Source organism: Ulvibacter sp. MAR_2010_11 (genome assembly GCF_002813135.1).
Classification (GTDB): domain Bacteria; phylum Bacteroidota; class Bacteroidia; order Flavobacteriales; family Flavobacteriaceae; genus Altibacter.
This window is the reverse complement of record NZ_PHTY01000001.1, coordinates 2,860,515-2,975,857: the sequence shown is the minus strand read 5'-3', so window position 1 is coordinate 2,975,857 and position 115,343 is coordinate 2,860,515. Positions and strand designations below refer to the sequence as shown.

The 115,343-nt window shown below is 38.5% G+C and carries 115 protein-coding genes, 2 tRNA genes and 1 pseudogene (2 of these 118 cut by a window edge); 68 read left to right on the top strand and 50 right to left on the bottom strand.

Annotated elements, in window-relative coordinates:
• On the bottom strand, window positions 1-400 hold the 5' portion of the coding sequence (locus ATE92_RS13685; protein ID WP_100804246.1) for a hypothetical protein. 326 nt of this gene lie to the left of the window's left edge; 400 of the gene's 726 nt are visible here — the first part of the coding sequence; it begins with the start codon at window positions 398-400; its stop codon lies off the left edge, out of view.
• Window positions 401-544: 144 nt separating this feature from the next.
• On the opposite strand from ATE92_RS13685, the gene ATE92_RS13680 reads away from it, so the two are divergent.
• Entirely contained in the window at window positions 545-1,114 is a 570-nt protein-coding gene (locus tag ATE92_RS13680) for a fasciclin domain-containing protein (protein WP_100804245.1), read from the top strand.
• A gap of 2 nt (window positions 1,115-1,116) precedes the next feature.
• On the opposite strand, the gene pheT is transcribed toward ATE92_RS13680, so the two are convergent.
• Complete coding sequence (gene pheT / locus ATE92_RS13675; RefSeq protein ID WP_100804244.1) at window positions 1,117-3,543, bottom strand: phenylalanine--tRNA ligase subunit beta; 2,427 nt, start codon at window positions 3,541-3,543, stop codon at window positions 1,117-1,119.
• A gap of 103 nt (window positions 3,544-3,646) precedes the next feature.
• On the opposite strand from pheT, the gene ATE92_RS13670 reads away from it, so the two are divergent.
• The 3 genes from ATE92_RS13670 to ATE92_RS13660 all read left to right on the top strand — a co-directional run bounded on the left by ATE92_RS13670 (window position 3,647) and on the right by ATE92_RS13660 (window position 5,951).
• Window positions 3,647-3,853 (top strand): hypothetical protein, encoded by a 207-nt coding sequence (locus ATE92_RS13670; protein ID WP_100804243.1) that lies wholly within the window; start codon window positions 3,647-3,649, stop codon window positions 3,851-3,853.
• Between the two features lie 11 nt (window positions 3,854-3,864).
• Window positions 3,865-4,638 carry a hypothetical protein gene (locus ATE92_RS13665; RefSeq protein WP_100804242.1) on the top strand — a complete coding sequence of 258 codons (774 nt, stop codon included), beginning with the start codon at window positions 3,865-3,867 and terminating at the stop codon, window positions 4,636-4,638.
• 89 nt (window positions 4,639-4,727) lie between these two features.
• Complete coding sequence (locus ATE92_RS13660) at window positions 4,728-5,951, top strand: TlpA disulfide reductase family protein (protein ID WP_100804241.1); 1,224 nt, start codon at window positions 4,728-4,730, stop codon at window positions 5,949-5,951.
• A gap of 32 nt (window positions 5,952-5,983) precedes the next feature.
• Here the strand turns inward: ATE92_RS13660 and ATE92_RS13655 are convergent, their stop codons facing one another.
• Window positions 5,984-7,324 (bottom strand): hypothetical protein, encoded by a 1,341-nt coding sequence (locus tag ATE92_RS13655; protein ID WP_100804240.1) that lies wholly within the window; start codon window positions 7,322-7,324, stop codon window positions 5,984-5,986.
• Window positions 7,325-7,432: 108 nt separating this feature from the next.
• Window positions 7,433-8,017 carry a phosphatase PAP2 family protein gene (locus ATE92_RS13650; protein WP_100804239.1) on the bottom strand — a complete coding sequence of 195 codons (585 nt, stop codon included), beginning with the start codon at window positions 8,015-8,017 and terminating at the stop codon, window positions 7,433-7,435.
• A gap of 213 nt (window positions 8,018-8,230) precedes the next feature.
• On the opposite strand from ATE92_RS13650, the gene ATE92_RS13645 reads away from it, so the two are divergent.
• Window positions 8,231-8,653, top strand: coding sequence for a T9SS type A sorting domain-containing protein (locus ATE92_RS13645; RefSeq protein WP_100804238.1), 423 nt, complete (start codon window positions 8,231-8,233; stop codon window positions 8,651-8,653).
• Window positions 8,654-8,666: 13 nt separating this feature from the next.
• Here ATE92_RS13645 and recG read toward each other — a convergent pair whose 3' ends face one another.
• A complete protein-coding gene (gene recG, locus ATE92_RS13640) occupies window positions 8,667-10,772 on the bottom strand; it encodes an ATP-dependent DNA helicase RecG (protein WP_100804237.1) in 2,106 nt (701 codons plus the stop codon).
• 131 nt (window positions 10,773-10,903) lie between these two features.
• Here recG and ATE92_RS13635 point away from each other — a divergent pair, with 131 nt between their 5' ends.
• The 3 genes and pseudogenes from ATE92_RS13635 (at window position 10,904) to ATE92_RS13625 (ending at window position 15,369) form a co-directional block, all read left to right on the top strand.
• Window positions 10,904-12,292 carry a peptide-N-glycosidase F-related protein gene (locus ATE92_RS13635; RefSeq protein ID WP_100804449.1) on the top strand — a complete coding sequence of 463 codons (1,389 nt, stop codon included), beginning with the start codon at window positions 10,904-10,906 and terminating at the stop codon, window positions 12,290-12,292.
• 82 nt (window positions 12,293-12,374) lie between these two features.
• Window positions 12,375-14,459: a M1 family metallopeptidase gene (locus tag ATE92_RS13630; RefSeq protein ID WP_100804236.1), complete on the top strand. Its 2,085-nt coding sequence runs from the start codon at window positions 12,375-12,377 to the stop codon at window positions 14,457-14,459.
• Window positions 14,456-15,369: pseudogene (locus ATE92_RS13625) on the top strand (patatin family protein). The gene ATE92_RS13630 and the pseudogene ATE92_RS13625 overlap by 4 nt, the downstream one beginning before the upstream one ends.
• Here ATE92_RS13625 and ATE92_RS13620 read toward each other — a convergent pair.
• From ATE92_RS13620 to ATE92_RS13605, 4 genes are all read right to left on the bottom strand, one after another.
• On the bottom strand, window positions 15,366-15,890 hold the full coding sequence (locus ATE92_RS13620) for a hypothetical protein (RefSeq protein WP_100804235.1): 525 nt from the start codon (window positions 15,888-15,890) through the stop codon (window positions 15,366-15,368). The pseudogene ATE92_RS13625 and the gene ATE92_RS13620 overlap by 4 nt on opposite strands.
• 4 nt (window positions 15,891-15,894) lie before the next feature.
• Window positions 15,895-17,511 carry an FMN-binding glutamate synthase family protein gene (locus ATE92_RS13615; RefSeq protein ID WP_100804234.1) on the bottom strand — a complete coding sequence of 539 codons (1,617 nt, stop codon included), beginning with the start codon at window positions 17,509-17,511 and terminating at the stop codon, window positions 15,895-15,897.
• Entirely contained in the window at window positions 17,512-18,795 is a 1,284-nt protein-coding gene (locus ATE92_RS13610) for an amidohydrolase (RefSeq protein WP_100804233.1), read from the bottom strand. It lies immediately after the preceding gene.
• A gap of 158 nt (window positions 18,796-18,953) precedes the next feature.
• Window positions 18,954-19,841, bottom strand: a complete 888-nt coding sequence (locus tag ATE92_RS13605; RefSeq protein WP_100804232.1) for a dienelactone hydrolase family protein — start codon at window positions 19,839-19,841, stop codon at window positions 18,954-18,956.
• 200 nt (window positions 19,842-20,041) lie between these two features.
• On the opposite strand from ATE92_RS13605, the gene ATE92_RS13600 reads away from it, so the two are divergent.
• A complete protein-coding gene (locus ATE92_RS13600) occupies window positions 20,042-22,360 on the top strand; it encodes an ATP-dependent helicase (RefSeq protein WP_100804231.1) in 2,319 nt (772 codons plus the stop codon).
• Window positions 22,361-22,390: 30 nt separating this feature from the next.
• Here the strand turns inward: ATE92_RS13600 and ATE92_RS13595 are convergent, their stop codons facing one another.
• Window positions 22,391-23,263: an alpha/beta hydrolase gene (locus tag ATE92_RS13595; RefSeq protein WP_100804230.1), complete on the bottom strand. Its 873-nt coding sequence runs from the start codon at window positions 23,261-23,263 to the stop codon at window positions 22,391-22,393.
• A 125-nt stretch (window positions 23,264-23,388) separates the two neighbouring features.
• On the opposite strand from ATE92_RS13595, the gene ATE92_RS13590 reads away from it, so the two are divergent.
• Window positions 23,389-24,006 carry an L-threonylcarbamoyladenylate synthase gene (locus tag ATE92_RS13590; RefSeq protein WP_100804229.1) on the top strand — a complete coding sequence of 206 codons (618 nt, stop codon included), beginning with the start codon at window positions 23,389-23,391 and terminating at the stop codon, window positions 24,004-24,006.
• On the opposite strand, the gene ATE92_RS13585 is transcribed toward ATE92_RS13590, so the two are convergent.
• The 6 genes from ATE92_RS13585 to ATE92_RS13560 all read right to left on the bottom strand — a co-directional run bounded on the left by ATE92_RS13585 (window position 24,003) and on the right by ATE92_RS13560 (window position 28,782).
• The gene (locus ATE92_RS13585; protein ID WP_100804228.1) at window positions 24,003-24,485 is read right to left on the bottom strand and encodes a nuclear transport factor 2 family protein; all 483 of its coding nucleotides are present in this window, start codon (window positions 24,483-24,485) and stop codon (window positions 24,003-24,005) included. The two genes, ATE92_RS13590 and ATE92_RS13585, sit on opposite strands and share 4 nt — an antisense overlap.
• Before the next feature lie 87 nt (window positions 24,486-24,572).
• Window positions 24,573-25,178 carry a DinB family protein gene (locus ATE92_RS13580; protein WP_100804227.1) on the bottom strand — a complete coding sequence of 202 codons (606 nt, stop codon included), beginning with the start codon at window positions 25,176-25,178 and terminating at the stop codon, window positions 24,573-24,575.
• A gap of 200 nt (window positions 25,179-25,378) precedes the next feature.
• On the bottom strand, window positions 25,379-26,239 hold the full coding sequence (locus ATE92_RS13575) for a flagellar motor protein MotB (protein ID WP_100804226.1): 861 nt from the start codon (window positions 26,237-26,239) through the stop codon (window positions 25,379-25,381).
• A gap of 130 nt (window positions 26,240-26,369) precedes the next feature.
• Window positions 26,370-27,227 (bottom strand): OmpA family protein, encoded by an 858-nt coding sequence (locus ATE92_RS13570; RefSeq protein WP_100804225.1) that lies wholly within the window; start codon window positions 27,225-27,227, stop codon window positions 26,370-26,372.
• Window positions 27,228-27,319: 92 nt separating this feature from the next.
• Window positions 27,320-28,315 (bottom strand): glycosyltransferase family 2 protein, encoded by a 996-nt coding sequence (locus ATE92_RS13565; RefSeq protein ID WP_100804224.1) that lies wholly within the window; start codon window positions 28,313-28,315, stop codon window positions 27,320-27,322.
• 17 nt (window positions 28,316-28,332) lie between these two features.
• Window positions 28,333-28,782 (bottom strand): type I restriction enzyme HsdR N-terminal domain-containing protein, encoded by a 450-nt coding sequence (locus tag ATE92_RS13560; protein ID WP_100804223.1) that lies wholly within the window; start codon window positions 28,780-28,782, stop codon window positions 28,333-28,335.
• Window positions 28,783-28,846: 64 nt separating this feature from the next.
• Between ATE92_RS13560 and holA the strand changes: the two genes are divergently transcribed.
• Window positions 28,847-29,851 (top strand): DNA polymerase III subunit delta, encoded by a 1,005-nt coding sequence (holA, locus tag ATE92_RS13555; RefSeq protein ID WP_100804222.1) that lies wholly within the window; start codon window positions 28,847-28,849, stop codon window positions 29,849-29,851.
• Here holA and ATE92_RS13550 read toward each other — a convergent pair whose 3' ends face one another.
• On the bottom strand, window positions 29,852-30,229 hold the full coding sequence (locus ATE92_RS13550) for a DoxX family protein (protein ID WP_100804221.1): 378 nt from the start codon (window positions 30,227-30,229) through the stop codon (window positions 29,852-29,854).
• Window positions 30,230-30,315: 86 nt separating this feature from the next.
• Between ATE92_RS13550 and menA the strand changes: the two genes are divergently transcribed.
• The 8 genes from menA (at window position 30,316) to ATE92_RS13510 (ending at window position 38,904) form a co-directional block, all read left to right on the top strand.
• Window positions 30,316-31,218 carry a 1,4-dihydroxy-2-naphthoate octaprenyltransferase gene (gene menA, locus ATE92_RS13545; RefSeq protein ID WP_100804220.1) on the top strand — a complete coding sequence of 301 codons (903 nt, stop codon included), beginning with the start codon at window positions 30,316-30,318 and terminating at the stop codon, window positions 31,216-31,218.
• Window positions 31,219-31,245: 27 nt separating this feature from the next.
• Window positions 31,246-31,926, top strand: a complete 681-nt coding sequence (locus ATE92_RS13540) for a metal-dependent hydrolase (protein WP_100804219.1) — start codon at window positions 31,246-31,248, stop codon at window positions 31,924-31,926.
• 24 nt (window positions 31,927-31,950) lie between these two features.
• Window positions 31,951-32,301: a four helix bundle protein gene (locus tag ATE92_RS13535; protein ID WP_100804218.1), complete on the top strand. Its 351-nt coding sequence runs from the start codon at window positions 31,951-31,953 to the stop codon at window positions 32,299-32,301.
• 69 nt (window positions 32,302-32,370) lie between these two features.
• Entirely contained in the window at window positions 32,371-33,426 is a 1,056-nt protein-coding gene (locus ATE92_RS13530) for an o-succinylbenzoate synthase (protein WP_100804217.1), read from the top strand.
• A 13-nt stretch (window positions 33,427-33,439) separates the two neighbouring features.
• Window positions 33,440-34,393, top strand: a complete 954-nt coding sequence (locus tag ATE92_RS13525) for a CPBP family intramembrane glutamic endopeptidase (RefSeq protein ID WP_100804216.1) — start codon at window positions 33,440-33,442, stop codon at window positions 34,391-34,393.
• Between the two features lie 8 nt (window positions 34,394-34,401).
• The gene (locus ATE92_RS13520) at window positions 34,402-35,481 is read left to right on the top strand and encodes an AMP-binding protein (protein WP_157809647.1); all 1,080 of its coding nucleotides are present in this window, start codon (window positions 34,402-34,404) and stop codon (window positions 35,479-35,481) included.
• Window positions 35,482-35,603: 122 nt separating this feature from the next.
• Entirely contained in the window at window positions 35,604-37,481 is a 1,878-nt protein-coding gene (locus ATE92_RS13515) for a VWA domain-containing protein (RefSeq protein ID WP_100804214.1), read from the top strand.
• Between the two features lie 106 nt (window positions 37,482-37,587).
• Entirely contained in the window at window positions 37,588-38,904 is a 1,317-nt protein-coding gene (locus ATE92_RS13510; RefSeq protein WP_100804213.1) for a M24 family metallopeptidase, read from the top strand.
• Between the two features lies 1 nt (window position 38,905).
• Here ATE92_RS13510 and ATE92_RS13505 read toward each other — a convergent pair whose 3' ends face one another.
• Together ATE92_RS13505 and ATE92_RS13500 are read right to left on the bottom strand one after the other, a co-directional pair.
• Window positions 38,906-39,328 carry a DoxX family protein gene (locus ATE92_RS13505; RefSeq protein WP_100804212.1) on the bottom strand — a complete coding sequence of 141 codons (423 nt, stop codon included), beginning with the start codon at window positions 39,326-39,328 and terminating at the stop codon, window positions 38,906-38,908.
• Between the two features lie 78 nt (window positions 39,329-39,406).
• Window positions 39,407-40,255: an SDR family oxidoreductase gene (locus tag ATE92_RS13500; RefSeq protein ID WP_100804211.1), complete on the bottom strand. Its 849-nt coding sequence runs from the start codon at window positions 40,253-40,255 to the stop codon at window positions 39,407-39,409.
• Between the two features lie 483 nt (window positions 40,256-40,738).
• Here ATE92_RS13500 and ATE92_RS13495 point away from each other — a divergent pair, with 483 nt between their 5' ends.
• On the top strand, window positions 40,739-41,629 hold the full coding sequence (locus ATE92_RS13495; protein WP_100804210.1) for a PPC domain-containing protein: 891 nt from the start codon (window positions 40,739-40,741) through the stop codon (window positions 41,627-41,629).
• 52 nt (window positions 41,630-41,681) lie between these two features.
• Here the strand turns inward: ATE92_RS13495 and ATE92_RS13490 are convergent, their stop codons facing one another.
• Complete coding sequence (locus ATE92_RS13490; protein WP_100804209.1) at window positions 41,682-42,974, bottom strand: nitrate/nitrite transporter; 1,293 nt, start codon at window positions 42,972-42,974, stop codon at window positions 41,682-41,684.
• Between the two features lie 178 nt (window positions 42,975-43,152).
• Between ATE92_RS13490 and ATE92_RS13485 the strand changes: the two genes are divergently transcribed.
• Window positions 43,153-43,959 carry an energy transducer TonB gene (locus ATE92_RS13485; RefSeq protein WP_157809646.1) on the top strand — a complete coding sequence of 269 codons (807 nt, stop codon included), beginning with the start codon at window positions 43,153-43,155 and terminating at the stop codon, window positions 43,957-43,959.
• A gap of 51 nt (window positions 43,960-44,010) precedes the next feature.
• Here the strand turns inward: ATE92_RS13485 and ATE92_RS13480 are convergent, their stop codons facing one another.
• Window positions 44,011-45,639 (bottom strand): acyl-CoA carboxylase subunit beta, encoded by a 1,629-nt coding sequence (locus ATE92_RS13480; RefSeq protein ID WP_100804207.1) that lies wholly within the window; start codon window positions 45,637-45,639, stop codon window positions 44,011-44,013.
• A 235-nt stretch (window positions 45,640-45,874) separates the two neighbouring features.
• On the opposite strand from ATE92_RS13480, the gene ATE92_RS14060 reads away from it, so the two are divergent.
• Together ATE92_RS14060 and ettA are read left to right on the top strand one after the other, a co-directional pair.
• Complete coding sequence (locus tag ATE92_RS14060) at window positions 45,875-46,051, top strand: CAL67264 family membrane protein (RefSeq protein WP_232729184.1); 177 nt, start codon at window positions 45,875-45,877, stop codon at window positions 46,049-46,051.
• 82 nt (window positions 46,052-46,133) lie between these two features.
• Window positions 46,134-47,825 (top strand): energy-dependent translational throttle protein EttA, encoded by a 1,692-nt coding sequence (ettA, locus tag ATE92_RS13475; protein ID WP_100804206.1) that lies wholly within the window; start codon window positions 46,134-46,136, stop codon window positions 47,823-47,825.
• A gap of 49 nt (window positions 47,826-47,874) precedes the next feature.
• Here the strand turns inward: ettA and ATE92_RS13470 are convergent, their stop codons facing one another.
• Window positions 47,875-50,427 carry a T9SS type A sorting domain-containing protein gene (locus tag ATE92_RS13470; protein ID WP_100804205.1) on the bottom strand — a complete coding sequence of 851 codons (2,553 nt, stop codon included), beginning with the start codon at window positions 50,425-50,427 and terminating at the stop codon, window positions 47,875-47,877.
• Window positions 50,428-50,517: 90 nt separating this feature from the next.
• Between ATE92_RS13470 and ATE92_RS13465 the strand changes: the two genes are divergently transcribed.
• Window positions 50,518-52,551 carry a S9 family peptidase gene (locus ATE92_RS13465; protein WP_100804204.1) on the top strand — a complete coding sequence of 678 codons (2,034 nt, stop codon included), beginning with the start codon at window positions 50,518-50,520 and terminating at the stop codon, window positions 52,549-52,551.
• A gap of 236 nt (window positions 52,552-52,787) precedes the next feature.
• Here the strand turns inward: ATE92_RS13465 and ATE92_RS13460 are convergent, their stop codons facing one another.
• The 6 genes from ATE92_RS13460 to ATE92_RS13435 all read right to left on the bottom strand — a co-directional run bounded on the left by ATE92_RS13460 (window position 52,788) and on the right by ATE92_RS13435 (window position 58,677).
• Entirely contained in the window at window positions 52,788-53,582 is a 795-nt protein-coding gene (locus ATE92_RS13460; protein ID WP_100804203.1) for an MBL fold metallo-hydrolase, read from the bottom strand.
• 64 nt (window positions 53,583-53,646) lie between these two features.
• Window positions 53,647-54,111, bottom strand: coding sequence for a GNAT family N-acetyltransferase (locus ATE92_RS13455; protein WP_100804202.1), 465 nt, complete (start codon window positions 54,109-54,111; stop codon window positions 53,647-53,649).
• A 3-nt stretch (window positions 54,112-54,114) separates the two neighbouring features.
• Window positions 54,115-55,806 (bottom strand): glutamate formimidoyltransferase, encoded by a 1,692-nt coding sequence (gene ftcD / locus ATE92_RS13450; RefSeq protein WP_100804201.1) that lies wholly within the window; start codon window positions 55,804-55,806, stop codon window positions 54,115-54,117.
• Between the two features lie 12 nt (window positions 55,807-55,818).
• Window positions 55,819-56,820 carry a formimidoylglutamase gene (locus ATE92_RS13445; protein ID WP_100804200.1) on the bottom strand — a complete coding sequence of 334 codons (1,002 nt, stop codon included), beginning with the start codon at window positions 56,818-56,820 and terminating at the stop codon, window positions 55,819-55,821.
• Window positions 56,817-58,052 (bottom strand): imidazolonepropionase, encoded by a 1,236-nt coding sequence (hutI, locus tag ATE92_RS13440; protein ID WP_100804199.1) that lies wholly within the window; start codon window positions 58,050-58,052, stop codon window positions 56,817-56,819. Before hutI ends, ATE92_RS13445 begins: the two co-directional genes overlap by 4 nt.
• A gap of 10 nt (window positions 58,053-58,062) precedes the next feature.
• Window positions 58,063-58,677: a hypothetical protein gene (locus ATE92_RS13435; RefSeq protein ID WP_100804198.1), complete on the bottom strand. Its 615-nt coding sequence runs from the start codon at window positions 58,675-58,677 to the stop codon at window positions 58,063-58,065.
• A 63-nt stretch (window positions 58,678-58,740) separates the two neighbouring features.
• On the opposite strand from ATE92_RS13435, the gene ATE92_RS13430 reads away from it, so the two are divergent.
• From ATE92_RS13430 to ATE92_RS13420, 3 genes are all read left to right on the top strand, one after another.
• Window positions 58,741-59,916: a PLP-dependent aspartate aminotransferase family protein gene (locus ATE92_RS13430; RefSeq protein WP_100804197.1), complete on the top strand. Its 1,176-nt coding sequence runs from the start codon at window positions 58,741-58,743 to the stop codon at window positions 59,914-59,916.
• Entirely contained in the window at window positions 59,917-60,633 is a 717-nt protein-coding gene (bshB1, locus tag ATE92_RS13425; RefSeq protein ID WP_100804196.1) for a bacillithiol biosynthesis deacetylase BshB1, read from the top strand. It abuts the gene before it with no gap.
• A 110-nt stretch (window positions 60,634-60,743) separates the two neighbouring features.
• Window positions 60,744-60,822, top strand: a tRNA-His gene (locus ATE92_RS13420).
• Between the two features lie 228 nt (window positions 60,823-61,050).
• Here ATE92_RS13420 and ATE92_RS13415 read toward each other — a convergent pair.
• Window positions 61,051-62,079, bottom strand: a complete 1,029-nt coding sequence (locus tag ATE92_RS13415) for a M28 family metallopeptidase (RefSeq protein ID WP_100804195.1) — start codon at window positions 62,077-62,079, stop codon at window positions 61,051-61,053.
• A gap of 6 nt (window positions 62,080-62,085) precedes the next feature.
• Window positions 62,086-62,418, bottom strand: a complete 333-nt coding sequence (locus tag ATE92_RS13410; RefSeq protein ID WP_100804194.1) for a hypothetical protein — start codon at window positions 62,416-62,418, stop codon at window positions 62,086-62,088.
• A 141-nt stretch (window positions 62,419-62,559) separates the two neighbouring features.
• Between ATE92_RS13410 and ATE92_RS13405 the strand changes: the two genes are divergently transcribed.
• Window positions 62,560-63,945, top strand: a complete 1,386-nt coding sequence (locus tag ATE92_RS13405; protein ID WP_100804193.1) for a rhodanese-like domain-containing protein — start codon at window positions 62,560-62,562, stop codon at window positions 63,943-63,945.
• Window positions 63,946-64,005: 60 nt separating this feature from the next.
• On the opposite strand, the gene ATE92_RS13400 is transcribed toward ATE92_RS13405, so the two are convergent.
• From ATE92_RS13400 to ATE92_RS13390, 3 genes are all read right to left on the bottom strand, one after another.
• Complete coding sequence (locus ATE92_RS13400; RefSeq protein WP_100804192.1) at window positions 64,006-64,491, bottom strand: PA2169 family four-helix-bundle protein; 486 nt, start codon at window positions 64,489-64,491, stop codon at window positions 64,006-64,008.
• Between the two features lie 203 nt (window positions 64,492-64,694).
• Window positions 64,695-65,072, bottom strand: coding sequence for a hypothetical protein (locus tag ATE92_RS13395; protein WP_100804191.1), 378 nt, complete (start codon window positions 65,070-65,072; stop codon window positions 64,695-64,697).
• 82 nt (window positions 65,073-65,154) lie between these two features.
• Window positions 65,155-66,414 (bottom strand): MFS transporter, encoded by a 1,260-nt coding sequence (locus ATE92_RS13390; RefSeq protein WP_100804190.1) that lies wholly within the window; start codon window positions 66,412-66,414, stop codon window positions 65,155-65,157.
• Window positions 66,415-66,862: 448 nt separating this feature from the next.
• Between ATE92_RS13390 and fabF the strand changes: the two genes are divergently transcribed.
• The 15 genes from fabF (at window position 66,863) to ATE92_RS13315 (ending at window position 79,958) form a co-directional block, all read left to right on the top strand.
• Window positions 66,863-68,113, top strand: coding sequence for a beta-ketoacyl-ACP synthase II (gene fabF / locus ATE92_RS13385; protein WP_198515627.1), 1,251 nt, complete (start codon window positions 66,863-66,865; stop codon window positions 68,111-68,113).
• Window positions 68,114-68,277: 164 nt separating this feature from the next.
• Window positions 68,278-68,919: a hypothetical protein gene (locus ATE92_RS13380; RefSeq protein ID WP_100804189.1), complete on the top strand. Its 642-nt coding sequence runs from the start codon at window positions 68,278-68,280 to the stop codon at window positions 68,917-68,919.
• Between the two features lie 31 nt (window positions 68,920-68,950).
• Complete coding sequence (locus ATE92_RS13375; protein WP_100804447.1) at window positions 68,951-69,373, top strand: DoxX family protein; 423 nt, start codon at window positions 68,951-68,953, stop codon at window positions 69,371-69,373.
• 49 nt (window positions 69,374-69,422) lie between these two features.
• On the top strand, window positions 69,423-70,244 hold the full coding sequence (locus tag ATE92_RS13370) for a GNAT family N-acetyltransferase (RefSeq protein ID WP_100804188.1): 822 nt from the start codon (window positions 69,423-69,425) through the stop codon (window positions 70,242-70,244).
• A gap of 78 nt (window positions 70,245-70,322) precedes the next feature.
• Window positions 70,323-70,766 carry a GNAT family N-acetyltransferase gene (locus ATE92_RS13365; protein WP_100804187.1) on the top strand — a complete coding sequence of 148 codons (444 nt, stop codon included), beginning with the start codon at window positions 70,323-70,325 and terminating at the stop codon, window positions 70,764-70,766.
• A 2-nt stretch (window positions 70,767-70,768) separates the two neighbouring features.
• Window positions 70,769-71,467 carry a cyclase family protein gene (locus tag ATE92_RS13360; RefSeq protein ID WP_100804186.1) on the top strand — a complete coding sequence of 233 codons (699 nt, stop codon included), beginning with the start codon at window positions 70,769-70,771 and terminating at the stop codon, window positions 71,465-71,467.
• A gap of 117 nt (window positions 71,468-71,584) precedes the next feature.
• Window positions 71,585-72,124, top strand: a complete 540-nt coding sequence (locus ATE92_RS13355) for an AraC family transcriptional regulator (protein WP_100804185.1) — start codon at window positions 71,585-71,587, stop codon at window positions 72,122-72,124.
• Between the two features lie 85 nt (window positions 72,125-72,209).
• Entirely contained in the window at window positions 72,210-74,627 is a 2,418-nt protein-coding gene (locus tag ATE92_RS13350) for a heavy metal translocating P-type ATPase (protein ID WP_100804184.1), read from the top strand.
• A 98-nt stretch (window positions 74,628-74,725) separates the two neighbouring features.
• Complete coding sequence (locus ATE92_RS13345) at window positions 74,726-74,989, top strand: heavy-metal-associated domain-containing protein (RefSeq protein WP_100804183.1); 264 nt, start codon at window positions 74,726-74,728, stop codon at window positions 74,987-74,989.
• Between the two features lie 84 nt (window positions 74,990-75,073).
• Window positions 75,074-75,475 (top strand): hypothetical protein, encoded by a 402-nt coding sequence (locus tag ATE92_RS13340; protein ID WP_100804182.1) that lies wholly within the window; start codon window positions 75,074-75,076, stop codon window positions 75,473-75,475.
• 219 nt (window positions 75,476-75,694) lie between these two features.
• Window positions 75,695-75,907, top strand: coding sequence for a heavy-metal-associated domain-containing protein (locus ATE92_RS13335; protein ID WP_100804181.1), 213 nt, complete (start codon window positions 75,695-75,697; stop codon window positions 75,905-75,907).
• Between the two features lie 181 nt (window positions 75,908-76,088).
• Window positions 76,089-76,790 (top strand): CPBP family intramembrane glutamic endopeptidase, encoded by a 702-nt coding sequence (locus ATE92_RS13330; RefSeq protein ID WP_157809644.1) that lies wholly within the window; start codon window positions 76,089-76,091, stop codon window positions 76,788-76,790.
• Window positions 76,791-76,966: 176 nt separating this feature from the next.
• Window positions 76,967-77,545, top strand: coding sequence for a DinB family protein (locus ATE92_RS13325; protein ID WP_198515626.1), 579 nt, complete (start codon window positions 76,967-76,969; stop codon window positions 77,543-77,545).
• Window positions 77,546-77,994: 449 nt separating this feature from the next.
• Entirely contained in the window at window positions 77,995-78,999 is a 1,005-nt protein-coding gene (locus ATE92_RS13320) for a DUF4397 domain-containing protein (protein ID WP_100804179.1), read from the top strand.
• Between the two features lie 230 nt (window positions 79,000-79,229).
• Entirely contained in the window at window positions 79,230-79,958 is a 729-nt protein-coding gene (locus ATE92_RS13315; protein ID WP_100804178.1) for a sulfite exporter TauE/SafE family protein, read from the top strand.
• A gap of 135 nt (window positions 79,959-80,093) precedes the next feature.
• Here ATE92_RS13315 and ATE92_RS13310 read toward each other — a convergent pair whose 3' ends face one another.
• A complete protein-coding gene (locus ATE92_RS13310) occupies window positions 80,094-80,708 on the bottom strand; it encodes a BRO family protein (protein ID WP_198515625.1) in 615 nt (204 codons plus the stop codon).
• Between the two features lie 155 nt (window positions 80,709-80,863).
• Between ATE92_RS13310 and ATE92_RS13305 the strand changes: the two genes are divergently transcribed.
• The 3 genes from ATE92_RS13305 to ATE92_RS13295 are packed head-to-tail and all read left to right on the top strand — an operon-like array spanning window position 80,864 to window position 83,354.
• Window positions 80,864-81,625 (top strand): ABC transporter permease, encoded by a 762-nt coding sequence (locus ATE92_RS13305; protein WP_100804445.1) that lies wholly within the window; start codon window positions 80,864-80,866, stop codon window positions 81,623-81,625.
• Window positions 81,622-82,359: an ABC transporter ATP-binding protein gene (locus ATE92_RS13300; RefSeq protein ID WP_100804177.1), complete on the top strand. Its 738-nt coding sequence runs from the start codon at window positions 81,622-81,624 to the stop codon at window positions 82,357-82,359. The genes ATE92_RS13305 and ATE92_RS13300 overlap by 4 nt, the downstream gene beginning before the upstream one ends.
• 5 nt (window positions 82,360-82,364) lie before the next feature.
• Complete coding sequence (locus ATE92_RS13295; RefSeq protein WP_100804176.1) at window positions 82,365-83,354, top strand: MlaD family protein; 990 nt, start codon at window positions 82,365-82,367, stop codon at window positions 83,352-83,354.
• Window positions 83,355-83,801: 447 nt separating this feature from the next.
• On the opposite strand, the gene ATE92_RS13285 is transcribed toward ATE92_RS13295, so the two are convergent.
• Window positions 83,802-84,467, bottom strand: coding sequence for a peroxiredoxin (locus tag ATE92_RS13285; protein WP_100804444.1), 666 nt, complete (start codon window positions 84,465-84,467; stop codon window positions 83,802-83,804).
• 150 nt (window positions 84,468-84,617) lie between these two features.
• Between ATE92_RS13285 and ATE92_RS13280 the strand changes: the two genes are divergently transcribed.
• The 4 genes from ATE92_RS13280 to ATE92_RS13265 all read left to right on the top strand — a co-directional run bounded on the left by ATE92_RS13280 (window position 84,618) and on the right by ATE92_RS13265 (window position 87,279).
• A complete protein-coding gene (locus ATE92_RS13280; protein ID WP_157809643.1) occupies window positions 84,618-85,133 on the top strand; it encodes a hypothetical protein in 516 nt (171 codons plus the stop codon).
• A 9-nt stretch (window positions 85,134-85,142) separates the two neighbouring features.
• Window positions 85,143-86,054 carry a mechanosensitive ion channel family protein gene (locus tag ATE92_RS13275; RefSeq protein WP_100804174.1) on the top strand — a complete coding sequence of 304 codons (912 nt, stop codon included), beginning with the start codon at window positions 85,143-85,145 and terminating at the stop codon, window positions 86,052-86,054.
• 82 nt (window positions 86,055-86,136) lie between these two features.
• Complete coding sequence (hpf, locus tag ATE92_RS13270; protein WP_100804173.1) at window positions 86,137-86,448, top strand: ribosome hibernation-promoting factor, HPF/YfiA family; 312 nt, start codon at window positions 86,137-86,139, stop codon at window positions 86,446-86,448.
• On the top strand, window positions 86,449-87,279 hold the full coding sequence (locus ATE92_RS13265; protein WP_100804172.1) for a universal stress protein: 831 nt from the start codon (window positions 86,449-86,451) through the stop codon (window positions 87,277-87,279). It begins immediately after the preceding gene.
• Window positions 87,280-87,378: 99 nt separating this feature from the next.
• Here the strand turns inward: ATE92_RS13265 and trxA are convergent, their stop codons facing one another.
• The 4 genes from trxA to ATE92_RS13245 are packed head-to-tail and all read right to left on the bottom strand — an operon-like array spanning window position 87,379 to window position 89,625.
• The gene (gene trxA, locus ATE92_RS13260; RefSeq protein ID WP_100804171.1) at window positions 87,379-87,675 is read right to left on the bottom strand and encodes a thioredoxin; all 297 of its coding nucleotides are present in this window, start codon (window positions 87,673-87,675) and stop codon (window positions 87,379-87,381) included.
• On the bottom strand, window positions 87,665-88,309 hold the full coding sequence (locus ATE92_RS13255) for a DUF998 domain-containing protein (protein WP_100804170.1): 645 nt from the start codon (window positions 88,307-88,309) through the stop codon (window positions 87,665-87,667). Before ATE92_RS13255 ends, trxA begins: the two co-directional genes overlap by 11 nt.
• A gap of 1 nt (window position 88,310) precedes the next feature.
• Window positions 88,311-89,207 carry an RsiV family protein gene (locus ATE92_RS13250; protein WP_100804169.1) on the bottom strand — a complete coding sequence of 299 codons (897 nt, stop codon included), beginning with the start codon at window positions 89,205-89,207 and terminating at the stop codon, window positions 88,311-88,313.
• Window positions 89,208-89,217: 10 nt separating this feature from the next.
• Window positions 89,218-89,625 (bottom strand): hypothetical protein, encoded by a 408-nt coding sequence (locus ATE92_RS13245; protein WP_100804168.1) that lies wholly within the window; start codon window positions 89,623-89,625, stop codon window positions 89,218-89,220.
• Window positions 89,626-89,714: 89 nt separating this feature from the next.
• On the opposite strand from ATE92_RS13245, the gene ATE92_RS13240 reads away from it, so the two are divergent.
• The 9 genes from ATE92_RS13240 (at window position 89,715) to ATE92_RS13200 (ending at window position 98,992) form a co-directional block, all read left to right on the top strand.
• Complete coding sequence (locus tag ATE92_RS13240) at window positions 89,715-91,223, top strand: PAS domain-containing sensor histidine kinase (RefSeq protein WP_100804443.1); 1,509 nt, start codon at window positions 89,715-89,717, stop codon at window positions 91,221-91,223.
• A gap of 8 nt (window positions 91,224-91,231) precedes the next feature.
• Entirely contained in the window at window positions 91,232-92,281 is a 1,050-nt protein-coding gene (locus tag ATE92_RS13235; protein ID WP_100804167.1) for a response regulator, read from the top strand.
• Between the two features lie 69 nt (window positions 92,282-92,350).
• Entirely contained in the window at window positions 92,351-93,187 is an 837-nt protein-coding gene (locus tag ATE92_RS13230) for a universal stress protein (RefSeq protein ID WP_100804166.1), read from the top strand.
• Window positions 93,188-93,292: 105 nt separating this feature from the next.
• Window positions 93,293-94,141, top strand: coding sequence for a universal stress protein (locus tag ATE92_RS13225; RefSeq protein WP_100804165.1), 849 nt, complete (start codon window positions 93,293-93,295; stop codon window positions 94,139-94,141).
• Window positions 94,142-94,152: 11 nt separating this feature from the next.
• Window positions 94,153-95,007 carry a universal stress protein gene (locus ATE92_RS13220; protein WP_100804164.1) on the top strand — a complete coding sequence of 285 codons (855 nt, stop codon included), beginning with the start codon at window positions 94,153-94,155 and terminating at the stop codon, window positions 95,005-95,007.
• 5 nt (window positions 95,008-95,012) lie between these two features.
• The gene (locus ATE92_RS13215; protein ID WP_100804163.1) at window positions 95,013-95,861 is read left to right on the top strand and encodes a universal stress protein; all 849 of its coding nucleotides are present in this window, start codon (window positions 95,013-95,015) and stop codon (window positions 95,859-95,861) included.
• 67 nt (window positions 95,862-95,928) lie between these two features.
• Window positions 95,929-96,780 (top strand): universal stress protein, encoded by an 852-nt coding sequence (locus tag ATE92_RS13210; RefSeq protein WP_100804162.1) that lies wholly within the window; start codon window positions 95,929-95,931, stop codon window positions 96,778-96,780.
• A 3-nt stretch (window positions 96,781-96,783) separates the two neighbouring features.
• Entirely contained in the window at window positions 96,784-97,620 is an 837-nt protein-coding gene (locus tag ATE92_RS13205) for an ATP cone domain-containing protein (protein ID WP_100804161.1), read from the top strand.
• A 1-nt stretch (window position 97,621) separates the two neighbouring features.
• Window positions 97,622-98,992, top strand: coding sequence for an MBL fold metallo-hydrolase RNA specificity domain-containing protein (locus tag ATE92_RS13200; protein WP_100804160.1), 1,371 nt, complete (start codon window positions 97,622-97,624; stop codon window positions 98,990-98,992).
• Here ATE92_RS13200 and ATE92_RS13195 read toward each other — a convergent pair.
• Both ATE92_RS13195 and ATE92_RS13190 read right to left on the bottom strand, forming a co-directional pair.
• A complete protein-coding gene (locus ATE92_RS13195; protein WP_232729164.1) occupies window positions 98,989-99,609 on the bottom strand; it encodes a TIGR00730 family Rossman fold protein in 621 nt (206 codons plus the stop codon). The genes ATE92_RS13200 and ATE92_RS13195 overlap by 4 nt on opposite strands.
• A gap of 146 nt (window positions 99,610-99,755) precedes the next feature.
• Window positions 99,756-100,217, bottom strand: coding sequence for an OsmC family protein (locus ATE92_RS13190; protein WP_198515624.1), 462 nt, complete (start codon window positions 100,215-100,217; stop codon window positions 99,756-99,758).
• Between the two features lie 271 nt (window positions 100,218-100,488).
• Between ATE92_RS13190 and ATE92_RS13185 the strand changes: the two genes are divergently transcribed.
• Window positions 100,489-101,127 carry a hypothetical protein gene (locus ATE92_RS13185; protein WP_157809642.1) on the top strand — a complete coding sequence of 213 codons (639 nt, stop codon included), beginning with the start codon at window positions 100,489-100,491 and terminating at the stop codon, window positions 101,125-101,127.
• Between the two features lie 5 nt (window positions 101,128-101,132).
• Window positions 101,133-102,122, top strand: coding sequence for an NAD(P)-dependent oxidoreductase (locus ATE92_RS13180; RefSeq protein WP_100804156.1), 990 nt, complete (start codon window positions 101,133-101,135; stop codon window positions 102,120-102,122).
• A 2-nt stretch (window positions 102,123-102,124) separates the two neighbouring features.
• Here the strand turns inward: ATE92_RS13180 and ATE92_RS13175 are convergent, their stop codons facing one another.
• From ATE92_RS13175 to ATE92_RS13145, 7 genes are all read right to left on the bottom strand, one after another.
• On the bottom strand, window positions 102,125-102,958 hold the full coding sequence (locus tag ATE92_RS13175) for a universal stress protein (RefSeq protein ID WP_100804155.1): 834 nt from the start codon (window positions 102,956-102,958) through the stop codon (window positions 102,125-102,127).
• A 266-nt stretch (window positions 102,959-103,224) separates the two neighbouring features.
• On the bottom strand, window positions 103,225-103,905 hold the full coding sequence (locus ATE92_RS13170; protein ID WP_100804154.1) for an alpha/beta fold hydrolase: 681 nt from the start codon (window positions 103,903-103,905) through the stop codon (window positions 103,225-103,227).
• Between the two features lie 60 nt (window positions 103,906-103,965).
• The gene (locus ATE92_RS13165; protein ID WP_100804153.1) at window positions 103,966-104,718 is read right to left on the bottom strand and encodes a YoaK family protein; all 753 of its coding nucleotides are present in this window, start codon (window positions 104,716-104,718) and stop codon (window positions 103,966-103,968) included.
• 208 nt (window positions 104,719-104,926) lie between these two features.
• A complete protein-coding gene (locus tag ATE92_RS13160) occupies window positions 104,927-105,421 on the bottom strand; it encodes a hypothetical protein (protein WP_100804152.1) in 495 nt (164 codons plus the stop codon).
• Between the two features lie 707 nt (window positions 105,422-106,128).
• Window positions 106,129-106,213, bottom strand: a tRNA-Ser gene (locus ATE92_RS13155).
• Window positions 106,214-106,336: 123 nt separating this feature from the next.
• Entirely contained in the window at window positions 106,337-107,290 is a 954-nt protein-coding gene (locus ATE92_RS13150; protein WP_100804151.1) for a nuclear transport factor 2 family protein, read from the bottom strand.
• A gap of 233 nt (window positions 107,291-107,523) precedes the next feature.
• Complete coding sequence (locus ATE92_RS13145; RefSeq protein WP_100804150.1) at window positions 107,524-107,913, bottom strand: acyl-CoA thioesterase; 390 nt, start codon at window positions 107,911-107,913, stop codon at window positions 107,524-107,526.
• 93 nt (window positions 107,914-108,006) lie between these two features.
• On the opposite strand from ATE92_RS13145, the gene ATE92_RS13140 reads away from it, so the two are divergent.
• Entirely contained in the window at window positions 108,007-108,645 is a 639-nt protein-coding gene (locus ATE92_RS13140; RefSeq protein WP_100804149.1) for an NAD(P)H-dependent oxidoreductase, read from the top strand.
• A gap of 18 nt (window positions 108,646-108,663) precedes the next feature.
• On the opposite strand, the gene ATE92_RS13135 is transcribed toward ATE92_RS13140, so the two are convergent.
• Window positions 108,664-108,960: a chaperone modulator CbpM gene (locus tag ATE92_RS13135; RefSeq protein WP_100804148.1), complete on the bottom strand. Its 297-nt coding sequence runs from the start codon at window positions 108,958-108,960 to the stop codon at window positions 108,664-108,666.
• Window positions 108,957-109,862 carry a J domain-containing protein gene (locus ATE92_RS13130; protein WP_100804147.1) on the bottom strand — a complete coding sequence of 302 codons (906 nt, stop codon included), beginning with the start codon at window positions 109,860-109,862 and terminating at the stop codon, window positions 108,957-108,959. The genes ATE92_RS13135 and ATE92_RS13130 overlap by 4 nt, the downstream gene beginning before the upstream one ends.
• Before the next feature lie 332 nt (window positions 109,863-110,194).
• On the opposite strand from ATE92_RS13130, the gene ATE92_RS13125 reads away from it, so the two are divergent.
• The 6 genes from ATE92_RS13125 to ATE92_RS13100 form a co-directional block, all read left to right on the top strand.
• The gene (locus ATE92_RS13125; protein WP_100804146.1) at window positions 110,195-111,391 is read left to right on the top strand and encodes a DegT/DnrJ/EryC1/StrS aminotransferase family protein; all 1,197 of its coding nucleotides are present in this window, start codon (window positions 110,195-110,197) and stop codon (window positions 111,389-111,391) included.
• Window positions 111,392-111,434: 43 nt separating this feature from the next.
• Window positions 111,435-111,974: a hypothetical protein gene (locus tag ATE92_RS13120; RefSeq protein WP_100804145.1), complete on the top strand. Its 540-nt coding sequence runs from the start codon at window positions 111,435-111,437 to the stop codon at window positions 111,972-111,974.
• Window positions 111,975-112,691: 717 nt separating this feature from the next.
• On the top strand, window positions 112,692-113,240 hold the full coding sequence (locus tag ATE92_RS13115) for a hypothetical protein (RefSeq protein ID WP_157809641.1): 549 nt from the start codon (window positions 112,692-112,694) through the stop codon (window positions 113,238-113,240).
• A gap of 53 nt (window positions 113,241-113,293) precedes the next feature.
• The gene (locus ATE92_RS13110) at window positions 113,294-114,190 is read left to right on the top strand and encodes a DUF4412 domain-containing protein (protein WP_157809640.1); all 897 of its coding nucleotides are present in this window, start codon (window positions 113,294-113,296) and stop codon (window positions 114,188-114,190) included.
• 23 nt (window positions 114,191-114,213) lie between these two features.
• Window positions 114,214-114,984 (top strand): hypothetical protein, encoded by a 771-nt coding sequence (locus ATE92_RS13105; RefSeq protein WP_100804142.1) that lies wholly within the window; start codon window positions 114,214-114,216, stop codon window positions 114,982-114,984.
• A gap of 11 nt (window positions 114,985-114,995) precedes the next feature.
• A protein-coding gene (locus tag ATE92_RS13100) for a hypothetical protein (protein ID WP_100804141.1) crosses the window boundary here: on the top strand, window positions 114,996-115,343 show its 5' portion. 264 nt of this gene lie beyond the right edge of the window; the window shows 348 of its 612 coding nt (coding positions 1-348); the start codon lies at window positions 114,996-114,998; the stop codon falls past the right edge of the window.

The window sequence follows — 115,343 nt, the reverse complement described above, 5'->3', positions numbered from 1 at the left end:
CTGCGTTTTCCAATTTTAAGAGCTTGGAAGGCGCCATTATTTTAAAATGCTGCAGTTGTGTGTGATGCTCTTTTTCCAGTTTTCTTATTTCTGAAATAGCTTCGGAAGGGAAGGTACCCTTAAAAAAATGTGCGTCTAAAAATCGCAGTCTATAGGTCACACATAGTTTTCTGATATCCTCTATGTGGAAAATTCTTTCCGAAGCAATTAAATCCAAACATAGTTTGTTTGCCTCCGAAATTTCTGAAGGCTTTTCGATAAGGGTGGCACGAATACTCGTTCTTTCAGCAGTAGTTTCGGCAAAAATACGATGCACTTCCGCAAGGATATCACCTCCAGTAATACGTCGATTCCGAACATTAATAAGTTTCTTTTCAATATTTACTCGAGTTGGCACCATAAAATAATTTGCAAATTAAAAGTACAACCAAGCGGGCAGCCAACCAAGATTTTAACAATTATTTGAAGTAAATTTTAAATAATTAAGCGCATTCCCCGTTTTGGTATCGTATTTGTTTATTTTTATCCGGAAAAAATTTGAAATATGAAACCTATTCTTGTTATCAGTCTTTTTGTGAGTGTAATTTTTAGTTCCTCCCTTTGTGCGCAGAAATATGTCAGTTCAGACGACGTACTTGTTGAAACCGAATGGAATGGCGTTACTTTTAGCTCGGAGAAATCACTTTTTGAAAATCTGGCACTGGCTCCCGGGTTTGCTGAAACAGGGTTACTATTAGAAGATTACGAACAAGATATATTTAAAGAAGGAACCATGTTCACGGTTTTTGTATCTGTAGACAGTTCCTATCGAGCACTTCCCGAAGAAACTTATAAGGCATTATTTTCCGAAGGTAACGCGCTGGAACAATTTTTTAAATTTTATATTATTCCCGGCCGACTGGACAGTTATTCTTTAAAGAAAGCCATCGCCAATAATTCAGGAAAGGCCTATTTACGAACCCTTAATGGTGAAAATTTAGGTATCAAAGAGGTGAATGGACAATTGGTGTTGGTAGATTCACAAAATAATACGGCCACAGTTACTGCATCCAATTTTTATCACTCCAACGGCTTTTTTCATATAGTTGAGGGCCTGGTTTTTCCCTCCAAATAAAATTACCGTAAAGTAGCTCCAAAATCGCTTTCAAATCGCTGTTGCAATTTTTTCATAATCTTGTCGATTTGCTTGTCGGTTAGTGTTTTCTTTTCGTCTTGAAGCGTAAAACTCAGGGCATACGACTTTTTACCTTTCGGAAGATTTTTCCCGGTATACACATCGAACAAGGTTACTTCTTTTAACAATTCACGTTCTGTTTGCAAGGCAGATGCTTTTAAAACATCGAAGCTTATGTTTTCATCGAGAAGTAACGCAAAATCACGTTTTACCTGTGGAAATTTCGGGATAGGGCTTACATTAAAATTATGCGTTGGAATTTCTTCTAAAACGGCATCCCAGTTAAAATCTGCAAATATGGCTTCTCCTTCAACAGCAAAGGCTTTGGTTATTTTTTTCTTTACAACTCCAAAGTCAACCAATGTCTTTTTATTTTTAACTACTGAAAGCCCTTCCGAGAAAATATCGCTTTTCACACCTTTTTCGGTATAGCCGGAAATTCCCAAGCGGTCTAAAATGCTCGTGATAATCCCTTTGGCATAAAAGAAATCACTTTTTTCGGAATGTCCAATCCTCCAATTGTCCTCTTCTTGATTTCCAGAAATGGTAAGCGATAAGTGCTTCTTTTCGGCTCTTCCATCAGGATAATTGTGGTAGGTTTTTCCGAATTCGAACAACTTCACATTGTTTGTTCTTCGGTTGTTGTTGTATGCCAAGGCTTCCATACCACCAAATAACATAGATTGGCGTAATACCGACAGATCCTGACTAAGCGGGTTGAGCATGGTAATATTATGTGCTTCCGAAAGGGAATCGCTCAACGAAATGTATTTAGGAGAGGTTAAAGAATTCCCCAGCATTTCATGAAACCCAAGAGCAATAAGTTGTCCCGCTGTTTTATCCTGAATTTTATAATCTTCAACCCGTTCTGTAGAAGCGATAGAGGCGTTTAGTTTTTGGGTGAAAGTGATTTTGTTGTAGCCGTAAACTCGTAAAATTTCCTCAATCACATCGGCCTCTCGGGTAACATCGTTTCGGTAAGCAGGAATGGTCATTCCTATACCGGTTTCGGTTACGTTGTTCACTTTTATGTCCAGTGAAGTAAGGATACTTTTAATGGTTTCTTTTGGAATTTCTTCCCCAATTAATTTTGTGGTGTTCGCGAAATTGAGCACTACTAGATGGTCCTCAATCTTTTTAGGATAAATATCGACGATATCGCTGGTTACCTCGCCGCCGGCAATTTCTGATAGAAGAATAGCTGCGCGCATAAGGGCGTATTCTGTAATGTTGGGATCGATTCCTCTTTCAAAGCGGAAAGAAGCATCGGTATTTAAACCGTGGCGTTTCGCTGTTTTCCGAACACTTATAGGGTTAAAATAAGCGCTTTCCAGAAAAATACTTGTAGTTGTTTCGGTAACACCACTATTTATTCCTCCAAAAACACCTGCTATGCACAGAGGAGCAGAGGCATCACAAATCATTAAATCTTCTTCGTGCAATTCACGTTCAACACCATCAAGCGTTGTGAACTTTGTTCCTGTGGGTAAGGTTTTTACATTAATTTTCCCACCCGCAATTTTTGCAGCATCAAAGGCGTGGAGCGGTTGCCCTAATTCGTGTAAAATATAATTTGTTACATCTACTATATTATTGATAGGAGTGAGGTCTATTGCCTTCAATCTATTTTGAAGCCATGCCGGAGAGTCGGCAACCTTTAATCCTGAAATTGTAAGTCCGCAGTATCTCGGAGCCAACTCGTTGTTAGCTACTGCCACATCTATCTTTAACGAGCGGTTGTCTATATGAAAACTACTGGTAGAGGGTGTTATTAATTCTATGGATACATTTTGTTGTAACAAACCGGCACGTAAATCGCGCGCAACACCTAAATGGCTCATTGCATCTGCGCGATTGGGCGTAAGTCCTATTTCAAACACCGTATCGTTTTCTATTTCAAAAAGTGTATGAACCGGAGTTCCGGCCTTATATTTTTCATCCAGAATCATAATGCCGTCATGACTTTGTCCTAAGCCTAGTTCATCTTCGGCACAGATCATTCCATTACTAACTTCACCTCTAATTTTCCCTTTTTTAATCTGCCAGGGATTACCTTCACCGTCATATAATGTGGTACCGACAGTTGCCACTGGTACTTTTTGTCCTTTGGCTACATTGGGAGCTCCACACACAATTTGCACTGTTTCTTTTCCCAAATCGACCTGAGTGATTTTTAACCGGTCTGCGTTGGGATGAGGACCGCATTCCACTACCTCGCCAACTACCACACCTTCGAGTCCGCCGGGAACCGAAGTAAATTTTTCGATGCCTTCAATTTCCAGCCCCAGATCGGTTAATAATTCTCCGGTCTTTTCTGCCTCCCAGTCAAGATTTATAAATTGTTTCAGCCAGTTGTACGAAATCTTCATTACGATTGTAATTTAAGGATACAAAGATAAAATATTGCGCATAGCATTCAAATATTGCCTCATAATTCGTAGATTTAAAATTCCATTTTTAAAACCCTATTTTATGAAATTTTTAATTAAACTAATTATGCTTCTTTTAATAGTTGGACTTACTTCCTGTCGGGACACTAATAAAGAGGAAGAAGCCGAAACAAACGCGGTAATTGAAAAAATAGATTCCGTTGAAAGCGAGGCCGAAGCGATGAGTGAACAATTGGAACAAGAAGCCAAAGAACTTGAAGAAGCAATGGAAGAATTAGACAGTATTTAAACCACACCATTATGAAAAATTTACAATACATTTTAATGACGATTGCATTCACACTATTTATTGGTAACAGTGCAGTTTTGGCCCAGGATGCGACCGGAAAAACCCAAAGTGATATCAACGGAAAAAAAGAACAAATAAAGGCTGAGGGCGGAGCGGTGAAAAAAAAGACAGAAGTTAAAACCAAAGCAGTAGTCGAAAAAAAGGAGGTTCAGAAAGAAAAGACGGACGCAAAAGTTGAGAAATCTTCGAGCACCGAGATAGATCTTTCAAAAGCCGATAAGGAGCTTCGTGAAAGTTATGAAAAGAAGTTAAGTTTTGCCAAAACCGAGGAAGAAAGAAAAAGTATTAATGAGACTATGAAGAAAATACTTGCCGAACCTAAAACCCGTCCTATGGAGGCTAAGGATGAGGCAAAGAAGGAGGTCAAAGAAATAAAGAAAGAAGTACAAAAGGAAGTGAAAAATACGAATGCCACTCTTAAAGGTAAGGAACTGGGTATGGCCAGAGCCTCAGAGGCAAAATCGAAAGTAAATCAAGCCGATATTGTTTTAGAAAAAAGACGAAATCAGTTACAAGACGCACAAAGAAAATTAGCAGCTGCCAAGACTAGATTAGATGATGCAAAGGCTAAGAAGTCTATTTCGGCCGCAGAGATTGCAGCTAAGGAGGCTACTATTGCTAGGGTGGAAGCGAAGATTTCGCAATTTGAAACCACTTTGAATACAGTTTCCGAAAAACAAAGCATGCAGAAACAAACTCTAAATAGTTTGTACAACGAGAACTAAAAAACAGTAAGAAATCTTCTTAAATAGGCGTTAATTACCATAGCGCCTATTTTTTTGTTTGTATTTTTACCCTTATAAAACATAACATCATGCAAGTCAATTTTACTCGATATTTTTTTACGCTACTCACACTGGGTCTTTTTATTTCCTGTGATAGGGACCCTAAAACTCCGAAGGTAGGAGAGTGGCGAGTCGAATTGGATTTGGGAAAGGGAAAAAAGCTTCCCTTCTTAATGGAATACACAGCCGATAAGACCTTGTACTTTTTTAATGCGGAAGAAAAAATTGAAATTACAGATGTGACCTTCTTTGGAGATTCCATTCATATTAATCATCCTGTATTTGAAGGGGTTTTTAAAGGAATTTTTGCCGAAGATTCTATCTATGGCGATTTTATTAAACCTAGTATGGACCGAACTGTACCTTTTAAAATGAAACAGGGGCGGGCCGAACGTTTTAATGTAAAAGTTGCGCCAAAGCAAACCGTAAAGGGAAATTGGGAAGCCGTTTTTAGTCCCAATACTGCCGAAGATCGCTATATCGCCAAGGGTATTTTTGATCAAATAGGGCATAAGGTAACCGGTACATTTAGAACCACAACCGGAGATTACAGATATTTGGAAGGGGCAGTGGAAGGGGATTCGCTTAAACTCTCAACTTTCGATGGAGCACATGCCTTTTTATTTGAAGCAGTTGTAAACGACAGCCTTATGGAGGGTATATTTTACAGCGGGAGTCATTGGAAAGAGCCATTTACTGCAAAGCGTAACGAAATGTTCGAATTGCCCAAAGCCGATTCCCTCACTTTTTTAAAGGAAGGTTATGATAGATTAAAGTTTTCATTCCCCGATTCAAAAGGGAAAATGGTATCCTTGGACGATGACCAATTTAAAAATAAAGTGGTAATCGTACAAATAATGGGAACCTGGTGTCCTAATTGCTTAGATGAAACAAAATACTTTACCCAATTTTATAAGGCAAACAAAAGCGATAGTCTGGAAATGGTTGCCCTGGCTTTCGAATATGCCAAAACTGAAGCCAGAGCACTTCAAGCCATTGAAAAATTGCGAACAGCTGTAGAAGTGCCTTATCCAATTTTATTGGCGCAGTATGGCGGAGGTAGTAAACAAAAGGCCAACGATAAATTACCTATGCTAAATCATGTTTTGTCTTATCCCACTACCATTTTTATTGATAAGACAGGGAAGGTGCGCAGAATCCATACAGGATTTAATGGCCCCGCCACAGGAGAGGAGTACACAAAATTTGTAAAAGAATTTGAGGCTTTTGTGGATCAATTGCTGAAAGAGTAAATGCTTATTGTCACCTGTTAACTTTGATATTCTCAATCCCCACAATGTGAACCTTCTGCCACCCAACGTTTTTCTTCCTCGAACGCCTTGTAATCGTGATTAACGGAGGCAATACCCAGAAAGTTAAGACTTACACCCACATGGACTTCATATTTACAGGTAGCTGTATGGCAGGGTCTGTTATCGAGCAATCCGGTACTTAAATACGACGAGGTATGTGTGTTCAGCAAAATATAGGGCACAATGGTATTTCCTAAAATACCTACTTCCATCCGTGGGAATTCCACGCCTACACCCATTCCGGCTATACCGGCAGTTGCCGTGTTACTGTCTCCCGTTTGTCGAGCATTATCTCCCGTGACTTCTCCTCGGGAAGTAACTCTACCTGCTTCGTATGAAAAGCCGATGTTACTGTCATAAGTCAGTTTCATACTCACCTGACTACTGCTTCCTGCAGCCACTTCGGGATAAATTTTAAGATTTGCTTTAAGTCGGAGTGTAACCGGAATGATACCGTTGACAAGGATAGTGCGCTCAATACTCGCGGGAATTTCCAAGATGGCAATTTCAGACCCCAGGCCTACAGCCGCGAACTTAACTTCCATCTCTCCCTGCATGCCGTTATTATTGTACGATACATGTTGTGTTGCCCCACCTTCAATAACGACATCTGCATTGCTGGTAAACGAAGAGATAAATCCTTCGGCAGTGATACTGCAAACATTTCCTTTGGTAGCAGAAAGTTTAATATTTAATCTGCTGCCTGCTACGGGATTGAGTTCAAATTTAATCTTCCAACCATTTATCTCGCGTTGCAGAACAACATTAGATCCTTCAGTTTCACCTGCTTCAATTTCTCCATCTTGCGGACTTATGAGACTCATCATTGGGGTTGCCATGGTGGCAATGGGCTGACCGATATTCATTCCAATAGAACTGCTCTGAAAATCGTTCCAATTTACCGGGGTTTCGTAGCTTATTTTTGCATCCTTGTAATAGTCTGTTAGTCTGGCATATTCAGAGGTGACTACAATTTTCCTACCTTCCTTCTTTACGCTTTTTATCTTCCGAAGGGAATGCGTTTCAAACAAAACAACCGTTCCCGGCTTGAGATCTTCCACTTCATCTGCATTATCTGAAAAGACATAGGTACCGGTTTTTGCATCGTACGAATCGAGAGATTTTATGACCGAAGCCGACACCGCAGCGGTGTTTTCCTGCGTAGTGGCTTCAAAAGTTTCTGTTTTTGGTTTTAGAAACTTTTCGAAGGATTCAGGTTTGTCCGAATTGTTATCTCCACAGGCCGTTAGGAGTAGAAGAAGAATCGAAAATAGGAGCAAGGGGATTCGGGAAATATTCTTTGGTGTGGCCATAGCAGTTGTGAATTAGTTAGTCATTTCATCTACTTATATAAAGTTAAGTGGTTTGAAGTTAACTATTTATATTTATATAAAAATAATTTTGAGGTGTGAAATTATTTTTCAGAAGCTATAATAAATGCTGAAGAGATAGCTTTTATTTCCGGAAGAAAAACCAATTTGGACCGTTTCTTTTGCATACGAGGTCGTATATAAGTAACTACTGCCTATCCCCACGGTGGCTCCTCCCACAATGTCCCAAAAGTTGTGATATCCGTCCGGACCTTCCATTCTGCTAACGCCTACGATACTTGCCAGGAAATACGCAATCCAACCGTATTTCCATCCGTATCGCTTTTGAATAAATGCTGCTCCCGAAAATGCCGAAGAGGTATGCCCGCTAGGGAAGGAATCGTACCTGTTGCGTCCTTCCGGACGCCTACTTTTTATAAGATGTTTCAGGGTATACGTAATAGCCATTGTGGTGCCATAAGAAAGAGCCAATTGTTTGGTGCCTTCATAGTCTTTTTCGAGAAGCGAAACAATACCGGCGGTAACCGGGATGCCTATTTGCAGTATATCACCGGTTCCTTCCAACGCATATTCCCATTCTTCGTGAGTCCCATCCAGTGAAGCCTGCGCTTTTACACTTCCAATGCTAAATACTGTAAACAGTAAAAGAAAGGATAAATTGAAGGGATTTTTCATAAGAAAGTGGCTTAAAATCGCTAACCATTTATTGAAACAATTTAGCTTTTTTATTTGTATTAATTGAAATTGTCGAATTCAACGAAGTAAAAAAAATAGAATCCCCTATCCTAAATAGGGGAATTTTCCCCTTGTAAACTGAAGGGTATCACTAGGGTATATACAAAGATTACGGTCTACATTTGTCTCATAATGAATAAATTATACTGAATTATGAAAAATCTTGGACCCATCCGAAAATTAGTTCCCACTTTAAAATTTTCTCAAAAAAGCAGTTTTATTGGTATGGTAATTTGTTTGGGAATGTTTTCAAGTTGTTTAGGTCAGTATATGCAAACCGGGGTTAATGAAAATGAATTACGATTGTTTAATTTAGAGACGGAAAATAACACCTCAATCAATCAGATTCGTCTATACCCAAACCCTTCCACCGATTTGATAACAATCGACCTTGGAGCCGAATTTGAAAACGCAGATGCTTCTATTTACAGTGTGTTGGGAGAGAAATTAAAGCAAGTTAATTACAAAGCAACCTCAGGGTTCTCAATGTCTATTTCAAACTTGAAATCGGGAGCCTATTTTGTAATTGTTACTCTCCCAAATGGTGGGGCCCGTTTAAAATTGGTGAAAGAGTAATGAACGTTTTATTTTACGAAATATAATTCCAAATGTTTTTATACCTCGTTAACTGGGCAAAGGTCTTTTTTATGGGAATGTTTTCAGGTTGGGACAGTGAGGGGTCCTGCTTTAATACCTGAATGGCATAGCTTCTGGCAATCTTCAAAATCTCACCATCCTTCATAATATCTGCAATCCGAAGGTTGAGTACGCCGCTTTGTTGTGTTCCCATAAGGTCACCCGGTCCTCGTAATTTTAAATCTACTTCACTAATTTCAAAACCGTCGTTTGTGCGCACCATCGTCTCTAAACGGGTGCGGGCATCGTCGGACAGTTTGTTGCCAGTCATTAAAATACAATAACTCTGTTCTGCGCCACGTCCTACGCGACCCCGCAACTGGTGCAGCTGTGACAATCCGAAGCGTTCGGCACTTTCTATGACCATTACACTGGCATTGGGAACATCGACACCTACCTCAATTACGGTTGTCGCCACCATGATGTGTGTTTCACCTTTTACAAATCGGTTCATTTCAAAATCTTTATCAACCGACTTCATTTGGCCATGGACAATCGAAATTTGATAATTTGGCATTGGAAACTCCCGTGCAATGCTCTCGTATCCATCCATCAAATCTTTATAATCCAAAGCTTCACTTTCCTGTATTAAGGGGTATACAATATAGACCTGTCTGCCCTTTGAAATTTCATCCTTTAAAAACCGAAAAACCTTCAGTCTGTTCGAATCAAAACGGTGCACAGTTTTCACCTCTTTTCTGCCCGGCGGAAGTTCGTCAATTACACTAATATCAAGGTCGCCATAAACGCTCATAGCGAGGGTGCGGGGGATGGGGGTAGCGGTCATTACCAGAACGTGTGGAGGATACTCATTTTTGTGCCATAATTTACTGCGTTGAGCCACTCCAAAACGATGTTGTTCGTCGATGATGGCAAGGCCTAAATTTTTAAATTTTACCGTATCTTCGAGTAGGGCATGGGTGCCAATTAAGATGTTTATTTCACCATATTCCAGCTTTTTATGAATTTCTTTCCTTTTTGAAGCTTTAGTTGAACCGGTAAGTAGTTCTATGCTGGTATTCAAATTGTTACATAATTCGACTATACCATTATAGTGTTGGACTGACAAAATTTCAGTCGGGGCCATTAAACAGGCTTGAAAACCATTGTCAAGTGCTATAAACATTGATAATAACGCAACTATGGTCTTTCCCGAACCTACGTCACCTTGCAACAAACGATTCATCTGTGCATTGCTGCCCAAATCGTTGCGAATTTCTTTAACTACCCGTTTCTGTGCCTCGGTTAGTTGGAAGGGTAAATGGTGACTGTAGAAGGTGGTAAAATTACTTCCTATTTTATCGAATGGATACCCCTTAATTTTTGCTTTATGAATTAGATTTTTCCGAATTAATTGCAGTTGAATGTAGAATAATTCTTCAAATTTTAATCGGTATTGAGCACGTGCTAAAAGGGCTTGATTTTTTGGAAAATGTACATTAAAAAGGGCCTCACTTTTTGGCAGTAATTTTAGCTGATCGAGAAGTGGTTTTGAAAGGCTTTCTTCGAAGTTATTTTGGGACTCTAAAAAGAGTTGTTGCATGAGTCCGTTAACAACTCTATTTGTAATTCCGCTGTTCGATAATTTTTCGGTGGAAGGGTACACCGGTTGCATGGCAGAACGAATACTTTTTTCATGCGCCTCCAGCAATTCCATTTCGGGATGAGGCATCGAAAAACTACCATTAAACCAGTTTGTTTTTCCGAAGATAACATAGGGCACATTCGGCTTCAGATTTTCCTTAATCCATTTATGACCCCGAAACCAAACCAGTTCCATAGTGCCGGTTTCGTCTATAAACGTTGCAACTAAGCGCTTTCCACGCTGTTGTTGCACACTTTTAATATGCGTGATCTTCCCAATTATTTGAACTTCGGCATTGGTTTGTTGCAATTGCCCTATTTTGTAATATTGAGTCCGATCTAAATATCTGTTGGGAAATAAATTCAGTAAATCCTGAAAGGTATGAATTCCAAGCTCCTTTTTTAGCAGGGCTGCCCGATTAGGACCTACGCCCTTCAGATAATCTATAGGAGTTTGCAAGAAATTAGAATTCATAAAACGAATTTAACAAATCCCAAGTTTGTAAAGTAGCCTTCTTAAGATATTTATAAGCTTAACAACCAAATTGAAGCGAAATGCACATATTTTTAGTATTTTCGGCATCACTAATAAAAACTATAATTACCATGAAATTTCGTTCCGTTTTTAATATAACTTCCACTTTCCTTTTGCTTTTGGCAGTCTTCTTTATACACAGTTGTACCAAGGACGAATCTTCCAATCTAATTGATCTAACACCACAATTTACGGTAGATGTTACGGATTTAGATTTTAATAATGTTGTATTAAATCAGGTTTCTACAAGACAGTCTTTTGTAATCGATGCTACGAATTTAACCAATGAGCTCATCGTTACATCTTCCGAAGCTCAATTTGAAATTTCAAGAGATGGTGCTATTTATACCAATACCCTTTCGTTTACCGCGACAAATGCGAATATTGATGACAAACTTATCTATGTACGCTTCGCTCCCAATAATCAGAATTTGGGAACTATAGAGGGAACAGTGACAATATCCAGCGTAGATGCGGGTACCGAAACCATCAGTGTTACCGGAAACAGTGTATTGGCAACGGAAACCGTGACAAACGTACAAACTTTTCAAAATTCGAGACACGGATTCGGTAATGGCCTGTCTCAAACTCGAACGGGTTCTTTCGAATTCCCCTTCGATATGACTCAGGTGTCGAAAATTACTATGTATGTGCAGTTAGAGTGTCCAGGAGAAGGTTGTAACGCCTGGGATGTGTTTGCAAATATAGCCGTGAAAAACCCATTAAACGCCAGTTGGATGGAAATAGGGAGATATATTACGCCTTATGGCGTGGATAACCACCAGTTGGAAAGAGGTTTCGAAATTGATGTTACCGACTTCAAATCGATGCTTTCAGGAACGGTTGAGTTAAAATCCTTTGTAGAGGTGTGGGGAGCAGACGGCTGGAACGTATCGGTAGATTTCGACGTGACTACCGGTGGCGATATAGCTTACCCCTACTATGCAATTGCCGAAATTTTACAATACAACAGACACTCATTGGATGGTATTCCGTACGGCGTTCCAAACAATTTTGATGTCGATAAAACAGTAACCATTCCCGATAATGCCGAAGTAACTAACTTGCGCACCATCATCACAGGTTGGGGACATGCAACCCCTAACGATCCGGGTGGGAGACCGTGTGCCGAGTGGTGCTTTAGAATACATCAAGTGCTAATTAATGGGACCACAGGATTTGTACACGATATGAATGCAATTGGGTGTGGAAGCAACCCGGTGCAGCCGCAAGGCGGAAACTGGGCTCCGGATAGAGCAGGGTGGTGTCCCGGAATGGCTGTGCCTAATAGAATTGATAGTTTTACAACTTCCATGGCAGGAGAAACCTTCACGTTCGAATACGATTTGGAAGATTGGACGAGTGACAGTGGAGGGACAAGCAACGCTTACTATGCAATTTCTAATTTCGTGGTCGTAAAAAGCAATACTCCTATAGAAACACCTATAGTTACGGAGTAAATTCAGGTTTTATAATAAAATTTAAGAGGCAGGTATTGTAACAAATGCCTGCTTTTTTTGTTATTATTGAATATCTTTAACTATGCACAGTATCGTACAAAAACAGCTTTTTAAAATTGGTATTTGTATTTTGGTATTCTTGAGTTTTCAGGGAATTGCCCAGCAGAAACAATTCGTCGATTTTTTACATATAGATGCGGTTGTTGAGCCTATCGCTTCAGAAAAAAAGATTGTTGGGACAATGACGGTTACCTTCAAAGTCTTGCAAAAAACAGATTCTATCTTTTTGGATGGCGTGAATATGAAGTTAGTGCAAACAGCTTTAGAAAGTGTGTCCGTTTCTGTTTCTGAAAAGAAAATTTGGTTGGTTAACTCGTTTGAAGCCAATAAAGAATACACAGCCTCTTTTTTTTACGAAGCCATACCTAAACAGACAGTTTATTTCCCGGTAGGGCAAATTTGGACGCAGGGACAAGGCAAGTACACATCGCATTGGCTACCCAGTATAGACGATATGAACGACAAAATTGAGTTCGACATCACGATCGTCGCACCCTTGGATGAAAGTGTTATTGCCAATGGGAAACTGATTTCAGTTGCTGAAGAAAATTCAAAAAAATACTGGAAATGGGACATGCAACAGCCCATGTCGAGTTATCTGGTGGCCTTTGTGATAGGTGATTTTGAGAAAAAAGAGCTTCGATCTGCTTCGGGAATACCCATTGAATTGTACTTTCAGCCGGTTGATTCCTCCAACACCGAAACTACTTATAGGTATACCAAAAGAATCTTCGATTTTCTGGAGACTGAAATCGGATTGTCCTATCCCTGGCAGAATTACAAACAGGTTCCTGTAAAGGATTTTTTATACGCAGGGATGGAAAACACTACACTTACCGTATTCTCTGAAGCTTTTGTGGTAGACTCCATTGGTTTTAATGATCGAAATTATGTCAATGTCAATGCCCACGAAATGGCGCATCAATGGTTCGGGAATTTAGTCACTGAGACCGAGGGAACACATCACTGGCTGCATGAAGGGTTTGCAAGCTATTATGCGCTGCTGGCCGAAAAAGAAATCTTCGGAAGTGATTATTACTACTGGAAGTTATACAACACAGCAGAGCAGTTAAAACAGCTAAGCGATGAAGGCAAGGGGGAGAGCGTAGTAAATCCGAATGCTAGTTCTTTAACTTTTTATGAAAAAGGAGCCTGGGCGTTGCATATTCTGAAAGAATTAATTGGAGAAGAAGCTTTTAAAAGTGCTGTGAAGAATTATTTGCAAAGGCACAGCTTTCAAAATGTCACTACAACCGATTTTTTAGCTGAAGTAAAAGCCGTTTCCAGCAAAGATATTTCAAAATGGGAAACAGACTGGTTGCAACAATCTGCCTTCAAAGCCGAACAAGCCTATGAATCCTTGCTTCAATCACCATTTATTAAGCGTTATTTTGAAGTATCAGCTTTACGTTCTGTTCCTATGAAGGATAAAATAATTCCTTTAAAAACGGCACTTATTTCCTCCAATGAATACATTGGACAAGAAGCTGTATATCAGTTGGAAGGTGAATCGTTTGCTGAAACGCTTCCGTTATACAAACAAGGCTTTGAAAGTGACAATTTATTTATTCGGCAGGCAATTGCGTTGACTTTGAGTGTAATTCCGAAGGAATTACAACCCGAATACGAATCGCTCTTGGACGATGCATCTTATGTCACCAGGGAAGCTGCATTCTACAATCTCTGGTCTGTTTTTCCTGAAAAAAGAAATGAATATATGGACAAGGTGAAGGGAGTGATTGGTTTTCAGGATAAAAATGTGCGTCAGTTGTGGTTGGTATTGGCTCTGGTAACCGAAGGTTATCACGAAGCACAAAAGCCGAATTATTTACAGGAACTAAAGGGTTATACATCTCCAGATCATAGTTTCGAAATTAGACAACGCGCTTTTGGATATTTGAATGAGCTTCAGTTGTACGACGCAACAGTTCTGCATAACCTGGTGAATGCCACAGTGCATCCTACCTGGCGTTTTCGCGATTTTGCCAGAGGATTGTTTCGGGAAGTAATAAAGGATTTCAACAATAAAAGTATGATTTCGGGAATGATGGATGGTTTTTCAGAAACCGAACGAGCATATGTAAATTCAATACTTACGCAACAATGAGAGCTTTAGTTATATCCGGTGGTGGGAGTAAGGGAGCATTTGCCGGGGGGTAGCACAATATCTTATTCAAGAGCAGTTGCACAATTACGATTTATTTGTTGGAACGTCTACCGGAAGCCTTCTTATATCGCACCTTGCATTAGATAAAATTGAAAAAATAAAGGAAGTATACACTTCAGTAAATCAAAACAGTATTTTTAGTATTCGTCCGTTTGTCACCAAAAAAATGAAGTACGGGGGTAAGGAAATTTCAATCGATCATTTGGCTGTTTTACGAAATTTTTTACGCGGAAGTAAGACCTTTGGCGAAAGTAACAACCTCCGCAAACTTATTGAAGACACCTTAACACCAACCGAATTTAATTCCTTGAAAGAAAGTAATAAAGAAGTTGTGGTAACAGTATCAAATCTTTCTTTAAATCAGGTGGAATACAAATCCATTAAAGACTTCGAATACGAGGATTTTTTGGATTGGATTTGGATTTCCTGCAATTACATTCCGTTTATGAGTCTGGTAAAAAAGGAAGGATGTGAATATGCCGACGGCGGATTTGGAAGTATGGTTCCTATCGAAGAAGCGATTAATCGCGGCGCGACATCGGTAGATGTTATTGTCCTTGAAACCGAAGTGACCTACTATAATAGATTGCCATCAAAAAATGTTTTTTCGCTGCTTACCAATATGCATACCTATATGCTCGACCGAATTGAGAAGCAAAATATACGTATTGGAAAATTTGTTGCCGGAAATCACGACGCTATCATTAATCTGTACTACACTCCTACAGTTTTAACAACAAACTCGTTAATCTTCGACAAAGTAATGATGGCGAAATGGTGGGAAAGTGGTTTTAACTATGCCAAACAAAAAAACACCGAACTCAACGAAATTAAAACTCAGGACGCTTAATACAGTTCGCTTACTTCTTTTTTTAAATAGACCATTGCTTTTTGCGAAGGCGTTATCTCCTCCATAAAATTTCGCAACAACCATTCCCGCATATGATCGGCTGTATTGTCTTTTTCATGCATCGCACCTTGGCGAATAACATGAATCGTCGCATTTTTAGCAGCATTGATGAGGTTCCAGCATTCGGGTGTCACGTAAATTTGTTGGGTAAGATTGTGTTCAAACTCCTGTTCTATATTTTTAATAAGCAGGGCCTCGTATTTATCGACCTCGTCGGCAAACGGTTTTATTCGAATTAATAATTTATTGGGATCGATACGTTCCAAAAAAAGTGTCATTCGCTCGTAGGCCTGTAAACGCATGGGAAGTACCTTATTTTGGGCTTCCTTTTGAATAAGATAGCGTCTGCGACCTTCCTCGTTGGCTGTATGACCTTTAAAAAAGTAGTAGGCAATAACACCCACCACAATTGCAGGTAACAAATAGGCTACATAGCTGATAATTTGAGTGGCTTCTTCCATATTTCTAATATCTTACTTTGTCTTCTTTTTTTAGTTTTTTTACTTCTTTTTTCTCCTCTTTGCGGTTGTAATGTCCGCCTAAGTTTTCGCATTTTTGATGCTCTCTAACACTTGTAAACGGCACTTCCACCTTGTTATAGGTAAAAGCTTCGGCCAGGGTTTTTAGTAATTCTTTATCACCAACAGTTAGATTTACGTCGTTCATGGTGAACTGACAAGGATGCTCGTATCCACAGGCATGTGTCATTTCTAACAGTTCTTTTCTGAAATTTTTAAAATAGAAATGTGCTCTAACCGATTTATTTTCAATATTAATTCCGTTTTGTCGCCATTTGTTTTGTGTAGCAACACCACTTGGGCATTTGTTGTTATGACACACCTGTGCTTGAATACATCCAATAGACATCATAGCCTCTCTTGCAACATTAATCACATCGGCGCCCATCGAAAAAGCCATAACTGCTCTTGCCGGAAACCCTAACTTCCCACTACCAATAAACACGATACGCTCGGTTAAATTGTATTTCTTAAAAATTTTATACACCTCTGCAAAACCAAACAACCAGGGTAAGGCTACATGATCGGCAAAACTTGGAGGTGCGGCTCCTGTTCCTCCTTCACCACCATCAATTGTAATAAAATCGGGTCCTTTGCCGGTTTCTACCATTATCTCGGCCAATTTTTCCCAATCTTCCAGTTTCCCGACAGCCGATTTAATTCCAACGGGCAAACCGGTGGCTTCCGCAATGTCTTCAACAAATTGCATCATACCTTCTACACCTGTAAATGCAGAATGTGAGGGAGGGGAAAGGACATCTTTACCTAATGGGACATGACGTATTTCGGCTATTTCGGGAGTAATTTTTGCAGCGGGAAGCACACCTCCCTTCCCGGGCTTGGCACCTTGAGAGATTTTTACTTCAATGGCTCTAATTTGCGGGTATTCTTCGGTAAGACATACCATTTTTTCCATGGAGAAATCGCCGTTTTCATCCCGAACGCCAAAATATCCGGTCCCAAAATGAAAAACAATATCGCTTCCTGTTTTATGATAGGAAGACAATCCGCCCTCACCTGTGTTGTGATATGCGTGAGCCAGTTTGCAACCTCGATTAAGTGATTCGATGGCCCTGGCAGATAAGGAACCGAAACTCATTGCCGAAACATTGATCACCGAAGCAGGACGATATGGGCGACGTCTTTTGTTATATTCCCCCATTACTTTGGCGCATGCTAAAAAATAGGGGTCTTTTGCATTGGGATGCCCTTTTTCCAGTCTAAACGGCAGCATGGAATTGTTGATGAAAATATAATTGGGTTCGTAAATATCTCTGTCCGTCCCAAATCCTTCATAATTGTTCTCATTCTTTGCCGAAGCATAAATCCAACCTCTTTCAATGCGATTAAAAGGCAGCTCTTCCCGATTGTTTGAAACAATATATTGCCGTAACTCCGGGCCAAAACTCTCCAGAAGATATCGAAGATGCCCAACAACAGGGTAGTTATGACTTATGGTGTGTTTTTTATTAAAAAAAATATCCCGAATTGCTACCACCAAAAGCACAACAAGGATCCAAACCCACCATGGTATGTTCGACAAAAAATCTAGAACCTCTTGCATTTATTGCGCATTTAAATAATCCAACGGTAGTTGAGACATGGTTTTAACACCCAATAACAATCCCGTATCGTCTATTAAAAAATCGGGAGTGTGATGCGGATAAGGAGTTGTATTACCGGGTGTCATACCACCCAGAAAGAAATAGAATCCCGGAACGACTTCTTGAAAGTATGAAAAATCTTCTCCTCCCGTTGTAGCTTTCATTAGTTGTACTTGATCTTCTCCTGCTATTTGCTGCAAGGTGGGAAGCATTTGTGCTGTTAGTTTCGGGTCGTTATAGGTAACCACCGTATTGTTTTGCCATTCGATTGTTGCACTTCCACCATACGCCTTTGCAATGTCTGCGGCCATTTCGGTCATTCGGCGAATGATAAGATCACGCATATCGGGATCCAGGGTACGCACTGTTCCAATCAGTTCGGCAGTTTCAGGAATGATATTAAATCGGACGCCACTGGTTATTTTCCCAACTGTGATCACCGCAGCTTCCTGCACCAGATTGGATTCTCTGCTTATAATTGTTTGAAAACCATCAATAATTTTAGCAGAAATTAATATAGGATCCACACCTGTCCAGGGAGCCGATCCATGCGTTTGCTTTCCTTTTACATTTACCACAAAACGTTCCACTGCTGCCATGGTACCTTCGGGCTTGTACTTTATAGTCCCAACTGGAGTCCCCGAATTAATATGTAATCCAAAAATTACATCCACATCAGGGTTCTTTAAAACACCTTCTTTAATCATGAGTTTGGCACCCCCTTCTTCTCCCGGTGGCGGTCCTTCTTCAGCGGGTTGAAAGATAAATTTTACGGTACCTTTTATTAGATTTTTATTTTTTGATAGCACTTCAGCAACACCCATTAATATAGCAATATGGGTATCGTGACCACAGGCGTGCATCACTCCCGTTTCAGTACCTAAAAAGGTATCGGTAACATTGCTTTTAAAAGGGAGGCTATTACGTTCTGTAACCGGAAGCGCATCTATATCGGCACGTAAGGCAACAACCTTTCCGGACTGGTTTCCTTTTAGTATTCCCACAACTCCGGTTTTAGCTACGCCGGTCTGCACTTCCATACCCAGGGATTTCAAGTGTTTCGCAATGGCTTCGGCAGTTTTAAATTCTCTATTGGAAAGCTCCGGATTTTCATGAAAATGGCGACGCCAATCAATCACTTGTTGTTCAATAGACTCAATGTCTTTTAAAAGTTTCGTGTCCATTTGGGCAACGATGGAAGAGGAGACAATTCCGATGATAAGTAAAGCGATGATTTTTTTCATTTTCAGATGTATTCTTTGATTTTATTTTCAGAAGATTAATTTTTCTGAATGAGATGCATAAAGGTATTAATTTTAAATACAATACAACTGAAAAGATAGTTTACCCCACTTACAATTTGAACCGGGATACAATTTTCTTCAGAAAAAATCTTGCCTTACTATATTAGTTTTTGTTTAAAGAAGTCGATTGTTCGCGTCCAGGAAAGTTTTGCCGCTTCTTCATCGTATCGAGGGGTGGTGTTATTATGAAATCCGTGATTTACACCGGGATAGAAATGAACTTCGTATTCTTTATTATTTGCTTTTAGTGCAGCTTCATAGTCGCCCCATCCTGTATTCACCCTAGTGTCAAGTTCGGCATAATGAATTAATAAAGGGGCTTTTATTTGAGCAGTTTCTTCGGCTGAAGGCTGTCCGCCATAATAGGGTACCGCTGCGGCCAATTCGGGCACATTTACAGCCATCATATTCGATATCCAGCCTCCAAAGCAAAATCCTACAACGCCTATTTTACCATTACAGTTGGGATGGGTTTTAAGATAATTAAAGGCTGCTATAAAATCTTCAAGCATTTCGTTTCTATCTCGTTTTCTTTGTAATTCTCTGCCATCGTCGTCATTTCCTGGATAGCCTCCCAGTGGAGTTAGTGCATCCGGAGCCAGACTTATAAATCCGTCAAGAGCAGCCCTTCTACCAACATCTTCAATATATGGATTAAGACCTCTGTTTTCATGAACTACAATAACTCCGGGGATTTTTCCCTCCATCTCGTTGGGAGTAGACAGCAATCCTTTAATGGTGCCTCCACCTTTTGGAGATTCGTACGTGATATAGTTAGAATCTAATGCCGGGTGGTGTTGTGGAACCAGCATTGTATCTTTGTAATTTGGCGAGATAAAACTTAAAAGCGACCCCACAGTGATGCTTCCAACTGCATAGACTGAAAGCTTTTCAACAAATTGACGGCGCCCTATCTTGTTATGGGCATAATCATCATACAAATCGAATACCTCCTGACTGATATCTTCCTTTCTAAGTTGGCTCATAATAACTAATTTTTTAATTGACTGAAAGTTATTAAATAAAAAGTAGGCATCAAAGAAGAGTTCTATCCTATTAATTATAGTAATAGTTGCTTAGGAACCAATTAGTGAATAGTGTTTATAATTTCTGGCGAAACCTCACTGCTTTTCGTCCTATTTTCAGTATTTTTCGTCTTTAAATTTCTTCAGCAAAGAATAAACAATTGCAACAATACCTTGAACAATTAAACGATGCACAACTCGCACCTGTCCTGCAAAAGGACGGGGCCATGATAGTGATTGCCGGAGCAGGTTCGGGAAAAACACGAGTGCTTACCTATCGCATTGCCTACCTTATGTCGCAGGGAGTAGATCCTTTTAATATTCTGGCGCTGACTTTTACCAACAAAGCAGCCCGCGAGATGAAAAAGCGAATCTCACAAATTGTGGGAAGTAGCGAGTCGAAGAATCTGTGGATGGGAACCTTCCATAGTATTTTCGCAAAAATTTTACGTTTTGAAGCCGATAAACTGGGTTATCCTAACAACTTTACCATCTACGACACTCAAGATTCACAAAGTGTGATTCGCGCCATTATAAAGGATATGAACCTGGATAAGGATATCTACAAATACAAGCAGGTTTATTCGAGAATTTCATCCTATAAGAACAGTTTAATAACGGTTAAAGCCTATTTCAATAATCCCGAATTGGTTGAAGCCGATGCTATGGCAAAAATTCCGCGATTGGGAGATGTGTATAAGGCCTATGTGGAAAGATGCTTCAAGGCGGGTGCCATGGATTTTGACGATTTATTGCTGAAAACAAACGAACTCCTCACACGCTTCCCCGATGTTCTGGCAAAATATCAAAACAGGTTCCGTTATATTCTGGTAGACGAGTATCAGGATACAAATCACAGTCAGTATTTAATTGTACGTGCGTTGAGCGATCGTTTTCAGAATATTTGCGTGGTAGGGGATGATGCCCAAAGTATATACGCGTTTAGAGGTGCAAACATCAATAACATTCTCAACTTTCAGAAAGACTATGACGATGTGCGGGTGTATCGACTGGAACAAAATTATCGTTCTACAAAGAACATTGTAAACGCAGCCAACAGCATCATCGAAAAGAATAAAACCCGTCTCGAAAAAGTAGTTTGGACTGCCAATGACGAGGGTGCTAGAATTAAAGTGAATCGCACCATGACCGACGGTGACGAAGGTAGATTTGTGGCTAGTTCTATTTTTGAAAATAAAATGAACCATCAGCTCAATAACGGTGACTTTGCTATTTTATACCGAACCAATGCACAGTCTCGAGCGATGGAGGATGCGCTTCGGAAAAAAGACATTCCGTATCGAATTTACGGCGGACTTAGTTTTTATCAGCGGAAAGAAATAAAAGATGTGATTGCTTATTTGCGACTTATTTTAAATCCGAAGGACGAAGAGGCCCTAAAACGCGTCATTAATTATCCTGCACGTGGAATAGGGCAGACCACTATTGACAGACTGATTGTAGCTGCGAATCATTACAATCGCTCCATGTTCGAAGTCATGGAAAACTTAGATAAGATCGATTTAAAGATAAATAGCGGTACAAAGAATAAGCTTCAGGATTTTGTAGTGATGCTGCAAAGTTTTCAGATTTTGAATGCTAATTCGGATGCCTTTCAAATAGCCGAACATGTTACAAAGAAGACGGGACTGTTACAGGAATTAAAAAAAGACGGTACCCCCGAAGGAATTGCCCGAATCGAAAATATTGAAGAACTCTTGAACGGGATGCGGGATTTTGTGGAGGAACAAAAAGAAATAGCCGATGCCACAGGAGCCTTGTCCGAATTTTTGGAAGACGTCGCCCTCGCAACCGATATGGACAATGACAAAGGAGACGAAAACCGCGTTGCGCTCATGACAGTGCATCTCGCAAAAGGATTGGAATTTCCGTACGTCTATATTGTTGGTATGGAAGAAGAACTCTTTCCCAGCGGAATGAGTATGAGTACACGTAGCGAACTGGAAGAGGAGCGTCGTTTGTTTTATGTGGCAATTACCCGTGCCGAAAAGCAGGCGTACCTTACCTATACTCAGTCACGGTATCGTTGGGGAAAATTAATCGATGCCGAACCCAGTCGTTTTATTGATGAAATTGAAGGAGATTATTTAGAATACCTTACACCCATCACCGAGCATCGCTACAAACCTTTGCTGGATGTCGATATTTTTGATGAAGTGGATAAAAGTAAATTGCGTCTGCGAAAACCTGTAATTGGAACGCCGCCTAAAGGCCCTACCGAAGAACAATTGCGAAAACTGAGAAGATTAAAACCGGTGACCAGTGATGCAGACAAAAATTTTAGTGCTTCCGATGCAAATCTGGACGTAGGGACACTCGTGGAGCATGTTCGCTTCGGCAAGGGAAAAATTGTAAAGATTGAAGGTGTAGGTGCCGATACCAAGGCGGAAATTCAGTTTGAGAATGGCGGACTTAAAAAATTATTACTTCGCTTTGCCAAATTGAATGTGTTGGAGTAGGTTAAAGGCAAGAGGCAAGAGGCAAGAGGATTATTGGATAGCAAGATGGGTATTGATAAAGGCAGAAAGTTTTGTCCGAAGATCTGCCGTACTACTCACACTCCAGTCGTCACCATGTCCACCGTCATAGACACTAAAACTATGTGTTATCTGTGCGTTACTCAAAGCAGTCTGGAGGGTTTGTCCATTTGTTAAGGGAACCAGGGGATCTTCATTTCCATAAAATAAAATAGAGGGACTACTTGCAGCACTTACTTGTAAGGCAGGACTAATCAGTTCGGCGTAGTTGGCGCCATTTGGATAGGCACTTTCATCTACCAACAATCCTAAAGCGACTTGAAAATTAGGATTTTCGGCATAAAATGGATCGGTAAAATCGGTTGCGCCCACTATGTCGCAAACCATTTTCACACGATTATTAGTGTCGTATACGTAGTCGTATTGTAAGGCTAAATGCGCTCCCGCACTTGTACCAATAAGTCCGAATTGAGGCAAAATTTGTAAGCTTTCACTCTCCGCTGTCAATTTATCAATCACGCGTTCTACATCCAAAAACTGATTCGGAAAGGCAGGAATCGTTGTAGTTGCCAGAATATAATTCATATTGACAATGGCATGTTTGGGATGACTTTGTTGCAAGATCGGAATAAATTCCTGCATATCAGTTTTGTCACCACCTGTCCAACCGCCTCCATGGATGAGTACAATCACCTTTGTTTTAGCTTCGGTTCTTCCCGCCGGTAAATATATATCGTATACCTGCTGTGGATCTGCACCATAGGAGACGTTCATTCTGGTTTCGGCCGTTAACGGAAGAGTATCGTTGTTTTGATCGTTTTCGGAAGAACAACCAATCAATAATAAAAGTACTATACTGGATAAAAGAAACTTCGGAAATTGCATTGTTTAAGAGCTTGTTTTTCAGTAAACGAAGAATTTTACTTTAAGTTGTGCGCCTTCGATTTAATATTTTATTGGTTGGTGAAATGCATTGTAGTATCTTTAAACACCTAAGAAGATCTCTAAGAATGGCCGAATTCATTAAAATTTATAAAGAGAATCCAAATCCCAAAGATGTCCGAAAAGTTGTGGATATTATTCGAAATGGCGGCTTGGTAATTTATCCCAGCGATACGGTTTATGCCCTGGGATGTGATATAAAAAATACCAGAGCACTGGAACGTGTTGCACATTTAAAAGGCATAAAATTGGATAAGGCAAATTTCGCCTTTGTTTGTGAAAATTTAAGCAATCTTTCAGACTATGTACGTCAAATAGACACTGCGACATTTAAGATTCTAAAGCGTGCCTTACCCGGACCCTATACCTTTATTTTGCCCGGAAATAATAATTTACCCACGGTTTTTAAAAAGAAAAAAGAGGTGGGTATTCGTGTCCCGGACAATGCCATTGTACAAGCAATTGTACGTGAACTTGGTAACCCTATAATTTCTACTTCCATTAAAGATGAAGACGAAGTAATCGAGTATACCACCGACCCCGAGCTAATTTTTGAAAAATGGGAACACAAGGTAGATGTTGTAGTTGATGGGGGTTATGGTGGAAATATTCCGTCTACGGTAATCGATTTGACCCAGGGAGAACCGTTGTTAATACGTGAAGGAAAGGGTTCTCTGGAAATTTAATTCAAATTGTTTTTTGCTTCAAATTTTGAAAGCATAGCATTGGTTTGTTGCTGTAATTTTTTCTGAAAGAAGGGTGTCCAACCTATCAACCGGCCCTTAATTCCAAAAGCCTGACTCGCCCAATTATAAAGATTGAACCGGTCTGTATGACGCGTTATTTTCCCGTCTTTTATTTCAAATTGAGCCGTAATTCTATTGTGTACTTTTCTTCCTGTTTTACTGAAGGTGTACAATGCTTCCCAATGAGCGAAACCACCTTCGGCAGAAGGAGAAATATTGGAATAGGTAACTTTAAAATCCTTTCCTTTCTGCGATTCACAGAGCATACGCCACATATTCCCTGCGTGATTTCCTTTCAATATACCAAAGGCGGGATCTTCAAAAATAATGTCTCTGTTGTAGCACGCTACCATTGCTTCGGCGTCGAGATTGGCAAATGCCTTATAAAATGCTTCTATTAAAGCTTCAGACTCGTTCATGCATGGAAATTTAAGATAAGGTAGCTAAAAAGAAAACCCCAATCGTAGACTTAGATTAGGGTTTTTATTTTAAGCTGAAATTATTCGCTATTCTTCCGGAAAATTTTCATCGCTCATTATCTCTTCAATCTGACGCACATGGCGCTCGGTATGGGCAGACATGAACAATAACCCCTGATAAGCATCTAAGACGCCAAAAGGCAATTCCATATAATGATTTCTCAAGTCGTCATCTGTGTTAACCACATAGTCGATGTTTTCAATTCTTCGGTTTTTAAATTCGTCCAAGGTTGCAGCATACGTCCCGTATTTACCGGTAGGCTCGAAAGGCTCCTGAGTTTTAAATTTGGTACTTCTGTCTACAATCATCTCCAATATTTGATCATCGGTCATTTTAACCTGATCTCTTTTGGAAGGATCTGCCGGAGTTTTTAACGTACCCTGCTGCATGCCGAAGATATTATTTTCTGAAATTGCGATATGTTCAACACACTCGGCAATAGACCAGGAATCAGGGCTGCTTTTAAAATTTAATTGTTCATCTGAAAGACCTGCCACAGCATCCAATAATAAATCGTGTGTTTTGGTCATTTCTTTAACGGCTTTCTCTCTTTCAAAATCGGTTAATTTTACGTTTGAAGTAGTAAAACTAACTAGCGCAAATACTAGAAAAGGAAGGATTAGTTTTTTCATGAGATTTTAATTTATGGTTAAACTTTTTCACTTTACTCTATTAAGACGAAGCGAACAGTTAAAATGGGACATCTTTTGCTTCAAATTAATGGTATTTTAATTAGACGTTAGAAATACTGGTTGCTTTCATAAATTCAGATAATTAGCGAAAGCCTAAAAACCTGGCTCAGGGCTGTGATTTAGTAGTATTATTTAATTTATTAGTTACCACCTTCAGAAAGTGTTTTCATTTCTCTTTCAATCATATCGTAGAACTGATCGATTTTAGGCAGTACTAAAATACGAGTACGTCTGTTAGTCGCGCGATTTTCTGCTGTGTCATTTGGCACCAATGATACATACTCGCCACGTCCGGCAGCTACTAACCTCCCCGGACTTATGCCCAAATCCTGAAGCGCTCTCACCACTGCTGTAGCTCGTTTCACACTTAAATCCCAATTGTCCAGCAGTAATCCATTTTTGTAAGGAACATTGTCTGTATGCCCTTCAACCATCGCTTCAAAGTTTGGTTTGCCATTAATTACTTTAGCGACTTTACCGAGTATTTCGGAAGCTCTTGCAGAAATTTCATAACTACCGCTCTTAAAAAGTAGTTTATCCGAAAGGGAGATGTAAACAACCCCTTTTTCAACATTGATCTCGATATCCGGATCGTTAATGCCCACTTCTCTCTTTAAACTGGTTACCAAAGCCAGGGTAACACTGTCTTTTTTGCTGAGTGCATCTTGTAGTCGAGAAATTTTTAAGTCTTTTTCCTTCAGGCTTTCCAATGACTTTTCGAGATTGGCAGCTCCTTTTGAAGTTAACATGGTAAGATCTTTAGAACTTTGAATAAGGTCCTCATTTGTTTTCTTCATATCTGCCAGGCGAGCTTGAATTTCAGTCAACCTTGCTTCCATAGCAGCCTTATCGGTTAAGCAACTATTTAATTTAACAGTAGTAGAGTTTAGTAAATCCTGAGATTTTTTGTACTTGCCTTCTAATTCGATAAATTCTTTTTTAGACACGCATGAACCTAAAACAAGCGAAGAAATAACCAAGAGGAATAAAATTCTTTTCATATTGAGGTATTTAGAGATTTTTATATAGTACCATAAAGATACTCACTTTTTTGATACATAAAATGTCTGTCGTGGTTTACAAAAAAACCCGGCTCAGGGCCGGGCTTTAGAAATTGTATGCATTTAAGAATTAGTTACCACCTTCAAGTGTTTTCATTTCTTTCTCAATCATGTCATAAAACTGATCGATTTTTGGTAACACATATATTTTTGTTCTACGATTTGTAGATTTGTTGTCTGCTGTAGTGTTAGGGACTATTGGTACAAATTCACTACGTCCGGCAGCAATCAACTGTGCAGGATTGGCTCCCAGCTCCATCAATTTACGTACTACGGCTGTTGCACGTTTTGCACTTAGATCCCAGTTGTCGATCAATACACCACTTTGGAAAGGAACATTATCTGTATGTCCTTCAACAAGTGCTTCGAAATCGGGTTTACTGTTAATTACAGTGGCTACCTTACCTAATATTTCATTAGCACGGTTAGATAAGTTGTAGCTTCCGCTCTTGAATAATACCTTATCACTCAGCGAAATAAATACTACTCCTTTTTCAACATTGATCGTAATATCCTGATCGTTCATACCTACCTCTTTCTTAAGGCTTGATACTAAAGCTAGTGTCACACTGTCCTTTTTGGTAAGTGCATCCTGTAAACGAGAGATTTTAAGATCTTTTTCTTTTAAGCTTTCTAAAGATTTTTCAAGGTTTGTAGCTCCCTTTGAGGTAAGCATGGTCAAATCCTTTGAACTTTGAATTAAATCTTCATTAGTTTTTTTCATGTCTGCAAGTCTTTCCTGAAGCGCCAGAGCTCTTGCATCGGCTGCTGCCTTATCGGTTAAACAGCTATTTAACTTCACTGTTGCAGTGTTCAATAAATCCTGTGTTTGCTTCTGTTTTGTCTCCAATTCCGAATACTTTTTCTTCGAAACACACGACGTGAGTAGCAAGCCGGAGCATAAAGTTAATATCAAAAGTTTTTTCATAATGTATGTTTAGTTTTAAGTGTTAAAATGTTAATCAAAATTATTAAATGCGTAGTAGATGCAAGCCAGATTAACAATACTTTAAGTAAAATTTAGTAGCCTTCCTTAAAGTTCTGTTTTTTTAGAACAAAATAGTTCCATACAACCGATATTTTAGAGCAATAACAATAATTTGTCGCGTGTATCTTTCTCTTTTTGAGGAATTTAAAAAATAAGCCGTAAAAACTAAGGTGTGCATTAAGTATTGCAAAGGAATGTGCAATTTTTCCCTGAAATAAGAATTGTACACCCGCCAAACCATCTAAAAGCAATCGCATGAAAATGATTGCCCACAATTTTGGACCCTTTACATTTTTAACCAACATTAAAAGTGTGTTTCTGAAATTATAAAATGTTTTTTTGGGATTACCCGAAGCTAAGGTTGCGCCACCAACATGGAAAACTTTAGAAGTACCTATGTATTTTATATTTCCTCCTCTGGCCAGCATTCGCCAGCATAGATCTATCTCCTCCTGATGTGTAAAAAAGTCTTCATCCAGGCCACCGGCATTCCAAAAAGCATCCTTCTTAACAAATAAACAAGCTCCTGTGGCCCAAAAAATATATATGATATCGTCGTATTGATTGTTATCTGGTTCTATGGTGTTAAAAATCCGACCCCGACAATAGGGATAGCCCAGAGCATCTATAAAACCACCTGCTGCACCGGCATATTCAAAATAAGTCTTGTTGTTGTAGTCGAGAATCTTTGGTTGGGCAGCAACAAGCGATTTGTCTTTTTTAAATTCGGCAATAACAGGATCCAACCAGTTCTCCGTCACTTCTACATCACTGTTGAGCAATACGTAAATTTCTTCGGAAAGATTTGCCAATGCGTCATTGTAACCTTTTGCATAACCTCCATTTGTCTTATTCTGAATGATTTTCACCGACGGAAAGTTTTCAGTAACAAAGGCAACCGAAGCATCGGTAGATGCATTGTCTGCTACATACACAGTCGCATTTTCAGAATAGAGTACCACCGAAGGTAAAAACTCTTCCAGTAATGTCTTTCCATTCCAGTTTAATATGACTACCGCTACATTCACGCTGCAAAGTAACTAGTTTATTTGGGAATATAGGAAGGAATATCTTTCAAAAAAATATAGCGCTCGTTTTCAAAATCCATTTTGCAAAAATAGTGATCTATTCCGTTGGTAACCATGAGCAAAGTGGAATCTAGGGCCATATTATAACGTGCGATCTGATCGAATGTTTCTTGAGTAATAGGGACAATTGGTGCCTTACATTCAATAATAAGATGGATGCTTCCGTCGCTGTTAAAAACTACAATATCATAGCGTTTAACAGTGTTGTGCAATTTTAATTGCTTTTCGATATTGATATGAGAGGCCGGATATTTTTTTTCTGAAAGCAATAACTGAAGCACATGTTGCCGAACCCATTCTTCGGGGGTAAGAATTACAAACTTTTTTCTGATTTCATCAAAAATCAATGGTTTGTTTTCGTTACTTTTGAAACGAAATTGATACTCCGGGAAGTTTAACTTCTGCATAGAACAAAGTTACTAAAGCATCTCGATTATTTTATAGTAATCCTTTAATACTCGTTATTTTATTGTGCCTTTAGACAAAGCCAAAAGTATTATTTCCGGCATCAAAGCCGGTGATCTTAAACCCATTTATTTTTTAATGGGGGAAGAGGCCTATTATATTGACGGAATTTCAAAATTTATTGAGGACACGGTACTTACCGAGGAGGAAAAAGGGTTCAATCAAATGGTTTTATACGGTCGGGATGTTACTGTCGATGAGATTATAAGCAGCGCAAAGCGCTATCCCATGATGGCCGAAAAGCAGGTGGTTATCGTAAAGGAAGCTCAGGATCTGTCCCGAACCATCGAAAGTTTGGTTTCTTATGTTGAAAATCCGCAGCCTACCACAGTTTTGGTGATATGTTATAAATACAAAACGCTGGATAAACGCAAAAAACTGGCAAAATTAATAGACAAAGCCGGAGTCCTTTTTGAAGGCAAGAAATTGTATGAAAATCAGGTGCCGGACTGGATTCGGAGGGTTTTGGTAGGAAAAGGATACACTATTACTCCAAAGGCGGCGCAGATGCTGGTTGAGTTTTTAGGAAATGACCTTGGGAAGGTAAATAACGAACTGGAAAAGTTGCAATTAATACTGAGGCCGGGAGAGCAGATAACGCCTCAATTAATTGAAGAAAATATTGGGATTAGCAAAGATTTCAACAATTTCGAATTGCAGAATGCCATTGGCTCGAAGGATATCAAAAAGGCATTTACCATTATTCAGTATTTTTCACAAAATCCGAAAAACCACCCAATGGTGATGACGGTTGCGATTTTGTACACTTTTTTTTCTAAATTATTGAAATACCACGCGCTTTCAAACAAATCGGAAGCCCCGAAAGTACTTGGCGTGAGTCCTTATTTCATAAAAGATTATCAGGAGGCGGCTCGAAATTATCCCATGAAGAAAGTTAGTTCTGTTATATCTTCCATTCGGGAAATAGATATGAAAAGTAAGGGGGTGGGCGCCGCGAATCTCTCGCAAGGTGATTTGTTAAAAGAACTGCTTGTTAAGATATTTGACTAATTACTTCTTATCGATCGAATACTTTCCGGCACCAAGTAACGCAATTACAAGGAATCCGAAAAGAAACAATAAAGCCTTTTCTTTCGCACCAATTGGATCGGCTGCTTGTACAATAAATGCCACGACTCCCATGGTTATGATAGTTGGAATCGCTGCCCAGCGGGTTTTATAGCCTATTATGATGAGTATAGGACAAATTACCTCCCCTATAACTGCCAGTACTTTTGAAGCAGCTTCACCCATACCAAGAGGATCTCCAAACTCGAAATTGCCTTGTAAAAGTTCAATTAATTTTGGAATACCATGAAGAAGTATTAAGGCCGAAAAACTTAGGCGTAAGAGTAATAATCCAATGTTGTAGCGGGTAGCGTTTGACATGTAATAATTTTAGAAATATCCGATTCAACGCTCAATATACAAAACAAATTTAAAGTGTATTTTTGCAACTCAAAGAGCCAATTTATATGACAAAAGTACGCGCCTGGATTTCTGCCGCACGTTTACGAACTCTGCCCTTGTCCCTTTCAGGAATTATCACCGCCAGTGCCGCAGCGTTGGAAATCAATGCTTTTACCTATTTAATTTTCGGTCTTGCCTTGGCAACCACATTGGGCTTTCAAATCCTCTCCAATTTTGCGAACGATTACGGCGATGGGGTAAAGGGCACCGATAATAACGATAGAGTAGGGCCGGCTCGGGCATTGCAAAGTGGTTTACTTACTCGTAAAGAATTAAAAACAGGAATGGCTGTTACGGCAATTATCACCTTATTTATTGCCAGTATGCTAATTTTTGCTGCGTTTGGTAATGAGAATTTCATCTTATCGGTTGTATTTTTTAATCTGGGGATTGCAGCAATTATAGCCGCAATTACCTACACTGTTGGGAAGCGAGCCTACGGCTACCGGGCTTTGGGAGACGTTTTTGTTTTTGTTTTCTTCGGAATTGTGGGCGTCATGGGATGCTATTTTCTCTATACACAGCAAGTCTCTAATTACATAGTACTCCCGGCAATTACCATTGGATTGTTAAGTGCTGCTGTGCTAAACCTGAATAATATGCGGGACCGCTTGACCGATGCTATGGTGAATAAGAATACTCTCGCCGTGATCCTTGGTGAGAAACCCGTAAAACTATACCATGCACTCTTAATTGGAATTGCATTTTTAAGCGCTCTAGTCTATTTCTTTTTGAATGCTACCACATTGATGGAATATCTTCCGCTCATTGCCTTTATTCCTGTTTTTTTAAATGTGGTAACCGTATTTAAAAATGAAGCTCCTGCGCTTTTAGATCCCGAATTGAAGAAAGTTGCATTAAGTACTTTTTTATTTTCAGTCTTGTTTTTTGCTTCAAATTTCTTTTAGATTTATCTTTAAAGAAAAATAGGCGGTATGAAAATTACTTATTACGGACAAAACAGTTTGGGAATTGAGGTTTCCGATGTACATATTTTAATTGATCCCTTTATTTCGGGGAATCCCTTGTCGAAAGACAAAATTGATATTATGTCCCTCAAAGCCGATTATATCTTACTTACACATGCGCATCAGGATCACATACTCGACGCCGAAGCCATCGCAAAAAACACCAATGCAACCATTGTAAGCAATTATGAAATTGCGATGTATTATCAGGCCAAGGGTATTGAAGTACACCCAATGAATCACGGGGGAAGTTGGGACTTCGAGTTTGGAAACGTAAAATACGTAAATGCCATTCATACCAGTTCTTTTCCTGACGGGACCTACGGTGGACAGCCCGGCGGATTTGTTATTGAAGGAGAACGAAAGAATATTTACATCGCGGGAGATACCGCGCTTACCATGGATATGAAACTCATCCCCATGTCGATAAAACTCGACCTAGCCATTTTACCTATTGGAGATAATTTTACTATGGGAGTGGACGATGCCATAATTGCAAGCGATTTTGTTAAATGCGACAAGGTGCTGGGTGTGCATTACGATACCTTTGGCTATATAGAAATAAATCACGAGGAAGCCGTAAAAAAATTCTATGACGCGGGAAAAGATTTGATGTTACTGGAAATTGGAAGTTCCTTGGAACTTTAGATTGCTGGATTATTAGACTGTTAGATGCATAGATTCAAAGATTTGGAAATTTGGAAACAAGGCAGGTTGTTTTGTAAAGTTATTTATGAAATAACTGCCAATTTCCCTGAAAATGAAAAATTCTGTCTTGTAAACCAGTTAAGAAGAGCCAGTGTATCCATACCGTCAAATATAGCTGAAGACTCATCCAGAAAATCAGACAACGATTTCTCCAGATTTTTAGAAATTACAATAGGGTCCTGTTATGAAATTGAAACCCAATTACTGATTGCGAATGATTTAGGATTTTTAATGGAAGAAGATTTGCAAATAATATTATCAAAACTAGAAGCAATTATAAAAATGACTTCAAAATTTAAATCAACCTTAAAATAACAATCAATCCAACAATCTTGTAATCGAGCTATCCAACAATCCAGTTATCTAATAATCTAACTATCCATCTTGAACGCCACCCTTAAAAAACATATCCTAAACTTCAAAATTCCAGGGAAAACCTCCCGCGGAGTGATGAAAACCAAAGAAACCTGGTTTCTCATACTACAACATGCAAACAAATGGGGGATAGGAGAATGTGCCATGCTTCGCGGATTATCGGTAGATGACAGACCAGATTATGAAGCTAAATTGCATTGGGTTTGCGAAAATATTTATTTGGGGGAAGAGGTGTTGTACAATTCGCTTACAGAATTTCCATCCCTTCAGTTTGGTGTAGAAACAGCTTTTAAATCTTTAGAAAGTGAATCTCCCTTCCATTTATTTCCATCGGCATTTATTAGTGAAGAAGTGGGTATCGATATTAACGGACTCGTTTGGATGGGGGATACCGCGTTTATGAAGCAACAGATTCGGGAAAAATTGGACCAAGGCTTCGGTTGTATTAAAATGAAGATAGGAGCTATCGATTTTGCTTCAGAAATAGATCTATTGAAATCCATCCGGAAGGAATTTTCAGCTTCACAAATTGAATTACGCGTAGATGCCAACGGCGCCTTTTCTCCTTCTGAAGCCCTCGAAAAACTAAAAATATTGAGCGATCTTCAGTTGCATTCCATTGAGCAACCAATAAGGCAAGGGCAATGGCAGGAAATGGCGCGATTGTGTGAAGACACGCCCTTACCTATCGCCTTGGATGAAGAACTGATTGGTATTTTCTCTTCCGAAGACAAAAAAGAACTACTGCAAACCATCTCTCCGCAATTCATAATATTGAAGCCGAGTCTTATTGGAGGTTTTGCCGGGAGCGACAATTGGATTGCTGTTGCTAAGAAATTTGGTGTCGATTGGTGGGCGACTTCGGCCTTGGAAAGTAATGTAGGATTAAATGCGATTTCGCAGTACACGTTCACAAAAAATAGTAAATTGCCACAGGGTTTGGGGACCGGTAGTTTGTATACAAATAATATTCCCTCACCCCTAAAAGTAGAGCGCGGAAAGTTGTTTTATTCTAGGGAAAAAACATGGAATCCCGAAGAAATTTTTCAATTTAAAAATTCGTAAATCCTAAATCGGAATGTACATTAAACAAGCTTATAATTATTTACACGATTGGTGGCGGTATCTTTTAGGAGGCATCGTTATTTTTTTAGCCTCCCAATTAGGTGCATTGCCGTTAATAGGGCTCGCATCCTATAAATTAATTCAGGATGGCGGCAGCCTTCAGGATTTAGAAGATCCTAATGTGATCATGACCATCTTGGATTCTAATCTCACCCTATTCTTAATGCTGTTGAGCTTCGCCATAGGATTGGTGGTGCTTTATTTTTGGGTGAAGTACGTTCATAAACAACCATTTACAACAGTTACAACCTCCCGCAAGAAAACAGACTGGGGACGCGTATGGTTTGGCTTCGTACTTATAGCCGTGACAACCATCGTACTTACTTCGATCGACTATTATACCAACCCTGAAGATTATGTGCTGCAATTCGATTTGGTACCATTTGTTATTCTGGCAGTTATCGCCATAGTGATGATTCCTTTGCAGACCAGCTTTGAGGAATACTTATTTAGAGGTTATCTAATGCAGGGGATTGGTGTTGCAGCAAAGAATAAATGGGTCCCTTTGGTTGTAACTTCTGTGATTTTTGGGGGCTTGCACTTTTTTAATCCCGAGGTAGGAAAACTGGGGAACATCATAATGGTGTACTATATAGGAACGGGCTTCTTCTTAGGAATTATGACCCTCATGGACGAAGGAATGGAACTTGCGCTCGGTTTTCATGCCGGAAATAATTTGGTAGCAGCTATGCTGGTAACGGCAGACTGGACTGTTTTTCAGACCAATTCAATTTTAAAAGATGTATCTGAACCTTCAGCGGGGCTGGATGTACTCGCACCGGTATTAATTATCTATCCTATATTCCTAGGAATTATGGCATGGCGCTATAAATGGAAAGGTTGGGGTGATAAACTCTTTGGAAGGATTGAACCTCCCGAGCCAATAATTGAACAGGAAACTTTATAAAAGCTGCTTTGAACACAACCTCACCCATACTTCATCCGGCTTTTACCCTCAACGGTTTACAATTTGAAACAGTCGATGAGTTGCTTCAATTTGCCAAAGGATTGGAAATTGAAGGAGACGACTATGAGGTGAGTATAGGGAAGTTTATACAAAAATGGTTCAACCAGGAAGATTCAATTCAGGTCAAGACTTCAGGAGCTACAGGAAAATCGAAAAAAATTCGGCTTAGAAAAGACTGGATGATTCACAGTGCCCAAGCAACGGGAACCTATTTTAAAGTTGGCGAAAAAACGTTGGCGTTACTGTGTCTGCCCGCAAATTTTATCGCCGGAAAAATGATGCTGGTGAGAGCCATGGTGCTGGGATGGAATTTACATGTTGTGGCCCCCGAAAAGGACGCCTTGACGCAATACGATAACGATTACGATTTGGTGGCGATGGTGCCCTATCAGGTGCTGCATTCTATTGATGCTCTGCCCAAAGTAAAAAAATTGATTATCGGCGGCGGACCCGTCTCTATGGAATTGGAAGAAAAGCTGCAATCCGTTCCCACCGAAGTATTTGCCACCTACGGGATGACCGAAACGTCCACCCATATTGCAATACGTAGAATCAACGGCCCGGCAAAGTCGGAAGTTTTTTCTGCCCTCCCCAATGTCAAGTTTGCAACAGACGACAGAAATTGTCTTGTAATTCATGCTCCCGAAATTTTAGGGGAATCTATTATTACCAATGATATAGTTGAATTGATTTCTCCTTCGTCTTTTCGATTTGTGGGGCGTATCGACAATATGATCAATACAGGAGGTGTAAAACTATTTCCGGAAGCGATCGAGGCGAAACTTTCGGAATTTATAAAACTACCTTTTATTATCACTGCCGAAAAAGATCCGGAGTTGGGAGAACGGGTAGTGCTTATCTTCGAAAACGGACAAGACGCCGAAATCCCAAATTATTCGCTGGCATTTGCCGCTTTAGAACCCTTCGAAAGGCCTAAAAAGGTGTATTCCATTTCAAAATTTCCCTATACCGTAACCGGTAAGATTAAACGAGCCGATGTACTTCAGGTGCTTCAAAAGTACCGCTAATCATTTTACTTCCTAACCGATTATTACACTTTACGAGTCCGAAAGGGGTGTTCCCTCATCGTCGATTTTTTAAGTAAGCCTTCAGTTGTAGTTTCACTTCATAATCTTAAAACCACAACGTTATGAAAACACTACTACACATTTTTATCCTTGCATTTTTCGCACTACAAGGACAAGCTCAGCTAGTCACAATTTCCGGAATTGTAACAGATGATACGGGATTACCACTTCCGGGGGTAAATATTATTGAAAAAGGAACTTCAAAAGGCACTCAAACCGATTTCGACGGGAAGTATGAAATTGAAACCTACGTGGGAAGTAAATTAGTATTTTCCTACGTGGGTTTCGATACTATTGAAAGAAAGGTAAAAGAGAAAACCACTACCATAAATATTCAGATGGTTCCAAACTCGGCCCTGGAGGAGGTAGTTGTAACTGCCTATGCGCCCAAAAGACAAAAAAGCGTTTTGGGATATGCAGTGAGTTCAAGTAAGTCGGTTAAAATTAGGGGTGTTGCATCCGGAGTGCAAATTAGTAATCCCAATGGTTTGGTGGGATCGGCCTCTCAAATTAAAATTCGCGGCTACAAAAACCTCGACACCGATGACGAATCGTATGGGCGAATAGTGGAGAATATTTTTAAGCGCGTTGAAACCGCTCCGCTTTCTACATTTTCCATCGATGTGGACAAGGCCGGGTATAGTAACGTCCGCCGATTTATAAACAACGGTCAAAAGGTACCACAGGATGCCGTAAAGGTCGAGGAAATGATCAATTACTTCGCGTATAACTATCCGCAGCCTAAAGGTGACGAGCCCTTTTCAATTACTACCGAAATCGCTTCTTCTCCATGGAACGATAAGGCGAAATTGGTGCGTATAGGGCTTAAAGGCAAAGACATTACAACTGCTAAAGTGCCGGCTTCAAATTTGGTATTCCTTCTCGATGTTTCGGGATCTATGGGTGACCCAAATAAATTGCCTTTATTGAAATCGGCTTTACAGGTATTGGTAGATCAACTACGGGAAGTAGATAGGGTTTCAATTGTTGTTTATGCGGGTGCGGCCGGACTTATTCTACCGCCAACCTCAGGAGCCGAGAAGCAAGCTATTTTAAACGCCATTAACAACCTGGAGTCAGGTGGTTCTACAGCCGGTGGAGAAGGGATTAAGCTAGCCTATAAAATTGCTGAAGAAAACTTTATCAAAGGCGGAAACAATCGTGTTATCCTGGCTACCGACGGGGATTTTAATGTAGGGGCATCCAGTGATCGCGCCATGGAAGATTTAATTGTTGATAAACGCAAAAGCGGTGTTTTCTTAACCTGTTTGGGTTTTGGAATGGGAAATTATCAGGATGCAAAGATGGAAACGCTTGCCGATAAAGGAAATGGTAACCACGCCTATATAGATACCATGCAGGAAGCCCGAAAAGTTTTGGGAACAGAATTCTTCGGAACCATTTACACCATTGCCAAGGATGTGAAAATTCAGGTGGAATTCAATCCCAACAAAGTACAGGCGTATCGATTGGTGGGTTATGAAAATAGACTATTGAATGATGAAGACTTTAAGGACGATACCAAAGATGCAGGGGAATTGGGTAGCGGACATACAGTCACTGCATTGTATGAAGTAATTCCTGTTGGAGTGAAAAGTATGTACGTAAAAGATGTGGACAATTTGAAATATACCAAAACCTCCAACGGTAATTTTTCAGATGAAATGCTTACCGTAAAATTCCGCTACAAAGAACCTGCCGGGGATAAAAGTAAGTTGATTGTAAAAACGGTCAACGATACAAATACTTCGTTTACAATGGCTTCCGAAGATTTTAAATATGCTGCTGCCGTGGCCTTATTCGGAATGCAATTGCGGAAATCGGTTTTTATCAATACCCAAAGTGCCAAAGATGTAATTGCCTTGGCCGAAGCCGGGAAAGGTCCGGATAACGAAGGATATCGGGCCGAATTCATTCGCTTGGTTAAAAGTTATAAATAAGCTTTCGTTAAGTTTGGTGGAGGTTTGTTGTGTGAAGGGAGCGATCTAGGTCGCTCCTTTTTTTATTTGCTGAAAGTACTTACTTTTAAGAAAATAAATCTTCCCTATGAAATCCATCCTGCTTTTAAGTCTGTTGTTCACCATATCTGTATCTGCCCAAATCCTTTCTGAAAGAGATCGTGCTGTTTTGAAAGATGAAATTCTGGCCGATCGATTCGATAATTTATTACCACAATTGATGGATGCTTCCGAAATTGAAATGTGGGTGGTTATTTCCCGCGAATACAACGAAGATCCCGTGATGCGCACCATGCTTCCGGCCGAATGGCTCAATGCACGACGCAGAACCATCTTGGTTTTTTATAGAAACAAGACCGATAATACTATCGAAAAATTAGCAGTGGCCCGCTATGATGTGGGGGAGAATATTACATCGGCTTGGGACAAGGAAAAACAACCCGATCAATGGGAGCGTTTGGTGGAAATTATCACAGAACGCAACCCCAATACAATAGGAATTAACGTTTCTGAACATTTTGCAATTGCCGACGGCTTGGTAAAAACCGACTACGACGAATTGATGGAAGCCTTACCCGCAGCGTTGGAAAATAAGGTAGTCTCGGCCGAAAAGCTTGCAATTGCATGGATCGAAACCCGTACCGCCAAAGAAATGGAGCTGTACAATACGCTGGTTGCCGTGACACATGCCATTATCGATGAGGCTTTTTCGGAAAAAGTAATTACTCCCGGTGTGACAACCACCGAAGATGTGGTATGGTGGATGCGACAAAAAGTAACAAATATGGGGCTGGAAACCTGGTTTCATCCAACTATCGATATTCAGCGGGATAACGAGGCGCTAAAAAGTCATATAGAGTCCTTTAGCAAATCCAAACCCGAAGACGTTATTCTACGTGGAGATTTGTTGCACTGTGATTTCGGAATAACCTACATCGGATTGAATACAGATTGTCAGCAACATGCTTATGTTTTAAAGGAAGACGAAACGGAAGTACCTCAATTTCTTTCCGAAGCCTTTGCAAAGGGAAACCGGGTTCAGGATATTTTTACGGCAAACTTTGAAACTGGAAAAACAGGAAACCAAATTTTCCTGAAATCGCTTAATGAAGCCAGAGCTGAAGGCTTGGTTCCTTCCATCTACACACATCCTTTGGGTGTTTACGGGCATAGCGCCGGAACGACTTTGGGTATGTGGGATTCTCAAGACGGCGTACCTTTTACAGGAGATTATCCACTACATATAAACACGGTTTATGCCATTGAGTTAAACACAACTGTAACAATTCCTCAATGGAAAAAAGACATCCGAATTATGCTGGAAGAAGCCGGATTTTATGGTTCGAACGGATTTCGATATGTAAATAAACGACAAACAGCGATCAAACCAATAAAAACAAAATAGCCTATTTCTGCATCTTTAAATACTTGTCGATAGAATGTTTTCCCGAGCCGAAGAATAAAAAGAAAATACTAAGCAGTAAAACAAGGGTCGATAAAAACAGGTTAAAAGTGTTCATCTCGCCAATAAAATTAATAAGTACGGCACCCACCAAAATGGGTAACTGTGCTATTATCGCCCAACGGGTTAAGAGCCCGACGGCAATTAAAACACCTCCCACAAAATGTGCAGGGGCGATATAATGCACCAAAAGAACGTCACCTGCCAGACTTTCAAAAGGCTCGAACAAATCGATTAACACAGGTAAATTAGACATAAAATAGACGCCTTTGTAAAACAAAAAGATTCCCAAGGCAATACGAATGAAATCGATGGGGTAGTAGCTGTGCTTGTTCGCCCATTTATTTAAGGTCTTAATACGTCCCATGGTTTATAGTTTAGATTAGACTACCATAAGGTACTTATTTTTAGTTATATGTAAAAAAAATTCTTTCAACATACATGATTATCCATTGATCATCTCACCACCATTCACATGTATAAATTGTCCGGTAATATAACTGCTGTCCTCCGATGCGAGAAATACATAGGCCGGTGCAACCTCACTCGGCTGCCCTGCGCGCCCCAAGGGAGTATCCTGCCCAAAATCACTTATCTTATTAAATGTTGAAGGAATAAGAGGTGTCCAGATGGGGCCGGGGGCAACGCCGTTTACTCTAATTTTCTTTTCGGCAAGCATTTGTGATAAGGAACGTGTAAAACTCACAATCGCACCTTTGGTACTGGAATAATCCAACAAATGCTCACTTCCCCTATAAGCCGTAACTGAAGATGTATTTATAATACAACTGCCTTTTTTAAGATGTTTTAGAGCCGCTTTCACCATATAGAAAAAGGGATAGATATTGGTTTCAAATGTCTTTTGCAATTGTGACTTGTCGATTTCGTCAATCGAATTTTTCGGAAACTGAACTGCTGCATTGTTTACCAATATATCCAGCCTGCCCAATTCTTTTACACATTTTTGAACAGTTTGCTTACAGAAGTTTTCTTCGGAAACATCCCCGGAAAGAAGTAAGCATTTTCTCTTCTCCTTTTCTACTAGTTGTTTAGTCTTTTTAGCATCGGCATCTTCCGAAAGATACACAATCGCAATATCTGCACCTTCTCTTGCAAAATGCACAGCTACACTTCTTCCTATTCCACTATCACCACCGGTAATAAGGGCAACTTTGCCCTTTAGTTTATCACTTCCTTTGTAATTTTTTCGGATAATCTCGGGCTCCGGATTCATTTTAGACTCTTTTCCCGGAGGGTTCTGATGCTGCTCGGGAAATTTTTTCGGCTTTGTCATAATATTCCTGATTTACGTACTTATAATCTTAAAATTATATAATACCATGATTATAAAGCGCAGCATTTACTTCTTCTTAACGTATAATTAACCAAAGATTACCATTTGTTCACATTATGAAATGGCCTGGCGGTATGTGTGAATTTTTTACCTTTTGAAGCGCCGCCTGTTCTCTAAAAGATTCAAAGACTTTTGAGAAATTTATCTGGTACATAGCCCTTCAAAAAATAATATAATTAAAAACTGAATAGTGCTTTTAAAAAAAAAAATATTTCTAGTTCAACCTGTATAGAATTGATAATCTGTTGGTTGCAAAATCCTCATCAAGAAGACCAACGACGCTAAAGTGAATATTTTTTCTGTTTAAATACATTAATAGTTGTATTAAGTAGGAAAAAGTGTATGAATATTTGCATTATGAATACATAATAAGTAATTGATAATCACTATATTACGGTATTACTAACCAATACATTTTATATTATGAGAACACAAAACAAAGTTTTGATGCTATTGTGCTGTTTGGCATTGGGTATCACAGCGTCTTGTTCAAAAGACACTACAACAGAAGTTCAAGAGCAGGAGAATTTCAAGTTCAATTCTGAAATTGAACAATCAATTATCGACAAAGCCGGTGCTGAGGCCGGAGCTAAAATAATTGAAAACCTAAACTCACCGGCTCGGTTTGCCATTACTTACGACGGTCAATTATGCCCGGATGAAGTTAATTATGGCGAAGCGATTTATCGTGGGTTTGCCGATTTAAATGATGCTGATTTTTGGTACTTCAACGGGAATGCAGGTGATGTAGTAAGTATACAGGTAGATCGCGTAAGTTGTGAAATGGATCCGGTCTTCTATTTGTATGAAGGTAGTGGTGATACTACGAGCCTGACCTTAATTGGATCGGCCGATGATAATAATGGACAGGCATGTGCCCCTGCATGTTTCTCTTATGCAGATCCATTACTATCAGGATTTGTTCTACCTAGTTCAGGGGTGTATACTATTGCAGTTTGGGACTTTATTGGAGGAGCTTGTACAAGCGGTCTCCAAGCATATAGTATTGTAGTTTCCGGAAGTTTTTGCGACGCCGACGGTGATGGTTGCAATGACGATGTAGATCCGCACCCAAATTCCAATATGGATGCTACTGTGAATATTGATGGTTGTGACTCTGGCGTAGCCAATGTATTTATTGGATGCAGTACTATGAATGACCTAATCGGTGATTGTGCAGCAGCAGCGGCCAACCATGGAGATTTCGTGAGTTGTGTGGCGCACCTTACCAACGAATGGAAGGCAGCCGGTCTTATTAGCGGAAGAGACAAAGGCAGAATCCAGTCCTGTGCTGGACAGTCTAATATTCCATAATAACTTTTTAATTAAATAGGGTTATAATTAAGGTCTGATAGCGATTAAGTTCTCAGACCTTTTTTTTTGTGCGATAAATACTTTTATCCAACCAATAAAACCTAAAAGCCGTAATTAGCCCCAATCCAGAAAATGCGGCTAACATCAAGAAAACATGCTGGTGTCCCAATTCGCCCGGCGAATTGTCCAGTAGGTATCCCATGGCGGGTCCCATAAAAATATCGGGTGTATAGCCAATTAGGGAAATTATGCCTACAGCCGTTCCTGTGACAGCCAGCGGAATATGACCTTCCTGCATGGCCGCAAAATATAAGGTTCTGAAAGCATACACCCCGGTTGCCGTGATTAGTAACGACAATAGAAAGAACAGACTCATGGAAGGTTCGATTACCCCTGAAGCAAAGATCAAGGCGCCAAAGAGCATGACCAAAAACCCAAGAATCATCATCAAAGAGGTTTTTGTCTTATCGGCCAGAAATCCGATGGTGATGCCAATCACAGGTCGAATATACAAGAGATAGGTTCCTACTTTTGCCGACTCGATTTCGTCGTACAACATTACTTCTTTGGCATATAGTGAAAAGACATCGGTCATTTTATAACCAACATAGGCACACAATATTATGATCATAAGTAACCAAACCGAAGGAATTTTTATAACTACTTTGAAATTTGAGAAGGTTTCGGCCCAGGTCTTTTTTTGGACTATTATTTCTTCCGAAGCATCGGTTTTCAGAAACAGCAGAATTAAAACTCCCACCGTGCAAATGATGGCTGAAGAAATTAGTATCACATAACGGAAGGCTTCTTTGCGTTCTGAAAAGGCCGCGTCGGCAATTTCGGAAGTGATTAATAATGAAAAAACAAAAACTCCCAGCGATCCGAAAGCTGCGGCCACCAAGCCTCGACCGCCATCTAAAAATCCGAAGGCAAGCCCTTGGCTCTTGGTACCACCCCAAACCCGGGTAGCTTTTATCATGGCAGCCCAGAACAGAAATATAGTGGTAAAGCCCCAATAGCCATACACAATCTTTAAGACGAAATAGGACGGATAGGTTGAAATTACCAATCCTCCTAAAGCAGTTAAGAACAGCGCAACGGCAATAAGAATCTTGGGTTTGAATTTATCGGCCAAGGTGCCGCCGAGCAAATAGGAAATAAATGCAACGATTCCGTATACCGAGAAGCAGGTTCCCAATTCCAGGTTGGTGAGTTCAAAAACATCTAAAAATGTGGGTCGGAATACTCTTGCCAATACAAAGGGAAGTATAAATACAGCTTCTCCTGCCAGAATAAGTAACAGGATAACATACAAAGGCTGTCTGGCAATGGTTGGATTTTGCATCGCCAAGAAAGATACTTAATTTATTTATGTAAATGGAATATCGAAACGACGCTGTGCAAAAGCGCCTATTTTATTTAAAGTTTTAAGCTTTTACATAAAATTTGCAATTTTTTTACATTTCATTTTAAGATAAAGCGATTTATCCTAAATACATTTGAAAAGCGATAAATACAAAACTATGAAAAGGAACATTCTGATTATTAGTACAATTTGTTCTGTCTTAAATCTGATGTCATGTGATTTCTCCACAAACAACGATTTAGTAGCGAAGCAATCTGAATATGTTGTTAGTGAGGAGCAAGCAGAGAATACGCAAGTAAAAGAAACAATAAAAAAGAAAATATTTTCTGATTTTGTCCATGAAATTGGGCCACGATTTAATGCATTTAAAAAATCTGATCTGGAGAATGCAAGATCATTTAGCGATTTTATTGGTGCTGCCCACGCATTACGAATTGTGTCCTACAAATCTTTGAGCGTTATAATGCTTGAAGGAGAGGAGCAAACAGACAGGGTGGAAATATCCAATACCGGTGACCTAACAACCGCTCAGATCAAACTCTTGCAATCTGCCAATTATTCAGCCAATATATTAATAAAGGCAGAATATAAGGAAAAGAATGTCGAAACCGGACAAGTGGAAGATAGTCATTGGACTCCCTACCTTACTGTAGTCCCTGAAAAGCAGGCCGCCTTTTTTAATGGCATGGAAGTGTTAAAGGATTACCTCATGAACAGCAGTAAAGAAACCCGATTACACGTCGATTCTAAGAAACTGCAGCCTGCAATGCTATTTTTTACTGTGACCAAAAGCGGAGCCATTGAAAAGGCTAATCTGGATAGATCTTCGGGTTATCCAATCGTAGATGAAAAAATGATCGAATTAATTTCCAAAACTACAGGTGCCTGGGAACCTGCAGAAAATAGTAAAGGAGAAAAAGTGGACCAGGAACTTGTGGTTTCTTTCGGTTTACCGGGTTGTTAAAAAATAAACTACTTAATTATGCGTAGTATCGGCACATCCCAAGAATATTTCCTACACCTGGATCACTCCCAAATTAAATGGCTTTTCGATAGGGGCGTGGTTTGCGGCTTCAATTCCCATTGAAATCCATTTTCGGGTATCCAGAGGATCAATCACGGCGTCGGTCCATATTCTGGACGCAGCGTAATACGGGGAAATTTGACGATCGTATCGCGCTTTGATGCGGTCATAGAGTTCTTTTTCAACTTCCGGAGTAATGGTTTCGCCTTTCTTTTTTAAGGACGCAGTTTCAATTTGAAGCAATACCTTGGCCGCACTGTTGCCGCTCATTACTGCAAGCTCGGCACTGGGCCAGGCGACAATTAGGCGTGGGTCGTAGGCTTTTCCGCACATGGCGTAATTTCCGGCACCATATGAGTTTCCAATCACAACGGTAAACTTCGGCACCACACTGTTACTAACGGCATTCACCATTTTAGCACCGTCTTTTATAATTCCGCCGTGCTCACTTTTACTCCCTACCATAAAACCGGTAACATCCTGCAGAAATACCAGCGGTATTTTTTTCTGATTGCAATTGGCAATAAATCGGGTGGCTTTGTCGGCGCTATCGCTGTAAATAACACCGCCAAATTGCATCTCTCCTTGTTTGGTTTTAACCAGTTTCCGCTGATTGGCAACAATACCTACAGCCCAGCCATCGATTCGGGCATAGCCGGTAAGAATTGTTTTTCCGTAGCCTTCCTTGTATTCTTCAAAATCACTGTTGTCTACCAGTCTTTTGATAATCTCCCGCATATCGTATTGATCGGCACGCGATCTGGGCAGCAATCCAAATATATCTTCCTGCGGAAGTGAAGGTTTTACAGCCGCTTCTCTGTTGTAGCCTGCCTTGTCGTAATCCCCAATTTTTGAAACAATATTCTTAATAGTATCGAGTGCGTCTTTATCGTCTTTCGCCTTATAATCTGTCACTCCGCTAATTTCACAATGCGTGGTTGCGCCACCCAAAGTTTCGTTATCGATACTTTCCCCAATAGCTGCTTTTACCAGATAGCTTCCTGCCAGAAAGATACTTCCTGTTTTATCTACAATTAAAGCCTCATCGCTCATAATAGGTAAATAGGCACCTCCTGCAACACAGCTTCCCATCACTGCCGAAATTTGAGTGATTCCCATACTGCTCATTACTGCATTGTTTCGGAAAATGCGTCCGAAGTGTTCTTTGTCCGGAAAGATTTCATCCTGCATAGGCAGATATACTCCCGCGCTGTCTACCAAATAGATGATTGGGAGTCTGTTTTCGATGGAAATTTCCTGAGCTCTTAAATTTTTCTTGGCAGTAATCGGGAACCAGGCGCCTGCTTTTACGGTGGCGTCGTTGGCAACTACGATACATTGTTTCCCCTTTACATACCCAATTTTAATAACTACACCCCCGCTGGGAGCGCCGCCGTGCTCTTCGTACATACCGTCACCTGCAAAGGCAGCAATTTCAATGCTAGGTTTTTTATCGTCCAGCAGATAGGCGATACGTTCGCGGGCAGTCATTTTGCCTTTGGCGTGATGCTTGGCGATTCGTTTTTCGCCTCCTCCCAGTTTAATTTGGGCGAGACGTTTCCGTAAATCGGATGCTAAAAGTTTATTGTGATCTTCGTTTTTATTGAAGTTGATGTCCATTGGGATTCGAGATTTGCTCAAAAATACAAAAGTAAGGTATTTTGCATACTGAAAAATCTATTTTATTCCCGATATTTGTATCCCTTCCGAAGGAATTGTCTGCGGAAGCATAAGTACAAACTGCGTTAGCGATTGAGGTATTGTTGGAGCTCCTTGGTTTTATCTGAATAATCCAAGAGCGACTACCGAAAGCGCGGCCGCCTTTGGCGGAAACGCCATAAAAGAAAAAGCTATGATGAATAAAAATACAGTATTGGGATGGGCTACTTTTATTATGATTGTAGTTGGCCTTGCCTTGATTGCTATGGGAGCATTTCGATATGACGATGTTGCCGGATGGGGATTTGCGGCTGTTGGGATAGGCTTCTTTGCCATTGCCTGGGTATTTAATGCCCTGAAAGGTCGCGTTTAGTTTTTACAAAATATATTATGGAACTTATAGCGAAAGGCAACTAAGTAACCAAATAACTAATTAACAAATCAACTAGTACACTATGTCTGACGATAAGAAGGTCATCTTTTCGATGTCCGGAGTGACAAAAACATTTCAAAATGCACAAACTCCTGTGCTTAAAAATATTTATTTAAGTTTTTTCTACGGTGCCAAGATCGGGATTTTAGGTCTTAATGGTAGTGGAAAGTCCACCCTCCTTAAAATTATTGCCGGAGTCGATAAAAACTATCAGGGCGATGTGGTCTTTGCCCCCGGATATACCGTGGGTTATCTGGAGCAGGAACCGCAGTTGGACGATTCTAAAACTGTTTTGGAAATTGTGAAGGAAGGGGCTGCCGCAACGGTTGCCATTTTGGACGAGTACAATAAGATAAACGATATGTTTGGTCTGGAAGAGGTTTACAGCGACCCCGATAAGATGCAGAAGTTGATGGACAGGCAGGCGGTTTTACAGGATCAGATAGATGCCAGTGATGCCTGGGAGCTCGATACCAAGCTGGAAATTGCAATGGATGCGTTACGTACACCCGATTCCGATAAGAAAATTGGAGTTTTGTCCGGAGGAGAACGGCGTCGTGTAGCACTTTGCAGATTACTTTTGCAAGAACCCGATGTGTTATTGCTGGATGAACCTACCAACCACCTGGATGCCGAAAGTGTACACTGGCTGGAGCACCATTTGGCGCAATATAAAGGAACCGTAATTGCTGTAACTCACGACAGATACTTTTTGGACAATGTTGCCGGATGGATTTTGGAACTGGACAGAGGGGAAGGTATTCCTTGGAAGGGTAATTATTCTTCCTGGTTGGACCAGAAGTCAAAGCGTCTTGCCCAAGAGCAGAAGCAAGCCAGTAAGCGACAAAAAACATTGGAGCGCGAGTTGGAGTGGGTGCGAATGGCTCCCAAAGGACGACAAGCAAAACAAAAGGCACGTTTGAACAATTACGACAAATTAATGAGTCAGGACCAGAAGCAACTGGATGACAAACTGGAGATCTACATTCCCAATGGACCGCGTTTGGGAACCAATGTGATTGAAGCCAAGGGGGTTGCGAAGGGCTATGAGGATAAGTTGTTGTATGAAGACTTAAACTTTAAACTGCCGCAAGCCGGAATAGTTGGGATTATTGGTCCGAACGGTGCCGGAAAGACCACAATTTTCAGAATGATAATGGGTGAGGAAACGGCAGACAAGGGTGTTTTTGAAGTGGGAGATACCGCGAAGATTGCTTATGTAGATCAGGCTCATTCTAATATAGATTCGAATAAGAGTATTTGGGAGAATTTCAGTGACGGACAGGAATTGGTGATGATGGGAGGGAAGCAGGTAAACTCGAGAGCCTATTTAAGTAGGTTTAATTTCAGCGGAAGCGAACAGAACAAAAAAGTATCGGCATTGTCCGGTGGAGAGCGAAACCGCTTGCATCTGGCAATGACGTTGAAAGAAGAGGGGAATGTTTTATTACTGGATGAGCCAACGAACGACCTTGATATAAATACGTTGAGAGCGCTTGAGGAAGGGTTGGAAAACTTTGCAGGCTGTGCGGTGGTGATTTCTCACGACCGGTGGTTTTTAGACAGAGTGTGTACACATATTCTGGCTTTTGAAGGCAATAGTGAGGTGTATTTCTTTGAAGGAAGTTTCAGTGATTACGAAGAAAATAAGAAGAAACGCCTGGGAGGGGATTTACTTCCGAAGCGAATAAAGTATAAGAAATTAATACGATAAGATAAAAAAACCCTTCAAAACTGAAGGGTTTTTTGTTGTGTCTTTATTTTTATTGAATTATTAGTTTTTTGGCAACCGATTGCTTGCCTGTTTGCAATTTTACAAAATACAATCCTGCTGAAATACCTTCGGTTGAAAGGTTTAGTTTTTGTGAATTTCCGAAATCTCCTTCAAAAAAGGTTGCGACTTTTTTTCCTGAAATATCGTACATGGTGATGCTTCCTTCCGAAGCAATTGTATGTTCAAGCGTAAATTGCGATATGGTGGGATTTGGGTAAATTGTAAAACTTTCCGAGGTGAGAGGTATAGATTCTGTTCCCAGAACAATAATCCCGGACAAGTCGTAACTGTGCATGGAACGCCCAAAAGTTCCCGCAAACAGCGTATTAGTTCCTTCGTGCAACTTTAAATCCCGAATGATATTGAAAGGGAGATTGTTTCCCAGAATATCCCAGCTTGTCCCGTCGTTTAATGAGTACCATACATTCATATCGGTAGCGAGAAATAGCACTTCTTCTGTAGAATTTATAATAATATCATTTACTGGGATGCTTGGCAGATTGGAAGAAATATCAATCCAATTTGCACCTCCATCGACTGTTTTAAACACATGTGGATCGTAATCTAGAACTCCGAACCCGGAAATTGTCACATAGGCGGTGAAATCGTCACTTGGGGATATCGCTATAGAGGTGATATATCTATCGGGGAGTCCGGCGCTAATATTGGTCCAGGAGCTACCGCCATTGAAGGTAACATGAACGTTTCCGTCATCACTTCCGGTATAAATAACATCCAGATTGTTGTAGGAAGGCGCAATAGCTGTAATAGTTCCATAGGAAAGTGAACCACTGGGATGCTGCCCATCTGTAAGGTCGGGGCTGATAGGACTCCAAAGTACCGATCTGTCTGAAATATACAATCGGTTGGTTCCGCAGAAAACTTTTTCGGAATTAAAAGGGGAAATAATTACGGGGGTATTCCAATTTTTTCGGTCACTACCGCTAATTCCATCAGTCGCACTTACAAAGTTGGAACCACCGTTGGTGGATCGTCCCAGATTTCCGTTTTGCGATTCCACATAGATAAAGTTGTTATCGTTGGGATCTACATTTACATGAAAACCATCTCCGCCCCATATTGAATTCCAATCATTGGTACCCGCTGTTAGTGTTCTAATAGTATTGTTATCCTGTGTACCTCCGTATAAACGTTCAGGTTGTGAATTATCCACTTCAATATTATAAAACTGGGTAATGGGAAGGTTGGTAAATTTTGTCCAGGTAGACCCGCCATTTTCAGAGAGATAGGCACCACCATCGTTTCCTTCCAGCATAAAATCGTTGTTATTTAATGAATACTCCAACGCATGGTGATCTACGTGCATGCCATTTAAGTCTTGCCAGCTTCCGCCACCATTGGTAGTTCGGGCGATACCTTGTCCCAATACATATACTTCGTCGGGATCGGTTGGATTTACGCGTACATTGCCAAAATACCATCCAAAACTGGAATCAATACCGTTTAAATCTCCCAACGTCACCAAGGTCCAGTTATCTCCGTTGTCATCGCTGCGATACAATCCGTTAAAAACATTTGTGATCTCGTTTGTTGTAAATCGGGCGTAGATGGTAGACGGATTGGAGTGTGAAATAGCCAAGCCTATTCGCCCCGTAGCAGTGCTTGCTACCGGAAGTCCGTTAGCAGCGCCTAATTCGGTCCAGGTGTTACCCCCGTCCATAGAACGGTGAATTGCTGAGGTGATTCCGCCATAATCCCGCTGCCAGGGCTTGCGGGTTCTTTCCCACATGGCAGCAAAAACAATATTGGTGTTTTGCGGATTCAAGGCAACATCAATCGCCGCGGTAGAATCGGTTACAAAGAGTACTTGTTCCCAATTAGCACCTCCATTTGTAGTGCGGTAAATTCCGCGTTCCTGATTATAGCCGTATAATTTCCCGGTAGCAGCGACAAAAACTCTGTCGGGATTTGTAGGATCTACTACAATGCGTCCAATGTGGTCACTATCGGGTAGGCCAACATTTGTCCAACTGTCGCCGGCATTGTCTGAACGGTATACACCATCGCCAAAATAAGCTCCGTCTGTAGCGCTTCCATTTGCTTCTCCGGTTCCCACATAGATACGTTGCGCATTGGATGGTGCTATGGCGATATCACCAATGGATGGCTTGCCAATATCATCGAATACAGGAGTCCAGTTTTGTCCTCTGTTGGTAGATTTAAAAACCCCACCTACGGCGGCGGCAACATATAAAATATCATCATTATCGGGAGAAATAGCCACATCGGTAATTCTTCCCCCGGTATTTAAAGGTCCAATTAAGTTCCAGTCGGTTCCCGATTGTCCCGAGCGATTTTCTAAAATTGCCTTAGATTGAATTAGTGCGTCACTTATAGCTTTTTTGTTTATAAAATTATCGGGATAAGCCCGTTGGTTGTACATCCACTCGTTAGGGTATTCTCCGGGAATTGTTGCTTCGATACTTGTGGGAATTGTACTTTCCTTAGTTGAAAAGAATATCACAGCTGTCAAGACAATACCAACAATTAGCAGAAAGGGTTTAAGGAAAGCAGATTTCATGGCGTAGTGTTTCTTTCAAAGATAGTGTATCAGGCTCAATTTGAAAAACCTCTTAAAAGGACTACCTTTAGGCTTCTAAAATTTTATGAAATGAATTTATACTATCGTTATTTGGTTTTTATTTTCTGTCTATCTTTTGGTTTTGTAAATGCGCAACCCAAGAAAAATTTTGAGTATCTGGATGTTTTTCAATTAGAATATACAGCCGATCCGCAAATCTCTCCCGACGGTAATTATGTGGTGTACCGAAGAACCGGTTTTGATATTATGAAGGATAAATCGAAGGGGAATCTGTGGATACTTAGTACCGATGATCGAAAAATTCACCATAAACTCACAACCAATGAAGGTAATGAAGGCGTCGCCTCCTGGTCGCCAAACGGCGATCGTATCGCCTTTGTGAGCAGTACAGACGAGGGAAGTGAAATATATGTTTACTGGACGGCTACGGGAGCAGTGGCAAAACTCACTCAGTTGGAGAACAGTCCGTCTTCTATTAGCTGGTCCCCCGATGGCTCACAACTTGCGTTTACCATGAAGGTAAATGCCGATGCTCCCGTTATCGCAAAAATGCCTCCCAAACCCAAAGATGCCAAATGGGCTGATGCGCCTCGAATTACCAACCGACTGAAACACGAAGCAGATGGCGCAGGTTATATAAAACCCGGATTTACACATATTTTTGTGATTCCTTCAGACGGAGGGACACCCAGACAATTGACGAGTGGAGATTTTAATCACGGTGGAGGTCTTTCCTGGGCAACCAGCGGACAACACATTTACTTTTCAGCCAATAGAAATGAAAATTGGGAGTATGAATTTCGGAATTCGGAGGTGTATTCAGTTCATACGAATACCGGAATTATCACAACTCTTACCGAAAGAAGCGGTCCGGACGGTTCACCCATACTATCACCTAACGGAAAGTACATTGCCTACTCGGGATTTGAAGACAAGGTGCAGGCGTATCAAATTCAGCAATTGCAGATTATGGACGCAAACGGCGGAAACAAGCTGGTTTTGTCCAAAAATTTGGATAGGGATGTGGATAATGCCGTCTGGGCGAACGATAGTAAAGGCTTGTATTTTATGTACAACGATTTAGGTCTTACCAAGCTTGGGTACATGGATCTTAGCGGAAAGGTAACCGATATAGTTGACAACGTAGGCGGAACTACTTTGGGGCGACCTTATGCAAGCGGAAGCTTTAGTGTTTCTAACAACGGAAAGATTGCCTATACTATTTCCAGATCCGATCGTCCGGCAGATATTGCAATTATTGAAAAAGGTTCGAAGAACCCCAAAATTCTTACGGCGCTTAATGACGATTTAATTAATTACCGAAATATGGGAGCCGTCGAGGAGATTTGGTACGACTCTAGTGTCGATGCCAGAAAGATACAGGGCTGGGTTGTATATCCTCCCAATTACCAAAAGGGGAAAAATTATCCGTTGTTAGTTGAAAATCACGGAGGCCCAATCCTTAATTACGGACCACATTTCTCTGCCGAAATACAATTATACACCGCTGCCGGTTATGTAGTCTTTTATCCGAATCCACGAGGAAGCACGAGCTATGGAGAAGAATTTGGAAATTTATTGTTTAACAATTACCCGGGAGAAGATTACAACGATGTGATGGATGGAGTGGATGCTTTAATTGCCAAAGGCATTGCCAACGAATCACAACTTTATGTTACAGGAGGAAGTGCCGGGGGAATTATGACGGCATGGATAATTGGGAAGAACAACCGTTTTAAAGCTGCTGTGGTAGCCAAACCCGTAATGAACTGGATAAGTAAAACACTTACAGCGGACAATTACTACGGCTATGCCGACTCCCGTTATCCGGGTCAGCCGTGGGAAAATTTTGAAAACTACTGGAAATTTTCACCCATATCTCTAGTGGGCAATGTACAAACTCCTACCATGGTCATGGTGGGAATGGACGATTTGCGTACACCGCCCAGTGAAGCCAAACAGTTGTATCACGCCTTGAAACTGCGAAAAATTGAAACTGTTTTGGTTGAAATTCCGGATGCATCACACGGTATTGCGAACAGACCGAGTAATTTAATTACCAAGGTAGCACATACGCTGGCGTGGTTTGAGAAGTTTAAGTAGTGAGGTGTGAGTAGTGAAGAGTGAATAGTGAAGTGTGAATTGTAAGAGATAAGAGCAAATCTTTCCTAAATTGTCATGCTGAACCTGTCCAAGCATCTTTTTAGAAATGAGTTTAATGAGAATAAAGAGTCAATAATCAAGAGCCAAGAATTGATAAGATGGACGATATACGATTTTTTCAACTCACCAACTAATAACTGTTCACTGCTCACTGTTCACCATTAACCTTTCACCCTTCACTCCATCTCCGGATACCAATCCAGCTGTTTTACCTCGATTGCATCATCTCCTTCTTCTACCAGGGTTTGAAATTTTGTTGTGTCGCTTAATCCTTCAGTACCTCTGTAATGATAAGGGTACACCATTTTTGGTTTGAATTCAAGCACTGCATTGGCAGCATTTTCCACGGTCATGGTATAGGGTAAATTCATACATACAAATGCGATATCGATGTTTTCCAATTGTCGCATTTCAGGTATGTCTTCGGTGTCACCGGAAATATAAACTCTTAATCCGTTCTTTTCGATTAGATACCCGTTACCTCGTCCTTTTTCGTGAAATTTTAAGGCTTCCTTTCTTAAATTATACATTGGAACGGCCTCTACAGCAAACTCAAATACATCCTTTTGTTCCCCGTTATTGATGACGCCCACCTGATTTTTTAAAAAATCGGGTAGTTTGTCGAAAACAGCCAAAGGAACCAGTATTTTAGTATCGGCGGTGTTTACTTTCTGAAGAGTTTCCACATCGAAATGATCTGAATGAATGTCGGTTATTAGGATAATATCAGGTTTGGGCATGCCCTCAAAGATTTCTTGTCCGCCTACGGGATCAACATAAATTACTGCTCCGTCCCAACGTAACACCATGCTGGCGTGGGAAATAGGCGTAACTTCGAACATGCTTTGGTGGATGGTATCTGAAATTATTTCGGTATCGGTTTCTAGGTCTAATATCGCCACGTTTTTGGGTTCGCTATTGCACCCAATGACTAGTAAAAAGACGATAAAAATATATGCAGCAGTTTTCATACGTTTTGATTTTACGTTGAAATTACCACGAAGCTCTTAGATAAAAATGCTGTTTTAGACTAATTTAAGAAAGATATAACTCCATTTTAATATTTGAGCGCTTATACGGACTGTTTTCTTCTACCGGAATCTCAATAAAGCCATATTTACGATAAATGTAGATTGCATTTTCCAGCTTGGTGTTGGAGTATAAAAAGAGTTTTTCAAAACCCTGCGTTTTACCAAAATCGATACAATGCTGCATTAATTGTTGGCCAATTCGTTTTCCACGCTGATTAGGAAGTACGGCCATTTTGGTCAATTCGAAACTGTTATCTCCGGCTTTCATCAAGGCAACGGTCCCTAACACCAAATTGTCTTCAACAGCAAAGAAAATATGTCCGCCGGGATTTATAATGTATTTGTCAGGCTGACTCAATACCTCCTTGTCGAAGTCTTCAACGTAAAAAAAGGTTTCCAGCCATTCTACGTTGAGGTTGTAGAAAGCTTCTGTATATTTTTTCTGAAATGGAACTATCTCAAGAGACATGATTTACATTTTACTATCTATATAGGTAATCGTTTCTTTTTCTATCTGAAGGGTTTTCTCATAAATGTCTGAAGCTTTTTTCAAAATTGTTTCAGCAAAATCCCTGTCTTTAATGTCTTTCGCATTGATACGTACATTGAAATAGGCTCCCAATACTGCTGCCCTGGCACATAAAACCCCAACTCCAGCATCCGATAAAGAACTTTGCAGTCCGTCTTTTAGCATTGCCTGCATCACTTCCATCGATTTATAAGCTGTTTCCATCACCTGAAACGGAATTTCTGTAGCGTATTTTGTTGCTGTTTCGATGGCATCGCGGCGTTTTTCTTTTTCGGCTTCGCTCCCTTGTGGCATTCTAAAGCCATCGATAATTTTATTAAAGGAATTGGTATCTTCATCGACCAAATACAACAGCCTGTTTTTATAGGCTTGTCCTTTTTCGGCCCATTGCGAAAAGAATTCCCAACGATCGTCCCAACCTGCTTTGTGAGCCGATAGGTTTGCGACCATGGTTCCTAGCGCTACACCCAAAGTTCCCACATAGGCAGCAATCGATCCTCCGCCGGGAGCCATCGACTCGCCCGCAGTTTCATCGGCAAAATCGTTTAATTTTAAGTCGATTAATCTATTTCCAATTTTCCGTAATTGATATTCAATAATTTTTTCTTCCGGATTAAAAGGCTTCAAATCGTCCAATCCCAACGATTTGACGGCTATCTTAATTTTTTCGCTTTCAGAAATACCCAAAGAGCGTTCTTGTTTAATTAAGTAATAATCGGCTGCATCGAGCATGGCCTGCAACGGAATCAATCCAATGAGTTCCGAACCCGTCACCCTAAGTCCGCGTTCGAGCGCAGCCTTGCAAGTTTCGTCGAAGGCAACATGCATAGAAGTAATTGAAATATTGGTAAGATTGTACGAAATCTGTGCAATTCCGTATTCTTCAATAAACCAGCCAATCCCTTTTACGGCTTTTAATTTCCCCGGAATACGTTCAGGCTCTCCGTTTTTATCTAAAACTTTCTTACCGGTAATGGGGTTTCCTTCGCGCTTCACTCTTCCCGCTTCCCGAATATCGAACGCAATGGCATTGGCTCGTCGGGTGGACGTTGTATTCAGATTTACATTGTAGGCAATTAAAAAGTCACGTGCCGAGATGGCCGTAGCGCCTGTTTTTGCAACTTTTTCAGAAAAATCCGCCGGGCCGAAATCGGGTTTCCACGCAGGATCCGACAATTTCTTGGCGAGACCTTCATATTCGCCTGCACGGCAGTTGGCCAGGTTTTTTCGCTTTTCTTCTTTGGCTGCCTTTTCGTAAAAATAACCGGGGATTCCCAGTTCTTTGCCCACGCGTTCACCTAGTTTGTGGGCATAAACGGCTGTTTCTTCCAAAGTGATTCCTGAAATTGGCACTAACGGACAGACATCGGTAGCACCAAAACGAGGGTGTTCGCCGCTGTGTTTACTCATATCGATTAATTCAGACGCCTTTTTAATAAGAAGGAAAGCAGCTTCAATCACAGGCTCCGGGGCTCCTACGAAGGTGATGACGGTTCGGTTGGTTGCTTTTCCGGGATCGATGTCCAACAGCGTCACGCCTTCAACGGTTTCTACCACTTTTGCAATGGTTTGTATTTTCGCTGTATCACGTCCTTCACTAATATTCGGGACACATTCTATTAATTGTTGTTGCATGGTTTTATTTTTTTATGCGATCACATCTGAAATTAAAAATGAAATGGTTTTCCCCACCTGAGCGGGAAAATTGCCAAGCCCGGGTGCGCCTTCACAGATATGAAAATAGACGCAGTGTTCTTTATTTGAAAAATAGGAAATGAATCGTCTGGCATCGTTCATGGTAAAGCCGCCGGGCGTCATGGCGCTGCTTCCCATATCTTCTATAGCATCCAGATCGAGTTCGAGTCCGAAGCTATTGCCACAGATAAAGGTTTCGGCTTCTGCAATGGCATCATGATAGGATATCTTCTGTGTAATGGCAATGTCTTCAAACAAACTGAATTTAATGCGATCGCTATGAAGTTTTAAGCGTTCAAAAACAAATTGAGAGGTGTAATTTCGGTGCAAGCCGAATGTAAAATATCGTTCCAGATAACCTTCTTCAAACGCATACGAAAATCCATTGCCGCTATGTCTGTGTTCCAACGCTCTGAAATCGGTATGGGCATCAAAATTTAGGCAATTCACAGGCTTTTTTAAGGCTTGAAAAGCCCCTTTCAGGTTTCCGTAACTGTTGTTATGACCTCCACCAATAACAATGGGAAATTTATTGGCTTCAATTATTTTTTGAATGGTTTGGGCTACTTTTTCATCAATTTGCTCAACCAGTTTACCCAGCTTTTCGTTGTAGTTTTCTTCTTTGGAAGAGAGGCGGGAAGCCGATTTCATTTCGGGGTCGCAGTTTACTTCGCCCAGGACCAATACATTTTCGACTTTGGTCAATTCATTTTTCTGAATATTACAAAGCACTTGCAAGGCACTCTTCCATGCTTCGGAAGTACCGGGATTACCGTAATTGGCACGTACGCCTATGTCTTCAGGAATGCCAATCAACACATATTTTTGTGGTGAAGATGCTAATTGTTCCCACCTTGTAATAGCTGCCAACGCTTCTCCAAATTTAGATTCCCCTTTTCGTTTTTTTACGAAATTAAGTATATCATCTTTCGAATAAAATTTTACCAGACTCATACTTTTTCACCATTTATTAGAACCGTATCAATAAGGTTACTGCCAAAGGCATAGGGCAGATAACCGTAAGAAGGAATAGGTTTTGTAATAATCACATTCGCTTTTTTTCCTTTGGTGATGCTTCCGTGGGTTGCGCTTAAACCCATGGCGTATGCGCCGTTAATTGTTGCTGCGTTAATGGCTTCTTCGGGTGTGAGTTTCATTTTAATACAAGCTGTCGCCACGACAAAATTCATATTTCCACTTGGAGTGGAACCCGGGTTGTAATCAGTTGCTAAGGCCAGAGGAAGTCCGGCTGAAATTAGCTCACGTCCCGGTGTGTAGGGAATACTCAAAAAATAAGAGCAGGAGGGAAGTGCCACGGGCATAGTTTGAGAGTTTTGTAAGGCTTGAATGTCAGCTTCGGTAAGGACTTCCAGATGATCGACGCTCAACGCTTTGTGCTGTACTCCCATGGCAATTCCGCCGATGGCGTTAAACTGATTGACGTGAATTTTAGGAATGAGGTTGTATTTTTTCGCTTCGGAAAGAAGTCTGTCTGTGTCTGCTACTGAAAAATAACCTTCTTCACAGAAGATATCCACATAGTCTGCCAGCTTTTCAGAAGCGACCTTAGGAAGCATCTCATTACAAATAAGGTCCAGATACCCGTCTTTGTTTCCTTTGTATTCTGAAGGAACCGCATGTGCTCCCAAAAAAGTGGTTTTTACAGTGATAGGGTAGTTCTCTCCCAATTTTTTGGCCACCCGAAGCATTTTTAGTTCAGCTTCGGTGGTGAGTCCGTAGCCACTTTTTATTTCGATGGCTCCGGTACCTAATTTCATAACTTCTTCCAGACGTTCGGCCGACTGTCGGTACAATTCTTCTTCAGATGTATTTTGTAGTTTTTTGGCGCTATTTAGGATTCCACCACCTTTTTCGGCAATTTCCTGATAGCTGAGACCATTAATTCGATCCACAAATTCCTGTTCCCTATTTCCGGCATAGACCAAATGGGTATGGGAATCGCACCAAGCGGGCAGTACTAGTTTACCGGTGCAATCAATCGTTTCAATCGAACCGAGAGGTTTTAAATCGGTCATTTTTCCGAAGTCGGCAATACGACCATCCTCAATAAGCAACCAGGCATCTTTAAGTGTTGGAAGTTCGCTCATCGCCTTTCCGCTAACTTTTTCAAGCCGGTCTTCACGAATTTGAAGTAATTCTTTGATGTTTGTGAGTAATAGTTTCAATGGATCAAGATTAATCTATTAGTATTTTTTCAACTAAAATATCGCCGTAATAAAAAGAAAATTGCATCACATCTTTGGGTAACATAAAATAGATATCGACGAGGGAATTTTCTATATCGTTGGGTTGATAGTAAATGGTTTTTATCCGTGGCTTATTTTCGCTGCCAAAATTAAGGGTAGTTTCTATATCCAAGTACCCCGGTATTGCATAGTCTTTAAAGGTATCGACAACTTCATCATTTTTATTGTAGCCCCCACGAGCAGTGTTTCCGCTACCGTATTCATCCTCTTTAATGAGGCGGACAAAGGCAATGGAAGCAAGTGCAAAAGGATATTTTAAGTCAACCGGTCGCACACGAATTTTATAATTGTCTACTACAAGGTAAAATTTGTTGGGATCGATAATTACTTTTTCACCGGTCTGTGAAGCAAGTTTTACCCGAATTTGCACCTTTTTAGAATTTTTTCCTGCCGAAATTGTATAGCGGGAAGTAGTTACTTCCCATTTTCCGTTTTTCTTCGCTTTTTTAACCTCAATTGCCGATTTGCCATCTTCAATAAGGACCTGAGCATAATTGCCTTGTGTTACTGCAATTAATAAAAAAATGAAGCATATTTTTTTCATTGGCTAAAGATAGCAAACCTAAAAAGGAATTTATAACTTAGAGCATCAAAAAAACAATGCAATATGAAATCAAAAAATTTGGGCATCAATACCATCTGTCTGCATGTAGGTGAAGTGGAAGATAAGCAGTTTAAAGGTGCCATTTCTCCTTTGTATATGGCAAGCTCTTATGCTTATGAAAATGTAGATATAAAGCGGTATCCACGCTATTTTAATACGCCAAATCAGGAGGCGTTGAGCAAAAAAATTGCGATGCTGGAGCACGCTGAAGCAGGATTGATTTTCGGGAGCGGAATGGCGGCGGTGAGTACTACCATGCTCGCCTTTTTGAATAGCGGAGATCATGTTGTGTTGCAAAAGACGTTGTACGGCGGGACTTTTAATTTTGTAACCGAGGAATTTGAAAAATTTGGAATTGAATATACGTTTACCGAAGGATTTGCTGAAAACGATTTTGTTTCAGCAATTAAAGAAAACACCAAAGTCATCTTTATTGAAACCCCTTCCAATCCGTTGATGCTTATCACCGATCTGGAAATGATTTCAGGAATAGCGAAAAAACGCGGTATTGTGACTATGATCGATAATACATTCGCGTCTCCTATTAATCAGAATCCAATCGATTTCGGAATTGATATCTGTATTCACAGTGCGACCAAATATATGGGCGGACATAGTGATATCTGTGCGGGAGCTGTGGCTGCGAGTGATGAACATATGCAGAAAATATGGAATAAGGCTAAAAATCTGGGAGGAAGTTTAAGTGATTACACTGTTTGGTTGCTGGAGCGTAGTATGAAGACCATGGCACTTCGAGTAAAAGCACAAAACCGAAACGCCAAAAAAATGGCAAAATGGTTGGAGAAGCATTCTATGGTTGCGAAAGTGTATTATCCCGGGCTGAAATCACATCCCGATTACGAATTGGCGAAAAAGCAGATGAGCGGTTATACCGGAATGTTATCATTTGAATTGGTCGCCGAAATTGACGCTCAAAAATTCACACAAGCGTTGCGTTTGGTGAAACCTTCTATGAGTTTGGCGAGTGTGGAATCTACCATTGTTTTGCCTTTGAAAACATCCCATGCGTTGTTGTCAGCAGAAGAAAGATTACATCAAGGCATTGCAGATGGTTTGTTGCGCTTTTCGGTGGGAATAGAAGATAAAAAAGACCTTATGGCCGATTTTGAGCAGGCCTTTGAAGCAGTTACCAAAAATATATTACAAAAATCAAACTAGATGAAGTTAGATATACTGGCTATTGGCGCACACCCCGATGATGTTGAATTGGGCTGCGGTGCTACCCTGGCAAAGGAAATAAACAATGGGAAAAGAGTTGGAATTCTCGATTTAACCCGAGGAGAACTAGGAACTCGTGGTTCTGCCGAAATTAGAGACAAAGAAGCAGCCAGGGCCGCGAAATTATTAGGAGCTTCAGTTCGGTTAAATTTGGAATTTGCCGATGGTTTTTTTGTGAATAACCACGCTTCTCAACTGGAAATTATAAAAGTGATTCGGAAATACCAGCCCGATATTGTATTGTGCAATGCAGTTGATGATAGGCATATAGATCATGGGAGAGGAAGTAAACTGGCCAGTGACGCTTGTTTTTTAAGTGGTTTGCGAAAAATTGAAACCATTTTTGAAGGAAATAATCAAAAAGCCTGGCGTCCCAAGCAGGTGTATCATTACATTCAGTGGAAAAATATAGAACCCGATGTTGTGGTAGATGTTTCAGGATTTTTGGATAAAAAACTCGAGGCTGTATTTGCCTATGAGAGTCAGTTTCACAAGACAGATGCCAATGAACCCGAAACTCCTATTTCATCGACAAACTTTAGAGACAGTATTAGCTACAGAGCACAGGATATGGGACGTCTAATTGGTGTTGCTCACGGGGAAGGGTTTACGGCAGAGCGTTATGTGGCTGTGGATTCTTTATTTAAGTTGATTTAAAAAATCTTGAAATAAGGTATTGTGCATACGTTGTAAATACTTTATATTTGCAACCTCCTTAACGACGTTTAGCGAAGTTTCGGAAGACGCAGGTCTTAAAACTGTAAAACGGTGGTTGTAGCTCAGCTGGTTAGAGCATCGGTTTGTGGTACCGAGGGTCGCCGGTTCGAACCCGGTCTTCCACCCCCACACAAAGCCTTCAAAGAAATTTGAAGGCTTTTTTCATTCCCGAAAAGGAAGCTTGCTTCCATAAAGAACATTTTGTCATTCTGACGCAAGTCAGAATCCATTAAATACTGCGTTTCTTTGTAGACACCGTGTCAAGCACGGTGTGACATAATATGGTGTGACAAATTCAATTTATATAAAGAAAAAGCCTCCGATTTGGGAGGCTTTTTAAAATAATTTTGTCAAGTTTTATTTTAACTTGTCCGCCGTGATTCTTCCTTCTCGATTGGCAATTTCCCAAGTGGTTTGAAAAATTAGCTGGGCTCTTTTGGCCATTAATTCGTATTCAATTTTATCGGGGGTGTCTGTTGGCTGATGGTAGTCGGCATGTGTTCCGTTAAAATAGAAAATAACAGGAATGTTATTTTTAGCAAAATTGTAATGGTCGCTGCGGTAGTAAAAACGATTGGGATCGTTATCGTCGTTAAACTTATAATCCAATTCCAGCTTGGTATAGGTCTTATTTACACTTTCGGAAACGTCGTGTAACTCCTGACTCAATTTATCACTTCCTATTAGATACACATAGTTTGGATTGTCCGCCTTGTCGGGATCAATACGTCCTATCATATCGGTATTGAGATTACAAACCGTGTTTGCCAATGGGAATAAAGGATTTTCGGTATAATATTTTGAGCCATATAACCCAATTTCTTCTCCGGTTACGTGTAAAAAGAGGATGGAGCGCTTTGGTCCGTTACCCTCCTTTACCGCTTGTTGAAATGCTTCAGCAATCTCTAAGAGAGCAACTGTTCCGCTGCCGTCATCATCGGCACCGTTGTATACATTTCCGTTTGAATCGGTTCCAACATGGTCGTAATGTGCCGAAAGCACAATAACTTCGTTAGGCTTTTCAGTCCCTTTAATATAGGCTACTATATTTTCGGAGCCTTTTGGATCTTTCATACGGCCAAAATAACTAGCCGGGATTGTCTGATAGTAATTTTTCTCTTCAATTGGTGAAGGAATTCCTTCATCCATATAGAAGTTTCGTAAATATTCGGCTGCCAGCTTCTGACCTTTTTGTCCGGTCATTCTGCCTTCCATTGCATCCCCTGCAAAGATGTACAAATGTGTTTTTAAATCGGCAGCTGTAATGGTATTGGCGTAGTCAACACGCGTCATTTGTTTTACAGGACTCTTCGTGGCTGTCGAATTTTGAGCCGAATTACATGAAACGGCAAATACTGTCAATATTGATAATAGTAGATACTTCATAATAAATTAGTCGAAAGAATTAAGTTCATAATCATTTGGGTCTAAACCACCCTCCCCAATTTTTTGATATTTTAATGTGTGCGATTTCAGGATTTCATTGCCGTTGGCATCTTGCGATCTGATCGTAGCTTTTACAACATAGATCATTCCAATTTTTTCAAGCGCTGTCGCGTTTGGAGTGATTACCAAATCTTCGTCGTTAAAGACTGTACCCTCAGGTAGTTGCAGTTGAATTATTAAATCTTGTTTTGCGACTTCACGAAGCGTTTCCAACTGCTCTTTTTCGGTGGAACAACCTAATGCCAGAAACGTAATTAGTAAAAAGATTATTTTATTCATTCTATAAGAAAATCGGATAGTTCGTAAATATACAAGAAGGATTGACTGAAATTGTAAAAATTATGTAAAAAATACGATGAAAGGTATTTTGAGTAAGAACTGAGAACAACAATCACTATCTTTGTATTAAATTCTGAAACCATGCACATTGAACAAATATATACCGGGTGTCTCGCCCAAGGAGCTTACTATATTGAAAGTGACGGTGAAGTCGCTATTATTGATCCGCTTAGAGAAGTAAAGCCCTATTTGGAGAGAGCGCATCGTGATAATGCAACCATTAAGTATATTTTTGAAACTCACTTTCATGCCGACTTTGTAAGTGGTCATGTTACCCTATCCAAAGAAACGGGAGCTCCCATTATCTACGGGCCAAATGCAAATCCCACCTTCGACGCGATTATCGCAAAAGATGGTGAGGAGTTTAGATTGGGCAAGATTATTATTAAAGCAATACATACTCCAGGGCATACTATGGAAAGTACCACTTACTTATTAATAGATGAAAATGGGAAGGAACACGCCATATTTAGTGGAGATACCTTGTTTTTAGGAGATGTTGGAAGACCGGATTTGGCTCAAAAATCGAATGAAATTACTCAAGAAGACCTTGCCGGAATTTTATTCGAAAGTTTACGTACAAAATTAATGCCTTTACCGGATCATGTAATCGTCTATCCTGCGCATGGAGCGGGATCTGCCTGTGGGAAGAATATGATGAAAGAAACCGTGGATACCCTGGGCAACCAGAAGAAAATGAATTATGCCTTGCGAGCAGATATGACTAAGGATGAATTTATTAAAGAAGTTACCGATGGATTGATGCCGCCGCCCGAATATTTTCCGCTCAATGTAAAAATGAACAGGGAAGGGTATGACGATATCGATAAGGTAGTTTCAAGAGGAACACAAAAACTAACGCCACAGACTTTTGAGCAATTAGCAACTACTACAGGAGCAGTAGTGTTGGATGTTCGACATCAACTTGATTTTATAAACGGACATATACCACGTTCTATTTTTATTGGCTTGGATGGAGGATTTGCGCCCTGGGTGGGTGCCTTGATTGCCGATGTGGAACAACCTATTTTACTGGTTGCTCCCGAAGGTCGTGAAGAAGAAGCCGTCACGCGTTTATCTCGTGTGGGATTTGACAATACGTTAGGTTGCTTGAAAGGTGGAATAGCAGCATGGAAGGCTTCGGGGAAAGAGATTGATACGTTGGAAAGCATTTCAGCCGAAACATTTAAAAGTACCCTGAAGAAGAAAGTTCCTGTTTTCGATGTGCGTAACGATACCGAATTTGATTCGGCTCACATTCCAAATGCTACTTTGGCTCCACTTGGGTTTTTAAATGCACACTTAACCGATTTTCCGGAGAATGATACCTTTTACGTGCACTGTGCCGGGGGGTATCGTTCGGTAATTGCTGCTTCAATTTTAAAAAGCAGAGGAATTCACAATGTAGTGGATGTTGCCGGCGGATTTAAAGCCATACGAGAAGCGGGAATAGCAGTTATAGAATAGTTGAGGGCAAAAAAAAACAACCCGTTTTGTGGGTTGTTTTGTGGCATTTTTCAACTTCTATTAACTCTGGTTCTCGGCAAGATCCTCAAGATTCTTCACCTGAGCAACAGTTGTTCTGATTTCAGACAACTGATTGTTTAATACTGAAGAAATATTAGTTGGGAAACGATTTTCCGCTAGCTTCTCTTCGTATTCTTTTAAACTGGCTTTTTCACCTCTAAGACATTCTTCCAGCACTGCTTCATCGTCATTACTGCTAAAAGTACTTTTTAAATCGATCCATCCTCTGTGCAACGCACCGGTGGTACTACCACTTTCGATAGGTTTTTCATTCAGGTTTCTTATTTCGCGATCTAACTCGGTAGCAAAACGCGCATGCTGTGATGCTTGTTGTTTTAGGAATGATTTTAACCTTTCGTTTTTAGCATCCTTCATTGCAGTAGTGAATCCTTTTTCGGCATCGTAATTTTTTTCTAACAATGCCTGAAGGTTATCAACCAAATTGTCATGGATGTTCTCTTTTGCTTCTTCTCTCGTTGTTTTCATAGCTTTTTTAATTTAAGTTTAAATGTTTATTCTGAAATAAATTTACATCAGAAAAAGCCCGAAAAGTCTTAGAGAATTCTTAATTGAGAGAAGTTTAACGCCGTGTTAAAAGGTATTAAAGGGTTTAATTTACAATCTAAACGATTGAAATTGATGAAGTTAAAATGCCAATGTGAAATAAAACTGGTTGAGAATACAACAGCTTATTCTAAGATGGTAGTGCTTTGAAACCGTACTGTAAATTGCTCCTTTGCTCTTCCATTATCGGTTACAGCTGAATAATTACCTAAGGTAACCTCGTTGAGACCAATCTGTTGAATATTGCCGCTGGCATCCTTTATTAGAATACGCGCCATTTTAAAAACTGTTCCTTCTGAAGCTGCTGCCATTAGCTTTTGTGAATGTGTATCTTGCATTCTTTCTACAATATATTCCTGTGCGCCGTTGGTGGTAGTACTAAGCAGTAACATTCTGGTAGGTTTTTCCGGGCTGTCGAAATTAAATAATGTAAGGGCAAACTCCTGTGAAAAGCCGGTTGCAGTAACAAAAGAAAATATGAGAAGAAGCGTTATTTTTTTCATGATATTATGTTTACTTATTGATAAAGTGATCTAAAGATACTTTTTTAATTTGTCTACTTCAAAAAAAATATGAGTCTGCCATTTATTCGAATTCGTCAACATCTTTCTGAAGATCAAGTTTTCTAAATGTTGGAAAAAGCACGCCTGTACCCACCACAGTAAGGATAGTCATGCATCCACCAAAAACAACTGCCGTCACCGTCCCCATTAGTTTAGCCGTAAGTCCGCTTTCGAAGGCTCCTAATTCGTTTGAGGAACCTACAAACATCGAGTTAACTGAAGCAACCCGTCCTCGCATCGAATCGGGGGTGCGCAACTGAAGAATTGTTTGTCTTATTATCATAGAGATACCATCGGTTACCCCACTTAAAAACAACGCGATGACCGATATCCAAAACCAGGATGAAAGTCCGAAGACAATAATACAAATTCCAAATCCGAAGATAGCAGCAAGCAGTTTCATTCCGGCATTTTTGTTCAGTGGGAAATAAGCCGAAGTAAACATTATAAGTAGGGCTCCCACAGCGGGTGCTGCTCTTAACACTCCAAATCCTTCGGCGCCAACATGTAATATGTCTTGTGCAAAGATGGGCAACAGTGCGACGGCTCCTCCAAAAAGCACAGCAAACATATCAAGGGTGATGGCTCCGAGAATAATTTTAGTGTTCCATACAAATTTCACGCCCTCCTTGAGACTTTTTATTATGGGTTCTCCAATATTCGGATTTAGAATTGGTTTTTTCGGAATAGCAAATAATAACAATAGTGCAAATAAAGAAAATCCAAAGACCAGACACATGGACCAATGCACTCCCATCCAGTGAATACTAAATCCGGCTACTGCAGGCCCAACTACCGCACCCATCTGCCACACCGAGCTGCTCCAGGTAGCTGCATTGGGATACAATTTTTTGGGAACAAGTAAAGAAAGTAATGAAAAGACGGTAGGCCCTATGAATGCACGTACAATTCCGCCTAAAAAAACTAAAAAATAGATGATATACAGTAAGATATCCTGAGAAAGACCTGCAACAATACGAGGCCAGGTTACCAAAAACAATCCCAGACTTACCACCGAAAACCCCAGAATACAGAGAATTAGCAGGCCTCTCTTTTCTTTTTGGTCCACAATATGACCGGCAAATAGAGCCATAGAGACAGCAGGAATCACTTCCATTAAGCCGATAAGCCCTAAGGAAAAAGGATCCTTGGTTAGGCTATACACTTCCCATTCAATCACTACAAATTGCATGGTCCATGCAAATACCAGTGCAAATCGTATTACCAAAAAAATTGAAAATTCCCGAAACCGAAGGGCTGCGTATGGATCGTTTTTAGCCATAGGTTTCAAAAAAAGTGATAGGATTATAACTCATCAGCATAAAAATTGCTTCACAGAAACTAAATTACATTTATAATGTAAAGATACTGTGAAGCAAGAAGGGTTTACTTGGCGCTCTAATTTTTTTTTAAGGAATTATCAACCGAGGAATTTAAAAGCAAATACCAAAAATTGATTTCTGATTGAACAGTATGAATGTGGTTTTCAGTCTGTGATCCGTAAATGGCATCTTATGCAATTGGAGTAAATAGTAACCCCCGGTGTGCCCGACCTTAATTCCTTTCTTAATATAGATTAATTTTTTTCCATTCCTCATAGATTTATTTTGCACTTAAGGAATTTTAAAATAGATGAATTCTAAAAAATTTTGAAGTTGTATTTGCACATTGGATGAGAAATGCCCAAATAAGTGTGAGCACTTTAAAGTGAATCTATAAACGCAGAGAAAATGATTTTACAACGTGTGGTGGTTACCGGAATTGGTGCGGTAACACCTCTTGGTAATACCGCTGACGATTTTTGGAAGTCGTTATTAAGCGGTAAAAGTGGAGCTAATTTGATAACAAAATTTGATACTTCAAAATTCAAAACCAAATTTGCTTGCGAGGTTAAAAACTTCGACCCGTTTTTAGCAATTGATAAAAAAGACATTAGAAAGTTCGATTTATTTACTCAATATGCTCTGGTTGCCGTTAATGAGGCAATCCTGAATGCCAAACTAGATTTTAATCTTCAAAATAGGGACAGAATTGGCGTTATATGGGCTTCAGGCGATGGAGGTGTGACAACTTTCGAAGAGCAACTAAGTGAATTTAAATCTGGTGATGGGATTCCAAGGTTCAGTCCGTTTTTTATCCCAAAAAGGATTATAAACATAGCCTCCGGAGTAATTTCCATTAAGTATGGACTAAGAGGCGTAAATTATACAACAGCATCTGCATGTGCAGCTAGCAATACGGCACTTATTGACGCTTATAACTATATTAAATGGGGGAAGGCTGATATCATAGTCACAGGAGGATCTGAAGCTTCCATAACCGAATCTTCAATAGGTGGATTCAATGCGTCAAGAGCGATGTCTATAAACAATGAAAACTATTTACAGGCCTCTAAACCGTTTGATGTATCCAGAGATGGATTTGTACTCGGTGAAGGGGCTGGGGCAATTATTCTGGAATCACTTGACAGTGCACTCAAAAGAAATGCACCCATACTTGCAGAAGTTTTAGGTGGCGGTCTGGCGGCCGATGCATATCACCTTACAAACACTCATCCAACTGGTGACGGTGCTGTCTTAGGAATGAAATTAGCATTGGAAGAAGCAGGTCTCGATGCCATTGAAATGGATTATATAAATGCGCATGCAACTGCTACGCCTACAGGTGATTTAAGTGAGCTGAGGGCGATTAAAAAAGTATTCGAATCCAACACAAATTTATCTATTAGCGGAACCAAATCCATGACGGGTCATTTATTGGGAGCTGCGGGCGCAATTGAAGCAATTATTTGTATTAAAACTGTCTTAGAAAACAGAATTCCTCCAACAATTAATACTGAAAATATCGAGCCTGAATTTTCAGGAAGTTTTGATTTCACGTTAAAAAGTTTCAAAATTAAAACAGTGAAACATGCTCTAAACAACACTTTCGGTTTTGGAGGTCATGTGGCAAGTTCTATTTTCAAAAAGTATACTTCTTAGAATTTAATCTTATTTAAAGTATATAGACTATTTTGAAATTAATGAACAGTTGTATTTTTCTAGTATTCAATATCCCTCAAAATCGAATAATGCTTTCTTAATCTAACTTAATTTTTTTGAGAATCCTACAGTATAATTTTGACTTTCAAAGCTATACAAAAAAAATGCAAAAATATTTAATCATTGTACTACTGGCATTGTTTGTAAATAAACAGGTCGTGAGTCAGAATGTAACATATAACCCTGAAATACTATTGGGTCACCGAGCTTATAATTATCAACATAAAGTGGGCTCTGAATTGAACCAATATTTTACGATTACCAATATCGTAGTTTATGACACCGAATACGATAAAGACCGAAAGGCAATATATTTTTTAAGGAATACTGTTTCTTATAATTTTCATAAACATTTTTCTATTGCGATTGGCTTGGGATTAAAGAACCCGGGTGCTTTTACAACTATTTCCGGCGGGTATAATTTTAAGTCTAAGGACTTCTCATTGGTTTATGCCCTAGGTACTACCTATCAGAATCATTTCACCTTAGAAACATTTTTATTGGTTGAATACACTCCAAAAATAGGAAATACCCTATATGGTTTAATAAAATTCCAGGTGTCGGGTAATTTTAAAATTGATAATTATCAAATTAACCTCAAAGAGTTCGAAAGGGGAATCCAACAATTTCGATTAGGGTTGAATAAAGGTAATGGGCAATTCGGATTTGCCGCAAACTTTGACCAGTTTAGTAATTCAAACATTTCTCTTTTCAATCTGGGAATTTTTTATAAACACAATTTTTAAAATAAGTATGAACAACAAACAATTTAGAAAAATGAAAACAAATAATGATTTAGGACTATTAATTATGAGAATCGTAATGGCTTTTACAATGCTTACCTACGGAATAAATAAGCTGATACACGGCATAAGCTCGATTCAACAGCTCCTGCAAAGCCTGGGTTTACCATCTTTTTTGGCAAATGGGGTCTATGTAGGTGAAATTATTGCCCCTATTATGATACTATTTGGCTATAAAGTGCGTTTAGCGAGTTTAATTTTTGCATTTAATTGTCTAATGGCATTGCTTCTTACGCAAACGCAAAATATATTTGCACTGAACGAAGGTGGGGGCTGGGCCATCGAACAGTTGGCAATTTTTATTGTAATTCCGGTTGCGTTATTTTTTACGGGATCCGGCAAGTATTCGATTTCTCGAATCGGTAAAAGCGAAAATGTAAATTGTTATGAAAGTTAAAATTTAAGCTGCTTTAGATGATAATCTATCACATTTATAAACCTTTGGTATGAAGTTGAAAAATTTGAACGATATTGAGTTCGATGTAATTGTAGAGTGCTTTTTAGCAGCCTTTGAAAATTATTACGTATCCTTTCCCAAGGATAAGGCTTACTTCAAACAACGATGGGAAATGTCTAATATTGATTATAGCCTTTCTTATGGGATGTTTGACGGCAATAGATTGATTGGTTTTATTTTACACGGAATTGAAAAACGAGAGGGGCACCTAACTGCGTTCAATCTTGCCACGGGTGTAATTCCCGAATACAGAGGAAAAAAAATTACGAAGCAAATTTATGAGTTTGCTGTCCCTCACCTGAAAGCAAACGGAATGACCAAATGTCAATTGGAAGTGATTAAGGAAAACAGTTTTGCTATTAAGGCGTATCAAGATATTGGTTTCACTATTACGAAACAGTATAAGTGTTTCGCAGGCGAAATTAAAGTTGACGAGAAGTCTGATTGTAATTTGAAGGAAATGAGTCTCAAAGATTTGAATTTCGATGTTATTTCGAATCAGAGTTTATATTCATGGGAGAATCAATTAGCATCGGTTCGGCGAGGAAATTTCAAGTACTATCAGGTTTATTATAAAAATGAACCGGAGTCCTTCTTTATAATTAACGATCAAAACGGTTACATTCCACAATTTGAAGTATTGGTGCATAATGAAGAAAGCTGGCGGCGATTATTTTCGGGAATTCAAAAAATTTCAGAAAAAATTAAAATCAATAATATCGACGAAAAATTGGTGGATAGAATCCAATATCTCAAAAAATTCGGATTGGAAAATACCATAGATCAATTTGAAATGGAAATGTTCCTTTAGTTAATTCGATTGTTGTAAGAACGAACAGTTGAGGTAAAAAGACCGAGATCTAACTCTAACCATCGTAAAAAAAGCGAAATGTTCCTGAGCATTAGAAAGGCAAAAAAAAGTGAAATTGATTGGATAAATGAGCGGTACAAAGAAATTAACTTTGTCGGATCTACTTTTGAAAATGAATTTATCGCAATTGCGGAATGTGATGCTACACCTTCCGGACTGGGAAGATTGGTTCTCATAGATGATGACAATCTGGAGTTAGGAGGGATGTATGTTTTTGATGCCTATAGGGGACTACATATTTCGGAAGAAATCATTAAATTTCTGCTACTGAAGAATACGTTGAGACAAGAGACTATCTGGTGTTTACCCTTTCAGCATCTCAAGCATATTTATGAGCGCTTCGGGTTTAAAGAATACAAGGGGATCCAAGCAACTATTCCTCTTCAAATTCGTAATAAATATAGTTGGTGTGCAATAAATTATCCCACCGGCGTAAGTTTACTTTATAAAATCAAAGAATAACCATGCCACAGATTATCGATTTAAGTCAGGAAATTTATTCAGGCATGCCTGTATATAAAGGACTTCCGGAGGTGAAAATGACGGTGCATGCCACCCATGAAGAATGGGACAACATTGAAAACCCAACCACTTCAACTCCCAGTGTGTATAAACTGGAGTTAGGAGAACATACCGGGACACATGTGGATGCTTTAAACCATATGGCAATTGAAAATAAAGGTCAATCCATAGATACCATGCCGCTTTCAATGTTTTATACTGAAGGGATTTGCCTGGATTTCTCGAAGAAGGGGCTAGGTGAATTAATTTCGGTGACAGATATCCGGCTGGCATGTGCCAAGGCAAATCTGGAAATTAAAAAGGGGGATACTGTTTTGTTGTATACGGATCATTATCGAAAATATTTCGGCACGGAAAACTGGGGCAACGGACCCGGAATAACGGCCGAAGCTGCATCTTGGCTGGGAAAAAAGGAAATAGCCGCTTTTGGAGTTGAGACGATGTCGCCGGGAGTGCCTGCTGTTTCAAATAAGGAGGTGCATATCATTTGCGGAGCGCTAGGATTTACCCATTATGAGAACATGATAAATCTGCACCTATTACTAAATAAAGGCCGATTTAGATTTATTGCTTTCCCTTTAAAAATTAGGGGAGGAACAGGCTCTCCGGTACGTGCTGTGGCGGTTTTTGAAAACCTGTAATGGTTGCCCTTAGTACACAAAAATTGATTACTTTAGATATTATAAAATTCTAACTCATAAATTGAGTGAGCCAATTTTAAAAGTAATCATTTAAGCGTGAATCTCTACATCAAAAATATGGTTTGCAACCGATGCATCATGGTGGTAAAATCTGTGTTTGAACAACACGGATTTGAACCCGAATATGTAAGTTTAGGGGATGTAAGTTTAAGTGGTGAAATTACGAACGATGAAAAACAATTGTTGGTGACAGCGCTGGAAGAGTTTGGTTTTTCAATTATAGATGATAAAAAAAGTAAAATAATTGAAAAAATTAAAACATTGATTGTTGAATTGGTGCATCGGCAGGACAATGAAATTAAAACCAATCTCTCTACTTATTTGAGCGAGCATCTAAATCACGACTACAACTATATTACCAACCTGTTTTCGGAGGTAGAAAGCACTACAATCGAGAAGTATTTTATAGCCCAAAAAATTGAACGAGTAAAAGAACTCCTGGTATACAATGAACTTACTTTAAGTGAAATTGCATTTCTACTAAATTATTCCAGCGTAGCTCATCTTAGCAATCAATTCAAAAAAGTAACCGGACTCACTCCAAGTCATTTTAAAGAAATTCGCGCAGACAAACGCAAATCATTAGACGAGGTATAATCTTATAAATCTTTCCAAAAAAGGTGTAACATACTTTCTTGTTAAGGGAGCCAACTTTGTATTATAATTTTTAAATACAATTTTCATGGCAACTTTAGCAACAAAAACAATATATATTCCTTTGGAAGGCGTGGAGAGTGAACATTGTGCTCTTATAGTAGACAAGGGGTTACAGCAATTACGACATCTTCAATCTCATAAAGTAGAATTAAATAACAATAGAGCGGTTATAGTATCGTCTAAGCTAAGTTCTGCCGTTCCTGAGGCCGTACATGCTATTCGCGAATTGGGCTATGGAGTTACAACCATAAAAAGCACTTTTCCGGTTTTAGAAATGACCTGTGCCTCTTGCGCGATTAGCGTAGAAAGTAGCATCAAGTATTTGGACGGGGTTGTGAATGCTTCGGTGAACTATGCGTCCGCTTCAGTAACGGTAGAATATCTTCCCAATACAATTACGCCTTCCGGCTTAAAAGATACTGTACAATCTATCGGGTACGATTTGTTAATTGATACAAATGAAAATACCACTCAAACATTAGAAGAGTTGCATGAAAAAAAGTTTAAGCAATTAAAATGGAGAACCATCAAGGCAGTTTTGTTTTCGATTCCTGTGGTAACTATCGGAATGTTTTTTATGGAGATGCCCTATGCAAATTACATTATGTGGGTATTGTCCTCGCCGGTGATTCTCTGGTATGGAAAAGATTTTTTCATAAATGCTTATAAACAAGCCAAGCATCGTTCGGCTAATATGGACACCCTTGTCGCTCTAAGCACGGGAGTTGCCTATGTTTTTAGTGTGTTTAACACCTTGTTTTCCGATTTCTGGCACGCAAGAGGTATACACGCACATGTTTATTTTGAAGCCGCTGCAGTTGTTATAGCTTTTATTTTATTGGGGAAACTCTTGGAAGAGAAAGCAAAAGGAAACACCTCCACGGCTATTAAAAAGCTGATGGGGTTGCAGCCAAAATCGGTAATTGTAATCAATACCGAAGGACAACATATTGAAACATCCATTGATAAGGTAAATACAAACGATGTGATTTTGGTTAAACCGGGAGAGAAAATTGCAGTAGATGGTGTGCTAATCGATGGAAACTCCTATGTAGATGAAAGTATGTTGAGTGGAGAACCCCTACCGGTCTTAAAAAATGAAAAAGACAAAGTCTTTGCCGGAACAATCAATCAAAAGGGGAGTTTTCAATTTCGGGCCGAAAAAGTAGGCGCCGAAACCATGCTGGCTCAAATCATTAAAATGGTACAGGATGCACAAGGAAGCAAAGCACCTGTACAGAAATTGGTAGATAAAATTGCCGGAATTTTTGTTCCTGTTGTTATAGGAATAGCATTAGTCGCATTTGCCTCCTGGGTAATTTTTGGTGGTGAAAACGGTTTTACTCAGGGACTTATAGCACTGGTAACTGTTTTAGTAATTGCTTGTCCGTGTGCTCTTGGACTGGCAACACCAACCGCAATTATGGTAGGTGTGGGAAAAGGTGCCGAAAATGGTATTCTTATAAAAGATGCCGAAAGCCTAGAATTTACCAAGAATGTGAATGCAATCATTCTGGATAAGACAGGAACAATTACTCAGGGTAAACCCGTTGTTACCAATACGGCTTGGCTGGAGAATTCTGAAATCACCAAGCAGATACTCTATAGTATCGAAAAGCAATCTGAACACCCGCTGGCCGGAGCCGTTGTGGATCATTTAGAAAATATGTCCCTGATAAAAATTTCAGAGTTTGAAAGTATAACAGGTAGGGGAGCAAAGGCGATTGCAAATAAAGAGCTATATTATGTTGGAAACCGAAAACTTCTTCAAGAGAATAACATTTCAATTTCTTCGAAATTATTAAAAAGCGCAGATCCTTGGAGCACCGAAGCCAAAACAGTTATTTGGTTCGCAAATGCTACCGAAGCCCTTGCGGTTTTAGCGATAGCAGATCAGATAAAGGAAACTTCCTTAGAAGCCATAAAGCAAATGAAGCAGCTAGGAATAGAAGTTTATATGCTTACCGGTGATAATGAAGCTACGGCCGCTGCTATTGCTGCCCAAACAGGGATTAGCGACTTTAAGGCTGAGGTGATGCCCGAGCAAAAGGCAGCCTTTGTAAAATCATTGCAAAATGAAGGCAAAGTGGTTGCCATGGTTGGGGACGGTATTAATGACAGTGCCGCACTGGCTCAGGCCAATGTGAGTATTGCCATGGGCAAAGGGAGTGATATTGCCATGGACGTGGCTAAAATGACTATTATATCATCCGATTTAACTAAAATCCCCATGGCTATTAAGTTATCCAAGCAAACGGTTGCTGCTATTCGCCAGAATCTCTTTTGGGCCTTTATCTACAATATTATTGGAATTCCCATTGCAGCGGGAGTACTGTATCCCTTTAACGGGTTCTTATTAAATCCGATGATTGCCGGTGCCGCCATGGCCTTTAGTAGTGTAAGTGTGGTTGGGAATAGTTTGTTGTTAAAACTGAAAAAATAAAATCCCAAAATAATACAACATTATTCAAAAATAATACAACAGTTAATCTACTGATACTTAAGAATTTTACAGTATAACAATCTTTAAAACTATACATTATGAAAACTTTAAAAATTCAAATTCCAAACATGCAAAGCTCCCATTGTCAAATGCGAGTGAACAGCGCCTTAAGCACAATTTCCGGAGTGACAAATATTACCACACAATCCGGAGAGGCAAGTATTAAAGTTCCTAATAATACAACTTCAGTAGCGGTAATTGCTGTAATAGAAAAGGCAGGCTACTATGTCACAAATGTAGGGGTTAATTTCCCCGGGATGCTTTTTAGTGCCGACTCAAATATCCAACATGTTTATTCTTAAAAAGATACTTAAGGGTAAGTATACTCATACTTGGCATAAGATTTGGTTGCAATCCGGAATACTTTAAATTCGAAAAATCGCATCATGAAAAGTTTAATATACGTCATATTCGTAATTCTTTTTACAGGATGTGGTCCTACATCTGAAGCAGTCTATTTTAAAAGCCAATCGGCACTTATTACCCAATACAGAAAAGCAGGGATGCTGGAATACAATTCCAGATTCAACGATAAGATGATTTCATTCTTAGAGAAAGATCAACCCCAACTTATTAGTTCACATACCTATGCATTGATTGTAAAAGTTTCAGAAAAAGTGAGGAAAGAAAAACCGGGAATAGGTTGTTATCAATTAGATTGGATAGATTCTACTTCAAATATAAGAGGTAAAATACTTCTGGAATGGCATCCCACCGATGGAGTTATTATTCGCTTTTTTACTACTTCTGAAGCGAGTATGAGCCGGTTACCGGATCAGTCTTTTTAATGATTTTAATACGCTTGAATTATGATATTATCTGTAAAAAATATGGTGTGCCCAAGATGTATTTTTGTTGTGGGTAACGAACTTAACCGGCTTAATTTATCTCCCGAAAGGATTGTAATGGGAGAGTTGGAACTCAAGGATAAAATCAAAAAAGAACAATTTCAAATGCTGAAAAATTGATTCGCAAAAACGAATCTATTAATCTTAATTAATTACACAATGGAAACAATAAAATTCAAAACAAATATTAAATGTACCGGCTGTCTTTCGAAGGCAACCACTAAGTTGGACGAAAAATTAGGTGAGGGAAACTGGGAAGTAGATCTTTTTACACTCAAAAAAACATTGACTGTTACCTCAACTAATATGAGTGAGAGCGAAGTAATCGCTGCTGTTAATGAGGCCGGTTATACAGCCGAAAGGTTATCTTAATTAGCACTGAGATATTATAAGGGAATCACGGAGGATTATGGCATCTGTGATTCCCGACCGCTTATGCTTTTTAATTTTTAAGGTGAAAAGGGCCAATTTCTTAATCTAGAATAATTTTTTTGTCGTCTAAAAACTGGAAATTTGTAACGTTAAAAGTGTTGAATTGCAAATTAAAATCGGAATGCAACCAATTATTCATAAAAAAGAACATTTCAAGAATGACAGGAAAATTATGCTGGCAATCCTGGAATTACTCTTGGTATATGGATTTATTTTTAATCCATGGACGACGTTTCCATACAGATTTATCATTGTGAGCGCAATAGTGCTTATTGTCACTTACTGGAAATACAAATCGTTTACACCTCTTGGATTAAAGACGAATGTTGGTGTTGTAAAAACAGTAATCATCGCGTTATTACTGTTTCTAATAATCGAGCCGGTATTCGATTTTATTATTCAGCCATTAATAAACCGACTCACTCATAAAAATCCGGACTTCTCGGCATTTCAGGCCATTGCAGGAAATACATCTGCCTACCTGAAATATCTGTGTTTTGCCTGGATTAGCGCGGCGATTGGAGAAGAACTTTTGTTTAGAGGTTATATGTTTAATCAGCTTAAATTAATTCTGCCCAATTTCAAGATAAAAACTGTCGTAATAGTTGTAATAACTGCGATTTTATTTTGTTTACCGCATGCATATCAGGGAGTTGGCGGAGTTATTTCAACCTTTGTATTCGGATTGATTTTTGGAGCGGTCTATGTTAAAACGAACTATAATCTTTGGATAGCAATCCTTTTGCACGGGTTGATTGACAGTTTATTTCTTACGCTGGCTTATACGAATAAACTGGGCTACTACAGCAGCGGTATTTTTTAAAAGTATATATCGAATAAAAGCAATTTAATTGATATGAATCTTTAAATAAACTTAATTGAACCGGATCCAAGACGAACGGCAGTTTCAATTTAAGCGAAAATTTTTGAGTAGGAGTACCCCGAACCTATTCTTTAAGTACAAATTACAGGTAATACGTTGCCTTTTATACAAGAAAAATGATGATAGAAACGAACAAACTGATTTCGGAGTTGACAGAGTTAACCCGGCAAAACATTGAAAGCGTTGAGCGAATGCTACCATTACCAATGGATGAGCTTAATTGGAGAAAGGACCCCACCAGTTGGAGTGTGTTGGAATGTATTTCACATTTAAACAGATACAGCGACTTTTATATCCCGGAAATTAAGCTTGCGGTAAATAAAAATAAGTTCCCTTCAGATGCCATTTTTTATCCGGGTAGATTGGGTAATTATTTTACAAATGCGATTCGGGTTAAAGGAGCATTAAGAAAAATGAAAACTCTCAAAAGTATGGATCCTATAGGCAGTACTCTGTCTAAGGGAACATTGACGCAATTTATTTTGGATCAGAAACAGCTTTTAATGTTGCTGGAAGATGCGGAAGAGGTGAACTTGAATAAAACAAAAACTGCCATAAGTGTTTCAACACTCCTAAAATTGAAGTTGGGAGACACTCTGAGGTTTGTTGTTTATCATAATGAAAGACACATACTTCAGGCTTTTAAAGTTTTAGAGCTACAAAAAAGTAAGGTGGTACTCGAAAATGCGATTTAGTGAATAAGCCTGCATTAAATTAATTTTTTGAAGGTTGTGGTGTTTAAATAATGTTGAGTTGATGGTTTACTTTTTGTGATTCCACAATCACCGTCACCTTATGGTAAAGTCCGAAGAATGCTAAGGCTATTTTCGGGCTTTTTTTTTCAAATGGACGGCTAAAGGTCACCCGAATTGAGAAACCAGGATTATTTATTCAATCTTGTAAAGAGCAGGGTGTCGGTATTAAAACAAATTCCAAGAATTCACTACTAATTTATACGCAGCTAAATCAGGTCCGATTTCGCTTTTATCTGTTTTACTAGGGATAATTAAGAGTAGATATTAAAAATCACACATTTTTATACATCTAAAAATCAATTAATTATATATTTTGTTAAACTTTTTCTAAAAAAGGTTAAACAAAATATATATTGTTTAGTTTTGATCAAACATTAAAACTATACGATATGAAAAATGTAGTACAAATTCTTGCAGTGGCTCTTATTTCGGCCACCGCATTTTCGCAAACAGCCAGGGTAAATGTTATACACAATTCTGCAGACGCTGCGGCCGAACAAGTAGATGTGTATTTAGATGCGGCCCTCGCACTGGACAACTTTACCTTTAGAACTGAATCCGGATTTATTGATTTTCCTGCAGAAGTTGAAGTAATTATAGGAGTTGCACCTCCAAATAGTACAAGTTCCGGCGATGCAATAGCTTCTTTTCCTGTAACTCTTATGGATGGAGAAACATATATAGTTGTTGCAGACGGAATTGTTAGTCCTACGGGCTACGATCCTATTCAACCCTTCTCATTAGAAGTATATGCAATGGGTAGAGAAACAGCCGCTGTCGCAACAAATACAGATGTACTGGTACACCACGGATCTACCGATGCACCTACTGTAGATGTTGTTGAAACCGGAGCCGGAGCCGGAACTATAGTAGATAACATAACATATTCAGAATTTCAAGGGTATTTAGAATTACCAACTGCAGATTATGTCTTGGAAGTAAGAGACGAAACCGGAACTGTTGGTGTAGCTGCTTATGAAGCACCATTGGCCACACTTAATTTGGATGGAGCAGCCTTAGTGGTATTGGCTTCAGGATTCTTGAATCCTGCTAATAATAGTAATGGTCCCGCTTTTGGTCTATGGGTTTCAACAGGGGCCCCCGGCGCTTTACTGGAATTACCTTCAGCAGCCTTGGGTGTGAACGATTTCGACATTACTTCTTTTGCCTTATATCCAAATCCAACAACTGAGCAATTAAACGTATCCGTAAGCGGAATCGAATTAGCCAATTACAATGTTTCGATTACCGATATGTTAGGAAGAACAGTTTTGAGTAATCTAACTGTGACAGACAATAGTGTAGATGTCACTGCTTTACACGGAGGCATTTATCAGCTTAGCATTATGGACGGCACAACTACAATTGCTACAAAAAAGTTTATCAAGCAATAGGTTTGTTTTAAATTGCTCCTCAATGACCTGCAACTTAAGTTGCAGGTTTTTTTTGCAAAGAGCAACCATCCAATTTTTAATTCTAACTTACGGTATTCCATTCCACTTTTAAAAATTTTAAACAGTATCACATTTTTCGATTCCATTTTGGCTTCAAAAAGATTAAAATGACTTATGTCATAGTACCGTTTACTTCTTACAATTATTTTAGTGGCCATATAAACTAGAAGATGCTTTCTCGATACTTACCCGTTTTTATAATTCTATCACTGATTGCTGAAATTTTAGGGACTGTAGGTGGTTTTGGTTCATCGGTCTTCTTTGTTCCGGTGGCTAATTTTTTCTTGGATTTTCAGTCGGTGTTGGGGATCACCGCATTATATCACGTATCCAGCAACCTAACAAAAATTGCTTTTTTCAGAAAGGGATTGGATAAAAAGGTGCTAGTACAATTGGGGGTACCCGCAGTTGTCTTTGTAATAGTTGGCGGATATTTTAGTCAGTTTTTAGATCCTGTAATTTTAACGTATTCGTTGGGGATTTTTCTGGTGGTACTTAGTTTAGTTTTTCTTATTTTCAAGAAACTGGTTATAAAAGCAACTGCAAAAAATGCCTTTATAGGTGGGACACTTTCAGGATTAAGTGCCGGTATTTTGGGTACGGGTGGTGCAATTAGGGGTATTACGTTGGCAGCTTTTAAAATGAACAAAGACAAATTTATAGCTACCTCTGCAGTAATAGATTTGGGTGTAGATTTAAGCAGAACCATTGTCTATTACTTCAATGGCTATATGCGTAAGGATTTACTATACCTTATTCCAATTTTAATAGTAATAGGAATTTTAGGGACCTGGATAGGCAAACTGATACTGAATAAAATGTCCCAAGAGCAGTTTCGCTACATCGTCTTAATACTGATCTTGGGAATTGGTTTAGCCAGCATAGTGAGTAATTTATGAGGCGATTAATTTGGGAAGAAATTCGAGGGCATTAGTATCTCTATCTTTAAAGTACTTATAGGCGTATTTTTTAATCCAAATTTCATCCAAAAATTCGATAAATGCCGGCAGCAAATGATTTTGGTATTGTTTTACCTAGATTTCTTTGCCATTCGGCAATCTGTGTTGATATAACGTGTAATCATCTTTACTTTTCGGAAAGTTTTTTTCTAAATAATCATCAAAATGCAACCCTACACTAACTTCCGGATGCATTTGTTTGCCCGTTAGCGCTTTATTGGGTATTAGATAGCCTAATTTTTCAAAACGGCCGTAGAGTCTAATAAAGAGTTCGGTCAATACGGAAAAGTATCCGGTTGCAATACGGTCGTAGTTGTCATTAAAACGAATAACAAAGTTGGGAATTTCCAAGCGTTTCGTAGTATAGTAACCTCTTATTCGTATTAAGGGTAAAACTTGATTTGTAACCCATTCTCTGAAACGCTTTGCACTGGTGGTATCACTTCGGAAAATTAAGGCATAGAGTCCGCTTTCTGAAACAAGATTCACAGTTTTTTTCTTTCCGTCTCTGAAAATTTCCGAACAAATTCTTTCATTTTCGTCCAAGCTGTCCAAAACTTCAACGGGATCGTTTAGTTCTAATATTTTTGTTACATCGTCTGCAACGAACCAAATTTGGTTGTCAATTTCGACCGACATCAATTGCTGAAAATAATTGAGAGGCTTTTTGCTAACAGTTCTCGTTTTCATCTCATATATAATTTACACCATAAAATTATGCAGTTCATCGCTCAGTTACTATGAGAAATATCAGGTTATGTAACTGATTTATATCATTTATTTTCCGGGTCATGAAATCTATTTTTACTGCTTAAATAAAGGTATTGAGCAAAACCATTTCCATAATGTTAAAAACCAAGCGTTTCTTTGAAGAGATAGGTGATATGACCTATTTCGCACTTCGTTTTTTTAAGGAGGTGGTTACCGCTCCGTTCGAATGGAAGGAATTGCTTCGACAGTGCTATCAAATGGGAAACCGCTCGTTTTTACTTGTAAGTGTTACAGGTTTCATTCTTGGATTGGTATTCACACTGCAGTCCAGACCTACCTTACTCGAATTCGGTGCTGCATCCTGGATGCCCTCAATGGTAAGCATTTCAATTGTTCGTGAAATTGGTCCCGTTATCATTGCCCTTATTTGCGCGGGACGAATAGGATCTGGTATTGGGGCTGAACTAGGCAGTATGAAAGTAACCGAGCAAATTGATGCCATGGAGGTTTCAGGCACAAATCCGTTTAAATATTTGGTGGTGACCCGAATTTTAGCAACTACATTAATGCTTCCACTACTTATTTTAATGGGCGATGCGGTCGCGCTTTTCGGCTCGGCTATTGTAGAAAATCTAAAAGGTGAAGTTTCATATATGCTATATTTTAACAAGGTTTTTGATGCGCTCAAGTTTAGTGACATCATACCGGCTACAGTAAAATCATTTTTCTTTGGTTTTGCCATTGGCTTGGTAGGTTGTTATAAAGGGTATAACTGCTCAAAAGGTACTGTTGGAGTAGGCGAGGCCTCAAATGCGGCAGTTGTCTATACTTCCATGTTACTCTTTGTGATAGACTTTATAGCCGTATTTCTAACCGATATTTTCTTTGAGATATGAAAAACCCCGTTTTAGAAATAAAGGATTTACGTAAAAGCTTTGGTGAGAACCACGTTTTGAATGGTTTTAGCCTCAAATTGTATGAAGGTGAGAATTTGGTCATCATGGGGAAGTCCGGATCAGGAAAATCAGTGATGATTAAATGTTTGGTTGGTTTAATGACTGCCGATAGTGGGTCGATTAGAATAAAAGATTTTGACATTATTTCACTCGGCAGAAAAGAATTGGATGTATTGCGAACTGAAATTGGTTTTCTTTTTCAAGGTAGTGCATTATATGATTCTATGACCGTGCGGGAAAATTTAGAATTTCCTTTGCGTAGAAACAAGGACAAAGTAGATGCTTCTAAAACAACCGAAGAATTAGTACTCGAAGCCTTAGGAAATGTTAGCTTATCACACGCTATCGAGTTAATGCCTGCAGAACTCTCCGGAGGAATGCAACGACGGGTGGCTCTGGCAAGGGCTTTGATATTGAAGCCAAAAATTATGCTGTATGACGAACCCACCACTGGTCTCGATCCGATTACATCAAAGGAAATCATTCAATTAATGCGCACGATTCAAACCACCTATAAGACTTCATCTCTAATTATTACACACGACGTAGACTGCGCAAGAGTTATAAGCAATAGGATGATTTTATTGGTGAATGGAATTAATTATGCCGAAGGTTCTTTTAAAGAATTATCTACTTCCGAAGATCCAAAAATTAAAGCCTTTTTTAAAAATTAAAAACTATGCAAAAATCAGCTTCCCATAAGACCCGAGTCGGAATATTTGTTGTTGTTGGCACCATGATTTTGGTTGCAGCACTATATTTCATTGGCAATAGACAACATATCTTCAGTAAAAACATCCAGATATATGCCGTTTTCCAAAATGTGAATGGGTTACAATTGGGCAATAACGTTCGCTATTCAGGGATCAATGTAGGTACTGTTGGTAGAATTGAAATGGTTGACGAAGCTAGGATTGTGATACAAATGATGGTGGAAGAAAAAACAGGAGCATTTATAAAGAGAGATGCGATTGCAACCATTGGATCAGATGGATTGGTGGGTAGTATGGTAGTTAATATTCTTCCAGGAAAAGCAAATCTGCCAGTTATTGTATCCGGAGACACCATAACTACCTACAGTAAAATTGGGGCCGACGATATGCTTTCGACACTCAATGTGACAAACGAAAATGCAGCTTTACTTACGGCAGATTTGCTTAAAATCACGAATAAGATTTTAGCGGGTGAAGGTGCATTGGGAGCACTCATCACCGATTCTACTTTAACAAAAGACATACGTGCAACCTTAGAAAATTTAAAAAACACCACCAGTGGCACCAACCAATTCATTGCCTCCATAAACCATAAGGTTTCAAAAATTGACATGAAAGCAAGTACAGTGGGGGTACTGCTAAATGACACCATCGTTGGGAACCAAATGCAAAGAATAATTTCGAATTTGGAACAATCAAGTATAGATGTTTCAAAGACCACGGAGGATCTGGAATCGATTATTTCAGAAATAAAAACATCTAAAAGCACCTTCAATTACATTACAAAAGATGAATCATTGCCTAAAACAATCGATTCGACTATGATAATAATAAAGGAAGCTTCACAAAGGTTAAACGAAAATATGGAGGCATTGAAGCATAATTTTTTATTCAGAGGTTATTTCAGAAAACAGGAACGCGACCAAAAGAAAAAAGACAAATCCTCAAACGACTAAAAATATCGAAAATAGACAATTTAATAGAAGTTGTGATTGAAGATTAGCGCTCCGTTGAAACTACTTTTTTGAAAAAACTACAAAATGACTCTTTGAAAAGTTATGTAACAACAGTTATCAAAATTCACCAACTTTACCAATACCTTAGTGTAAAGATTAAAGCAATTTTGAAAAGAACATATTTACAGAGTCTTTTGTTTTTAAAATGCCCACACTGTCGCCAAGGAGAATTTTTAGAGGCACAACTATATAAATTGTCCTATATGAATAAAGTGAAGGAAAGTTGTCCCAGATGTAATTTAAAATATTCCATAGAACCAAGTTTGTGCACAACGTCAAGGTATAGGTCTTATGGCCTAGGCATTTCAATTGCAGTTGCGATGAATACGAAGTGCTAGAGAGTATCAAAAGCAACGCTTTTAACAATAAGGATGAGCGGTTGGATAATTAGTTTAGGTTCAATTCTTTCTTTGCTAAATAAAAATCGACTTTTTCACAGCTATCATCATTAATACGTTCTTCCATTTGTTGTAAGGTTTTGGGTGGTGGTACAATTACCTTATCACCTTTTTTCCAGTTAAGTGGTAGTGCTACTTTATGCTCATCACTTACTTGTAGTGCTGTGAGAGCCCTAATTATTTCATCCATATTTCTGCCTACATTTAAAGGGTAATACATTATGAGCCGGATTCTTAAATAGGGGTCTATAAAGAATACAGCACGTACGGCGGCAGTTTCGCTTTCATTGGGTTGTAGCATTCCATAAAGCTTGGCAACTTTCATATCGATATCGGCAATAATGGGAAATTCAAAATAAACACCCGTCTTTTCTCTTACATTATTGACCCATGCCAAATGAGAATGAATACTGTCTATACTTAATCCTATTAATTTTGTATCGAGTTTTTCAAAATCCTTTTTTCTTTCGGTAAAGCCGGTTAGCTCTGTGGTACAAACCGGTGTGAAATCGGCAGGGTGCGAAAAAAGAATGACCCATTTTCCACCGGCATAGTCTGATAGCTTTAGTTTTCCGGGAGTTGTTATGGCGTCAAAATCCGGTGCATTGTCACCAATCCTTGGGATAAATGTTTTTTCAATTTCTTGAGTGTCCATTGATTTATTTTTTAAAAGTTTTAAGTAAATGTAGACAGGAAGGAGGGTTCCTAAAATGATAAATATCAGTTCGATATCATTGTTACTATGATAAAAGTCATAGCATACACAATTCATACGAAGTATTTTGGCCCTGTAAAAGGAAAAATAATGAATACAAAACTTAAAAACAGATTGCTTTTTATATTCAGTTTTGCCATGCTTCTGTTTGCGTTTGCAATTTGGTACAAAGTGGCCTATTCTATGGAAGTAGCGGAAATCAAATTAGTTAATAGTACGTCGTTACACACCAAAATTTTGGTAGCCAGTCAAGGGAGCGATTTTAAGGAGGCCGTGGTGATTAATATTATAAATTTTTACAAAAAAGATTCGATTCATATAAAAAAAATAGATGTGTCACAACTACAGCAGGTTCAAGCTCAAAATTACTCCGCAATAATTATTTTGCATACTTGGGAATATGGTAAGCCCCCACGCGGGGTAACTCAATTTATTACAGAAAATGAACAGCTAAAGCATAAAATGATTGTCTATGCCACATCGGGAGCGGGGAGCAATAAAATAGAAGGTATTGATGCAATGTCCGGTGAATCCATTATTGAAAAGGCCAGCGATGTTTCAGATACAATTATAGAGAAAATAGAATATATATTAAAAAAGCGATAAAAACTTTAAATGGATTATTTCGAATTTATAAAAGAATGGTTTAACACCCATCCAACCACGACCAGCATTATTAAATATATAATATGGTTGTTATTTGTGGTAGGAGGGATTCAGTTTTTGCGTCGCTATTTTAAAAAAAGCATCGCTGACACCTCAGCCCGTTATAAGACTCAAAAAGCGATTGAAATTGGAGGTTATTTACTTATAATTCTTCTTACCATTTCCTATTTTACCGGGAATATTAAAGATTTCACACTTGCTATTGGTTTGTTCTCAGCTGGGATTGCTATTACGCTACAGGAATTATTCTTAAGCCTTGCAGGTTCCATCTATATTTTTTTGGTAAAAGTTTATGCTCCCGGTGACCGTATAGAAATGAATGGTATTAAAGGAGATGTAATAGACATAGATAGTATTTACACTACAATGATGGAAATAGGTGAGTGGGTGTCGAGTGATAATTACAGTGGTCGTATTGTGAAATTAAGCAATGCTTTTGTCTTTAAGGGTCCCATTTACAATTACACGCAGGACTTTCCCTTTATTTGGGATGAATTAAATATCCCCATTAGATATGGCTCGGATACAGAACTTGCAAAAAAAATTATTGTATCGGTTGCATCCGAAATCTTAAGTGAATATACACTGGCTTCAAAGAAACAATGGGAAGGGGTGGTCAACAAATTCTATATTGAAGACGCCATAGTAGAACCCACTCTTGCCATTACCCTAACCGACAACTGGCTAAAATTTAACCTTCGTTATATTGTTAATTATCAAAAAAGAAGAATGACCCAACATCTTTTGCACGATACCATTCATACTAAAATAAATGAAACCAATGGCAAGGTTGTGTTAGCATCAGCAACAATTGAAGTTATTCGGATTCCTGAACTTAAAGTTGGCAAAGATCTCAAATAATTCAATTTCCACAGACTGACAAATATCATAGTTTTCTGTGCCCATATCGGGTAAATTTGATTTGCAATCTTAATGTAGAATTATGACAATAAATATTCAATTTGTAAAGATGAAGACCAGCGAAAGTATGTCTGCTTATACAACCAAAAAACTTCAAAAAATTGAAAAAAAATATGAATGGGTTGTACGTATTGAGGTGTTCTTTAAAAAGGAAAACGACCCAACCGAAAAGGGACATATTTGCGAAATGGAAGTAAGTCTTCCGGGTCCCAAGATTTTTGCCACTTCAAACGAAAAAAACTTCGAAATGGCAGTTAAAGAGACTATATCAGATCTCGAAAAACAACTAAAAAAACGAAAGCAAAAATTTACTAATCAAAATATATCTTCATAGATGAAAAAAATACTTATTCCGGTCGATTTCTCAGAACATTCAGAATATGCTTTACAAGTTGCGGCAACCCTGGCAAAAAAGCATGGTTCGAAGTTGGTGGTATTACACATGATGGGTTTATCTGAAGCAGTACTCACGAAAGATGAATCGCAAGAGATGTTCCAGGCTATTTATTATATGAAATTGGCAGAAAAGCGATTTAATGCCTTTTTAGAGAAGGATTATTTGAAGGGTATAGACATCCAAACTACCGTTCAGAATTACAAGGAGTTTCACGAAATTGATAAAGTAGCTAGAGATTTTGACGCCGATTTTATTGTTATGGGGTCTCATGGTGCTAGTGGTTTGAAAGAAGTATTTGTAGGTTCTAATACTGAAAAAGTTGTGCGGTATTCGGCGTTGCCGGTGTTGGTTGTAAAAAATAAGATTAAGGAGTTTAAAATGGAACGCGTTGTATTTGCGTGCGATTTTAATCTGGATTTTATTGAACCCTTCAAAAAGGCTTGGAAATTTTTCGAAACTACAAACACAAAATTTCAGATAGTCTTTATAAATCTACCCGATAAATATTTAAGTACTCAAGAAATGGAGGAGAGGGCATTTCAGTTTATACTTCGAACAGGACTTGATACTTCGTTAATGAACGATATTGTTTATTATTGTGATTACAATTTTGAGAATGGTATCTACAGTTTTAGTAATAAAGTAGACGCCGATTTGATAATTGTTCCCACCCATGGTAGAAGAGGCTTGGCTCATTTCTTTTCTGAAAACCTAGGGGAATCATTAATGAATCACAGCGATATTCCCATAATGACCTTTAAAGTGTAATCTACACCAAGAAAATAAAAAAAGCAGGAAAACGGGAATCGTTTTTCTGCTTTTTTTATTGGGTAGCGTTTCGAATTAAATTAGCGCTTTAAAAGCAACCTAAAATGATTTAATTATCGCAACAATATCATTTTTCTGAAGGACACCGGACTGTCTCCAAACTTGTTGCCCATTTTTGAATAATAAGAGCGTAGGTACACCTTTAACTTGATACTTGGTGGCCAACGGCTGATTTTTATCAACGTCAATTTTCACGATTTTAACAGCATCGCCTAGTTCTTCTTTAACCTGTTTAAGAATTGGAGCAAGCATTTTGCATGGTCCGCACCATTCAGCAAAAAAATCGACAAGAACCGGAGTTTCAGAATTAATTATGTCTTTAAAATTATTCTTCATCCGGGGGAATTGAGTTTTTTACTGTTTTATAAAGATTCTTTGAGTTAATATAAGGACTTTTTTTAAAATCGGAACGATATGATGTGAGTGCGTAAAACAACCATCCGAAAGATATTAAAATTAATATTCTCTGAGAAATACCCTGGTATTGGGGTAGTTGATATTGTAATATAGAGAGTATTATTACTATTCCAATTACAGCTGCTGTTTGCATTTTATATAGGGGTACTCTAATTTTAAAATAAATGCTAATACAGAGTAATAAAAAACCGAAACCTGCCAATTCAGAAAATAAAAAATGTAAGGCATCACTGGTATGATTATATTGAACTAGCGCATTGGATCCGGCCGCTTGATATACTGCCATCATTCCTAAAGAAACCCCGAAGAAATACAAAACCACCAATTGTACCCATTGGTCTTTTAACGTGTATGAACCGTATATAAGAGTTGCGAGACACATAAAACCAAAAGTAGTGTTCATAATCCAGTTGCCCTGCATTTGTTGAGCCCCCAAAGAACTGAGATTGTTTTCGATTAATTGGGTGCCAGCGCCGTTGAAAAGCGGCAGTACAAACGACACCACTACAAGTAGCAAATAGGCACAAATATATATGTAGGCGTAGCGCCGCATATTATAAAATAAGTGGATTAAGTTTGTACTTTTTAAGAATAGGTAGTACTCTTTCCAAGGGAATTTCTACTGAAAACGTTCCTGTATATGAAGGACATATTACACAATCGTCAAAATAGTACTCTACTTTGAAATCATCCACAAGAAAATTGTCTTTATTTTCGAAAAAATCATCAAATGAAATTTCCCAGCAATCGTAGTAGATTTCGCCCGAGTTAATTTTTTCATTAAGAACCTCATTTAAAATTTCAGTCATTTCCTCTTCAGTACCTACATTAAAAAAATCTTCATAATTCATAAATACCGATCGTCTCAAGTCAAAATTTAAACAATCAAAACTATAGGATGGGTGCAAGGTTCCGGAATAGTAATTTTCCTTGTAAAAAAGCACACTAATAAGTCTTTTATTCAGGTTATACACCTTATAATCTACGAAGCGCTTTTCTTTAAACCGATTGATTCTTAACGTATCACAAATCAATTCTTTATCTTCAAGAATACTGGCTTCGACCCCTGCAATATTCATGTAGGTTTTCTCCAAATATTCATTAAAGTTGCGATATGAAGCTTTAAACTCTTCATTTAAATAGGGATATGTGAAATCGATGAGATATAAATCTTCATCCTTTTTGAATGTCTTTTGAATAATTAAATTTTGCAATTCCTCCTTATCGTCTTTTTTATCTATTAGGTTTTGCCTTTTTATCACCACAGATTTGGTTTTTCTCAATTCGTTGTCATTGCTGGAATAGACAGTGTCAAAAGGCATCGTCTCTTCAAACGGCTCGCTATTTTTTTTAGTTGTAACCTTTATGTTGTTATCATCATTAGGTTGCGTTTTGTCTTTTTTACAAGAAAAAAGGAGTAAAATTATAAGCGATAAAATATGGTATTTCATAATTGAGGATTTAATTTTTATTTAAAAGAATCTGAAGATTAGTAATCATTATAAGTTCACTTTTATTGGAGCCATTAAAGGCATCTGCTATACTTTTTACGGTATTCATTATAAGATCTTTGCGTTTTTCTGAAAAGAGGTTCTTGTGGTCCTTGTAATAATCTACAAAACTCTCAAAGCAATCATTAGCATCCATTCGCTCATAATCAAACCATTCGAATACGATAGAGATTTGATACGCGGCGTCTGTCCCAAATTGATCTTCAAAATCATCCTGTTTCTTCCATTGATCTTCCACCAGTTGTGTTAACATCTTATATTCTGCTTCACGTACTATCTTATCTGAAGCTGCAACAGCGTAGAACAACTCTCCTATTTTTTGATAGAACAATAATTCAGGGGAACTTACTTTTTCCATTACTTAAAATTTTTCTTATGGTAAAAATAGCGTTGGTAAATGAAATGTTCTATGATATTTATCAGTTCGATATTAAGTATCTTTATGCAATGGAAGTTTTTAAAAAAGGAAGCAATGTATTCAAGATTCTTTCTGAAGCAATTTCAGAAGGCATTGTTATCGTTAACAAGTCGCAGACTATAGTGGCTACTAATATGGCTGCTAATGCGTTGTTTGGCTATTCAGAAGAAGAACTTAAAGGGCAACATCTTGACATCCTTATTCCAAAGAAGTACCATAATAACCATCACAAACACGTGAGTGGTTTTTTGAAAAAGAGTGATAAAAGACAGATGGGTCACGGAAGGGATCTATACGGACGTCGCAAAGATGGTTCTCAATTTCCGGTAGAGGCGGGACTTAATCCATTTACAGTATACGACCAGGATTATGTTATGGCTTTGGTCATTGATATAAGTGTTAGAAAAAAAGCAGAACAGGAGTTGAAGCATTGGGCAAGTATATTTAATGAGTCGCTCAATGAGATTTTTATTTTTGATGCCAGAACCCTCCTTTTTTTGGACGTGAATAAAGGTGCCAAAAAGAATATTGGATATACCATCGAAGAGTTGCACAAGATGACTCCCGTAGATATTAAACCGGAATTTAACAAAGAGCAGTTCCTCAAAAAGATATCTCCATTGCTGGAAGGTAGGGAGGAAAAGTTAAAATTTAATAGCATACATCAACGCAAGGATGGTAGCACGTACCCGGTGGAAATACATCTTCAAAAATCGGTGCATGAGAATAGTGAAACACTGGTAGCAATAATTCTCGATATTACCGAACAAGAAGAATACACTCAGAAATTAGAAAATACTGTTGCCAAAAGAACGAGACAGTTGGAAGAAGCACTTACAAAAGAAAAGGAGCTAGGGGAGCTAAAAACGAAATTTTTGTCCTTGGTCTCACACGAATTTAAAACGCCTTTGAGCGGTATTCTCACTTCTGCAACCCTTGCGGGAAAATATGAAAAAGAAGAACAGCAAGACAAGCGAGAAAAGCATCTTAAGACAATTCAAGGCAAGGTAAAATATCTCAATAATATTATAAATGATTTTCTTTCCATTGAAAGATTGGAGAGTGGAAAAGTAAATTATAAGTACTCTAACTTTCCGTTAAGCAAGGTGATTAATGAAGTTATTTACGATGCTAACATGCTTTTGAAAGAAGCACAGAATATAGAATATCCCGAGAATATCGATGCTGTTTTTTTAGATTTTGATGAAAAAATTCTGGAGTTGGTTTTAACCAATCTTATCAATAATGCGATAAAATATTCTTCTGAAGACTCAACAATTTACTTAACTGCAAATGAGAAGAATAATCGTTTAACAATAACGGTGAGTGACGAAGGAATTGGTATTCCTGAAGCAGAACAAAAGTATGTTTTCAACAGGTATTTTCGGGCAGAGAATGCACTGCTTAATCAAGGCACCGGTATTGGGTTAAACATCGTAAAGACTCATTTGGAGAATTTAGGAGGGTCAATTACTTTTACAAGTGTTGAAAATAAAGGAACTACGTTTACGGTAGAAATCCCAATGAAAACGACTTAATATACAATATGAAGACAATTCTGTTAATAGAAGATGATACCGCCCTACGTGAAAATACGGCAGAACTTTTGGAACTTGAAAATTATACCGTATTTACTGCACCTAACGGTCGTGTTGGTATTGAGATTGCCAAAAAGCAACTCCCCGATATTATTGTTTGTGACATCATGATGCCCGAAGTAGATGGTTACGGTGTTTTGGAAGCAGTGTCTTTAGAGCCAAGTACAACCCAAATTCCGTTTATCTTTCTATCGGCAAAAACGGAGCATAAAGAAATTAGAAAAGGCATGGATCTTGGCGCCGATGACTACCTCACAAAACCCTTTGAAGAATTTGAATTATTGAGTGCCATAGAAAGTCGTCTGGCCAAGGCTGAGATTCTATCCAAAATGAGCGACAGTGCTTCAAAAAAAAAAGAAAATGAAGGAGACGTTCACAATCTAAATGAATTAAAGAATCTGTTTGACGATACCGGAATAATTAAAAGCTTCAAGAAAGGCGAAACTATTTACAGGGAAGGAGCGCATTCTAACAACATATATCTTATACTTGATGGCATTGTAAAAAGTCATAAGATGGAGGAAAGTGGAAAGGAATTAATTACTGCACTTCACAAGCCCGATGATTTTTTGGGCTTTACATCCTTTGCAGACAATTTTCCATATCAGGAAACTGCCACAGCTGTTGAAGAAGTGCAACTTGCCGGAATTTCCAAATTAGTATTGAAAAACATTCTAGGGAGAAATCAGAATGTTTCTTTAGAATTGATGAATGTTCTCACCGAGAATATTTCAGAAATAAAAGAGCAACTTTTGCAAATGGCCTATAGTTCTGTTCGAAAAAAAACGGCACAAACCATTCTTCAATTCACTCGCATTATGAATACCAAGCCCAATGAAGCCATTAGAATTTCACGTAGTGATTTGGCAAGTGTGGCAGGCATCGCAACAGAAAGTTTAATACGCACACTTTCAGAATTTAAGAAAAACGGATTGATCGAGATTGAGGGGCGAAATATAAAAATTCTTCAACTAAAGGCCTTGGAAGACATGGAATAACTGATAAACTGATTTTTATCATATATCACTAAAGGGCTCATTGATACTTTTGTTTTAACAATAAGTACAATGCAACAGATTTTAATACCCACCGATTTTTCAAAGAATGCTTGGAATGCGACGACGTATGCATTGCAGTTTTTCAAAAACCAAAATGTCACTTTTCACTTTCTACATATTGATATTTCAATGCAAGCGCCTGGCGATAAAGAACTTCACTTTGCAGGCCTAGCATCGAAGAAAGAAATCTCAAAGAGTTCTAAGACCGAAATGAACGTTTGGTTGAAACAGGTCTACGCTTACCATCCCAATACGCGACACACTTTTAAAGAAGCAATTATTCAGGCATCGTTTATTGATGGGATAAGGGATTACAACTCTAAAAAAAATATAGAATTTATGGTAATGGGTACCAAGGGGGCTTCCGGCCTGAAAGAAATGACAATTGGAAGTAAGACGGGTGCAGTAATTACACGGGTAAAATGCCCAATTTTGGTTGTTCCTGAAGACGCACGCTTTAAAAAACCCCTTACTATTGGTTTTCCAACAGATTTTAATATGCTATATAAACACAGAATTATTAAAACCTTATTGGACGTCACTAAAATTAATCAATCGTTCATAAAAGTACTTCGTGTAGCACAGAATCAAAAACCTTTGGATAACTTTCAAAACACGAACAGAGATTTGCTCAAACTGCAGTTAAACGAAACTCCACATAGTTTTCATGTAATTGAAAATCCAAATCTGGAAAATGCATTACAGTCGTTTGTGAATTCAATGCAAATAGATATAGTAGCAATGATTGCGAAAAACCTCAATTTCTTTCAACGAATCCTGTTCAAACCACAAGTGGCTCGAATTAGCTACCATATGCAAATTCCTTTTTTGGTTTTGCACGAATAACATTATTGTTTGGCATTTTGTGAGTGACACAATAATTTCCTACTGATAATTGTCATTTTTTAAATTGTCTTTCTCGCTTAGATTTGAAATGAATAAAAAACTCTTATGAGAAAGATAATAATTCCCACCGATTTTTCTGAATCAGCAATGACAGCCATTCGATATGCGATGGAACTTTTTAAATACGAAAAGAGTGAAATGATAATTATGAACGCATTTGCAGATGATGTATATGAAAATACAATGGAAATGGATCGCGAGTTTTTTGAAGAGTACAAGCAAAAAACCAAGGAAGCAACAGAACGTGCATTGCAAAAAATTGTTGCCGAAATGTTAGCCATCTCTTTTAATCCAAAACACACCTATAATTATGTAGCCTCCTTTGGAAGTTTAGTTGATGAGGTAAATGATTTGGTAGATAAGCATAATGCTGATGTGGTAGTGATGGGGACTAAGGGGAAAAGCAATAGAGAACAGGTAACGTTTGGGAGTCAGACACTTCAGGTAATCAAGTATGTAAAGTGTCCTGTACTGGCAGTCCCTGTAGGCTATAAAGGATATCCTCTAAAAAACATTTTGTTCCCTACAGATTATATGCTTCCTGTGGGTCGACGCGAATTAAAACTTGTAAGTACGTTAGCAGCTCGCTTCGTCTCGAGGATTCAATTTTTACATATTTCAGATGTAAGTAATCTCTCTCATAGACAGATGGACAACAAAATATTTCTGTCCAAGTGCTTTGAAGATAATCAAGTGTCGCACAAAAAATCGGCCGGAAATGATATTACCCAAATAATAAATAAAACCATAAAAGAAGCTTCAACAGATATGTTAGTGATGGTGAATCATCGCCATTCTTATCTTGAAAACATTTTTTATCAGTCTACCATTGAGAAGATCGGACTTGAAATAAACATTCCTTTTCTGGTGCTTCAAAATTTACAACGCAATTAAACCCGAACAAAATGAAACGCGTCCTTCTACCTACCGATTTTTCAGATAATGCCTATAACGCAATCAAGTATGCCGTGCAGTTATTAAAGGAAGAAACTTGCCAATTCTACTTACTTCATACTTATACACCAGCGATGATAAGTGCCGGAAGTATGATGGATAGTTATTCGGCTCTAACACTTCAAAAGGTTGCTCAAGACAGAGCTAAAAAGCAACTCGATGAACTAGCGGCGAGAATCATTAAAGAATTCCCCAATAGCAACCATAGCTTCACTTGCAATGTATCTTTTAATATGTTGATTTCTGAGATGACAAATAGTATTGAAGCCAACGCAATCGATTTTGTAATTATGGGTACGAAAGGTGCAACAGGCGCCAAAGAAGTTTTTTTAGGTACACGTACTATGTACGCCATCAAGAATTTAGAATGCCCTGTATTGGCAGTACCGGGGCATTTTGATTATGAAGCTCCCAAGGAAATATTATTTCCAACAGATTTTAAACTAAATAAAGACAATAAATTTTTGCCAATGCTCCGTGAACTGTGTGATCAACATGTGGCACGTTTGCATATTTTAAATGCATACTACGGAATTCCATTAACCGAAATTCAAATTGATAATAAATCATTTTTGGATGCCTATTTTATAGATAATGCACATTTGTTTCATATATCCGAAGGGACTGATGTAGTGGAAGCGGTGGCACAATTTCAGATTAAAACAAAGATTAATTTAATGGTAATGATTCATAATAAACACAATTTTTTGGAGAATATCTTATTTAAACCGGTCATCAATCACTTGGTCTACCATACTAATGTTCCTTTTTTGGTAATTCCTTCCGTAGAAAGACAATTAAAATAAAACAGATGAAAACGATTCTTATACCTACCGATTTTTCAAAAAATGCATATTGCGCCTTGCATTATGCCACCCAATTATTTGCTGCCGAAAAATGTAAATTTATTATCGTTCATTCTTTCGAAAATCAAGTTACCCACCTTACCAGCCGGGTTGATATCGGTAAAACCGAAGCGGTGGTAGAGGAATTGTATAATACTTATGAAAACAAATGTGATGAAGTTAAACACAAAATCATATTGGATACTAACCGAGACAATCACAGCTTTAAGGCTATTGCTACTTCTTTAAAATTGTCCAGGGCTATTAATAAATTAATCGAGAAAGAACAAGTGGATTTTGTCGTAATGGGTAGTAAAGGGAGTACAGGTGCAAGAGATATTTTAATGGGTAGCAATACATTGGCAATGATTCAAAAAATTAAAAAGGCACCTTTGCTTGTGATTCCCCACGGCATAGATTATACACCAATAGAAAAAATTGCATTCGCCTCCGGTTTAAAAAGGGGTTTTGCGGAAAATGAACTAAATTCTTTATTGTACCTATCATTGCTTCACAATGCATCGATACAGGTTTTACACCTTCACAAAAAGGAGAAAATGACCGAAATACAAACAGCGAATTTACATCATTTATCTGCACTTTTAAAAAAGAGTAAGCCTGAAAATAATTGGCTACAGGGAGGGACAGATGTGTACGATGCTATTACCACTTTTATCACCAAAGAACATATAGATTTGCTTTCGATGATATATTACAAGCACAATGCAATTGTGCGATTATTTAGAGAAGCTACCGTGAGAGACATAGCAAAATATGCACTTGTGCCATTTTTAATAATTCCTAAGCAGGACTGATATTTATCATAATTTATCTGCGATATACAGGTTAAATTGATCAATAGAAATCATAATAACTATCACGATGAAAAAGAAAATTGTACTACCCACGGATTTTTCTAAAAATGCATGGAATGCGTTACGCTATTCCAGTGAATTATATAAAAATGAAGATGTCGACTTCTATTTACTCAACGCTTTTAGCGTCAATAATTTTGTGTTGGACAATATGATGGTTCCCGAACCCGGCGAAAAATGGTATGAGGAAGCAAAATTGCGATCAGAACTCGGACTGAAAAAAATATTGAAACAAATAGAAATTTTAGATGTTCCTTCCAATCATACTTATTTTATCAAATCTGTATTTAGCACACCGCTCGAGGCTGTTATATCTTTTGTCGAGGAGAAAGACATTGATATGGTAATATCCTCCAGCAAAGGAGAAACAGATGATTTAGATACAATTATGGGGAGCAACAGTATCGACTTTATGGAAAAAGTACGGAACTGTCCCGTGCTTATGATTCCAAAAGATGTATCTTTTCAAGAACCCAATGAGATAGTTTTTCCTACAAGTTTTAAGACACATTACAAACGTAAGGAACTGAATCATCTCTACGAAATTGCAAAAATTACCAATGCACCCATTCGAATTCTACATATATCCAAGAAAAATACGCTCACCAAGGAACAGGAACAACGCAAGGTATTACTTGAAGAGTGTTTTGATGGGTTAAAGTACACCTTTCATTTTCTTCACAACACCGAAGTTCAGACCGGTTTGAACATTTTTACTCAGAGCAGAAACAGTGGTATGATTGCTTTTATAAACAAAAAGCACTCTTTTTTTGGATCCATATTTTCAAAACCAATGGTCAAGGATTTAGGTTTCAGTGCAAAAGTACCAGTGTTGGCCTTACACGACCTTCGAAATTGATATATGATAAAACAAAACTTTCAAATTGTAAAATCATCCGGCGACAAAGTAGATTTCTCGGTGTCCAAATTGCGAAAAAGTTTGTATCGAAGTGGTGCAGATGAACTGACAGTGGATACTATTATTAACGTTGTACGTGATGAATTGTATCAAGGGATTTCTACTAAAGAAATTTACAACCGGGCATTTGCGCTATTGAAAAAGAGCAAATCAATCTACGCCTCCAAATACAAGCTTAAAAAGGCCATATATGAACTCGGACCTACCGGTTTTCCTTTTGAAAATTTTATAGGGGCCTTACTGGAATATTCCGGGTATCAGGTCATTGTTGGCAAAATTATGCAAGGAAAATGTGTTTCTCACGAAGTAGATGTAGTCGCATCAAAAAATGGCAACCACATAGTAGCCGAATGTAAATTTCACGGTGAAAAAACCACGACGTGTAATGTGAAAATTCCACTTTATATTCACTCTCGCTACCGTGATATTGTCGAACAATACAAGGATAGTCCCAATTGCCCTAATGAGGGTTGGGTAGTAACCAATACGCGTTTCACATCAGATGCACTCACCTATGGAAAGTGTGCAGGACTTTATTTGTTGAGTTGGGATTACCCTCTTGAGAATGGTTTAAAAGATCGTATAGACACACTGGGATTGTACCCTATAACCGTTTCAACATTACTTACCAATAGAGAAAAGCAATTTCTGTTGAGTAGAGAAATTGTTTTATGTCGCCAATTATTGAATGATGTCTTTTATTTAGACCATTTAGGGGTTTCAGAAGCCAGAAAAACTAAAATACTATCTGAAATTTCGATGCTATGTAAATCCAATTAATATGAACCAAGTAAAAATCCATTTTTTAGGAGCATCGGGAACAGTAACAGGGAGTAAATTTTTACTGGAAACACCCGGTCAAAATTTGCTTATCGACTGCGGAATGTTTCAGGGATTAAAAGAGCTCCGTGAACAAAATTGGAAGGACTTTCCATTCGATGAGTCAAGGATCGATACCGTTTTATTAACTCACGGTCACTTAGACCACACGGGCTATTTACCAAGGCTGGTTAAACATGGATTCCGGGGTAAGGTAATAGGCACAGCCCCTACCTTAGAAGTTACTAAAATAATTCTTTTAGACAGTGCTAAAATAAATGAAGAGGAGGCAGAACGAGCCAATGAGGATAAATACAGTAAACACAATCCGGCGCTTCCATTTTATACAGTAGAAGATGCAGAACGAACTTTAAAATTGTTTGTTCCAGTAGAAAAGGACACTTGGTATTCCATTTCGGAAGACATAAAATACCGATTCAAATACAATGGTCACATTATAGGTGCCACCTTCATCGAGATAGAGTTGTTTGGAAAGAAATTTGTTTTTTCGGGTGATATCGGCCGACAAGAGGACCTATTATTGTTTCCGCCGGAGAAGCCTGAGTGGGCAGACTATCTCTTTCTCGAAAGCACGTATGGCAACAAATTACATCCACAGGAAAGTGTTTCCGAAAAATTAATTGAACTAATTAACACCACTATACATATTCGCGGCACGCTGATTATTCCGTCTTTCGCGGTTGAACGCTTACAAACCTTAATGTTCTTACTGTGGAAATTATATGATGATAGGAGGATCCCTAATCTACCAATTTTTATAGATAGTCCAATGGGGAATAATGTTTTGAATGTTTTTGATCGTTTTGCGGAATGGCATAAAATCCCTCCGGCAGAATTCAATGCGATGCAAAACAGGATGAATATCATCACTTCCTATAAAGAAACCTGGGAAACAATTGATGATCCTCGACCAAAAATCGTGATTGCCGGAAGCGGAATGATAACCGGCGGCCGGGTTCTAACATATCTTAAACAGTTAATCGATGAACCAACTACTACGGTATTATTAGTAGGTTATCAAGCCGAAGGCACGCGTGGGAGACAATTATTGGAAGGTGCCCACGAATTGAAGTTTTTTGGAAAGTATTATCCCGTAAAGGCCGGCGTGCGACATATTGAAAGCCTTTCGGCGCACGCAGATCAGGCTGGAATAATAGACTGGTTAGACAAAATTAAAAACACACCTGAAAACACCTTTTTAATTCACGGTGAACCTACAGCATCAGATGCACTTCGGGTAAAGATTCAGGATATTTATGGTTGGAAAGTTACCCTACCCAAATTATTTAGCACAGTAGAAATTTTGGTTTAGAATTTTCTTCTATTCTCTCCATACCACCATTTTGGTTTATACTGTTCTTTTACCAATCCAAATTTTTGGATAGCGTTTAGTTTTATATGCTCGACAACTTCTACAGCAGAATCGGTAACAAATAGAAGTTTCAAGTCTTCAGGGCTAATACTTTCATTTTTTGCCATTAATTGAATGTGTTGGCATAATTCCTTATGATATTCAGAATCGAATATTACAATGGGAAAATTCTGTATCATTTTTGTTTGAATCAAAGTTATAGCCTCAAAAAGTTCATCCAAAGTCCCCATTCCACCCGGCATCACTACAAATGCATACGAATATTTTATCAATAAAAATTTCCGCACAAAAAAGTAAGGAATATCAATCCATTTATGAAGGTATGGGTTAGGGACTTGTTCAAAAGGCAGAATAATATTTACTCCCACCGAGTAGCCCCCTGCTTCATATGCGCCTTTATTGGCAGCTTCCATGATACCCGGACCACCCCCGGTCATAATGGTAAAACCTAATTGTGACAATGCTGCACCAATTTTTTCAGCATCCTGGTAATGTTTAGAATCTCGTGGGAATCGTGCCGATCCAAAAACAGTTACGCAGGGACCAATAAAGTGCATTTTCCTAAAGGCCTTTATGAAATTGTACTGTACTTTTAACGTAAATAGAAATTCCTTGAATCTTGATCGGGGTCCTTGGAGAAAGCGGGATTCACTCCTTTGTAAGTGAAACTTATTCTTGTGATTGTCCATCATATTATTTTGTATCACTGAGACTCTACCATTATTTCGATTTCCATTGTTATTTTAGATTTTATTGAATTGGAAATTAAACAAGCTGCTTCGGACTTTTGAACGATTCTTTGTGCACGCCCCCGGTCTTTTTCAGCTTTAATGGTAATAATGGGTTTCAGTATCACTTCGACCATTGCATACTTTCCGTCTATTATATCCAGAATGCCTTGTGATTTGCAGCTGAAGCCGGTAAAGTCCAGTTTAGAGTTTTCGGCAATCGCCAAAAAAGTTGTCATTAGGCAACTACTTACAGAAGCCGTGAACAAATGTTCAGGAGACCAAATATGCGGTATCCCCTTTGGAAACTCCGGGGGTGTGGCAACTTCTATACAATTGGAAGATGGTGTACTGCCATCGGCTAATTCGGGCGAGCACATTATCCCTTTCCTGTCTTGTCGCCAATTGATATCTACATTATAATTGTGTTTTTCCATTATTTAGATTTAATTGAAGGATTAAAATTATATAATCTATACTTCTTCCCGAATGACATTTATCAATTTTTGATTTAAAATTTAATCCCTTCAGAAAAGATTAAAAACTGATAATTGTCATTCCTAAACCTTTAATAGTGAATTACTTTTACTGAAAATTTCTAATAACTCTTTTAATTTAGTGCTATATCTTATGATGATTGCTTTGGAGAATTTTTTTATAAGAAATGTCTTTTAGCCAGCAATGAATATTTAAGAAAAACCGAAAAATATGAGAACAATTCTATTATATAGTAGCCTTATTTTTTTAGCAATCATGTTTAACAGTTGTGGTTCCACTAAATTGGTACAGCAATACAAAAATCCGGATACCGTAAATTTTGAAGCCAATAAAATACTGGTTGTAGGTATTACAACCGATAAAGAACTACGCCGAACTTATGAAAAGAGAATGACTGAAGAACTCGATAAAAAAGGTGTAATAGCAGTTAAAAGTATTGATTTCTTTGAGACATCGTTTACGGACAATAAAAAATCGTTAACACAACTTGACGATATAGAACAAAGACTATTAGAAGCCGGTTTTGATGCAATTTTATTTACCAAAGTTACCGGTAAAGAAAGTAAGGTTACCGTAGTGAATTCGTTTCGTAATTTTGCGAAAAGTTATCAAACCTTTGAAGGGTATTATTACAGCAATCAGCATCTCTATTTTCAGGAGCAGCAAGAACGTTATCAGGTCTATACAACCGAAACATCATTGTATTGTATTTGTCCGGGTAAGGAGCGTGAATTGCTATGGAGAGGAGAAATCGAAGTTGTCGATGCAGACAAAGTCAATCGCAATATAAACTCATTCATAAAGATTCTTTTTGACACACTTTATGAGAATAAACTTTTATTATTATAATCTCGATGAAAGTATTGATTTATAGTACAAAACCATTTGAGATACCTCTGCTTGAATTGGCGAATAATGGAGTTCATGACCTTCACTTTACTGAAAAACGACTCACATCAGATACAGCAATGCTGGCATTAAATTATAATGCCATTTCTATTTTTTCGGCAGACGACGCTTCAAATATTGTCCTTGAGAAATTGCGTGATTTTGGTGTCAAGTATATAACACTTCGTTCTGCGGGTCACGATAACATAAATTTAAAAACGGCAGGATCCTTAGGATTTAAAGTTGCTAATTCACCAAATTATTCCCCTAATGCGATTGCCGAACACGCCATAGCGTTACTTCTATCATTTAATAGAAAGATAGCTTTAGCACAAAATCAAACACTTAATAACAATTTTCTTTTAGATAATTTGATTGGGTTTGATTTAATTAGAAAAACCGTTGGCGTTATGGGAACAGGAAAGATTGGAAGTGTTCTCGTTAAAATTTTACACGGATTTGGATGTACTATTTTGGCCAATGATATCAGCAGCAATGAACAATTGGTAAGAGGTTATGGGGTAGTGTATAGTTCTAAAGAGCAACTCTCCAAAGAAGCGGAGATTATTTTTATTTGCTTACCCTTAAATCAAATTACCCATCATATGTTCGATGAAGAGTACCTCTCCAAGTTTAGGAAAAAACCTATAATTGTAAATGTTGCACGTGGCGCTATTGTTAAAACGAATGAAATTTTAAAGGCGCTTGATACAGGTATTATTAGTGGATACATAACCGATGTATATGAGCGTGAACATGGAGTATTCTTTTATAATCGCTCCAGTGACATCCCTAACGACCCAACATTACATCACCTTATACGTCATCCTAAAACCTTGGTGACACCCCATCAGGCCTTTGCTACGAATGAGGCTTTACAAAATATTGCTTCAGCAACGTTCGACAATTTAAATGCCTGGGAAAATGACAAGCATTCCGTAAACAAGCTTGTATAATCTTATCGATGTAAAAACAGCAGAGGAATTAAGGTTCGGTATACCAGTTGTGAAGAATCGGAGCCAAACATTAATCGCTCTAAGAACGTCTCTTTCTCAATAAATACTGCGTGAAGATCTACTTTTAAAAGTTGTGTCGCAGTATTTACTGCAATAAGTCCCGGAATAGTTTGAAGGCGGTAATAAGTATATGGATATTCAGTAAATAACGCCCGAAGGCATTCATTGTCTTCCTTAACAGAAGTAATAATCGCATCATCATCAATCTCTAAGACATTGAGTTCGCACTGATGCATGTTTAACATTTCTTTAAAAATCTTAATTCCTTCAAAAGAAAAATCCTCACAATATTTTGTAGAAAACAAAGTGCTTTTAATATTTGTGTACGTGTAGTTTTCCGGGATAGTAATTGTTGGACAGGCTATATTTCGAACTATTTGTAGTGTGTTACTGCCAAAGATGACTTCTTTCGCCCCGGTTGCCCCGTTGGTTCCCATAATGATAAGATCGATGGAATGAAATTTGACAGCTTGATCTACCGCCGAAACAAAATCATCGTAATCAAATAAGCCATGAAAAGTATAGGACTGCGATTTGTACTGCTTACTCAGTTTTTTTACTAGTTGAATTATCAACCTTTTATTGTCGGTCACTATACTATCGTAAATTGTATCCGTTTTGGAACCAGATATAAGATCATCACTTATGTATTCTGAAACTTTCTGCACATTGAGTATATAGAAATTGCAGGTCCAATTTGCAAAAAAGCGCATCGCATAATCGATAGCGTTAAGTGAATTTGCTGAAAAGTCTGTAGGTAATAGGATGTTTTTCATTGTTAAAAAGTTTATCCAACGAATGTAAATCCTATAGGAAAGAAAAAGAATGAGATATGTCAGTTTATGGAAGAAGTTGTACTTAAAATTTTTAATAAATCAACTCTTCCGGCAACTACAAAAGCAAAGCCATGTCATTATTGGATAACAGGTTTTTTTAGGGAAGGACAATTAGATGCTGTGATCCTGGGTGGATATTCTTGGTAAGCATAACAATCACAACAAAATAGGCGTGTTTTGTATTAAATGAAGTCTATTTTACGGGTCTAATTTGACATTATAAAATTTATTAATTCATCTGTTTCGATTTGGTCAATAGGGTGTTTTACACCGTCAAGTTGTATTAGTTTAGAATTTGGTAATATATTTGAAGCATAAGCTGATTCTTCATAGCTTACCATAGTGTCTAGACTTCCAATACCAATGATTACTTTTTGATTTATTTTTTTTAGATCATCATCAACTAATTTGGCGCCTTTTGCCATATTTAGCATCATATCGGCCGTCATATTCATGACGACTTTCCAATCTTGTGGGTAATGCACCTGCTTTAAATTTTCGGCGAAGAGCGGTATTTTTTCTTCAATTTTATTGGGATTTAACATTTTAACTTCAATTTCTGCCGACTCTCTATCCCATTTAAACTTTGTGCCAAGAGTATAAATTTTTTTGACTTTTTCAGGTAGTTTCAATGCCACATTTAAAGCCACATATCCTCCCATACTATATCCAAAAATTGTTACTTCATTAATTGAATTTGCTTTTATATGATCTATGACATTATCTGTAAATAATCGAATTGAAAACTCACTCCCATATGCTGTCCCTCCATGTCCTTCAAAATTTATGGCGTGTACATTATAAGTTTCTTCTAATCTTTTCTTCGAAGCGTTGAATTGATCTTTGCTGCCTAATGCTCCGTGCAATAGTAAAAGTGTTTCTTTCATGTTTTAAGAGGTTTATAAATGTAAAGATCTTAGAGATAGGAAATAACAAGTCAGTATTTTTTAGCCATTGGCATGCGCAATTTTTCTTTGTCTATATTTTCTTTTTGTTCTAATAATTCTATATCTAAAATCATCATAAAATAAGCTGATTAGCAAAATAACCACTCCAAAAATCAGCGTATTTAATTCCAAGTCTAATCTTGAATAAAAGAATCCGCCGACCAATCCACCAAGAAAGAAAAAGGAAATTATATAAATGCGTAATTTTATAGTGGCTTTGATTTTTTCTCGATAAGGATGAGAATCAGGGAAGAAAAGTTGAGACAATTCAATGCCTAAATCGGTAAAAAGGCCAGTTAGGTGTGTTGTTCTTACGACCGCATTAGAAATTTTTGTAACAAAAGAGTTCTGAATTCCCATTGCAAAAAGCAGTGAACAAACGATTAAATCGGGGTATTTTATTTCTGAAAAATAATTTAGAAATACGATCGCTGTTAAGACCAAACATTCGATTAGTGTGGGTAAGACAAATACATTTAGTTTTTTATTCTTTTTGTATTTCTCAATTAAAAAACCAGACACAAAAGAGCCTAAAAGGAACACAAAAATATAAAGAAAGTACACAGTTCCTTTCCAAAACTCGAAATGAGCAAGATCGTACATAAACAGAGCAAAATGGCCGGTTACATTCGTTGTCAATTGATTAAAGGCCAGAAACCCTGTAACATTTACAATACCCGCTACAAAGGACAAAACTATTGCAATTTGCAGGTTATGTTTTAACGTTCTGCTTTTGCCTTGATGTCTGAACATTTGGTTTTCATATTAAGGGGTGCGTTCAAGATTCTAATGTATCAAATGTTGCTAACGGTTTTGTGTATGGCCTCGGTGCGGCCGAATTAGAAGTACGGCAAAGCCGCTTAAGTTATTTTTTGATTAGCTAAATGTAGGCAAAATTGTGCGACTTTTCGTTAATCTAACCAACTAAGCGTTGCAGCAATAGGTGATGTTACTTACAGTTTTAACGATTCATCAAAGTCAAATAATGAATTGCAAATACCACGCGATTATTTATGTTCGAATAATCCCCCTTAATACCGTTGTCCGCAAAACCATAGACCATTGATGGAGTTATGTCATTTGTATTTTCAAAATTTTCTATATAACTTTTTAAAAAAGTTGAATTATTAGGTAATCCATTTAGATAATCAAAATATGGACTCTCAGGATATAAATTTATGCTCTCTGAGTCAGGAATTGAAATGCTATATTTTTTCCAAATCTTGTCAAATACTTTTAAATTTTGAATTTTTATATCCATTCCTTGAGGTGCAATGAAAGACCCTTTTCCTTGAAGGCTATTTGAAAATTCATATGAATAATTTGAATAGGCTTTCACTAAATCTGAGCTGCCGTAAGCATCTTTCAAAGACTTGTCATAAATTTTAACTATTTCATTTAATTCTGATATATCATTCTGGCTCCAGTAATTTTCATCATTATATATTGTATTCACATCATTACATGAGTAAAAAAAGGTAATTGTAGTAAGTAGTAATAATTTTCTCAAAATTGTAAGTAACAAGTAATATAGTTCTAATTAGTATAGATATCCGATTCACATTTTGAGTTATCTAATACTAAATCAAGGGGGAGATTATCAAATATAGAAAATTATTTATCATGGCTTCCCGAGTAAACATAGATACCACAACATGCTTTGCATTATGTATTTCTGAAAAAGAGGATTACATACTGTGATCCCTAAAAGGCGTTCCTGAGCAAGCATAGAAACCGGACCTAGCGTTAAAAAAGTGTCCGGTGGACACTTTTAGCGAAGGTGCCAGTCGGCGGAATGGCATCGTTAACTGTGCTTTTTCTTCGCTACAGAGATGTGGAGATTACTCACTTCGTTTGTGATCCCAAAAGGGTATCCTATGCAAGCATAGAAACCGGACCTAGCGTTAAAAAAGTGTCCGGTGGACACTTTTAGCGAAGGGGCCAGTCGGCGGAATCGCATCGTTAACTGTGTTTTTTCTTCGCTACAGAGATCTAAGGATTACTCACTACGTTCGTGATCCCAAAAGGGTATCCTTTGCAATCATAAAAACCACATCCCCGCTTCGCGTGGTTGTTTTTTTGTTTTCTTCCGTTTCACTGAAGCAAGCTTCGTTCACTTCAGAAAACAAAAAACCCACAACTTACGTTGTGGGTTTCCTTTTGCGGAGAAAGAGGGATTCGAACCCCCGGAGGTGTGACCCTCAACAGTTTTCAAGACTGCCGCATTCGACCACTCTGCCATTTCTCCTTTAGCGGTTGCAAATATAGCATCCTTTTTTAACTCTGTAAAGTCTTTTAAAAAGAAATATCATAAAAAAAACCGAAACAATGTTTCGGTTTTAGTCTGCCAAATAAATGGAAGCGTTAGCTGCTATTTTTTCGCAATCTTTGGTGCGCTCATTAGATCTTCGAATAACTTCATGCTGTAATAAGCCGTCTCGTTCGTAATTTCACCTTCATCATTAAAATAGTGAACGTACATGGCAGGAAGAGTCACCGTTTTTTTATCGGACTTGCGTTGGATTCTCATATTCCACCATGACATCACCACTTTTGAATTATTGATGTCGTATTCAAGATAGTCAGGATACCCCACTTCATCAATTCCTTCGAATGTATACATTTCCAGCATTCCTTTAAAGTTGGCCTTGTCTTCTTCCTTCGTAGATGTTTCACCTCGGGGCTGATTTATATTTCTGAAAGTAGCTTTCTCGTTGAAGTAGCTATACGCCGTTTCTATATCATTATTTTCAATGGCTCCGAGCAATTTGCGAACTGTGTTGATGTTTTCATGACTATTGTACAACGTACCATTTTTACGAACTGAAGAATTGTCGCGAATGCTTTGCCATGGATCGGCAGTATATTCTATCATCACAGCAATTTTACCCGCCTTATCCAGATTGTACAACTTGTGAGAAGGTCGATTCATTTTAACCCCGGTCTTATTGTGCATTCCTTTTACTATATCCCATGTCTGAATCCAGACTGCACCGTCTTTATACTCAAGGGCATCGGGATACGCTTCACCCTGTCGGGAAATACTGGCATAGGATAGGTTTTCTTTATTCCATTTAATCCAGCCAAGAAAGTTTTCTTTAGTTGCCCCTTCGTCACTAGGATCAGTGTTATTTCCATTAAAATACTTAAAATTGTCTGCAAGATAAGATCCTGCCATTTCAGCGTCGCCTGCTACAGCTGCTTTTTGCATTGCCTCAACTGCGGTTATCCCGGGATGATCAACATAGACGGTTCCGTTTTTTTTGGTTTGAGAAAAGCAGATGATGGTAAACATCATCATCGAAAGAATTACAAATTTTTTCATGTTAAATTGTTTTGGTTAGTATATATAATGCAGGCAGTTTGCCTGGTTCGTTAATTTAACGCTCAAATACTATTTAAAATGAAATGGGGAAAGATGCGATGATCGCACAGAATTAAATAGGAATAGATTTCAAGATAAGAAATTTAAATTAAGAAACAGTCTAAGTGGCTAAAAAACAGACAATTATTGATACATTACAGAATAAAACCATAAAGTTGTAAGAGAAGACCTACTTAATCTATTATCGCAACTGGTTTTTTATCCTCCCCAACCGCTACAAAAGTAAAGTACCCTGTCACCACCTTTTCGCGATTGTAACTGTACATATCTTCCATAAATATTTCGGTTTTAACTACACAACTACTGCGGCCTACCTTGTCAACCCTTGCTACCAACTCAATAATGGAACCTTGAGGAATAGGCGTGGTAAAATCAATTTTGTCGGTTGAGACAGTGACCATTTTTTTCCGACTAAATCGCGTGGCACATATAAAAGAAGCCTCATCCATTAAATGAAGTGTAGTGCCTCCAAATAAGGTGTCGTAATGATTGGTGGTATTGGGAAAGACCGCTTTAAATATTCGTGTTTCGCTTCGGTCTTTGAGTTCTTGAAGGGTAGTCATAGATTTTCATTTTTAAGCCATTCATTTAACCTATTCGGTTTAATCGCTTAATCCTTTTAGGATTACTAAATTTGTGTTTCAAAGATACTGCAAATGATTTCAAAAACTCTAGATCATCTCCAATGGCGTTACGCCACCAAAAAGTTCGATCCTTCGAAAATCCTTTCCGAAGAAAAATTGAATATACTTAAAGAATCTTTTAACCTTACTGCAACTTCATACGGATTACAGCCACTAAAGATGGTTGTGATTGGAAATCCAAAAATAAAGGAGCAATTGGTTCCCTTAACAATGAAACAGAGGCAAGTGATGGATGCTTCGCATGTTTTGGTATTTTGTATTGAATCCGAAATCAATGATAAATTCATAAAAAAATATTTTAATAAAGTTGAAAAAACACGGAATACGCCACGCGCCATTCTAAAACCTTACGAGACTTTTTTGGTAAATGATTTTTCTGAAAAAAGTGAAGCTACTATCGATAATTGGATGGAAAAGCAAGCCTATCTCGCAATGGGAAACTTGCTTACCGTCTGTGCGCTCGAAGGAATTGACGCCTGTCCCATCGAGGGTTTTGAACCCGAAAAATACGACACACTGCTGAAATTAAAAGAAAAAGGACTTCAATCTGTACTCGTTATGCCGGTTGGGTATCGCGCCGAAGACGATATGTTTGCCGATTTTAAAAAAGTGCGTCGCGGCATTGATGAAGTTGTGATAGAAATAAATTAAGCAATAACATATTACCATTTAGAGATCTTCATAGAGATGTAATCTGCCTTGCAGCCCTCTAACCTCATCTTGTAGGTTTTCTACTTTTTTAAGAAGATGAAAAATAACATCAATACCCTGAGGGTTTACATCGAGATCTCGATGAATCCGTATCATTTTTTCCACATCATCTATCCGTTCCACATGTATAAATTGAGTTTTATTTTTTTCTTCCCACTCCAACAAACCAATTTCATATAAACCGGTGATAAAGGAAATCTCGATATTATAATTTGTACAAAGATCACTTATCGAAATATATTCTGTTGTTTTCATAGCGTGGATATTTTAGATAATTCTTCAAATAATTCTTGTTCTTTTTCTGAAAGTTTTTCAGGAATTTTAATATCATAGATGAGAAATAAATCTCCAAATTCATTTTCTTTTTTATAAATAGGGAAACCTTTACCTTTTAGCTTTACTTTGGTTCCGGACTGAGTGCCGGGCTTTACAGTGAGTTTCACTTTTCCATTAAAAGTTTCTACTTGTATGTCGCCACCTAAAACGGCAGTATATAAGTTAACCGAAACATTTTTGAATAAATCATTCTTTACTCTTTTAAAAGCTGAATTATTCACTATAACAAATTGAATATTTAGATCTCCTTTTGGGCCTCCATTCACTCCCGGACCACCGTGACCCTTAATTTTTATAATTTGTCCGTCCTCTACTCCAGCAGGGATCGTTAGGCGAATATTCTTGCCATTTATAGTTAAAGTCCGCTTGTGTGTAGTGTAGACATCGCGTATGTCCAATTGCAATTGAGCACTAAAATCTTGCCCTTTAAATTTTACATTGCGATTTTGCCCTCTCGATGAAGCGCTACCATTACCAAACATCGACTCAAAAAAGTCTGAAAAATCTGAATCATTTGGCCCTTCAAACGTACTTCCACCTTGATAATTTTGTTGATATTGACGTTGTTGCTGCTTTGCTCGATCGATATCATCGGCATGCTTCCAATCTTTCCCATGTGCGTCGTATTTTTTACGATGCTCGGGATTGCTAAGTACCTCATTGGCTTCATTGATTTCCTTAAATTTCTTTTCGGCTTCAGGATCGTTCGGATTGACATCCGGGTGAAATTTTCGAGCCATTTTGCGGTATGCTTTTTTTATTTCGCTCGCCGAAGCCTTATTGTCTAAACCTAATACTTTGTAATAATCAACGTACGCCATGTGTGTTTCTTAATGCTATTTTAAAGGTACAAATTTCTTTACCATGGAGTGGTCATAGAAAAGTTAACACATTGTTATAATATCAAATTTTCAGATTAGGCTTCACATATTTCAGGAGTAATTCAATTCATTTTGTAAAAATAATAAGGAGTTCAAAACCATTGCGTATCCCTTACGCAACCTTTATCTTTGTTGCTAATCTAGTTAATGGAAACACTTTAGAACTTCATAGGATGTTAGTTTTGTTCTGAATATTTTCCCTTAACCCTTAACCCTTAACCCTTAACCCTTAACCCTTAACCCTTAACCCTTAACCCTTAACCCCTAAAAATATGCCCGGATTTGAAGTTTTTGGCGCCGAAGAACGCAAACATGTAAGTGATGTTTTAGAAAGTGGAGTGCTTATGCGCTACGGTTTCGACGGAATGCGAAACGGACATTGGAAGGCCAAAGAGTTTGAAAAGGCTTTCGCCGAAAAAATGCAGTCGCAATATTGTCAGTTGGTGTCCAGTGGAACCTCCGCCTTAACCTGCGCCTTAGCTGCTGCCGGAATTGGAGCAGGGGATGAGGTTATCATGCCAACGTTCACCTTTGTAGCCAGTTTCGAATCTATTATGATGCTAGGCGCTGTTCCTGTTTTAGTAGATATCGACGATACCTTGACTCTGGACCCCAAAGCCGTGGAAGCTGTCATTACACCCAAAACACGCTGCGTAATGCCGGTGCATATGTGTGGCTCTATGGCCGACTTAAATGCTTTGAGAGCAATATGTGATAAACACGGACTTATCCTTCTTGAAGATGCCTGTCAGGCTTTAGGCGGAACGTACAACGGAGAACCTCTGGGAAGTATTGGAGATTTGGGTTGTTTCTCCTTCGATTTTGTAAAAACTATTACCTGTGGTGAAGGCGGAGGAATTATTACCAACAATAAAATCTATGCCGAGCGTTTGGATCAGTTTCAGGATCATGGACACGATCACGTGGGAACCGATAGGGGAGCAGAGTCACACCCAACGCTGGGATATAATTTTAGAATTTCCGAATTACATGCCGCCGTGGGCTTGGCGCAATTGGAAAAACTGGACGGAATTCTAAAAGCGCAAAAAGAGCATTATACAATCCTTAGAGACAGCCTTGCCGCTATCGACGGAGTTACGTTTAGACGTGTTCCGGAAGGCGGAGAAGAAAACTATTCTTTTTTGAATTTTTTCCTGCCTACTGAAGCGCTTACTCAAAAAGCCCATAAAGCATTGAAAGAAGCAGGTGTAGATGCTTGTTTTTACTGGTACACCAATAACTGGCATTACATAAAGGGGTGGGAACATCTTCGGAATTTTAAATCGTTAGGACGGCTTCCTGAAGAAATTCAAAAGCAGATGCAAGATCTCAATACAACAGACTTCTCAAAAAGTGACTACTGGATGGGAAGAACCATTTCATCTTTGGTAAAAATTTGTTGGAGTGAAGCAGAGGTGAAGCAGCGAGCTGCGTTAATTGCCGATGTTGTAAAAAAAGTGCTATCTTGAAACCTTAACCTCGCCGAACATACACGGTTTATATCCGCAACACATGAAAAATATACTCTTCAGCCTATTATTAGTAATAGGAGCTTTGCTTTTGAGTAAAGCTTCGATTGCACAAACAACGCAAATTGGTGTTATTGACAGTACTACTGCGAAACCCAGTAAATGGAAATTTGGGGTAGGTTTTGGTTTAAGCTTTGTGGGAGGCACCAATATCAGCCTAGCTCCTAATCTAACCTATAAACTGAGTGAAAAAGTTAGTTTAGGTGGTGGAATACAAGGGAGTTATTCAGCAATAAAAGATGTTCAAAGTACAACTACCTATGGTGCCAATGTAATCTCGCAATACAGCCCCATAAAAAAAATAACCCTCTTAGTCGAATTTGCCGAATTAAAAGTCGCCACTGAAACCGAAACACCTGAAGGTAAGGTAAAAGATGATTTTTGGGATTCAGCTTTGTTCGTTGGAGCGGGCTTTAATATCAATGAAAAAATATCGGTAGGTGCAAAGTATAATGTGCTCTACAAGGAGGATGAAAGTGTGTACACAAGTCCCATTATTCCATTTGTAAACATAACGTTTTAGAAATTCAATTTTCCGAGTAAAAGAAGTAAGAACAAAGTCTTCCGGTAACAGTACTAATTCATTTACTGCGTAATTAGCAATTTCTTCAACCGAAACGGAATTCCTAAAACGCTTACAATCGGTGTTGGATAAACATATAATGGATCCGGAATTTACAAGTGTCCTATTTGTAAAGCACATGCAAACAGGCCGCTCACCGCTACATAGAAAATTGCAGGCATTAAGAAATATGACTACCAGTGAATTATCCGCTCTCGTGGGTTAAAACATTCCAAAGAACACCTTGAAAAATCTGATGCTTCTATTTCGGAAATAGCCGATTCAGTTGGACACGTCACCCCCTCCTATTTTATTAAATATTTCAAACCAGCCTGTAACACTAGAGCTAGCGGGTTTTCTCCTAGATAATAGAAAGTCGCGTTACATATCTTCCATGAATTGTTACAATAGTAGCATGCCCTTTCATCACTTACGTATAGGTTTGTGAAATCCCAATTAATTAATCCTTTCGTTGTTACAGATGAAAAAGGTAAAGCCTGCCTTTATTGGAGATATTCAAGAGAATTTCTGAAATCAATAATGAGGCATATTGCCGAAAATAAAAAAATAAAGATAAAATATACTTGAGTATAGATCATATTAAAAAAAGGGGAAAAATCAATTACACATACTGCTGAATAATAAAGTTTTAAAATCGGTAAAAATTAGTAAATCAAAATGAATCAGTTATTATTTATGAAAAATCAATTTCAAACGATACTATATCTTTTAATAGCAGTCTATATGTTTAGCTGCAATCAAAACAGCACTAAAAGTGCTTCAACAGCTATTAAACAAGAAAATGCTTCCAACGCCGCTATCCAAGTTACGTTAGAAGACAAGTTGTATACGATGCAACAAAGTAATATAGAACCTAATATTAAACGAATTTTTAAGAAAGATTCGATACTCCTTGAGTTTTGGGAAGACGGCAATCCGCTTAAACTAAACTTAAATTTAACAAACACCGATATTCTCGAGAATGGTGCTGCTACCTATACGATACCCGATATAAACCATCCCAGGGTAAAAGTTGACTTAAATTTTTTCAATGCTGAAAGAGATGTAACATCAATCAACAAACGTATCATTTTCAGAAAAGGAATCATCAATATCACTAAAATTTCTGAGAGCAATTTAGAAATGACGTTTGAAGGCGAAGGAAGCGGTGCTTTGGAATACGGTAAAAACTTTCCCATTTCGGGAGAAGTATTTATCACATATTAAAATACATAATGAAGATTAAAAAAAGAAATAAGAACTAAATAAGAAATAAAGTCATGAAAACTAAGTATCTACTCTCTTTTCTTTTATGTGTAATGCTATCTATACCATCAGCAGAAGCTCAATTCTTTAAAAAGCTAAAGAAAAAAGCCGAAAACGCCGCAGAACGAACCGTCCTCAATAAAACAGATCGGGAGGTCTCAAAAACGACCGACAAAACCATAGACGGTGTTATAAAAGGTGGCAATGAAACCAATAAGGGTGAACCAGAGATCGAAAAAGAAGAACCAACCGACGAGCAAAAGCAAGAAGCAGAGAAAAGCGTGATGTCTATATTTGGAGGGAGTTTAGAAGGTCTGCCGGATACGTACGAGTTTCAGTACGTTATGGATATGAAACTTACGACCAAAAAAGATGAAATGGAAATGAAATATTATATCCAGCCGAATGCTACCTATTTCGGCAATGCCATTGCAGACGAAAGAGCCACTAGTGTGATTGTGTACGATATGGAAAATCAGGCCATGGTTACTTTTATGGACAATGGCACTCAAAAAATGGCGATGAAAACCCGTATGCCTTTTGACGACGCCGCACTTAAAGAAATGGCTAAAAATGATACAAACCAAGAAGATATAGACATCACACCCTTGCCCAGTAAAACCATATTAGGGTACCACTGTAGGGGCTATCAAATTGAACAAAAAGACGGAGTGAGTAAATTTTATATCACCAATGAAGCACCCGTAAGTTTTGTTGGCGTATTCTCAAGTATCGAACAAATGCCCAAGTCAGGTTACAATGCTACCATTCCGTTTGATGAAAACTCGATGATCATGGAAATGGAGTATATCTCCAATAAGAGAAAACGGGATAATATGCACATGATTTGTACAAAGTTGGAGAAAGATTCTATCACTATTAGCAAGTCCGAATATAAAATAGGGCTATAATAATCCTTTAAATCTATTTTAAAATGAAAATTAGAAATCTATTACTTGTATTTTTTATGGCAACAATGCCAGTTGCCATTGTTGCACAAGCTCCTATAGGAGGGAGCGTTTTTGAGATTACACAAAATGCACAAAAAGAGGCAAAGGGAGAAGCAGATGATGCTGCAGATATGGAAAACTTTGAAAAGGGACTGGAAGCTCTAGGAATAAGTCTTGGAGAAACAAGTGAAATGCCTGTCGAAATTAGATGTATTAAGCTAATGGGCGATCATGCAATAAATATGGCTTTAGTTCAGAGTAAAATCGAGTCACCCAATAGTTGCCTTGCAAAAAAGGAATTATTAGAAATGCAAGCATTGCAGGTACTCTCTGCGGGAACTCGAATTTATTGCCCAGAAGAACTTTATAGTCAGTTAGGATATTATGGAAGATCAATTATTGAATTATATGTATTAGGTAAATCCGACAATAATGAACCGGGATTTAAAGAGCTCAAAGAAGCATTAGACAAAATTCAAGAAGCTGCAGTACTCTTTGGAAACCCTTATGCAAAAAATCCAGTTAATTTCATACGGGCTATGGATGAAGATTACAAATTATATGCTAGTAGAGGAGGTGATATCGATGCTTTTATAAAAAAAATATTAGATCTCAATGATACTCAATGGAAAAGTATACAGGAAGAATTTTTTACTCAATTATTGGATTATATCACTTATTTCGATTCACCAATATTTATGCTAAAACGATCAAATCAAATTAATTACTTACTAGAGAATTTACCTTGTAAATAAGTACTACCATTATGAAAAATTTAAAAGAACTAACAAGAATCCTATTTTTATCTCTCCTTTTGGTTTCCTGCGGCAATGAATCCAAAAAAGTAGGAAAAGAAATTGAAAACTCCACCCAATCAATTAGTAATGCCAAAAATGTAGTGAACGATGCTTCAGAGATGGAAGAGAACATCAGGCAATTACGTAAAAAAGAATATCTCACCAAAGAACAATGGGAATCTTGGCTGCCAAAAGTGTTGCTAGATATGCCAATTACATATCAACAATTAAACTTTATGCCGGGACTTGGCTCCTGTGGGGCGACCTATAAAATAGGAAATAAAAGCATACGGGTGATGGTTATTGACGGTGCCGGT

Excerpts from the sequence above, each read along its gene's own strand:
- ATE92_RS13680 (WP_100804245.1), top strand. The coding sequence starts at position 545 with ATGAAACCTATTCTTGTTATCAGTCTTTTTGTGAGTGTAATTTTTAGT.
- pheT (WP_100804244.1), bottom strand. The coding sequence starts at position 3,543 with ATGAAGATTTCGTACAACTGGCTGAAACAATTTATAAATCTTGACTGG.
- ATE92_RS13670 (WP_100804243.1), top strand. The coding sequence starts at position 3,647 with ATGAAATTTTTAATTAAACTAATTATGCTTCTTTTAATAGTTGGACTT.
- ATE92_RS13665 (WP_100804242.1), top strand. The coding sequence starts at position 3,865 with ATGAAAAATTTACAATACATTTTAATGACGATTGCATTCACACTATTT.
- ATE92_RS13660 (WP_100804241.1), top strand. The coding sequence starts at position 4,728 with ATGCAAGTCAATTTTACTCGATATTTTTTTACGCTACTCACACTGGGT.
- ATE92_RS13655 (WP_100804240.1), bottom strand. The coding sequence starts at position 7,324 with ATGGCCACACCAAAGAATATTTCCCGAATCCCCTTGCTCCTATTTTCG.
- ATE92_RS13650 (WP_100804239.1), bottom strand. The coding sequence starts at position 8,017 with ATGAAAAATCCCTTCAATTTATCCTTTCTTTTACTGTTTACAGTATTT.
- ATE92_RS13645 (WP_100804238.1), top strand. The coding sequence starts at position 8,231 with ATGAAAAATCTTGGACCCATCCGAAAATTAGTTCCCACTTTAAAATTT.
- recG (WP_100804237.1), bottom strand. The coding sequence starts at position 10,772 with ATGAATTCTAATTTCTTGCAAACTCCTATAGATTATCTGAAGGGCGTA.
- ATE92_RS13635 (WP_100804449.1), top strand. The coding sequence starts at position 10,904 with ATGAAATTTCGTTCCGTTTTTAATATAACTTCCACTTTCCTTTTGCTT.
- ATE92_RS13630 (WP_100804236.1), top strand. The coding sequence starts at position 12,375 with ATGCACAGTATCGTACAAAAACAGCTTTTTAAAATTGGTATTTGTATT.
- ATE92_RS13620 (WP_100804235.1), bottom strand. The coding sequence starts at position 15,890 with ATGGAAGAAGCCACTCAAATTATCAGCTATGTAGCCTATTTGTTACCT.
- ATE92_RS13615 (WP_100804234.1), bottom strand. The coding sequence starts at position 17,511 with ATGCAAGAGGTTCTAGATTTTTTGTCGAACATACCATGGTGGGTTTGG.
- ATE92_RS13610 (WP_100804233.1), bottom strand. The coding sequence starts at position 18,795 with ATGAAAAAAATCATCGCTTTACTTATCATCGGAATTGTCTCCTCTTCC.
- ATE92_RS13605 (WP_100804232.1), bottom strand. The coding sequence starts at position 19,841 with ATGAGCCAACTTAGAAAGGAAGATATCAGTCAGGAGGTATTCGATTTG.
- ATE92_RS13595 (WP_100804230.1), bottom strand. The coding sequence starts at position 23,263 with ATGCAATTTCCGAAGTTTCTTTTATCCAGTATAGTACTTTTATTATTG.
- ATE92_RS13590 (WP_100804229.1), top strand. The coding sequence starts at position 23,389 with ATGGCCGAATTCATTAAAATTTATAAAGAGAATCCAAATCCCAAAGAT.
- ATE92_RS13585 (WP_100804228.1), bottom strand. The coding sequence starts at position 24,485 with ATGAACGAGTCTGAAGCTTTAATAGAAGCATTTTATAAGGCATTTGCC.
- ATE92_RS13580 (WP_100804227.1), bottom strand. The coding sequence starts at position 25,178 with ATGAAAAAACTAATCCTTCCTTTTCTAGTATTTGCGCTAGTTAGTTTT.
- ATE92_RS13575 (WP_100804226.1), bottom strand. The coding sequence starts at position 26,239 with ATGAAAAGAATTTTATTCCTCTTGGTTATTTCTTCGCTTGTTTTAGGT.
- ATE92_RS13570 (WP_100804225.1), bottom strand. The coding sequence starts at position 27,227 with ATGAAAAAACTTTTGATATTAACTTTATGCTCCGGCTTGCTACTCACG.
- ATE92_RS13560 (WP_100804223.1), bottom strand. The coding sequence starts at position 28,782 with ATGCAGAAGTTAAACTTCCCGGAGTATCAATTTCGTTTCAAAAGTAAC.
- ATE92_RS13550 (WP_100804221.1), bottom strand. The coding sequence starts at position 30,229 with ATGTCAAACGCTACCCGCTACAACATTGGATTATTACTCTTACGCCTA.
- menA (WP_100804220.1), top strand. The coding sequence starts at position 30,316 with ATGACAAAAGTACGCGCCTGGATTTCTGCCGCACGTTTACGAACTCTG.
- ATE92_RS13540 (WP_100804219.1), top strand. The coding sequence starts at position 31,246 with ATGAAAATTACTTATTACGGACAAAACAGTTTGGGAATTGAGGTTTCC.
- ATE92_RS13535 (WP_100804218.1), top strand. The coding sequence starts at position 31,951 with ATGCATAGATTCAAAGATTTGGAAATTTGGAAACAAGGCAGGTTGTTT.
- ATE92_RS13525 (WP_100804216.1), top strand. The coding sequence starts at position 33,440 with ATGTACATTAAACAAGCTTATAATTATTTACACGATTGGTGGCGGTAT.
- ATE92_RS13515 (WP_100804214.1), top strand. The coding sequence starts at position 35,604 with ATGAAAACACTACTACACATTTTTATCCTTGCATTTTTCGCACTACAA.
- ATE92_RS13510 (WP_100804213.1), top strand. The coding sequence starts at position 37,588 with ATGAAATCCATCCTGCTTTTAAGTCTGTTGTTCACCATATCTGTATCT.
- ATE92_RS13505 (WP_100804212.1), bottom strand. The coding sequence starts at position 39,328 with ATGGGACGTATTAAGACCTTAAATAAATGGGCGAACAAGCACAGCTAC.
- ATE92_RS13500 (WP_100804211.1), bottom strand. The coding sequence starts at position 40,255 with ATGACAAAGCCGAAAAAATTTCCCGAGCAGCATCAGAACCCTCCGGGA.
- ATE92_RS13495 (WP_100804210.1), top strand. The coding sequence starts at position 40,739 with ATGAGAACACAAAACAAAGTTTTGATGCTATTGTGCTGTTTGGCATTG.
- ATE92_RS13490 (WP_100804209.1), bottom strand. The coding sequence starts at position 42,974 with ATGCAAAATCCAACCATTGCCAGACAGCCTTTGTATGTTATCCTGTTA.
- ATE92_RS13485 (WP_157809646.1), top strand. The coding sequence starts at position 43,153 with ATGAAAAGGAACATTCTGATTATTAGTACAATTTGTTCTGTCTTAAAT.
- ATE92_RS13480 (WP_100804207.1), bottom strand. The coding sequence starts at position 45,639 with ATGGACATCAACTTCAATAAAAACGAAGATCACAATAAACTTTTAGCA.
- ATE92_RS14060 (WP_232729184.1), top strand. The coding sequence starts at position 45,875 with ATGAATAAAAATACAGTATTGGGATGGGCTACTTTTATTATGATTGTA.
- ettA (WP_100804206.1), top strand. The coding sequence starts at position 46,134 with ATGTCTGACGATAAGAAGGTCATCTTTTCGATGTCCGGAGTGACAAAA.
- ATE92_RS13470 (WP_100804205.1), bottom strand. The coding sequence starts at position 50,427 with ATGAAATCTGCTTTCCTTAAACCCTTTCTGCTAATTGTTGGTATTGTC.
- ATE92_RS13465 (WP_100804204.1), top strand. The coding sequence starts at position 50,518 with ATGAATTTATACTATCGTTATTTGGTTTTTATTTTCTGTCTATCTTTT.
- ATE92_RS13460 (WP_100804203.1), bottom strand. The coding sequence starts at position 53,582 with ATGAAAACTGCTGCATATATTTTTATCGTCTTTTTACTAGTCATTGGG.
- ATE92_RS13455 (WP_100804202.1), bottom strand. The coding sequence starts at position 54,111 with ATGTCTCTTGAGATAGTTCCATTTCAGAAAAAATATACAGAAGCTTTC.
- ftcD (WP_100804201.1), bottom strand. The coding sequence starts at position 55,806 with ATGCAACAACAATTAATAGAATGTGTCCCGAATATTAGTGAAGGACGT.
- ATE92_RS13445 (WP_100804200.1), bottom strand. The coding sequence starts at position 56,820 with ATGAGTCTGGTAAAATTTTATTCGAAAGATGATATACTTAATTTCGTA.
- ATE92_RS13435 (WP_100804198.1), bottom strand. The coding sequence starts at position 58,677 with ATGAAAAAAATATGCTTCATTTTTTTATTAATTGCAGTAACACAAGGC.
- ATE92_RS13430 (WP_100804197.1), top strand. The coding sequence starts at position 58,741 with ATGAAATCAAAAAATTTGGGCATCAATACCATCTGTCTGCATGTAGGT.
- bshB1 (WP_100804196.1), top strand. The coding sequence starts at position 59,917 with ATGAAGTTAGATATACTGGCTATTGGCGCACACCCCGATGATGTTGAA.
- ATE92_RS13415 (WP_100804195.1), bottom strand. The coding sequence starts at position 62,079 with ATGAAGTATCTACTATTATCAATATTGACAGTATTTGCCGTTTCATGT.
- ATE92_RS13410 (WP_100804194.1), bottom strand. The coding sequence starts at position 62,418 with ATGAATAAAATAATCTTTTTACTAATTACGTTTCTGGCATTAGGTTGT.
- ATE92_RS13405 (WP_100804193.1), top strand. The coding sequence starts at position 62,560 with ATGCACATTGAACAAATATATACCGGGTGTCTCGCCCAAGGAGCTTAC.
- ATE92_RS13400 (WP_100804192.1), bottom strand. The coding sequence starts at position 64,491 with ATGAAAACAACGAGAGAAGAAGCAAAAGAGAACATCCATGACAATTTG.
- ATE92_RS13395 (WP_100804191.1), bottom strand. The coding sequence starts at position 65,072 with ATGAAAAAAATAACGCTTCTTCTCATATTTTCTTTTGTTACTGCAACC.
- ATE92_RS13390 (WP_100804190.1), bottom strand. The coding sequence starts at position 66,414 with ATGGCTAAAAACGATCCATACGCAGCCCTTCGGTTTCGGGAATTTTCA.
- fabF (WP_198515627.1), top strand. The coding sequence starts at position 66,863 with ATGATTTTACAACGTGTGGTGGTTACCGGAATTGGTGCGGTAACACCT.
- ATE92_RS13380 (WP_100804189.1), top strand. The coding sequence starts at position 68,278 with ATGCAAAAATATTTAATCATTGTACTACTGGCATTGTTTGTAAATAAA.
- ATE92_RS13375 (WP_100804447.1), top strand. The coding sequence starts at position 68,951 with ATGAAAACAAATAATGATTTAGGACTATTAATTATGAGAATCGTAATG.
- ATE92_RS13370 (WP_100804188.1), top strand. The coding sequence starts at position 69,423 with ATGAAGTTGAAAAATTTGAACGATATTGAGTTCGATGTAATTGTAGAG.
- ATE92_RS13365 (WP_100804187.1), top strand. The coding sequence starts at position 70,323 with ATGTTCCTGAGCATTAGAAAGGCAAAAAAAAGTGAAATTGATTGGATA.
- ATE92_RS13360 (WP_100804186.1), top strand. The coding sequence starts at position 70,769 with ATGCCACAGATTATCGATTTAAGTCAGGAAATTTATTCAGGCATGCCT.
- ATE92_RS13355 (WP_100804185.1), top strand. The coding sequence starts at position 71,585 with ATGGTTTGCAACCGATGCATCATGGTGGTAAAATCTGTGTTTGAACAA.
- ATE92_RS13350 (WP_100804184.1), top strand. The coding sequence starts at position 72,210 with ATGGCAACTTTAGCAACAAAAACAATATATATTCCTTTGGAAGGCGTG.
- ATE92_RS13345 (WP_100804183.1), top strand. The coding sequence starts at position 74,726 with ATGAAAACTTTAAAAATTCAAATTCCAAACATGCAAAGCTCCCATTGT.
- ATE92_RS13340 (WP_100804182.1), top strand. The coding sequence starts at position 75,074 with ATGAAAAGTTTAATATACGTCATATTCGTAATTCTTTTTACAGGATGT.
- ATE92_RS13335 (WP_100804181.1), top strand. The coding sequence starts at position 75,695 with ATGGAAACAATAAAATTCAAAACAAATATTAAATGTACCGGCTGTCTT.
- ATE92_RS13330 (WP_157809644.1), top strand. The coding sequence starts at position 76,089 with ATGCAACCAATTATTCATAAAAAAGAACATTTCAAGAATGACAGGAAA.
- ATE92_RS13325 (WP_198515626.1), top strand. The coding sequence starts at position 76,967 with ATGATGATAGAAACGAACAAACTGATTTCGGAGTTGACAGAGTTAACC.
- ATE92_RS13320 (WP_100804179.1), top strand. The coding sequence starts at position 77,995 with ATGAAAAATGTAGTACAAATTCTTGCAGTGGCTCTTATTTCGGCCACC.
- ATE92_RS13315 (WP_100804178.1), top strand. The coding sequence starts at position 79,230 with ATGCTTTCTCGATACTTACCCGTTTTTATAATTCTATCACTGATTGCT.
- ATE92_RS13310 (WP_198515625.1), bottom strand. The coding sequence starts at position 80,708 with ATGAAAACGAGAACTGTTAGCAAAAAGCCTCTCAATTATTTTCAGCAA.
- ATE92_RS13305 (WP_100804445.1), top strand. The coding sequence starts at position 80,864 with ATGTTAAAAACCAAGCGTTTCTTTGAAGAGATAGGTGATATGACCTAT.
- ATE92_RS13300 (WP_100804177.1), top strand. The coding sequence starts at position 81,622 with ATGAAAAACCCCGTTTTAGAAATAAAGGATTTACGTAAAAGCTTTGGT.
- ATE92_RS13295 (WP_100804176.1), top strand. The coding sequence starts at position 82,365 with ATGCAAAAATCAGCTTCCCATAAGACCCGAGTCGGAATATTTGTTGTT.
- ATE92_RS13285 (WP_100804444.1), bottom strand. The coding sequence starts at position 84,467 with ATGGACACTCAAGAAATTGAAAAAACATTTATCCCAAGGATTGGTGAC.
- ATE92_RS13280 (WP_157809643.1), top strand. The coding sequence starts at position 84,618 with ATGAATACAAAACTTAAAAACAGATTGCTTTTTATATTCAGTTTTGCC.
- ATE92_RS13275 (WP_100804174.1), top strand. The coding sequence starts at position 85,143 with ATGGATTATTTCGAATTTATAAAAGAATGGTTTAACACCCATCCAACC.
- hpf (WP_100804173.1), top strand. The coding sequence starts at position 86,137 with ATGACAATAAATATTCAATTTGTAAAGATGAAGACCAGCGAAAGTATG.
- ATE92_RS13265 (WP_100804172.1), top strand. The coding sequence starts at position 86,449 with ATGAAAAAAATACTTATTCCGGTCGATTTCTCAGAACATTCAGAATAT.
- trxA (WP_100804171.1), bottom strand. The coding sequence starts at position 87,675 with ATGAAGAATAATTTTAAAGACATAATTAATTCTGAAACTCCGGTTCTT.
- ATE92_RS13255 (WP_100804170.1), bottom strand. The coding sequence starts at position 88,309 with ATGCGGCGCTACGCCTACATATATATTTGTGCCTATTTGCTACTTGTA.
- ATE92_RS13250 (WP_100804169.1), bottom strand. The coding sequence starts at position 89,207 with ATGAAATACCATATTTTATCGCTTATAATTTTACTCCTTTTTTCTTGT.
- ATE92_RS13245 (WP_100804168.1), bottom strand. The coding sequence starts at position 89,625 with ATGGAAAAAGTAAGTTCCCCTGAATTATTGTTCTATCAAAAAATAGGA.
- ATE92_RS13240 (WP_100804443.1), top strand. The coding sequence starts at position 89,715 with ATGGAAGTTTTTAAAAAAGGAAGCAATGTATTCAAGATTCTTTCTGAA.
- ATE92_RS13235 (WP_100804167.1), top strand. The coding sequence starts at position 91,232 with ATGAAGACAATTCTGTTAATAGAAGATGATACCGCCCTACGTGAAAAT.
- ATE92_RS13230 (WP_100804166.1), top strand. The coding sequence starts at position 92,351 with ATGCAACAGATTTTAATACCCACCGATTTTTCAAAGAATGCTTGGAAT.
- ATE92_RS13225 (WP_100804165.1), top strand. The coding sequence starts at position 93,293 with ATGAGAAAGATAATAATTCCCACCGATTTTTCTGAATCAGCAATGACA.
- ATE92_RS13220 (WP_100804164.1), top strand. The coding sequence starts at position 94,153 with ATGAAACGCGTCCTTCTACCTACCGATTTTTCAGATAATGCCTATAAC.
- ATE92_RS13215 (WP_100804163.1), top strand. The coding sequence starts at position 95,013 with ATGAAAACGATTCTTATACCTACCGATTTTTCAAAAAATGCATATTGC.
- ATE92_RS13210 (WP_100804162.1), top strand. The coding sequence starts at position 95,929 with ATGAAAAAGAAAATTGTACTACCCACGGATTTTTCTAAAAATGCATGG.
- ATE92_RS13205 (WP_100804161.1), top strand. The coding sequence starts at position 96,784 with ATGATAAAACAAAACTTTCAAATTGTAAAATCATCCGGCGACAAAGTA.
- ATE92_RS13200 (WP_100804160.1), top strand. The coding sequence starts at position 97,622 with ATGAACCAAGTAAAAATCCATTTTTTAGGAGCATCGGGAACAGTAACA.
- ATE92_RS13195 (WP_232729164.1), bottom strand. The coding sequence starts at position 99,609 with ATGCACTTTATTGGTCCCTGCGTAACTGTTTTTGGATCGGCACGATTC.
- ATE92_RS13190 (WP_198515624.1), bottom strand. The coding sequence starts at position 100,217 with ATGGAAAAACACAATTATAATGTAGATATCAATTGGCGACAAGACAGG.
- ATE92_RS13185 (WP_157809642.1), top strand. The coding sequence starts at position 100,489 with ATGAGAACAATTCTATTATATAGTAGCCTTATTTTTTTAGCAATCATG.
- ATE92_RS13180 (WP_100804156.1), top strand. The coding sequence starts at position 101,133 with ATGAAAGTATTGATTTATAGTACAAAACCATTTGAGATACCTCTGCTT.
- ATE92_RS13175 (WP_100804155.1), bottom strand. The coding sequence starts at position 102,958 with ATGAAAAACATCCTATTACCTACAGACTTTTCAGCAAATTCACTTAAC.
- ATE92_RS13170 (WP_100804154.1), bottom strand. The coding sequence starts at position 103,905 with ATGAAAGAAACACTTTTACTATTGCACGGAGCATTAGGCAGCAAAGAT.
- ATE92_RS13165 (WP_100804153.1), bottom strand. The coding sequence starts at position 104,718 with ATGTTCAGACATCAAGGCAAAAGCAGAACGTTAAAACATAACCTGCAA.
- ATE92_RS13150 (WP_100804151.1), bottom strand. The coding sequence starts at position 107,290 with ATGAAAAAATTTGTAATTCTTTCGATGATGATGTTTACCATCATCTGC.
- ATE92_RS13145 (WP_100804150.1), bottom strand. The coding sequence starts at position 107,913 with ATGACTACCCTTCAAGAACTCAAAGACCGAAGCGAAACACGAATATTT.
- ATE92_RS13140 (WP_100804149.1), top strand. The coding sequence starts at position 108,007 with ATGATTTCAAAAACTCTAGATCATCTCCAATGGCGTTACGCCACCAAA.
- ATE92_RS13135 (WP_100804148.1), bottom strand. The coding sequence starts at position 108,960 with ATGAAAACAACAGAATATATTTCGATAAGTGATCTTTGTACAAATTAT.
- ATE92_RS13130 (WP_100804147.1), bottom strand. The coding sequence starts at position 109,862 with ATGGCGTACGTTGATTATTACAAAGTATTAGGTTTAGACAATAAGGCT.
- ATE92_RS13125 (WP_100804146.1), top strand. The coding sequence starts at position 110,195 with ATGCCCGGATTTGAAGTTTTTGGCGCCGAAGAACGCAAACATGTAAGT.
- ATE92_RS13120 (WP_100804145.1), top strand. The coding sequence starts at position 111,435 with ATGAAAAATATACTCTTCAGCCTATTATTAGTAATAGGAGCTTTGCTT.
- ATE92_RS13115 (WP_157809641.1), top strand. The coding sequence starts at position 112,692 with ATGAATCAGTTATTATTTATGAAAAATCAATTTCAAACGATACTATAT.
- ATE92_RS13110 (WP_157809640.1), top strand. The coding sequence starts at position 113,294 with ATGAAAACTAAGTATCTACTCTCTTTTCTTTTATGTGTAATGCTATCT.
- ATE92_RS13105 (WP_100804142.1), top strand. The coding sequence starts at position 114,214 with ATGAAAATTAGAAATCTATTACTTGTATTTTTTATGGCAACAATGCCA.